General features: G+C 59.5%; 98 protein-coding genes, 2 tRNA genes, 3 rRNA genes and 3 pseudogenes (1 of these 106 running past the window's edge). 71 read left to right on the top strand and 35 right to left on the bottom strand.

The window, feature by feature from the left end:
* The 6 genes from KQ661_RS00510 to KQ661_RS00485 form a co-directional block, all read left to right on the top strand.
* Window positions 1-1,193 carry the 3' portion of an AMP-dependent synthetase/ligase gene (locus tag KQ661_RS00510; protein WP_216678865.1) on the top strand. 586 nt of this gene lie to the left of the window's left edge, so 1,193 of the gene's 1,779 nt are visible here — the last part of the coding sequence; its start codon lies off the left edge, out of view; the stop codon is at window positions 1,191-1,193.
* A 200-nt stretch (window positions 1,194-1,393) separates the two neighbouring features.
* Window positions 1,394-1,879 carry a MarR family winged helix-turn-helix transcriptional regulator gene (locus KQ661_RS00505; protein WP_216678864.1) on the top strand — a complete coding sequence of 162 codons (486 nt, stop codon included), beginning with the start codon at window positions 1,394-1,396 and terminating at the stop codon, window positions 1,877-1,879.
* A 120-nt stretch (window positions 1,880-1,999) separates the two neighbouring features.
* Entirely contained in the window at window positions 2,000-4,408 is a 2,409-nt protein-coding gene (locus tag KQ661_RS00500; protein ID WP_216685375.1) for a 3-hydroxyacyl-CoA dehydrogenase/enoyl-CoA hydratase family protein, read from the top strand.
* 209 nt (window positions 4,409-4,617) lie between these two features.
* On the top strand, window positions 4,618-5,805 hold the full coding sequence (locus KQ661_RS00495; protein ID WP_216685374.1) for an acetyl-CoA C-acyltransferase: 1,188 nt from the start codon (window positions 4,618-4,620) through the stop codon (window positions 5,803-5,805).
* A 128-nt stretch (window positions 5,806-5,933) separates the two neighbouring features.
* Window positions 5,934-6,386: a hypothetical protein gene (locus KQ661_RS00490; RefSeq protein ID WP_216678861.1), complete on the top strand. Its 453-nt coding sequence runs from the start codon at window positions 5,934-5,936 to the stop codon at window positions 6,384-6,386.
* Between the two features lie 213 nt (window positions 6,387-6,599).
* Window positions 6,600-8,390: an acyl-CoA dehydrogenase family protein gene (locus KQ661_RS00485; protein ID WP_216685373.1), complete on the top strand. Its 1,791-nt coding sequence runs from the start codon at window positions 6,600-6,602 to the stop codon at window positions 8,388-8,390.
* Between the two features lie 222 nt (window positions 8,391-8,612).
* Here KQ661_RS00485 and KQ661_RS00480 read toward each other — a convergent pair whose 3' ends face one another.
* Window positions 8,613-10,067 carry a hypothetical protein gene (locus KQ661_RS00480; protein ID WP_216685372.1) on the bottom strand — a complete coding sequence of 485 codons (1,455 nt, stop codon included), beginning with the start codon at window positions 10,065-10,067 and terminating at the stop codon, window positions 8,613-8,615.
* Window positions 10,068-10,428: 361 nt separating this feature from the next.
* Here KQ661_RS00480 and KQ661_RS00475 point away from each other — a divergent pair, with 361 nt between their 5' ends.
* Window positions 10,429-10,656 carry a hypothetical protein gene (locus tag KQ661_RS00475; RefSeq protein ID WP_216685371.1) on the top strand — a complete coding sequence of 76 codons (228 nt, stop codon included), beginning with the start codon at window positions 10,429-10,431 and terminating at the stop codon, window positions 10,654-10,656.
* Window positions 10,657-10,719: 63 nt separating this feature from the next.
* Here KQ661_RS00475 and recG read toward each other — a convergent pair whose 3' ends face one another.
* The 4 genes from recG to mutY all read right to left on the bottom strand — a co-directional run bounded on the left by recG (window position 10,720) and on the right by mutY (window position 15,330).
* Window positions 10,720-12,816, bottom strand: coding sequence for an ATP-dependent DNA helicase RecG (recG, locus tag KQ661_RS00470; protein WP_216685370.1), 2,097 nt, complete (start codon window positions 12,814-12,816; stop codon window positions 10,720-10,722).
* 114 nt (window positions 12,817-12,930) lie between these two features.
* Window positions 12,931-13,515 (bottom strand): gliding motility lipoprotein GldD, encoded by a 585-nt coding sequence (gene gldD / locus KQ661_RS00465; RefSeq protein ID WP_216685369.1) that lies wholly within the window; start codon window positions 13,513-13,515, stop codon window positions 12,931-12,933.
* Window positions 13,516-13,672: 157 nt separating this feature from the next.
* The gene (locus KQ661_RS00460; RefSeq protein ID WP_216685368.1) at window positions 13,673-14,107 is read right to left on the bottom strand and encodes a single-stranded DNA-binding protein; all 435 of its coding nucleotides are present in this window, start codon (window positions 14,105-14,107) and stop codon (window positions 13,673-13,675) included.
* A gap of 140 nt (window positions 14,108-14,247) precedes the next feature.
* Window positions 14,248-15,330 carry an A/G-specific adenine glycosylase gene (mutY, locus tag KQ661_RS00455; RefSeq protein WP_216685367.1) on the bottom strand — a complete coding sequence of 361 codons (1,083 nt, stop codon included), beginning with the start codon at window positions 15,328-15,330 and terminating at the stop codon, window positions 14,248-14,250.
* Between the two features lie 157 nt (window positions 15,331-15,487).
* Between mutY and KQ661_RS00450 the strand changes: the two genes are divergently transcribed.
* The 5 genes from KQ661_RS00450 to KQ661_RS22695 all read left to right on the top strand — a co-directional run bounded on the left by KQ661_RS00450 (window position 15,488) and on the right by KQ661_RS22695 (window position 20,404).
* Complete coding sequence (locus tag KQ661_RS00450) at window positions 15,488-15,829, top strand: HU family DNA-binding protein (RefSeq protein WP_317170162.1); 342 nt, start codon at window positions 15,488-15,490, stop codon at window positions 15,827-15,829.
* A 134-nt stretch (window positions 15,830-15,963) separates the two neighbouring features.
* On the top strand, window positions 15,964-16,884 hold the full coding sequence (locus tag KQ661_RS00445; RefSeq protein ID WP_216685366.1) for a tetratricopeptide repeat protein: 921 nt from the start codon (window positions 15,964-15,966) through the stop codon (window positions 16,882-16,884).
* 343 nt (window positions 16,885-17,227) lie between these two features.
* The gene (locus KQ661_RS00440; protein WP_216678853.1) at window positions 17,228-18,835 is read left to right on the top strand and encodes an Rne/Rng family ribonuclease; all 1,608 of its coding nucleotides are present in this window, start codon (window positions 17,228-17,230) and stop codon (window positions 18,833-18,835) included.
* A gap of 148 nt (window positions 18,836-18,983) precedes the next feature.
* Window positions 18,984-19,211 (top strand): IS4/Tn5 family transposase DNA-binding protein, encoded by a 228-nt coding sequence (locus KQ661_RS00435; RefSeq protein ID WP_216678852.1) that lies wholly within the window; start codon window positions 18,984-18,986, stop codon window positions 19,209-19,211.
* A gap of 596 nt (window positions 19,212-19,807) precedes the next feature.
* The gene (locus KQ661_RS22695; protein WP_216685365.1) at window positions 19,808-20,404 is read left to right on the top strand and encodes an IS4 family transposase; all 597 of its coding nucleotides are present in this window, start codon (window positions 19,808-19,810) and stop codon (window positions 20,402-20,404) included.
* A gap of 61 nt (window positions 20,405-20,465) precedes the next feature.
* On the opposite strand, the gene KQ661_RS00425 is transcribed toward KQ661_RS22695, so the two are convergent.
* On the bottom strand, window positions 20,466-21,173 hold the full coding sequence (locus KQ661_RS00425) for a porin family protein (RefSeq protein ID WP_216685364.1): 708 nt from the start codon (window positions 21,171-21,173) through the stop codon (window positions 20,466-20,468).
* 79 nt (window positions 21,174-21,252) lie between these two features.
* Here KQ661_RS00425 and gldB point away from each other — a divergent pair, with 79 nt between their 5' ends.
* Together gldB and KQ661_RS00415 are read left to right on the top strand one after the other, a co-directional pair.
* Window positions 21,253-22,275, top strand: coding sequence for a gliding motility lipoprotein GldB (gene gldB, locus KQ661_RS00420; protein WP_216685363.1), 1,023 nt, complete (start codon window positions 21,253-21,255; stop codon window positions 22,273-22,275).
* 93 nt (window positions 22,276-22,368) lie between these two features.
* The gene (locus KQ661_RS00415; RefSeq protein WP_216678848.1) at window positions 22,369-23,574 is read left to right on the top strand and encodes a glycosyltransferase family 4 protein; all 1,206 of its coding nucleotides are present in this window, start codon (window positions 22,369-22,371) and stop codon (window positions 23,572-23,574) included.
* A 271-nt stretch (window positions 23,575-23,845) separates the two neighbouring features.
* Here the strand turns inward: KQ661_RS00415 and nth are convergent, their stop codons facing one another.
* The 3 genes from nth to KQ661_RS00400 form a co-directional block, all read right to left on the bottom strand.
* Window positions 23,846-24,523 carry an endonuclease III gene (nth, locus tag KQ661_RS00410; RefSeq protein ID WP_216685362.1) on the bottom strand — a complete coding sequence of 226 codons (678 nt, stop codon included), beginning with the start codon at window positions 24,521-24,523 and terminating at the stop codon, window positions 23,846-23,848.
* 379 nt (window positions 24,524-24,902) lie between these two features.
* Window positions 24,903-25,541 (bottom strand): RNA polymerase sigma factor, encoded by a 639-nt coding sequence (locus tag KQ661_RS00405; RefSeq protein ID WP_216678846.1) that lies wholly within the window; start codon window positions 25,539-25,541, stop codon window positions 24,903-24,905.
* Between the two features lie 297 nt (window positions 25,542-25,838).
* A complete protein-coding gene (locus tag KQ661_RS00400; RefSeq protein WP_216678845.1) occupies window positions 25,839-26,243 on the bottom strand; it encodes a hypothetical protein in 405 nt (134 codons plus the stop codon).
* 129 nt (window positions 26,244-26,372) lie between these two features.
* Between KQ661_RS00400 and KQ661_RS00395 the strand changes: the two genes are divergently transcribed.
* Entirely contained in the window at window positions 26,373-27,647 is a 1,275-nt protein-coding gene (locus tag KQ661_RS00395; protein ID WP_216685361.1) for an MFS transporter, read from the top strand.
* 4 nt (window positions 27,648-27,651) lie between these two features.
* On the opposite strand, the gene KQ661_RS00390 is transcribed toward KQ661_RS00395, so the two are convergent.
* From KQ661_RS00390 to KQ661_RS00355, 8 genes are all read right to left on the bottom strand, one after another.
* Complete coding sequence (locus tag KQ661_RS00390) at window positions 27,652-28,290, bottom strand: nucleotidyltransferase family protein (RefSeq protein WP_216678843.1); 639 nt, start codon at window positions 28,288-28,290, stop codon at window positions 27,652-27,654.
* 70 nt (window positions 28,291-28,360) lie between these two features.
* The gene (locus tag KQ661_RS00385) at window positions 28,361-30,694 is read right to left on the bottom strand and encodes a xanthine dehydrogenase family protein molybdopterin-binding subunit (RefSeq protein WP_216685360.1); all 2,334 of its coding nucleotides are present in this window, start codon (window positions 30,692-30,694) and stop codon (window positions 28,361-28,363) included.
* Window positions 30,695-30,795: 101 nt separating this feature from the next.
* Window positions 30,796-31,779, bottom strand: coding sequence for an FAD binding domain-containing protein (locus KQ661_RS00380; RefSeq protein ID WP_216678841.1), 984 nt, complete (start codon window positions 31,777-31,779; stop codon window positions 30,796-30,798).
* Window positions 31,780-31,891: 112 nt separating this feature from the next.
* Entirely contained in the window at window positions 31,892-32,533 is a 642-nt protein-coding gene (locus tag KQ661_RS00375; RefSeq protein WP_216678840.1) for a (2Fe-2S)-binding protein, read from the bottom strand.
* 164 nt (window positions 32,534-32,697) lie between these two features.
* A complete protein-coding gene (locus KQ661_RS00370; protein WP_216685359.1) occupies window positions 32,698-33,645 on the bottom strand; it encodes a ComEA family DNA-binding protein in 948 nt (315 codons plus the stop codon).
* Between the two features lie 303 nt (window positions 33,646-33,948).
* Window positions 33,949-35,433, bottom strand: coding sequence for an alpha/beta hydrolase family protein (locus KQ661_RS00365; RefSeq protein ID WP_216685358.1), 1,485 nt, complete (start codon window positions 35,431-35,433; stop codon window positions 33,949-33,951).
* A gap of 170 nt (window positions 35,434-35,603) precedes the next feature.
* Window positions 35,604-37,001: an alpha/beta hydrolase family protein gene (locus KQ661_RS00360; protein ID WP_216685357.1), complete on the bottom strand. Its 1,398-nt coding sequence runs from the start codon at window positions 36,999-37,001 to the stop codon at window positions 35,604-35,606.
* 97 nt (window positions 37,002-37,098) lie between these two features.
* Entirely contained in the window at window positions 37,099-38,091 is a 993-nt protein-coding gene (locus tag KQ661_RS00355; RefSeq protein WP_216678836.1) for a hypothetical protein, read from the bottom strand.
* Window positions 38,092-38,265: 174 nt separating this feature from the next.
* Here KQ661_RS00355 and uvrA point away from each other — a divergent pair, with 174 nt between their 5' ends.
* From uvrA to KQ661_RS00315, 8 genes and pseudogenes are all read left to right on the top strand, one after another.
* Window positions 38,266-41,121, top strand: a complete 2,856-nt coding sequence (uvrA, locus tag KQ661_RS00350; RefSeq protein WP_216685356.1) for an excinuclease ABC subunit UvrA — start codon at window positions 38,266-38,268, stop codon at window positions 41,119-41,121.
* Window positions 41,122-41,132: 11 nt separating this feature from the next.
* Complete coding sequence (locus KQ661_RS00345) at window positions 41,133-41,531, top strand: DUF2251 domain-containing protein (protein ID WP_216678834.1); 399 nt, start codon at window positions 41,133-41,135, stop codon at window positions 41,529-41,531.
* A gap of 175 nt (window positions 41,532-41,706) precedes the next feature.
* The gene (locus KQ661_RS00340; RefSeq protein WP_216678833.1) at window positions 41,707-42,588 is read left to right on the top strand and encodes a tryptophan-rich sensory protein; all 882 of its coding nucleotides are present in this window, start codon (window positions 41,707-41,709) and stop codon (window positions 42,586-42,588) included.
* Between the two features lie 97 nt (window positions 42,589-42,685).
* Window positions 42,686-43,450 carry a triose-phosphate isomerase gene (gene tpiA, locus KQ661_RS00335; protein WP_216678832.1) on the top strand — a complete coding sequence of 255 codons (765 nt, stop codon included), beginning with the start codon at window positions 42,686-42,688 and terminating at the stop codon, window positions 43,448-43,450.
* 106 nt (window positions 43,451-43,556) lie between these two features.
* Window positions 43,557-43,907, top strand: a complete 351-nt coding sequence (locus KQ661_RS00330) for a hypothetical protein (RefSeq protein ID WP_216678831.1) — start codon at window positions 43,557-43,559, stop codon at window positions 43,905-43,907.
* 116 nt (window positions 43,908-44,023) lie between these two features.
* Window positions 44,024-44,854: a 50S ribosomal protein L11 methyltransferase gene (gene prmA / locus KQ661_RS00325; RefSeq protein ID WP_168671167.1), complete on the top strand. Its 831-nt coding sequence runs from the start codon at window positions 44,024-44,026 to the stop codon at window positions 44,852-44,854.
* 364 nt (window positions 44,855-45,218) lie between these two features.
* A pseudogene (locus KQ661_RS00320) lies at window positions 45,219-45,628 on the top strand (IS701 family transposase); the annotation flags it as partial.
* A 203-nt stretch (window positions 45,629-45,831) separates the two neighbouring features.
* Complete coding sequence (locus KQ661_RS00315; RefSeq protein ID WP_216678829.1) at window positions 45,832-48,348, top strand: MG2 domain-containing protein; 2,517 nt, start codon at window positions 45,832-45,834, stop codon at window positions 48,346-48,348.
* A 217-nt stretch (window positions 48,349-48,565) separates the two neighbouring features.
* Here the strand turns inward: KQ661_RS00315 and KQ661_RS22690 are convergent, their stop codons facing one another.
* The gene (locus KQ661_RS22690) at window positions 48,566-49,525 is read right to left on the bottom strand and encodes a T9SS type A sorting domain-containing protein (protein WP_216685354.1); all 960 of its coding nucleotides are present in this window, start codon (window positions 49,523-49,525) and stop codon (window positions 48,566-48,568) included.
* 556 nt (window positions 49,526-50,081) lie between these two features.
* On the opposite strand from KQ661_RS22690, the gene KQ661_RS00305 reads away from it, so the two are divergent.
* From KQ661_RS00305 to KQ661_RS00260, 14 genes and pseudogenes are all read left to right on the top strand, one after another.
* On the top strand, window positions 50,082-50,912 hold the full coding sequence (locus KQ661_RS00305; RefSeq protein WP_216685353.1) for an IS5 family transposase: 831 nt from the start codon (window positions 50,082-50,084) through the stop codon (window positions 50,910-50,912).
* A gap of 59 nt (window positions 50,913-50,971) precedes the next feature.
* Window positions 50,972-52,120 carry a GDSL-type esterase/lipase family protein gene (locus KQ661_RS00300; RefSeq protein WP_216685352.1) on the top strand — a complete coding sequence of 383 codons (1,149 nt, stop codon included), beginning with the start codon at window positions 50,972-50,974 and terminating at the stop codon, window positions 52,118-52,120.
* A 125-nt stretch (window positions 52,121-52,245) separates the two neighbouring features.
* Window positions 52,246-52,416: a hypothetical protein gene (locus tag KQ661_RS22685; RefSeq protein ID WP_317196045.1), complete on the top strand. Its 171-nt coding sequence runs from the start codon at window positions 52,246-52,248 to the stop codon at window positions 52,414-52,416.
* Window positions 52,417-52,709: 293 nt separating this feature from the next.
* A pseudogene (locus KQ661_RS22680) lies at window positions 52,710-53,336 on the top strand (glycoside hydrolase family 88/105 protein); the annotation flags it as partial.
* A gap of 124 nt (window positions 53,337-53,460) precedes the next feature.
* Window positions 53,461-54,168, top strand: a complete 708-nt coding sequence (locus tag KQ661_RS22675) for a DUF4350 domain-containing protein (protein WP_317196044.1) — start codon at window positions 53,461-53,463, stop codon at window positions 54,166-54,168.
* A gap of 254 nt (window positions 54,169-54,422) precedes the next feature.
* Window positions 54,423-56,114 carry a sodium/sugar symporter gene (locus KQ661_RS00290; RefSeq protein ID WP_216678826.1) on the top strand — a complete coding sequence of 564 codons (1,692 nt, stop codon included), beginning with the start codon at window positions 54,423-54,425 and terminating at the stop codon, window positions 56,112-56,114.
* 412 nt (window positions 56,115-56,526) lie between these two features.
* Window positions 56,527-57,090: pseudogene (locus tag KQ661_RS21810) on the top strand (MFS transporter); the annotation flags it as partial.
* A gap of 44 nt (window positions 57,091-57,134) precedes the next feature.
* On the top strand, window positions 57,135-57,326 hold the full coding sequence (locus KQ661_RS21805; protein WP_235727348.1) for a hypothetical protein: 192 nt from the start codon (window positions 57,135-57,137) through the stop codon (window positions 57,324-57,326).
* Between the two features lie 6 nt (window positions 57,327-57,332).
* Window positions 57,333-57,479: a hypothetical protein gene (locus tag KQ661_RS21800; protein WP_216678824.1), complete on the top strand. Its 147-nt coding sequence runs from the start codon at window positions 57,333-57,335 to the stop codon at window positions 57,477-57,479.
* 127 nt (window positions 57,480-57,606) lie between these two features.
* Complete coding sequence (locus KQ661_RS00280) at window positions 57,607-57,993, top strand: nuclear transport factor 2 family protein (protein WP_216678823.1); 387 nt, start codon at window positions 57,607-57,609, stop codon at window positions 57,991-57,993.
* 89 nt (window positions 57,994-58,082) lie between these two features.
* Window positions 58,083-59,033, top strand: coding sequence for a class 1 fructose-bisphosphatase (locus tag KQ661_RS00275; protein WP_216685351.1), 951 nt, complete (start codon window positions 58,083-58,085; stop codon window positions 59,031-59,033).
* A gap of 3 nt (window positions 59,034-59,036) precedes the next feature.
* Window positions 59,037-60,062: an alpha/beta hydrolase family protein gene (locus KQ661_RS00270; RefSeq protein WP_216685350.1), complete on the top strand. Its 1,026-nt coding sequence runs from the start codon at window positions 59,037-59,039 to the stop codon at window positions 60,060-60,062.
* A gap of 102 nt (window positions 60,063-60,164) precedes the next feature.
* Window positions 60,165-60,344: a hypothetical protein gene (locus KQ661_RS00265; protein WP_216685349.1), complete on the top strand. Its 180-nt coding sequence runs from the start codon at window positions 60,165-60,167 to the stop codon at window positions 60,342-60,344.
* 66 nt (window positions 60,345-60,410) lie between these two features.
* The gene (locus tag KQ661_RS00260) at window positions 60,411-61,073 is read left to right on the top strand and encodes a hypothetical protein (RefSeq protein ID WP_216685348.1); all 663 of its coding nucleotides are present in this window, start codon (window positions 60,411-60,413) and stop codon (window positions 61,071-61,073) included.
* Here KQ661_RS00260 and KQ661_RS00255 read toward each other — a convergent pair.
* Window positions 61,070-62,101, bottom strand: a complete 1,032-nt coding sequence (locus tag KQ661_RS00255) for a Gfo/Idh/MocA family protein (protein WP_216678819.1) — start codon at window positions 62,099-62,101, stop codon at window positions 61,070-61,072. The two genes, KQ661_RS00260 and KQ661_RS00255, sit on opposite strands and share 4 nt — an antisense overlap.
* Window positions 62,102-62,430: 329 nt before the next feature.
* Between KQ661_RS00255 and KQ661_RS00250 the strand changes: the two genes are divergently transcribed.
* Together KQ661_RS00250 and plsY are read left to right on the top strand one after the other, a co-directional pair.
* Complete coding sequence (locus KQ661_RS00250; RefSeq protein WP_216685347.1) at window positions 62,431-67,986, top strand: hypothetical protein; 5,556 nt, start codon at window positions 62,431-62,433, stop codon at window positions 67,984-67,986.
* Between the two features lie 98 nt (window positions 67,987-68,084).
* A complete protein-coding gene (gene plsY / locus KQ661_RS00245) occupies window positions 68,085-68,729 on the top strand; it encodes a glycerol-3-phosphate 1-O-acyltransferase PlsY (RefSeq protein ID WP_216685346.1) in 645 nt (214 codons plus the stop codon).
* A 56-nt stretch (window positions 68,730-68,785) separates the two neighbouring features.
* Here the strand turns inward: plsY and KQ661_RS00240 are convergent, their stop codons facing one another.
* Together KQ661_RS00240 and KQ661_RS00235 are read right to left on the bottom strand one after the other, a co-directional pair.
* On the bottom strand, window positions 68,786-69,733 hold the full coding sequence (locus KQ661_RS00240; protein ID WP_216685345.1) for a carboxypeptidase-like regulatory domain-containing protein: 948 nt from the start codon (window positions 69,731-69,733) through the stop codon (window positions 68,786-68,788).
* A gap of 6 nt (window positions 69,734-69,739) precedes the next feature.
* Window positions 69,740-70,540, bottom strand: coding sequence for a bacteriorhodopsin (locus KQ661_RS00235; RefSeq protein ID WP_216685344.1), 801 nt, complete (start codon window positions 70,538-70,540; stop codon window positions 69,740-69,742).
* 296 nt (window positions 70,541-70,836) lie between these two features.
* Here KQ661_RS00235 and KQ661_RS00230 point away from each other — a divergent pair, with 296 nt between their 5' ends.
* The 4 genes from KQ661_RS00230 to KQ661_RS00215 all read left to right on the top strand — a co-directional run bounded on the left by KQ661_RS00230 (window position 70,837) and on the right by KQ661_RS00215 (window position 73,785).
* Window positions 70,837-71,013: a hypothetical protein gene (locus KQ661_RS00230; RefSeq protein ID WP_216685343.1), complete on the top strand. Its 177-nt coding sequence runs from the start codon at window positions 70,837-70,839 to the stop codon at window positions 71,011-71,013.
* Between the two features lie 109 nt (window positions 71,014-71,122).
* Complete coding sequence (locus KQ661_RS00225; protein WP_216685342.1) at window positions 71,123-71,704, top strand: hypothetical protein; 582 nt, start codon at window positions 71,123-71,125, stop codon at window positions 71,702-71,704.
* A 175-nt stretch (window positions 71,705-71,879) separates the two neighbouring features.
* The gene (locus KQ661_RS00220) at window positions 71,880-72,311 is read left to right on the top strand and encodes a QcrA and Rieske domain-containing protein (protein WP_216685341.1); all 432 of its coding nucleotides are present in this window, start codon (window positions 71,880-71,882) and stop codon (window positions 72,309-72,311) included.
* A 109-nt stretch (window positions 72,312-72,420) separates the two neighbouring features.
* On the top strand, window positions 72,421-73,785 hold the full coding sequence (locus tag KQ661_RS00215; RefSeq protein ID WP_216685340.1) for a dipeptidase: 1,365 nt from the start codon (window positions 72,421-72,423) through the stop codon (window positions 73,783-73,785).
* A 95-nt stretch (window positions 73,786-73,880) separates the two neighbouring features.
* On the opposite strand, the gene KQ661_RS00210 is transcribed toward KQ661_RS00215, so the two are convergent.
* Window positions 73,881-74,261, bottom strand: coding sequence for an outer membrane beta-barrel protein (locus tag KQ661_RS00210; RefSeq protein WP_216727913.1), 381 nt, complete (start codon window positions 74,259-74,261; stop codon window positions 73,881-73,883).
* A gap of 48 nt (window positions 74,262-74,309) precedes the next feature.
* Here KQ661_RS00210 and KQ661_RS00205 point away from each other — a divergent pair, with 48 nt between their 5' ends.
* Entirely contained in the window at window positions 74,310-75,350 is a 1,041-nt protein-coding gene (locus KQ661_RS00205; RefSeq protein ID WP_216685339.1) for an IS630 family transposase, read from the top strand.
* On the opposite strand, the gene KQ661_RS00200 is transcribed toward KQ661_RS00205, so the two are convergent.
* The 3 genes from KQ661_RS00200 to KQ661_RS00190 form a co-directional block, all read right to left on the bottom strand.
* Entirely contained in the window at window positions 75,313-75,567 is a 255-nt protein-coding gene (locus KQ661_RS00200) for a PorT family protein (RefSeq protein ID WP_216685338.1), read from the bottom strand. The genes KQ661_RS00205 and KQ661_RS00200 overlap by 38 nt on opposite strands.
* Window positions 75,568-75,716: 149 nt before the next feature.
* The gene (locus KQ661_RS00195; protein ID WP_216678811.1) at window positions 75,717-76,319 is read right to left on the bottom strand and encodes a porin family protein; all 603 of its coding nucleotides are present in this window, start codon (window positions 76,317-76,319) and stop codon (window positions 75,717-75,719) included.
* Between the two features lie 208 nt (window positions 76,320-76,527).
* Window positions 76,528-77,217 (bottom strand): porin family protein, encoded by a 690-nt coding sequence (locus KQ661_RS00190; protein WP_216678810.1) that lies wholly within the window; start codon window positions 77,215-77,217, stop codon window positions 76,528-76,530.
* A gap of 353 nt (window positions 77,218-77,570) precedes the next feature.
* Between KQ661_RS00190 and KQ661_RS00185 the strand changes: the two genes are divergently transcribed.
* The 3 genes from KQ661_RS00185 (at window position 77,571) to KQ661_RS00175 (ending at window position 79,500) form a co-directional block, all read left to right on the top strand.
* A complete protein-coding gene (locus KQ661_RS00185) occupies window positions 77,571-78,683 on the top strand; it encodes an acyloxyacyl hydrolase (RefSeq protein WP_216685337.1) in 1,113 nt (370 codons plus the stop codon).
* Between the two features lie 134 nt (window positions 78,684-78,817).
* On the top strand, window positions 78,818-78,994 hold the full coding sequence (locus KQ661_RS00180; protein ID WP_216678808.1) for a DUF2306 domain-containing protein: 177 nt from the start codon (window positions 78,818-78,820) through the stop codon (window positions 78,992-78,994).
* Between the two features lie 131 nt (window positions 78,995-79,125).
* Window positions 79,126-79,500 carry a hypothetical protein gene (locus KQ661_RS00175; RefSeq protein WP_216678807.1) on the top strand — a complete coding sequence of 125 codons (375 nt, stop codon included), beginning with the start codon at window positions 79,126-79,128 and terminating at the stop codon, window positions 79,498-79,500.
* On the opposite strand, the gene KQ661_RS00170 is transcribed toward KQ661_RS00175, so the two are convergent.
* From KQ661_RS00170 to KQ661_RS00140, 7 genes are all read right to left on the bottom strand, one after another.
* Window positions 79,442-80,476 carry a quinone-dependent dihydroorotate dehydrogenase gene (locus KQ661_RS00170; protein WP_216678806.1) on the bottom strand — a complete coding sequence of 345 codons (1,035 nt, stop codon included), beginning with the start codon at window positions 80,474-80,476 and terminating at the stop codon, window positions 79,442-79,444. The two genes, KQ661_RS00175 and KQ661_RS00170, sit on opposite strands and share 59 nt — an antisense overlap.
* 6 nt (window positions 80,477-80,482) lie before the next feature.
* Entirely contained in the window at window positions 80,483-82,018 is a 1,536-nt protein-coding gene (locus KQ661_RS00165) for a YifB family Mg chelatase-like AAA ATPase (RefSeq protein ID WP_216678805.1), read from the bottom strand.
* An 86-nt stretch (window positions 82,019-82,104) separates the two neighbouring features.
* Window positions 82,105-82,710, bottom strand: coding sequence for a D-sedoheptulose 7-phosphate isomerase (lpcA, locus tag KQ661_RS00160; protein WP_216678804.1), 606 nt, complete (start codon window positions 82,708-82,710; stop codon window positions 82,105-82,107).
* A 24-nt stretch (window positions 82,711-82,734) separates the two neighbouring features.
* Entirely contained in the window at window positions 82,735-83,208 is a 474-nt protein-coding gene (locus KQ661_RS00155; RefSeq protein WP_216678803.1) for a hypothetical protein, read from the bottom strand.
* A 119-nt stretch (window positions 83,209-83,327) separates the two neighbouring features.
* The gene (locus tag KQ661_RS00150) at window positions 83,328-85,172 is read right to left on the bottom strand and encodes an ABC transporter ATP-binding protein (protein WP_216678802.1); all 1,845 of its coding nucleotides are present in this window, start codon (window positions 85,170-85,172) and stop codon (window positions 83,328-83,330) included.
* 21 nt (window positions 85,173-85,193) lie between these two features.
* Complete coding sequence (locus KQ661_RS00145; protein ID WP_216678801.1) at window positions 85,194-85,544, bottom strand: hypothetical protein; 351 nt, start codon at window positions 85,542-85,544, stop codon at window positions 85,194-85,196.
* Between the two features lie 103 nt (window positions 85,545-85,647).
* Window positions 85,648-87,603 carry a capsule assembly Wzi family protein gene (locus KQ661_RS00140; RefSeq protein WP_216685336.1) on the bottom strand — a complete coding sequence of 652 codons (1,956 nt, stop codon included), beginning with the start codon at window positions 87,601-87,603 and terminating at the stop codon, window positions 85,648-85,650.
* Window positions 87,604-87,871: 268 nt separating this feature from the next.
* Between KQ661_RS00140 and upp the strand changes: the two genes are divergently transcribed.
* Together upp and KQ661_RS00130 are read left to right on the top strand one after the other, a co-directional pair.
* Window positions 87,872-88,582 (top strand): uracil phosphoribosyltransferase, encoded by a 711-nt coding sequence (gene upp / locus KQ661_RS00135; protein WP_317196043.1) that lies wholly within the window; start codon window positions 87,872-87,874, stop codon window positions 88,580-88,582.
* Window positions 88,583-88,748: 166 nt separating this feature from the next.
* Window positions 88,749-89,201, top strand: a complete 453-nt coding sequence (locus tag KQ661_RS00130; protein ID WP_216678799.1) for a hypothetical protein — start codon at window positions 88,749-88,751, stop codon at window positions 89,199-89,201.
* A gap of 68 nt (window positions 89,202-89,269) precedes the next feature.
* Here the strand turns inward: KQ661_RS00130 and KQ661_RS00125 are convergent, their stop codons facing one another.
* Complete coding sequence (locus tag KQ661_RS00125) at window positions 89,270-90,679, bottom strand: DEAD/DEAH box helicase (protein ID WP_216678798.1); 1,410 nt, start codon at window positions 90,677-90,679, stop codon at window positions 89,270-89,272.
* Window positions 90,680-90,836: 157 nt separating this feature from the next.
* On the opposite strand from KQ661_RS00125, the gene KQ661_RS00120 reads away from it, so the two are divergent.
* The 3 genes from KQ661_RS00120 to KQ661_RS00110 all read left to right on the top strand — a co-directional run bounded on the left by KQ661_RS00120 (window position 90,837) and on the right by KQ661_RS00110 (window position 92,312).
* Window positions 90,837-90,912: transfer RNA gene (locus KQ661_RS00120), tRNA-His, on the top strand.
* A 106-nt stretch (window positions 90,913-91,018) separates the two neighbouring features.
* A complete protein-coding gene (locus KQ661_RS00115; RefSeq protein ID WP_216678797.1) occupies window positions 91,019-91,957 on the top strand; it encodes a PfkB family carbohydrate kinase in 939 nt (312 codons plus the stop codon).
* Between the two features lie 157 nt (window positions 91,958-92,114).
* The gene (locus tag KQ661_RS00110) at window positions 92,115-92,312 is read left to right on the top strand and encodes a hypothetical protein (RefSeq protein ID WP_216685335.1); all 198 of its coding nucleotides are present in this window, start codon (window positions 92,115-92,117) and stop codon (window positions 92,310-92,312) included.
* Window positions 92,313-92,422: 110 nt separating this feature from the next.
* Here the strand turns inward: KQ661_RS00110 and KQ661_RS00105 are convergent, their stop codons facing one another.
* The gene (locus tag KQ661_RS00105; RefSeq protein WP_216678795.1) at window positions 92,423-94,156 is read right to left on the bottom strand and encodes a M61 family metallopeptidase; all 1,734 of its coding nucleotides are present in this window, start codon (window positions 94,154-94,156) and stop codon (window positions 92,423-92,425) included.
* 141 nt (window positions 94,157-94,297) lie between these two features.
* Here KQ661_RS00105 and rpmH point away from each other — a divergent pair, with 141 nt between their 5' ends.
* The 16 genes from rpmH to KQ661_RS00025 all read left to right on the top strand — a co-directional run bounded on the left by rpmH (window position 94,298) and on the right by KQ661_RS00025 (window position 111,558).
* Window positions 94,298-94,456: a 50S ribosomal protein L34 gene (rpmH, locus tag KQ661_RS00100; protein WP_035563087.1), complete on the top strand. Its 159-nt coding sequence runs from the start codon at window positions 94,298-94,300 to the stop codon at window positions 94,454-94,456.
* Window positions 94,457-94,507: 51 nt separating this feature from the next.
* On the top strand, window positions 94,508-94,999 hold the full coding sequence (rnpA, locus tag KQ661_RS00095) for a ribonuclease P protein component (RefSeq protein WP_216678794.1): 492 nt from the start codon (window positions 94,508-94,510) through the stop codon (window positions 94,997-94,999).
* 25 nt (window positions 95,000-95,024) lie between these two features.
* A complete protein-coding gene (locus KQ661_RS00090) occupies window positions 95,025-96,719 on the top strand; it encodes a S41 family peptidase (RefSeq protein ID WP_216678793.1) in 1,695 nt (564 codons plus the stop codon).
* Between the two features lie 74 nt (window positions 96,720-96,793).
* Entirely contained in the window at window positions 96,794-97,168 is a 375-nt protein-coding gene (locus tag KQ661_RS00085) for a hypothetical protein (protein ID WP_216685334.1), read from the top strand.
* A gap of 72 nt (window positions 97,169-97,240) precedes the next feature.
* Complete coding sequence (locus KQ661_RS00080) at window positions 97,241-97,399, top strand: hypothetical protein (protein WP_216685333.1); 159 nt, start codon at window positions 97,241-97,243, stop codon at window positions 97,397-97,399.
* 5 nt (window positions 97,400-97,404) lie between these two features.
* Complete coding sequence (gene tsaB, locus KQ661_RS00075) at window positions 97,405-98,103, top strand: tRNA (adenosine(37)-N6)-threonylcarbamoyltransferase complex dimerization subunit type 1 TsaB (RefSeq protein WP_216678789.1); 699 nt, start codon at window positions 97,405-97,407, stop codon at window positions 98,101-98,103.
* Between the two features lie 259 nt (window positions 98,104-98,362).
* A complete protein-coding gene (locus KQ661_RS00070; protein ID WP_216678788.1) occupies window positions 98,363-98,896 on the top strand; it encodes a DUF2480 family protein in 534 nt (177 codons plus the stop codon).
* A gap of 29 nt (window positions 98,897-98,925) precedes the next feature.
* Window positions 98,926-100,272 carry an APC family permease gene (locus KQ661_RS00065; protein ID WP_317196041.1) on the top strand — a complete coding sequence of 449 codons (1,347 nt, stop codon included), beginning with the start codon at window positions 98,926-98,928 and terminating at the stop codon, window positions 100,270-100,272.
* A 176-nt stretch (window positions 100,273-100,448) separates the two neighbouring features.
* Window positions 100,449-101,600 (top strand): hypothetical protein, encoded by a 1,152-nt coding sequence (locus KQ661_RS00060; protein ID WP_216685332.1) that lies wholly within the window; start codon window positions 100,449-100,451, stop codon window positions 101,598-101,600.
* Window positions 101,601-101,868: 268 nt separating this feature from the next.
* Window positions 101,869-103,119, top strand: a complete 1,251-nt coding sequence (locus KQ661_RS00055) for a serine hydrolase (RefSeq protein WP_216685331.1) — start codon at window positions 101,869-101,871, stop codon at window positions 103,117-103,119.
* A gap of 663 nt (window positions 103,120-103,782) precedes the next feature.
* Window positions 103,783-105,298, top strand: a 16S ribosomal RNA gene (locus KQ661_RS00050).
* A 99-nt stretch (window positions 105,299-105,397) separates the two neighbouring features.
* Window positions 105,398-105,471: transfer RNA gene (locus KQ661_RS00045), tRNA-Ile, on the top strand.
* 183 nt (window positions 105,472-105,654) lie between these two features.
* Window positions 105,655-108,570, top strand: a 23S ribosomal RNA gene (locus tag KQ661_RS00040).
* Window positions 108,571-108,690: 120 nt separating this feature from the next.
* Window positions 108,691-108,802: ribosomal RNA gene (gene rrf, locus KQ661_RS00035) — 5S ribosomal RNA — on the top strand.
* Together the 16S, 23S and 5S rRNA genes with 1 tRNA gene alongside form the textbook arrangement of a ribosomal RNA operon.
* A 123-nt stretch (window positions 108,803-108,925) precedes the next feature.
* On the top strand, window positions 108,926-110,221 hold the full coding sequence (rodA, locus tag KQ661_RS00030) for a rod shape-determining protein RodA (protein WP_216685330.1): 1,296 nt from the start codon (window positions 108,926-108,928) through the stop codon (window positions 110,219-110,221).
* Window positions 110,222-110,583: 362 nt separating this feature from the next.
* Window positions 110,584-111,558, top strand: coding sequence for a hypothetical protein (locus KQ661_RS00025; protein ID WP_216685329.1), 975 nt, complete (start codon window positions 110,584-110,586; stop codon window positions 111,556-111,558).
* A 64-nt stretch (window positions 111,559-111,622) separates the two neighbouring features.
* Here the strand turns inward: KQ661_RS00025 and KQ661_RS00020 are convergent, their stop codons facing one another.
* Window positions 111,623-112,789 carry a hypothetical protein gene (locus tag KQ661_RS00020; RefSeq protein ID WP_216685328.1) on the bottom strand — a complete coding sequence of 389 codons (1,167 nt, stop codon included), beginning with the start codon at window positions 112,787-112,789 and terminating at the stop codon, window positions 111,623-111,625.
* A gap of 37 nt (window positions 112,790-112,826) precedes the next feature.
* On the opposite strand from KQ661_RS00020, the gene KQ661_RS00015 reads away from it, so the two are divergent.
* The 3 genes from KQ661_RS00015 to KQ661_RS00005 all read left to right on the top strand — a co-directional run.
* Window positions 112,827-113,165 carry a 2Fe-2S iron-sulfur cluster-binding protein gene (locus KQ661_RS00015; protein WP_216685327.1) on the top strand — a complete coding sequence of 113 codons (339 nt, stop codon included), beginning with the start codon at window positions 112,827-112,829 and terminating at the stop codon, window positions 113,163-113,165.
* 151 nt (window positions 113,166-113,316) lie between these two features.
* The gene (locus tag KQ661_RS00010; RefSeq protein WP_216685326.1) at window positions 113,317-113,943 is read left to right on the top strand and encodes a thymidine kinase; all 627 of its coding nucleotides are present in this window, start codon (window positions 113,317-113,319) and stop codon (window positions 113,941-113,943) included.
* A gap of 71 nt (window positions 113,944-114,014) precedes the next feature.
* Window positions 114,015-115,343, top strand: a 1,329-nt coding sequence (locus tag KQ661_RS00005; RefSeq protein ID WP_216685325.1) for a PorZ beta-propeller-like domain-containing protein, incomplete at its 3' end; no start/stop codon positions are given.

The following is a 115,343-nucleotide window of genomic DNA, read 5'->3' as shown; positions in this document are numbered from 1 at the left end:
TCCTGAGCAACTGCCGCAACTCGCAACGCTTCGTGCCGGTCACGAAGGACGATAAAGCGTTGAGTTTCTTGCCGCTCTGCCACATTTTCGAGCGTATGGTGACCTATCTGTACATGATAAACGGGGTGAGCATCTACTACGCCGAAAGCATGGACGTCATCGCCGACAACCTGCGCGAAGTGAAGCCTGATATTTTCACCACCGTGCCGCGCCTGCTCGAAAAGGTGTATGATAAAATCGTGCAAAAGGGCCATGAGCTCGAAGGCGTGAAGAAAAGCCTGTTCTTCTGGGCCCTGGAGCTGGGCCTGAAGTACGATACCCAGAAAGACCAGGGCTTCCTCTATAATACCCAGCTGGCGCTGGCCAATAAGCTCATTTTCAACAAGTGGCGCGAGGCGCTGGGCGGCAACCTGCGCTGCATCGTGAGTGGCGGCGGGGCCTTGCAGCCCCGTTTGGCCCGCGTGTTCTGGGCGGCCGGCATCCATGTGATGGAAGGCTACGGCCTCACCGAAACCTCGCCCGTGATTGCCGTGGGCGGCTACGAGCCCGAGAACAACATGATTGGGGCCGTGGGCCCGCTCATCGACAATATGCAGGTGAAAATCGCGGCCGACGGCGAGATTCTGACCAAATCAGCTTCGGTGATGAAGGGCTACTATAACCAGCCCGAGCTCACGGCCAAGGAATTCGACGAGGAAGGTTGGTTCCATACCGGCGACATCGGCGAGTTGGTGAACGGCAAGTTTCTGAAAATCACTGACCGGAAGAAGGAGATGTTCAAGACCTCGGGCGGCAAGTACATTGCCCCGCAGGTGCTCGAAGGCAAGTTCAAGGAAGACCCGCTCATCGAGCAGGCCATGGTGGTGGGGGCCGACCAGAAATTTGCCTCGGCGCTCGTCATTCCCTCCTTCTCCGACCTCAAGGGTTGGTGCAAGCGCAACGGCGTGCCCGATGCCTCGAACGAGGAATTGGTGAAAAACCCCAAGATAGTGGACCTCTACGAGGGGCTGGTGAAGAAATACAACCAGCGCTTTGCGCAGTGGGAGCAGGTGAAAAAAATCGCCCTCCTGCCCGAGCTCTGGACCGTGGAAAGTGGCGAAATGACTCCCACCATGAAGGTGAAGCGCAAGGTCATTACCGAAAACAATAAGGACATTATCGAAGGCCTGTATAACTCGGCCGGGGAGCGGTAGGGCAGGGGCGGTTAGGTCCGAAGAACGTCATGCTGAACGCAGTGAAGCACCTCTGCCAGGCAGGTATCCACTCAACCGGATTTCCTGCTGCGGTGGAGAAGCGGCAAGCAGTTCAGCGTGACGTTCTTTTTTATCGCATCGGGATATAGTATGCAAGCCTAACAAATTTTTCGTAAGTTTACCGCTCTTACCGCCCGCCCATGAAAGCCGAAGAAACCGTCGATTACAACATTAAAGTGGCCTGGCACGCGATTTCGCGCATGTACAACACTCAGGCTGCCCAAAATGATATCACCACGAGCATCGGCTTTGTGCTGCTGAACATCGACCAAGAGCGCGGCACACCGGCTACCAAAATCGCGCCGCTGCTGGGCCTCGAAACCCGCAGCCTTACCCGCATCCTGCGCAGCATGGAGGAAAAAGGCCTTGTCTATAAGCAGGCTGACTCCGTGGATAAACGCTCGGTCCGCATTTTCCTGACGGAACTGGGGCTGGAGAAAAAGGAGGTTTCGCGCCAGACGGTGAGGCACTTCAACCTGAAAATCCGGGAGAAAATCCCGCAGAGCCAGCTGGATGTGTTCTTTAAGGTGGCGGCTCAGATTACGGGTATGATTGAGGGTAAAACCCTTTTTGAAGACTTTACGCTGAAAGCATTGCGGGCTGAAACCCCCACCTCTTACAGCTAAGTATTTGTCATGCTGACGAAGGAAGCATCTTATCACGGCTGCTTTCGTCGGCGCTAGTAATCACAGCAGTGCGGACGTGACAAGATTCTTCGCTGCGCTCAGAATGACAGTCAAAATACTATGAATCGAACCATCAAAAAAGTTGCCGTGCTCGGCTCCGGCGTTATGGGCTCGCGCATTGCCTGCCACTTCGCCAATATCGGCGTGCAGGTGCTGTTGCTCGACATTGCGCCTAAAGAGCTGACGCCCGACGAGGAGAAAAAGGGCCTGAAACTGGAGGCCCCGGCCGTGCGCAACCGCATTGTGAATGCTGCGCTGCAGGCTGCAATCGTTGCCAACCCCTCGCCGCTCTACCGCAAGGCCGACGCCAGCCGCATCAAAATCGGCAACTTTGATGATAACCTCAAGGAAATTGCCGGCTGCGACTGGACGATTGAAGTCGTAATCGAGCGCCTCGACATCAAAAAAGGCCTTTATGAGCGGGTGGAGCAGTTCCGCAAGCCCGGCACGCTCATCACCAGCAACACCAGCGGCATCCCGATTCACCTGCTGGCCGAGGGCCGCTCCGAGGATTTCAAGCAGCACTTCGCCGGCACGCACTTCTTCAACCCGCCGCGTTATCTGAAGCTGCTGGAAATCATTCCCACGCCGGACACCAAGCCGGAAGTGCTGGATTTCCTGCAACACTACGGCGATTTGTACCTAGGCAAAACGGTGGTGCTGGCCAAGGACACCCCCGGCTTCATTGCCAACCGCGTGGGCGTTTTCGCCCTGCTCGATGCCATGCAGACCATGCAGAAGCTGGGCCTGACCGTGGAGGAAACCGACAAGCTGACTGGTCCAGTTATCGGCCACGCCAAGTCGGCTACCCTGCGCACGTCTGACGTGGTGGGCCTCGATACGACCATCAACGTGGCCAACGGCCTGGCCCAAGGCCTGCCGAACGACGAGGCCAAGGACGTATTCGTGTTGCCCGATTTCGTGCAGAAAATGGGCGAGAGCAAGTGGTTGGGCGACAAAACCGGCCAGGGCTTCTACAAGAAAGTGAAGGGTGAAGGCGGCAAGTCGGAAATCCACGCGCTCGACCTGAGCACGATGGAGTACAAGCCGAGCCAAAAGGTGAAATTCGCCACGCTGGAAATGACCAAAACCATCGAGAAGCTGGCCGACCGCTTCAAGGTGCTGGTGGCGGGCAAGGACAAGGCGGGCGAGTTCTACCGCCTGAGCTTTGGCAGCCTCTTCTCCTATGTGAGCAACCGCATCCCCGAGATTTCCGACGAGCTGTTCAAGCTGGACGACGCGCTGCGCGCCGGTTTCGGCTGGGAAATGGGCCCGTTTGAAACCTGGGACGCGCTGGGCGTGCAGGCCGGCCTCGACCTGGCCAAAGCTGCCGGCCGCACTCCCGCCCCGTGGGTGGAGGAGATGCTGGCCGCCGGTAATACTACCTTTTATAAGGTGACCGAAGCTGGCGTGCGCCAGTTCTATGACATCGCCTCGAAAAGCTACCAGTCGGTGCCAGGTGTGGAGAATTTCATCATTCTCGACAACCTGCGCGCCAGCGGTAAAGTGCTGTGGAAAAACTCCGGTGCCTCAGTTATCGACCTTGGCGACGGCATCCTGAACGTGGAATTCCACTCGAAGATGAACGCGCTGGGCCAGGACGTGATTCTGGGCCTGCTGAAAGGCGTGGAGATGGCTGAAGCCGGCTACCGCGGCCTCGTGGTGGGCAACGACGCGCCGAACTTCTCGGCCGGTGCCAACTTGGGCCTCGTGTATATGCAGGCCCTCGACCAGGATTTCGACGAGCTGAACATGATGATTCAGCAGTTCCAGCAGGCCATGATGCGGATGCGCTACAGCAGCATCCCGGTGGTGGGCACCCCGCACGGCCTCACGCTGGGCGGCGGCTGCGAGCTGAACCTGCACTGCGACCGTGTGGTAGCGGCGGCCGAATCCTACATCGGCCTCGTGGAATTCGGCGTGGGCCTGATTCCCGGTGGCGGCGGCACCAAGGAAATGACCCTGCGCACCGCCCTCAAGTACGAGGACGGCGAGCCGGAATTCAACCTGCTGCGCAACACCTACATGACCATCAGTACGGCCAAGGTTTCGACCTCCGCCGCTGAGGCCTTCGACCTGGGCTTCCTGCGCCGGGGCGACGAAGTGGTGCTGAACAGCAATCGCGTCATCGCCCAGGCTAAAGCCGCCGCCATCGATATGGCCGATGCCGGCTACACCCAGCCGCTGCAGAAAACCAACATCAAAGTGCACGGCAAAGGCGCGCTGGCCATGTTCAAGACCGGCGTGTACGCCATGCAGCAGGGCAACTACATCTCGACCCACGACCAGCTCATTGCCGATAAGCTGGCCTACGTGATGTGCGGCGGCGATTTGTCGTCGCCCACCGAAGTGAGCGAGCAGTACCTGCTGGATTTGGAGCGCGAGGCGTTCTTGAGCCTCTGCGGCGAGCGCAAGACGCTGGAACGGATTCAGAGCATTTTGACGACTGGTAAGCCACTGCGGAATTAACCTCACGAGTCACTTCACCCTCTAGCCCCCTCTCCCGCAGAGAGGGGGAACTAGTTTCTAATTCTAGTCTTAGACTTTCGGGTGAGTATCAAAATTTAGTCTTTAACTTTTTAAAAGTTAGTTAACTAGCGCTAGAAACTAGTCCTCTCTCTCCACGGGAGAGGGGGCTACGCCCCAAAGGGGTCTCGTGAGGTTAACGTCAGAACAACATGTCGAACAACACCGCATATATCGTAGCCGGCTACCGTACAGCCGTGGGCAAAGCCCCCCGCGGCGGTTTCCGCTTCACCCGGCCCGACGACCTCGCCGCCGCCGTCATCAAGCACCTCGTGGCCCAGGTGCCCGCCCTCGACCCTACGCGCATTGACGACGTTATCGTCGGCAACGCCGTGCCCGAGGCCGAACAGGGCCTACAAATGGGCCGCCTGATTTCGCTGCTGGCCCTGCCCATCAACGTGCCCGGCCTCATCGTGAACCGCTACTGCGGCTCCGGCGTGGAAACCATTGCCATGGCCGTGGGTAAAATCTCGGCCGGCATGGCCGACTGCATCATCGCGGGCGGCACCGAGAGCATGAGCATGGTGCCCACCGTGGGCTGGAAAACTGTGCCCAACTACAAGTTGGCGATGACTCATCCCGACTATTACATGGGCATGGGCCTCACCGCCGAAGCCGTGGCCAACGACTACAAAATCAGCCGCCAGGACCAGGACGAATTCTCGTACCAGTCGCACCAGAAGGCCATCAAAGCCATCGCGGCCGGCAAGTTTGCCAAGAGCATTGTGCCCGTGACGGTGGAGGAAACCTACGTGGACGCCGCCACCGGCAAGAAGAAAAACCGCTCCTACGTGGTGGATACCGACGAAGGCCCCCGCGCCGACACCTCGGTGGAAGCCCTGGCCCGCCTGCGCCCCGTGTTCGCTGCCAACGGCACCGTCACGGCCGGCAACTCTTCTCAAACCTCCGACGGCGCGGCCTTTGTGCTCGTGATGTCGGAGCGCATGGTGAAGGAGCTGAACCTGGAGCCCATCGCCCGCATGGTGAACTACGCCACCGAAGGCGTGGACCCGCGCATCATGGGCATGGGCCCCATCAAAGCCGTGCCGAAAGTCCTCAAGCAAGCCGGCCTGAAACTCGAAGACATCGACCTGTTTGAGCTGAACGAAGCCTTCGCCTCGCAGTCGCTGGCCGTGGTGCGCGAGCTCGGCATCGACCCCGAGAAGCTGAACGTGAACGGCGGCGCCATCGCCCTGGGCCACCCGCTGGGCTGCTCCGGTGCCAAGCTCAGCATCCAGCTCTTCGACGAGTTGCGCGAGCGCGGCAAGAAGTACGGCATGGTCACGGCCTGCGTGGGCGGCGGCCAGGGCGTCGCCGGCATCTACGAGTTGCTGAAGTAGCTTTTGATGCCGTTGCTATAAAGAACGTCATGCTGAATGCAGTGAAGCATCTCTACCGCAGTAGTAATCAATTCCGATTACAAGGAAGTGGGAGAGGTGCTTCATTGCTGTTTTGCTTATCGCTTCTGATGCTGAATATCGCAGAAGTAAAAGCACAATGCTTTGACTTTGCTGCGAATGAAGCTGTCAGAATTCCCGCTCCAGTCGAACTTCAAATCCGCCATTATATTGAATCGCATGATGGCATCAACCTCAAAATATTCGCAGGTCAGTACCAATACGTTCCCGTTTTCAACGTGATTAACCATTCACGGCGGCAGTTCACAGATGGTGTCTATTTATTCACTTGGGGCTCTCATGATTCCGGCCGGCTTTTTATTAATCGGAAGGGCAAAATTGTGATTCTAAGAAATGGGTCAGTAGCGGATATAATGACAGATTACACCAGCTTCTTGAAGCAGCACCAGTTACCTGAAGCGACACAAGTGCGTTACTTGTCAGCCGTCGCAGCCTTTGTGCAGTTTCGGTACAAAGACCAGCAAATGCTTATCAAGAGCGGTGCTTTGATGGAATTGAAGTAAGAATCAACCCATACCAAGATGCTTCAGTTGCTCTCAATAAGGCATACTGGCTAAAACCTAAAACCCCCGCACATCCGGGGTTTTCCTTTTGCAAAGTAGTAGGCGTGCCTAACATATTTTTTGTATCTTGCAACACCAAACCGCTGGCCTCGTTGTTTCTTCAACTAGTAGGCACGCCTAACACTTTTCAACTCTACACCCACCCCAAACGTCATGGAAACCACGCAGCAAGCCAGCCTGAAGGGCGGCGAATTCATCATCAAGCCGACCGATGCCCAGAGCGTCTTCACGCCGGCTGACTTTACCGAGGAGCAGGTAATGATGCACCAGACCTGCATCGACTTTGTAGCTGCCGAGGTAACCCCGCTACTGGAGCGCCTCGACAACCACGAAGAGGGCCTCATGCGCGGCTTGATGCAGAAGGCAGGCGAGCTTGGGCTGTTCGGCGTGAGCATTCCGGAGCAGTTCGGCGGGCTGGACATGGACTTCACTACGGCCCTGCGCGTGACGGAGGGTGTGGGCGGCGGCCACTCGTTCCCGGTGGCGTTTGCGGCGCACACGGGCATCGCCATGCTGCCCATCCTGTACTTCGGCAACGATGAGCAGAAGGCCAAATACCTGCCCGGCCTCACCGATGGCAGCCTGATGGGTGCCTACTGCCTCACCGAGCCTGGTTCCGGCTCCGACGCCCTGGGTGCCAAAACCAAAGCCATTCTCAACACCGAAGGCACGCACTACGTCCTGAACGGCCAGAAAATGTGGATTACGAACGCCGGCTTTGCCGACGTATTTATCGTATTTGCCCAGATTGACGGCGACAAGTTCACCGGCTTCATCGTGGATAAAGACACGCCCGGCCTGACCCTCGGCAACGAGGAGCACAAGATGGGCATCAAAGGCAGCAGCACCCGTCAGGTGTTCCTGACTGATGCGCAGGTGCCGAAGGAGAACGTGCTGGGCGAGATTGGCAAAGGTCACCTCATCGCCTTCAACGTGCTGAACATCGGCCGCATTAAGCTGGCCGCCGCCTGCCTGGGCGCTGCCAAGGGTGCCGCTACCCAGAGCGTGAAATACGCCAACGAGCGGGTGCAGTTCAAGATGCCAATTTCGAAGTTTGGCGCGATTCGCTACAAGCTGGCGCAGCAGGCCATCCGCCTCTACGCCGTGGAATCGGCTATTTACCGCGCTGGTGCCGATATCTACCGCATGGAACAGCAGCTGCTGGCCGAAGGTAAAGGCACCAACGAGGCTCTGCTGGGTGCCGCCCGCGAGTTTGCCGTGGAGTGCGCCATTCTGAAAGTAGAAGGCTCGGAAGTGCTTGATTACGTGGTGGATGAAGGGGTACAGATTTTCGGTGGCTACGGCTTCTCGGCCGACTACCCAATGGACCGCGCCTACCGGGATTCGCGCATTAACCGCATCTTCGAAGGTACCAACGAAATCAACCGCCTGCTGGCCGTTGATATGATTCTGAAGAAGGGCCTGAAAGGTGAAATCGACCTCATGGGCCCTGCTCAGGCTGTGCAGCAGGAGTTGATGAGCATCCCGAGCATGAGCCAGGACGAGGAAACCGGCCTGTTCAGCAAGGAGATGAAAACCCTCGCCAACCTGAAAAAGGTCATCCTGATGGTAGCCGGCTCGGCCGTGCAGAAGTTCACCGCTACCCTCGCCAAGGAGCAGGAGCTGCTGATGAACATCGCCGACATGTCCATCAAGGTGTACATTGCCGAGAGCACCATCCTCCGCGTAGAGAAAGAAGCTTCCGTGAAGGGCGAAGAGGCAATGTCGGTTGAAGCCGATATCGCCCGCGTGTACTTGGCCGACGCCGTGGACCTCGTGGAAAAGGCGGCTAAGGATGCCATCGGCAGCATGGCTGAGGGCGACGAGCAGCGCCTGCTACTCATGGGCCTCAAGCGCTTCACCAAAACCGAACTCATCAATGTGAAAGAGTCGCGCCGCCGCATCGCCGCTAAGCTGATTACGGCCAACGAGTACGCCGTCTAGACCACGGAGTAGCTCGGATTTTAACGAATTTGGCTACGCTGACTTTTAGTTCACGGATTTTGTGGATGACGAAAAGGGCCGCTCCCAATTGGGGGCGGCCCTTTTATGTAGCGCGGACGTTTAGTCCGCGAGTGGAGACAATGAGTTTAACTCATTCAAAAAGGGCCGTCCCTGGGTTCAGGAACGGCCCTTTTTATTGTGGCTGCGGACTAAAAGTCTGCGCTACTTCACCACGATTTTATCCAGCTGCAACGCGGCCGACTTCTTGCTCGGCCGGCTCACGCCGATGATGGTTTTCTCATTGAGCCAAGCCGTGAAATCCTTCACGTAGGCCAGCTGCTGGTCGTCGGCCACGTTCAGTTTCAGGCGCTCGGGCGCGCTCACTACGCCGGTCTGGGCATTCACCCGCCGCAGGTACAGGTCCGATTTCTTGTTGATATTTTCCAGCGTGAGTAGCTGCACCATGCCGCCAAATACGGCGGCTCGGAAGCCAATGCCGGTGTACGAATCCACGGCCGGGGCCACCTGGTCTTTGGCCACGATGCTGTGCCAGGTAGGCGCGCCAAACTCATTATAGCCAAACACATGCAGCTCGCGGGCGTGCACCGGGGCCTCGCTACCGCCTTCCTCGTAGTGCTTTTCGGCCACTACTATCAGCTGCTTTTCCGGCGTCAGCAGCAGTTCGCCTAAGTAGATGTCGTCCAGGCGTTTCACATCGAGCCCGCTGGCCTTGCTCACTTCCGTCAGGTAGGCGGGCGTGAAGCGGAACTCCGGCGAAAACTTCATGTCGCCGTTGCCACTGAAATCGTACTTCACTACTTTCAGGCTGTAGTATTCGCCGGTTTGGTAGTCGGCGCACAGCGCGGCGGCATACAGGCTGCCATCGTTCAGCACCGTGAATCGGGCGTCGCGCACCGTTACGGCCCGGCCGCCAAACACGCCACCCACCGGCACGCCCAGCACCTTAATCTCGGTAGAAGGCCCGGCCGGATAGCGGCGCACCGTCAGTTTCTTCATGCCCTCGCTGATGAGCGTCACATACTGCGTGCCATCGTTGGCAACGTGCACGGCTGGCGAGAAAAAGTCGCTCAACGTTCGGAAATCATACGTTTTTTCCTCCAGCTGCGCCAGGTTCTGGTCGAATAGCGTGGCCGCAATGCTCTTCACCTGCTGGTTGCTGGTGAGGTAGCGGAAAGCCAGCAGCCGGCCGCCATCGGGCGAGATGCTCACGCCGGGGCGGCGGTCGCGGGCGGGGGCGCTCATCACCATTTTAGCCGCGCCCTTCTGGCCGCTTTGCAGGCTTACGGGCACCACGGTCAGGTTCTGGCTGTCGCCGTCCTTATGGTGGAGCACTACCAGGGCCTGTTGCGAGCCACGCCCAAAAGCTTCCAGCGTCTCGCTCGGCCCCACCGGGATGGTAGTGCTCCACTGCTTTTTGAGGTCGATATCGTAGCGCTCCACCGCGTAGCCGCCCGCACTCTGGTGGGCCAGAATGATAAAGCCCGAGCCATCGGCCAGGGCCAACGTCTTGTGCGGCACGCGCATGTCGTAGCGGTCGGTACCCTGCTCGGGTAGGTAGCTGAAGGGGGCCGACTTTGTCTTCTGAGCCACGGCCGATACCGCATTGCCCAGCAGGGCTCCGCTCATCAAACCGATTATTACTGCGCGCTGCAACATAAAAATTTGACGTTTTGGAAACATAAGGAAAGTGGATTTCAACGGTCTGGTGTGCCCAAAAGTACCTGCTTTTGAGCTTTGACTTTACTTTTTAGCAGTTAAGTCCTGTGCCAAGAGGGGGAGCGGCTAACAAAAACGTATTCCAAGCATAACACTCCCGCAGTCACTTTCGTACAGGAACACCGTTTACTTCGTGTCAGCTTTCAAGGTTCAATCGGGAACGATTGGCGGCCTTCGATACCCGGCTGGGCTTCAACTCGTAACCGCTCAACTTGGTCGAGCTATTTGACTTTTTAAATGTATTTTTTGAACTAACTCCAGTTTCACTGTACCTTTGCACCCGCAATTATCTACTATCCTTATGAAGTCATTACTCAAGTTCACCCTGTTATCGGCCCTCATTATTGGCGGCAGGCTCGTTAAAGAGTCGGCTCCGGCCATTGTAGCCCAAACAGTTGAACCCACTGCCAAATCCAGCTCCTCGGTTGTTTTGGTTCATCAGGTGCTCACTTCCGAGCCCGTCCGGCCTATCCGACAGCAAGCCCAGCCGCAGCAGAGCGGTAGCGGACTCATTGCTGAGATGTTCTAGCCAGAATAAAAAAACGACTTTTTTTAAAGTCGTTTTTTTTTGCTCTGCCGCCAGCATAAACCGCTAGCTAATCCGGCTCCAGTTCACGGCCGTGGCCGGCAGACTTTCGATGTGGTGGCGGATGTTGGCGTTTTCTGGATTGGCCAGGTTAGGGTCTTCGCTTAGCAGCGCCTGGGCCGCCGCCCGGCTCTCGCTCAGGATGCGGCCATCCTTGGCCAGGTCGGCAATCAATAAGTCCAGCACGCCGCTTTGCTGGGTGCCCATCAGGTCGCCGGGGCCGCGCAGCTTCAGGTCGATATCGGCAATCTCAAAGCCGTTACTGGTGCGTACCATCGTTTCGAGGCGGGTGCGAGCATCTTTGCTCAGCTTGAAGCCGCTCATCAGGATGCAGTAGCTTTGGTCGGCTCCGCGGCCCACGCGGCCCCGCAGCTGGTGCAGCTGCGAAAGCCCGAACCGTTCGGCGCTCTCAATCACCATCACCGAGGCGTTGGGTACGTTCACGCCTACCTCAATCACGGTGGTGGCCACCATTATCTGGGTTTCCTTCTTGATGAAGCGCTGCATCTCGTAGTCCTTTTCCTCGGCTTTCATGCGCCCGTGCACGATGCTGATTTGCATCTCCGGAAAGGCCCGGCTCACGCTCTCGTAGCCATCGGTCAGGTCCTTGTAGTCCATCGTTTCCGATTCCTCAATCAGCGGGTACACGATGTATACCTGCCGCCCGATTTTCACCTGGTCGCGGATGAATTCGAACACCTTCAGGCGGTTGGCATCGAACCGGTGCACCGTCACGATGGGCTTGCGGCCGGCGGGCAGCTCGTCAATTACGCTCACGTCGAGGTCGCCATACAGCGTCATGGCCAGCGTGCGCGGGATGGGCGTGGCCGTCATCACCAGCACGTGCGGGATGATGTGCGGGTTTTTCTGCCACAGCTTCGAGCGCTGCGCCACGCCAAAGCGGTGCTGCTCGTCCATAATCGTCAGGCCTAGGTTGCGGAACTGCACCACGTCCTCCAGCAGGGCGTGGGTGCCCACCAGCATGTGCATGCTGCCATCGCGCAGGGCCTCGTGCAGCACGCGGCGCTCGGCGGTGCGGGTGCTGCCCGTGAGCTTGCCAATGCGGATGCCCAGCGCGTCGGCGTACACCTTTAAACCGGTGTAGTGCTGGTCGGCCAGAATCTCGGTGGGAGCCATGATGCAGCTTTGCGCGCCGTTGTCGGTCGCCATCAGCATGGCGATGAAGGCCACGATGGTTTTGCCCGAGCCCACGTCGCCCTGCAATAGCCGGTTCATCTGCTGGCCGGTGCAGAAGTCCTTGTAAATGTCGTGGATAACGCGTTTCTGCGCCCCCGTCAAATCAAATGCGAGGTGGTTTTTATAAAAATCCACCAGCGTCGGCACCTGATTGAAAATCTGGCCCGCCAGGGTCACCTTGCGCTGGTCGCGCTGCCGCAGCAGCTTGAGCTGCACATAAAACAGCTCCTCAAACTTGAGCCGGAACTGCGCCGCCGCCAGCAATTCCGCGCTCTGTGGAAAGTGAATCTGCTGCATGGCCTGCGCCTTGCCCATCAGCCCATACCGCTCAATGAGCGCCGGCGACAACGACTCCGTGATGTGCGGCTGCGCCAGCCGCAGCAGCTCGGCCACCATCCGCATAATGGCTTTGCTATCAACGCGGTGGTAGTTCTTGAGCTTCTCTGAGGTATTGTATACCGGCTGCAGAAAGCTCTGGCCCGGCTTGGCTTCGGTCACTTCTTCCAGTTCCGGGTGCGCCATCTGTGGCCGCCCGTTGAACATTGTCGGCTTGCCGAAAACGATGTATTCCTGGTTGTTGCGCGTGTATTGCTGCACCCATTTCACCCCCTTGAACCACACCAGCTCCAGTTCACCGGTGCCGTCGCCCACTTTGGCGGTGAGTCGCTGCTTGGGCCCTTCGCCCACCAGCTCCTTGCCGCGCAGCATACCGCGCACCTGCACGTAGGGCAGGTCGTCGTTCAGGTCGGCCACCTTGTACACCTGCGTCCGGTCGAGGTACCGGAACGGGTAGCGCTGAATCAGGTCGCCATAAGTAAACAGGCCCAGCTCTTTGCCCAGCAGTTGGGCCCGCTGGAGGCTGCCCACCGAACGCAGAAATTCGAGCCGGGTATTGAAAAAACTCATTTAACAATTATCATTTATCATCCAACATTCTCTATCAATCAAGGCCCTGCTTCAGCTACATCCTAGCTGTCTGCCAGAACTGTTAACTGTTAATTGATAACTGTTAATTGAAAGTTATTTATAGCGTAATGTGTTCAGCATCCGAACTATGTCTGTCTTCACGTACTCAATCACCGGGGCCAGTGAGTCATTGGCCGTGGCCGTGCGGAAGTACAGCGCGCCCCGGAAAAAGTGCTTGGTGCTGTCGGTGGTATAAAACTGAAACTGGCTCGGTACCTCACCCTGCAACTCAAATACCGAGGCCCGCATCCCGCTCGGCGTCTTCAAAATCCGCTCATCAATAGCCGTAGCCTTGATTTCGTGCTTGCCCGTTAGCTTGCGCGCATCCTCCATCATCTTGTTGTAGAGGCGGCGGTCGCGCTGCACGTCCATGTACGTAATCTGCACGTTGGCGTGCAGCTTGGGGTAGTACACGTTAAGCCAGTGCGGCTGCGCCATATACGACGAATCCCGCTTAATCACGGCCTGCGTCGAATATTCGAACTCGTAGGGGTGGCCGGCGGGCAGCATCCGGTAGCGGTGCGCTGGCAGGTCAATGCGGTTGTACCCCTTGGGCTTGGGCGTAAAATCCGGGGCCGACGAGCAGCCCGCCAGCAGCCCCAGCCCAGTGAGCACCGGCAATATTGAAAGACATTTCATGCAAGAAGCGGCCCCGGCCCTAAAACAGCCCAGCCTTCATAGTTTCAAAGGTAACTGCCACCGCAACGAAAAAAGCCCCAGCGCAGTGCCAGGGCTTCATCTCAATCACTGCGCGGGACAGTTGCAGCCACAGGCCGTGCAGGCCCCCATCGGGCAGTCAGAAGGGCAGCTGGTCCAGCTCCGGCTCCTGCCGGAAGCTGTGTTGCGGTTCTGCCACGCCCGCGCCATTGGCCTCATTGGCCGCCGGAGCAGCACCTTGCGGCCGACCGCCCAGCATCGAAATCTCATCGGCGATGATTTCAGTGATGTAGCGCGTCTGCTGGTCCTTGTCCTGGTACTGGCGGGTGCGCAGCTTGCCTCCTATGTACACTTGCTGGCCCTTTTTGAGGTATTTGTCAGCCATGTCGGCCAGGCCGCGCCACGCCGAAATGTTGTGCCACTCGGTCCGCTCCACGCGGTTGCCTTGCTTATCCTTGTAATAGTCGTTGGTGGCGAGGGTGAAGTGAGCCACGCTCACACCGCCTTCCAAATGGCGCACTTCGGGGTCTTTGCCCAGGTTGCCTACCAAAATCACCTTGTTCACTCCGGCCATATTATTGCACGTTAGGAAATACAGAATTGAAAAAGCCACCCGGCCTTTTCTGTCTCAAAGATAAGAAATTAAATTTGCCGCGCAATACTTTTTGCTAAAAATAAAGGCTGAAAAATCTAATTAAATTAGGCAGGGCCCACTCAAAGGTTTTGGTCACAATAGTTAGCAATCAACTTCGGCTTAGGCAGCGCCTCAATCTCCGCCGGCGAGTAGGCCCGCAAGCTCAAATCGCGCAACGCGGCCTCCGGCAGCGGCTCGGCCAGCGCCATTGGGTGGAAGCGGACCTCCAGCTTCTGGTGGCTCAATACGTGGCGATACGTCGCGCTGGGCTCGGCCGCCTGGCTGGTATCCAGGTTCGCGCCCAGGGCATGCAGGTGGCGCTGGAGCTCGGCGGTAGGCAGCTCCGGCACGGCGGTTTCGGCCAGCGCAAAGTCATACAGGCCCTGCCAGATGTCTTTCTCACGGCGCTCGCGCAGGTACGTTTGCTCGCCGTGGCGCAGCACAAAGTAATGGAAGTAGCGCGTGCGCGAGGCCTTCGCCTTGCTTTTCACCGGCAGCAGCGCCACCTGCCCATGCTGAAACGCCCAGCAGCTGAGCTGCATCGGGCAAAACAGGCAGTCGGGCTTGGCTGGAGTGCACTGAATGGCCCCGAATTCCATAATGGCCTGGTTGAAGTCGGCCGGTGTGCTGGCGGGGATGTGCTGGTCGGCCACGGCCTGGAATTCTTTGCGCGAGCTGGGCGCGGCAATATCGGAGTGAAGTCCAAAAACGCGGGCCAGCACCCGGTACACATTTCCATCGAGCACGGCCACTGCTTCATCGAAGGCAAACGACGCGATAGCGGCGGCCGTATAGGGCCCTACGCCACGCAATTTCAGCAATTCGGCGTAGGTGCCGGGAAACTTTCCAGCATATTCGGCCACCACCTGCTGGGCGGTGCGGTGCATGTTGCGGGCCCGGGAATAGTAGCCCAAACCCTGCCAGTAGCGCAGTACTTCGGCCTCGGGCGCGGCGGCCATGTCCTGCACGGTGGGGTAGGCCGCCAGGAAGGTTTGGTAGTAGGGAAGGCCTTGCGCCACACGGGTTTGCTGTAGAATAACCTCCGATAGCCAGATGGCGTACGGGTCGCGGGTGTGGCGCCAAGGCAGGTCGCGCTGGTGGCGCGGGTACCAGGCCAGTAGGGCAGAGGCCAGGAAGGAAGGCTGAGAGGTTTTTGCGGTCAAAATTTTGAAAGCGAATAATTTGGGCCAACACCTAGTTTAGAAGGGTTGATTGGTAAAACGAAAAAATGGGGTTACCTTTGTGGCCCCAATTCAAGGGCGAACCGCTTACCGGGCAAGGGCTTACGCTGGAATTTGGGACTATTTTGCCTAAAACTGTATTTTTTTCAACCACTCTAAGTACCATACCAACGTGACTAAAGCTGAGGTAATCGCCGAAATCTCCACGAAGACCGGCATCGAGAAAGCTGATGTATTGATGACTGTTGAAGCCTTCTTCAAAGTCGTGAAAGATTCGATGACCGAGGGCAACAACATTTATGTACGCGGCTTCGGCTCGTTCGTAAATAAGAAGCGCGCTCGTAAAGTAGCCCGCAACATCTCGAAAAACACGTCCCTCATCATCGAGGAGCACTACATCCCGAGCTTTAAGCCTTCGAAAACCTTCGTGGCTAAGATTAAGAACAGCAAGAAGGTGAAAGCCGTTGCGGCCAAAGCCTAATTATGTTTGTTATTGTTTAGGAAACAGGCAGGGGGATTAACTCCCTGCTGGTTTTCTAACAACGATGAATTACCGGCCGCGCCGCCGGTGTCTTTTCCGTAAGGGAAAGCCCGGCGGCCGGCTTTTTTCAGCTAATGGCTACTACTCGCACCGCTCCGCATCAATTGGTCCTCGTCGCTGCCGCGCTCGCGCTGGTTGGCGGCTTATACGTGTTGCCCAAAGGCATCATGAAGCCAAAGGAGAGCAAATCGGAGCTGAGCAAGGATGCTGCTGCCACGGCCAACCGTGACGGCGGGGGCATGGCTACCAACGGCTCCAAACCCGAAGCCTCGTCTGGCCCGGTACCCGCCACCGCTACCGAGAACAAAGGCCCCGATGCCGCCCCGCACACCACCACCAGCACTGCCCAACGGCAGGAGCTGGCGCGGTTGCTGGGCGAGTACCAAGCTGCTGCCACACCCGATGCCAAAGCCACGGTGGCTACCACCCTGGCCCGCCGCTACAACGACGTGGAGCGTTTCGACAGCGCTGGCTACTACCTGGAGCAGGTGGCCCAGGCCAAACCCAGTGCCCAGCACTGGCAGCAGGCCGCCGATGCCTACTTCCAGGCGTTTAGCTTTGCGGCTACCGACGAGCGGGTGAAACTGCTCGGCGGCAAGGCGCGGGAGCTCTACACCAAGGTGTTGAAGGACCAACCCGGTAACCTCGATGCCAAAACCAACCTCGGCATGGCCTACATGGCCTCCGAAAACCCCGTGCAGGGCGTAACGTTGCTGCGCGAAGTGCTGGAAGCCGACCCCCGCAACGAGAAAGCCCTGTATAACATGGGAATACTCGCGGTGCAAAGTAACCAGTACGACAAAGCCGTGAAGCGTTTCCAGGATTTGGTGAAAGTCAATCCAAAAAATGTGAACGGACAATTCTACCTCGGCGTAACTTTGGCCCGTACAGGCGCTAAGGAAGAAGCCAAACAGGCCTTCCTTGCCGCCAAAAGCCTCAGCAACGACCCCGCGCTGGCCGCTTCGGTAGAAGAGGAAATTGCCAAATTGAAATAGCTACGACACAACCAATCACCAACTTAACCCCCAAGCATCATGCCCTGCGGTAAAAAAAGAAAGCGTCATAAGATTGCCACTCACAAGCGCAAGAAGCGCCTGCGCAAGAACCGCCACAAGAAGAAGTAAGCCTCACGGGGCGTAGCGGCGGCCGGCAGATTTCCTAACGGGAAGGGAGCCAGCAGCCTATCTCTCACGTAGCCTCCCGAGTGGGGCCGCGCCAGATGCTTTTCCTGTGGCTCGCGAGGGAAGCCAGAACCGTTAGGTTCTGGCTTCCCTTTGCCGGTTTCGGGGTAGGCCTATAGCGGCATTACCGGCAGGTTACTTTAACTATATCAAGGCTTTGAGTAATGAATTAGTCATTAATTCTACTCAGGAAGGCGAGCGAATAGCGTTGTTGCAGGACAAGCGGCTGATTGAATACCACTTCGACCGCAACGACACCAACTACTCAGTAGGCGACATCTTCCTGGGCACCGTGAAAAAGGTGATGCCCGGCCTGAACGCAGCTTTCGTAGACATTGGCTACGAAAAAGACGCGTTTTTGCACTACGGCGACCTCGGCGAGCAATTCCCTTCGTTCACGAAGTGGGCCCGCACGGTACAGAGCGGCCGGGCGCCCAGCGCCGGGCTGGAAAAATTCACGTTTGAACCCGTCCTCGAAAAAGTGGGGAAGGCGGAAAGTGTGTTTAAGAAAGGGCAGCAAATCGTTGTCCAGATTATCAAGGAGCCGATTTCCACCAAAGGCCCCCGGGTGAGCACCGACATTTCGATGGCCGGGCGCTATCTCGTGCTGATGCCGTTCTCAAACACCATCAGCGTCAGTAAGAAAATTGTGAGTAAAGCTGAGCGGGACCGCCTCAAGCGGCTCATCGCCAGTATTAAGCCCGAAAATTTCGGCGTCATCATCCGCACCGTGGCGGAGGGACGTGAAGTGGCCGAGCTCGATAAGGACATGCAGGATATGGTGGCGAAGTGGGAGCAGCTGTACAGCACGCTGCGCACCGCCAAGCCCAACGACAAGGTGCTCGGCGAGCTGGGCCGCACCTCGTCGATGGTGCGGGATATGCTGAACGAGTCGTTCGACAGCATTACCGTGGATGCTCCGGCGATGTACGATGAGATGCGGGACTACCTGCAAAAAATCGCACCGGACCGGCTGGGGCTGCTGAAGCTGCACAACTCAAAAATCAAGATTTTTGAGCAAACCGGCATTGAGAAGCAACTGAAAACGCTGTTCGGCAAAACCGTGACTGTGCCCGGCGGCGGCTACCTCGTGATTGAGCACACCGAAGCTCTGCACGTTATCGACGTGAACTCGGGTAGCAAGAGTAACCAGGAGAACGACCAGGAAGCTACCGCGCTGATGATTAATATGCTGGCGGCCAAAGAAGTGGCCCGTCAGCTGCGCCTGCGCGACATGGGCGGCATCATCGTGGTCGATTTCATTGACATGCGCTCGGGCGAAAGCCGTAAGAAGGTAGAAGACGCCGTGCGCGACGTGATGAAGCTCGACAAGGCAAAGTACACCGTGCTGCCCATCACCAAGTTTGGCTTGCTGCAGATTACCCGTCAGCGGGTGCGGCCGGCCGAGAACATCGTGACCGGCGAGGTGTGCCCCACCTGCGGCGGCACGGGCAAAATTTCGGCCTCCATCCAGGTGACGGACGACATCGACAACAGCATTGACGACCTGCTGGTGAACCAGAACCAGTCGGGCATCACGCTGTCGGTGCACCCGTTCCTGTATGCCTATTACACCAAAGGCCTGATTTCGCGCCAGATGAAGTGGTATCTCAAGTACTACAAATGGGTGAAAGTGGTGAATGACAGCAGCCTGGGCCTCACCGACTACCGCATCGAAGACGAGCGGGGCGAGGAAATCCAGCTGCGTTCGTCGGCCGCCGCCATGAGCCGTTTGCAGGACCGTGAGGTGGAAATAGTGGACTAACGAAGGTTGTTTCGGCCACAATACGAATCAATAAAAAGCCCCAGCTTCGTTAGAAGGCTTGTCCTTACCCACATCTTCCAAAAAGCGCCGGCCAGTAGGCCGGCGTTTTTTTGTGGGGCCTTGTGGGGGGTGGGTAGTAGCTTGCGGGATGAGTATTTCGACGCATTTCTGCGACCCGCAGTGGTGGGCCCAGACGCATTTTGGGGGCACGGTATTGGGCGACGTGCGGCGCAGCCGGCGGGTCGTGACGCTGGCCGCCGGCTGGGCGCGGCAGCCCGGGGCGAGCATTCCGCAGCTGAGCGCCGGACAGGCCGGGGCCAGCAAAGCGGCGTACCGCTTGCTGGGGAGTGTAACGGCCACGCCCGAGGCACTCTAGGGGCTGCACCAGGCCGTGGTTCGCCAGGCGTTGCAGGTGCCGGGAACCTACCTGCTGGTGGAAGATACGACCGAGCTGAGCTGGCCCGAAACCGCCGCGCGCCGCCCCGGCCTGGGGCCGGTCGGGCCGGGCAAGGCCACGAGCCAGGGCGTGCTGCTGCATTCACCCGGCCGCCAAACGGCCCGCGTCGCCGCTGCTGGGCCTCCTGGACCAGCAGTATCACGTCCGGCAGCCCGTGCCGGCAGCCGAAAAAGACCATCCCCCCGGCGGCTCGCGCCTGCGCCAGGGCCGCGTGCGGGAGTCGGCCCTCTGGTCCCGGAGCCTGCGCCAGGTGGGCCGCCCGCCGGCGGGCACGCGCTGGGTGGTGGTGGCCGACCGCGGGGCCGACATCTACGAGCACTTGCAGCAGTGCCAGGCCCAGGGCCTGGGCTTCGTGGTGCGCGCCGCCCAGGACCGGGCCCTGGTGGCCGGCCCCGGGGAAGCACCCGCCAGACGGCTCTTCGCCCTGGCACGGGCCCAGCCGTCGGCGGGCCAGTTTCCCCTGGCCTTGCGCGGCCGGCCGGGACAGGCGGCGCGCGCGCGCGGTCGCGCTGCAAGTGAGTTTCAGCCCCCCGCTGGCCCTGCGCGCGCCCCAGGGGCCGGGGGCCGCCACGGGCAAAGGGGACCCGATTCCCTGCGCCGTGGTGCGGGTCTGGGAAGCCGCCGAAGCTGATTCGGCCACGCCGGGCCTGGAATGGCTGCTGCTCTGCGACCAGCCCGTCACGGACTTCGCCCAGGCCCAGGCATGCGCCCGCCAGTACGTGAGCCGCTGGCTCATCGAGGACTTTCACAAAGCCCTGAAAACGGGCTTGGGGGCCGAAAAACTCCAACTCCAAACCGCCGAGCGGCTGTTTGCCGCCGTGGCCCTGCTCAGCGTCGTGGCCCTGGCTTTGGTGGATATGCGCGAAAAAAGCCGCCTCCAACCCGACTTGCCGGCGACGGCCGCGGGGCTGGAGGCGACTTTTTTGCGGGTGCTCGCCCTGCGCAGCCACCGACCGGTGCAGACCGTGCGCGACGTGTATGATGCCCTTTGCGGCCACCTGGGCCGCAAAGGCGATGGACCGCCCGGCTGGCAAACCCTCTGGCGCGGCCTGATGAGCTTGCGCCTACTCGTCGAAGGCGTCCGGCTCGCCACTCAACTCGACCAGCCCTGAGATGTGGGTAAGGACAAGGCCTCGTTAGAAGCTGGGGCTTTTTGCTGGCGGTTGCGAATACTTAGAACTTGATGCCCAAGTCTAACGCGAAGCCACTGTTTTTAATGGTAACGTCTTTGAATTTCCGCGTGCTTTCGAAATAATTGTCGATGTCGACCAAACCACGGTGGTAGCTAAGGCCGGCGAAAAGTTTGGTGCTTTTGCCCAATTGATATTCTGCACCAGCACCCGCCAAAGCGTCAGCATCGAAAAACTTGACGTAATCGCCGGCCTTGACACTGGTATTGTTGCTTGGGTCAATGTAGAATTTTTCGCCATTGATGCGGGTGCCAATGGGAACATTCAGTGAGCCGCCGACTTGGAAATAGAGCCGGGTGGCAGGGGCTATTTCATTAGTGAACAACTTCACACTAAGGGGAAGCTCGAGGTATTGCGTGCTTATTTTCAGTGAGTTCGTGAAATTCAGCCCATTTCCACCCCCAGTAGAGTTTTTGGTTTCGTTATATGCAATGGTGCCGCCTTTACCGGTTAGTAGTAAGCCTGTACTAAAGGCATAGTTTTCACCGAAGAAATAATCAACCACTAACCCGCCTCCGAAGCTAAGCTTGCTGCCATCGCTGGTGAAGTTGTTGCCAACTGCCGTGCTGGTGGGTGAATCGGCCCGCAGGCTGGTGATGGAGGGCGAAATTTTCAGGCCAATTTCGACCTGGGCCGAGGCGCTGCCAATGGTAGCGGCGAGGGTGAAAAGCGCGAGCAGTAGTTTTTTCATAGGGGTTTATCGTTCCATTGCTGCTGGCAACAGCCGGCAGCCAACAGGTTTTGGCTAATTTTACCTCAAAGTAACGTGCGTGAATACGAATAATTTTGCCTGGCGGCGCTGGCTGCCCATATTTTTAGGAGCCGGCCTCAGCCTTGGCGGTTGCAAAAGCGGTCCGGCCGAAGGCTGCCGTCCCGATGCGGCCGAGGATGCGGCGGCCGTATCTGTGCAGATACAACGGCTGGAGCCGGCTTTTTTCCAGCTGAAGACGCCCGCGCAGGCGCAGCAGTTTATGGATGCCAACCCGGCCTTTGCGCGCTACTACTTGCAGCGGCAGCCGGCCACGGAAAAAGAGCTGGAAGGCACTCTGGTACAGCTTGCTACCAACCCGGCCTTGCAGCAGGTGGGCCGCGAAACGGCCGCCGCCTTCCCCGATAGCGCCGCCTTGCGCCACGACCTGGGCGAGATGTTCCGGCGGGTGCATTATTACTTTCCCGATTTCCGGGTGCCGCCCACGGTGACGTACGTCAGCGGCTTTCTGGCGAAGGATATCTACGTGAATGACAGCCTGCTGGTGATGAGCCTGGACTGGTTTATCGGCCCCAAGGCCAGCAAGCGACCCGACCTGCCGCAGTACATGCTGCGCCGCTACACGCCGGCCGGTCTTATGCCGGTGCTGGCCCAGGATGTGGCCAGCAAGTACAACAAGCACGAGCTAACCGCCAATAGCATGCTTGATGCGATGGTGCACGCCGGCAAGTCGCTCTACTTTGCCAGTCTGGTGCTGCCCTGCACCCCCGACTCGGTGCTGATGGGCTATACCCGGCGCGAGATGCTGGGCCTCGATGCGAACGAAGGCCGGGTGTGGGCTCATTTTCTGGAAAAGAATCTGCTGTACACCACCACGCCGTTCCTGCTCCAGAAATACGTGGGTGAGCGGCCCAACGTGCCCGAAATCGACAAAACCTGTCCCGGCCGCGTGGGCCAGTGGGTGGGCCTGCAAATTATCAGAAAGTACGTAGCCGAGCATCCCGACGTGACGCTGGGCCGCCTAATGTCCGAGAAGAATGCCCAGCGTATCCTCAACGACTCGCACTACCGGCCCAAGCGGTGAGGTTGTGAAATGGTGAGGTGGTGAGTTTGAAGCGCTGAACGCCCAGATAAAACATCAAACTCACCACCTCACCATTTCACCATCTCACCGCCTATGCATATCGCCGTTTTCAGTCAGTACCACACCAACCCCGACTGCCCGGCTACCAGCCGGCACTATGCGCTGCTGGCCCACATTGCCAAAATGCACCGGGTAACGCTGCTGACCACCCCCGCATGGAAAGGGCAGCGGCTGACGCAGGAATTTCCCTGGGTGCCCGAAGGGGTGGAGATTCGTGAAGCTGAAGTGCGGTATGATAATAAAATGGGCCCGGCCCGGCGGGCGCTGGCCTTTGGGCACTATGCGGCGTGGGCCGTGCGCGAGGGGCTACGGATTGATAAGCCGGACGTGATTTGGGGTATCAGCACGCCGCTGACTGCTGCCTGGGCGGCGGCGCAGGTGGCGCGCTGGCGGCGGGTGCCGTGGGTGTTCGAGGTGCAGGATTTGTGGCCCGCCTTTCCTATTGCGATGGGGGCGGTGCCCACGCCAGTGGCCCGGCAGCAGCTTTATCAGCTGGAAAAGCGGCTGTATAAAAGTGCTCGGCACATCCTGCCGCTCTCGCCCGATATGGCGCGCTACGTAACCGATTTGGGTATTCCGGCCGCCAAAGTCACCACCGTGCTCAATGGTACCGACCTGGAACTGGCAGACCGCGCTACGCCCGCCGCCGTGCAGCTGCTGCGGCAGGAACAGGGCCTGGCCGGTAAGCGCATGGTGCTATACGCGGGCACATTTGGGCGGGCCAATGATATTCCAACGCTGGTAGCGGCGGCCGAAACGATGGTGGCGGCCGATGCGGAAGTGGTCTGGCTGTTTCTGGGCCACGGGTTTTTCGAGGCGCTGCTTGCGGCGGCGGCGGTGCGGTGGCCGGGGCGCATCAGGCTGGTGCGGGGGCAGGCACGCCACGAGGTGTTCCGTTGGTTTGCGCTGGCCGATGTTTCGGTGGTTTCGTTCCTGGGTTTGCCGGTGCTGGATTCCAATTCGCCGGCGAAGCTGTACGACTCATTGGCTGTGGGCACGCCGGTAGTGGTAACCAACGCGGGTTGGACCAAAGCGCTGGTGGAGCAGCATGCCTGCGGCTGGTACGTGCCGGCCGGTGATGCCCCGGCGCTGGCCGCGCAGCTCCAAACGCTGCTGTACCAGCCGGAAACCCTGGCGCAGGCTGGTGCCAATGGCCGTGCGCTCGCCCGGCAGGCGTTTGACCGCCAGCGCATGGCCGCCCAGATACAGCAAATAATGGAGCAGGTGGCAGTGCGATAAAGTAATGTCCCGACAGCATTGAGTTAAACCAACGTTGGTTTGTGCCGCGTAATGCAACGGAGTTGTTTAGAAAGTCACAAAAGGTGCTCAAACGGTCATGCAGCGCGCAGCGAAGCATCTTGCTCGCCTCGTTGAACGGGCCTGACGATGCGAGCAAGATGCTTCGCTGCGCGCTGCATGACCATTCGGGGACTTTCTAAACAGCTTCCACACTTGTACCCGCTTGTGCCAAAAACCATTTGGCGCTTGCTGTAGCGCCGTAAGGTTGGCGTTACGCCGAAGCCTTTGGCTGCTTGGCCAGGGGCTTGACGAAGGTTTTCTCGAAATATGCGCAGCTGGCCGAAAGCGGACATATTTCGCATTTCGGCGAGCGGGCTACGCAGATGTAGCGGCCGTGCAGAATCAGCCAGTGGTGGGCTTTGGCAATGAGCTCCTTGGGGATGTAGCGCACCAGCGCCTTCTCCACGGCCAGGGGCGTGGTGGCCGTTTTGGGCACGAGGCCTAGGCGGTGCGACACCCGGAAAACGTGGGTGTCAACGGCCATTGCCGGCTGGTTGTAGATGACGGAAACCACCACGTTGGCCGTTTTGCGGCCCACGCCGGGCAGGCGTTGAAGCTCCTCGATTATGCTCGGTACTTCGCCGCCGAAATCTTCGGTGAGCATGCGGCCCAGGCCGGCCAGGTGCTTGGCCTTGTTGTTCGGGTAGGAAACGCTGCGGATGAAAGGGAAAATATCATCGGCGGTGGCCGCGCCGAGGTGCGCGGCGGTGGGATATTCGGCCAGCAGCGCGGGCATTACCAGGTTCACGCGCTTGTCGGTGCATTGGGCACTCAGCACCACGGCCACAATTAACTCGTAGGGATTGCCGTAGGCCAGCTCAGTTTTGGGCTCCGGAAAATTGGTGGTGAAGTAGTCGAGAAAGAAGCGAAACCGATTGGCGCGAGTCATGCGGTGGGAGAGTAGGGGAGGCCACAAAAGTAGGGTGGTTGCAATTACTTGCTCTCGGCTGTGATGCTGATGCAGTGAAGCATCTTATCACGCCAGAACAAGCCGTTCCTACGCGATAAGGTGCTTCACTGCGTTCAGCATGACAGACGTAAAGTGCCTAACTCCGCCAGCGCGGAATATGCAGCGGCCGCCACAAGAAGTTGAAGGGGCTCAGGACCTGCTCAAGAAAGTGCGCGAGTAGCGCAAAATGGCCTCGGAGGTTTCGGGCCGGGGTTCGCGACGTACACCGTCGAGCGCCCGCTGGGCCAAAAGGAGGTCGGCGCAGCTCGCGGCCAAGTCCGGGTCGTGCTGCAATGCCTCCTCTACCTCGCGCTGCCTTTCAACCGGCAATTCGTTGTACACATACTGAAGTAGTGTCGAATGGGGTAAGGTTTGAATCATAGTGATGCAGGGAATTTGCGGTCATCTTTTTCCGCAGGTTTATCAGCGCGTAGCGCATCCGGCCCAGCGCCGTGTTGATGCTCACGCCGGTGGCGTTGGCAATCTCCTGGAAGCTCATATCGCCGTAATGGCGCATGAGCAACACCTCCTTCTGGGCAGCGGGCAGCTCCTGGATTAACGCCCGGAGGCGGCTGTGGGTTTCTTCGCGGGCGAGAATATCGTCCGGGCCGTCGTCGGCAATGGTGAGTGTATTGTTTAACCGTTCGTTATCGGTGAGGCTGATGTGGGGCACGCGCTTGCCACGCCGGAACGAGTCGATGGCCAGGTTGTGTGCGATGCGGCAAATCCAGGGCGCAAACTTGCCCTCCTCGTTGTAGCGGCCACTTTTCATGGTGTGGATGGCCTTGATAAACGTGTCCTGCAATAGGTCCTCGGCCATGTCCTCGTCGCGCACGATGAGGAGGATGGTCGTGAACACACGACTGCGATGCCGCTCGAGGAGGATAGCGAAAGCGGATTCCTGGCCGGCCAGGTAGAGCGAGATGAGCGCGGAGTCGCTCGGTTGCATGAGGTCCATAAAGGGCTACGGAATAGGAGAACGTAGAGCTTTATGCCATAGTATGCAGTTACCGAGAAAAAACTGGGAGCGACGGGCGGTGGTAGGTTTTACCCAGCTAGAATCAGACCAAATGTAGAGAAATAGAATCCACTTACGCAATACCCTTTGGTGGAAAAATGCCGCAATCTTTTTGAGAATCTGGCGCAACCTTCCTCAAAACTTCATCTAAGCCGTTTTTCAGGGAAATTACCCAGGCGTTTTTCTGAAAAAAGTTTCCGAAGCAGGTAAGATAATTCGGGCTGCCTGTGAAGCAGTTCATTGGGCAAGCCAACGGTAGGCGGCGGCTTCTTCGGTAAACAGGGCCGTTTGGTAGCCCTGCCCGGGGTGCGAGGCGGAGCTGAGGGCGGCGGCGGAGCTGGCCGTTTGCTCGATGGCGGCACGCAGGGGTGAAATGAGGAAGGCTATGCGAACGGGCGCGGGATAGCGGTTCAGGAGCTGAGGGAAGAGCTCGGTGTTAATCCAGCTGGTGAGGGCGGGGCTGGCCAGCTCTTCGCGGCGGCGCAGGTCAAGTAGCCAGCGCCAGCAGCCGAGGGCATCGCCGGCGGCGAGAATACCGAGGTAGCCGTGCTGGAGCTCGGATTCGGTTATTTCGCGCTGCCAGCGGGCCACCACGGCGGGCAAGTCGGGGCGGGGTATTATTTCCAGGCCAAAATCTTGCATAAGCGGAGCGGGAAGTAGGATGAGCGTTGGGTTGCAAGGTAGGCGAAATGGGGTGGCAAAACTAACCGGCGACGGCAAGGCAGGGCTACCTTTGCCGCTGGCCGCTGCACAGGCGGTTTTTGTGCTCTTATGCTGCCATCTGCTGATTCTTCGCCGGCCCACGACCCGTACGCGGCACTGCGCGTCCCTGATTTTCGCCGCCTGGTATCGGCCCGCACCCTGCTCACGGTGGCCACGCGCATCCAGGGCCTGGTAGTGAGTTGGCAAATATTCAAGCTCACCAATAATCCGCTGGCGCTGGGGCTGATTGGTCTATCGGAGGCCATTCCGAGCATTGTGGTTTCGTTGTATGCCGGGTACGTGGCCGACTCGATGCGCCGCAAAAACATTGTGGTGGTGGCGCTTGCGGTGCTGGTGCTGTGCGCGGCGGCGCTGGCGGGCTTCGCCAGTCCTTACGGCATTCACTGGCTGGCGAAGGACTCGCTGTACACGCTGCCGCTGTACGGGGTGATTTTCGTGAGCGGGCTGGCGCGGGGCTTCATGGGGCCGGCGCTGTTCTCCTTCATGCCGCAGCTATTGCCCGACCGGGCGCTGCTGCCCAACGCCATTACTTGGAACAGCACCACTTACCAGGGCTCGGCGGTGCTGGGGCCGGCCATTGGCGGCTACCTGATTGCGGCCGTGGGCGTGACCAATTCCTACGTGGTGAGCACGGTGCTGCTGGCGCTGGCGCTGTTCCAGTTTGTGCGCATTGCCAACCGGCCGCTGCCGCCCATGGAAGGCGAGCGGCTGAACCTGAAGGACAGCGTGCTGAGTGGGCTGCGCTTTATTTTCGGCAACCAGCTGGTGCTGGCGGCGTTGTCGCTGGATATGTTTGCGGTGCTGTTTGGGGGGGCGGTGGCGCTGCTGCCGGTGTTTGCGTCGGATATTCTGAACGTGGGCGCCAAGGGCTTCGGGCAGCTGGAAGCGGCTCCGGCCATTGGCTCGGTGCTGATGGCAGTTGCGTTGACCTACTTCCCGTTGAAGCGGCGGGCCGGGCGCAAGCTGCTGTGGGCGGTGGCGGGCTTCGGGCTGGCCACCATCGGCTTCGCCTTGTCGAAAAACTTCTACCTGTCGCTGTTTTTGCTGTTCCTGACCGGCGTGTTCGATTCCGTGTCGGTGATTGTGCGCTCCACGCTCATCCACATTTACACCCCAGAGTATATGAAAGGCCGGGTGTCAGCCGTGAATAACATCTTCATCGGCTCCAGCAACGAGATTGGAGCTTTTGAGAGTGGCACGGCGGCCAAGTTGCTGGGTACGGTGCGTTCGGTGGTTTTTGGGGGGCTGATGACGCTACTGGTAGTGGCCATCACGACCTGGAAGGCCGATAAGCTGCGCAAGCTGGAATCGGGTACGAAATAAGAAATTACGGCTGACGAGGCTGGGTTTCCAGCAAAGCCGCGTACTGCTCTGGCGTGTCCACATCGAGCAAACCGGCCGGAAACAACACCCGCTCCACGGCCGCGCCCCAGCTGGCAATGAGCCGCCCGGCCCCTTGTTGCCCTTGCAGCTGAAGCAAGTCCGGTAGCATGGTTTGGGCGAAAACGGCGGGCACGCCCAGCGTATCGCCATAAGCCGCCGCCACGATGGGGGCTTGCGTTTGCTGTTGCCGGGCCATCAATTCCCGCAGCAGCTCCGGCGTCACCAAGGGCTGGTCGCTGAGCATGATGAGCACGGCGGCAGGCCGGGTATCGGCAATGGCGGCCAGGCCGGTGCGGATGGACGAAGCCATGCCGGTTTCCCAATCGGGGTTGTGAATGGCCTGAATGGGCAGGCCCGAAATTTCGGCTACCAGGGCTTCGTGCAGCGCCCCGGTCACCAGCACAAGGGGCGTACAGCCGCTGGCCACGGCCGTTTCGGCCGCGTGGCGCAGGAGGGTGCGGCCGTGGTAGAGCAGGAGCTGCTTGGGCTGGCCCATGCGACTGGAAGACCCGGCGGCCAGAAGCAGCAACGCCACCGGCTCGGCGATGGGAGCGGTGGCGCTGGAGGGGGGCGGCGTTTGCATCGGGCTTGTTTTTGAATAAATCAGAACGTCATGCTTCGACAAGCTCAGCATGACGTTCTTGAGTAGCCTCTTAAACGGCCTTCGTGCCCAGGATTTTATCGGGCGTAATGGGCAGGTCGCGCACGCGCTTGCCGGTGGCGTGGAACACGGCGTTGGCCACGGCGGCCGATACGCCCACCATCGAAATCTCGCCGATGCCCTTCACGCCCATGGCGTTGATGAAGGGGTCGTGCTCGTCGATAAACTCCACGGTCATGTCCGGAATGTCGGCATTCACGGGGATGTGGTACTCGGCCAGGTCGGCATTGGTGTAGCGGGCGTAGTGCGGGTCGCGGGCGGTGGCCTCCATCAGGGCCGCGCCAATGCCGAAGATGCTGCCGCCGATAATCTGGCTGCGGGCCGTTTTGGCATTCAGGATGCGGCCGGCGGCGTGCACGCTCACCCAGCGCTTCACGTGCACGGTGCCCAGGTCGGGGTCGACGTGTACTTCGCAGAAATGCGCCCCGAAGGAGTGCATGGAGTGCTTCGCCGCCTCTTCCTTGTGGGCATCGCCGGCAGCGGCGGTGCTTTGGCTGGCTTCGTAGCCCGCGCCGTACTTGCCCTGGCCGCTGCCTTCGATATCGTCCATGCCGGCCCGCTTCATCAGAGCTCTGAAGTCCTCGCCTTTTGAGGGGTTGGCCTTCAGCTGAAGACGGCCTTTTTCCATCACCACCTCTTCCGGCTTGGCCTTGAAAAGCGGGGATTTGGGGTCTTTAATAGCCACTTTAGTCAGTCGCTCCCACACGTCCTGCGCCGCCATGTACACGGACGACGACACGGTGCCCGCCGCCACCGAACCGCCCGAGTTGGGCGCGGTGGGCAGCTTGGTATCACCCAGCTCGAAGCGGATTTTCTCGGGCGGCAGGCCCAATGAGTCGGCCGCAACCTGCGTCATCACGGTGTAGGTGCCGGTGCCCAGGTCGGTGGCTCCGCTTTGTACCACGGCGTGGCCGTCGGCGTAGAGGCGCACGCGGGCGGTGCCCTGTGAGTTGTGCACCGGGTAGCTGGCCGTGGCCATGCCCCAGCCCACCAGGGTACAGCCGTCGCGTGTGGCGCCGGCTTTGGGGTTGCGCTTGCTCCAGCCGAAGAGCTCGGCCCCGCGGGCGTAGCACTCGCGCAGGCCCTTGCTGCTCCAGTCCTGGCCGGTGCTAGGGTCTTTTTCGGCGTAGTTCCGCAGGCGGATTTCAATGGGGTCGATGCCGAGCTTGTAAGCCAGGTCGTCCATCAGGCACTCGATGGCGAAGGAGCCGGGCGCCTCGCCGGGGGCCCGGGTGAAGGTGGAGGTCATCACGTTGGCGCGGCCCAGCTCGTAGTGCGATTCAAAGGTGGGGCACTCGTACAGCATGTTGATGATTTTGCTGTTCGACTCGGTATAGTTGTCCCAGGGCGAGGTGGTGGCTGTTTTCTCGTGAATGAGGGCCAGCAGCTTGCCGTCCTGAGTGGCTCCGGCGCTCAGCGTTTGGGTCTGGTCTTCGCGGTGACCCATGCTCGTAAACTGCTGCTGGCGTGTGAGCACCAGCTTCACGGGCCGGCCCAATGCTTTGGCAGCCTGCACCGTGAGCACGGTGTGCGGCCAGCAAGAGCCTTTGCAGCCAAAGCCCCCGCCCAGGTATTTGGTGATAACCCGCACCTGGTCCTGCGGCAAACCCAGCATGGTGGACAGCGCCTTTTGCGTGCGCGTCACGCCCTGGGTCGACTCGTACACCGTGAGGCGGTCGGACGCTTCCCAGATGGCGGTGGTCGCGCCCGGCTCCATGGGGTTGTGGTGGTTGATGGCGTGAGTGTACACGGCTGTCATTTTCACCGGAGCGCTGGCCATGGCGGCGCGGGCATCGCCGCGCCGGGTGTAGCCGTCGGCCTTACCGTCCTGAATTTTCTCAGGGTTGAAAAGCTGAGCTTTGGAGTCGGTATAGGCGGCAATAGGCTGCTCGGCGGCGTAGGTCACGCGCACCAGGCGGGCGGCGTGGGTGGCCCGCTCGAAGGTATCGGCTACCACCAAGGCCACCGGCTGGCCGGCGTAGTGAATTACGTCCGAGGTCATCGGCATGAAGCCCATGGGCGCACCGATGGCCTTTTTGCCCTCGGGGTCGTTGGGCGTTCGGGCCAGCTTGGGCAGGTTCTCGTGGGTGTAGATGGCCAGCACGCCCGGCTCTTTCTGCGCCGCGCTGGTATCGATGCGCTGGATGCGGCCCTTGGCGATGTCGCTGGTTTTGAGCACGCCGTAGGTGAGGCCGGGCAGCGGGTATTCGGCCGAATACTTGGCCCGGCCCATCACCTTATCGCGCCCGTCCACGCGGTCGAGCGGCTTGCCCACCACGCCGGGCTTGGGGGAGGTTTCGAAGAAAGCGGGTTCGTTCTCGTACATGGCGGGATTGATAATTAAGAATTAAAAATGATGAATTAAAAATGAGCGCAGCGATGAAAGTCCTTGAGCAGGATTTTTAATTCTCAATTTTTAATTAGATTTTATGCAGTAGTCAGTTCGGTGAGGGCGCGCACCAGCGTATTCTGGGCCAATTCTACTTTAAAGCGGTTTTGCTCGCGGGGCTGGGCATCGCGCACGGCGGCGGCGGCGGCGGCCCGGAACGTGGCTTCCGTGGCCGGTGCACCGGTCAGGATTTTCTCGGCGGCCACCGAGCGCCAGGGCTTGGTGCCCACGCCGCCCAGCGCCACCCGCGCCGAGCGAATGGTACCGTCCTGCACGTCAATGCCCACGGCAACCGAGGCCAGCGCATAGGCGTAGGAGGTGCGGTCACGCACCTTCAGGTAGGTGGATTTGCGGGCGTGCGCGGCGGCCGGAATGGTCACCGAAACAATCAGCTCGCCAGGTTCCAGCACGGTTTCTTTCTGAGGCGTGTTGCCGGGCAGCAGGTGGAAATCGACCAGCGGCACGCGGCGCTGCTTGCCCTTGGCGTTTTCGAGCAGCAGCACGGCATCCAGGGCCACGAGGGCCACGGCAAGGTCGCCGGGGAAGGTGGCGATGCACGATTTGCTGGTGCCCAGAATGGCCAGCCCCCGGTTCTCGCCGTCCTGGGCCGGGCAGCCGGAGCCGGGCACCCGCTTGTTGCACGGAAAGGCGGTGTCGCGGAAGTAGCCACAGCGCGTGCGCTGCAACAGATTGCCGCCGATGCTGGCCATGTTGCGCAGCTGCGGCGACGCTGCCAGCAGCAGCGACTGCGACACCACCGGGTAGTTCTGTACCACCAGCGGATGCTCGCCCACATCGCTCATACGCTCCAGCGCGCCAATGCGCAGGCCGTCGGCCGTTTGCTCAATACCCTTGAAGGCGAGCGTGTTGATGTCGACCAGCTGGCCGTAGTTTTCCACGTTCAGCTTCATCAAATCGAGCAGCGTGGTGCCGCCCGCGATAAAGGCTGCGTCCTTGCTGTCGCGCACGGCGGCGGTGGCTTCTTTCGCCTGCGTGGCCTGGAGGTAGGTGAAGTTGTTCATAGATTGGTTGCTGATAGGCGGTCATGCAGAGCGCAGCATCTTTACCGCAGTAGTAATTAATTAGTATTGAGGTAAAGATGCTTCGCTGCGCTCTGCATGACGTTCTTTTGATTTACCCTTTAAAGCCGCTTTGCTCTACCTGCCGGATGGCGGCCACGATATTGGGGTAGGCCCCGCAGCGGCAGAGGTTGCCGCTCATCCATTCGCGCACATCGGCATCGGTTTTGGCGTGGCCTTCTTTCAGGCAGGCCACGCCCGACATGAGCTGGCCCGGCGTGCAGTAGCCGCACTGAAAGCCGTCGTGCTCGATGAACGCGGCTTGCAGCGGGTGCAGCTCTTCGCCCTTGGCGAGGCCTTCCACGGTGGTGATTTCCTTGCCCTGGGCCATCACGGCCAGGGTGAGGCAGCTATTCACGCGGCGGCCGTCTACCAGCACGGTGCAGGCGCCGCACTGGCCGTGGTCGCAGCCTTTTTTAGAGCCGGTGAGGTCGAGGCGCTCGCGCAGGGCGTCGAGCAGCGTCACGCGCGGCTCGGCCTGAATGGTGCGCAGGGTGCCGTTCACCTTGAGGCGCATCTCGCTGACGCCTTCCACTTTACGGGACATGGCGGTGAGGCGCTCGGCTTGGCTGACGAGGGGCGGGGCCAGGGCCAGGCCCAGCAGGCCGGTGGCTTGCTTGATGAACGAGCGGCGGCCGTCCTGCGGGGCCGGGCCGTCGGGCAGCGCGGCCGAATCGGGCGTGAAGTTATCCGTCATGATAAGAGAATAGGCAGTGGCTAGCAGTAACAGCGCTGGCCCCGATAGGTTGAGCCGGCTCGGCCATAAAGGTCCGCTAAGTTCAACCATTTACTACGCTACTACCATTCCGAATGGTCGCTTATTCTTTCTGAATTTTTGATGAATTTTAGGAAAGCCCGTCGCTATTGGCAGCGCACGTAGGGCCGCATCTTCTCCCAGTCGGCCGGTTTCAGGATGGGAATCTGCTTCAAATCCTCCACCGTTTTGAAGGGACCGTGCTGCTGCCGGTAGGCCACGATGATGCGCGCCCGGGGCTTGCCGATGTAGGGCTGCAGGTACATTTCATCGAAGGAGGCCGTGTTCACGTTCACCGTTTTGGGGGCGTAGCCGGGCGCCACGAAGGTGTATTTCCGGAGGCTGTCGCGCAAATCCGGGGCGTCTTTCAGCACGAATATTTCGTCGAGCTGGTCCTCACGCAGGTAGCCGCCGAGCTGGTTGCGGTACTTTACCACCCACTTCGCCCGCCCCGCGCCAATGCCGCGAATCTGCATCAGCTGCGTGGTATCGGCGGTGTTGAGGTCGAAGGGCTGGAGGTTGCGCGGCTTGCGGGGGAATTTTCCGGGCGTACCATCAGTACTGGCGAAGGGCGGAAATTTGCCATCGGGGCCGGGCCGGTTGGCGGCGTAGTCGCGCCTGGGGCCTTCCTCGGGCAGCTGTATGAAGGGGGCCAGGCGCTGGTACACCGAGTCCTCCAGCCCGTACATTTTCTTTATTTGGGCCTTGGCTTTGAAGCCGCCCGCCGCCGCGCGGTATTTCTCCAGGCGGGCCGCCACGAAATGCGGCACGCCCCGCGCTTCCCAGCCCTCGGCTGTGAGAGCATTGGGGTCGAAAAGGCTGAGCCGGACCTGCGCAATTTGGGGGTAGCGGCTGCCGCTGCGGTCGAATTTCTTGTAGTTCCGCTTGGGGTAGCGGCTGGCGAAGCTCTGGTCGGTGGCGCGGTGCTCTTTGAGCTGAGTGGCCAGCTCATCGAGGGCTTTTTGGTCGGCAGCGGGCAGGTACTGCGGCAGCTCCGGGCGCAGGAGCATGGGCGCGATAATGAAGCCCAGCATCAGCAGCAAAATGCCCATCATGCCCCGCGCCTCGCCCCTAGAATAACCAAAATAGTGGCGAACCCAGCGAACGGGACTGGAATTGAGCCAGGACCAGCCTGAGCGCGGCGGGGGTAGAGCAGCCATTGGGTAGAAGCGCGTAGGGAAGTAGCAGCAAACCGCCGGAGCTGAAAGGGCCGTCCGGTTTGTGGGGCAAGTATAGGTGAAACGGCCCTAACAGCAACGCTAAAACGGGTTGGCCGTTCTGCAAATCTGCGCGCAGAAAGACCAACCCCTCCCTAAATTCACCGCTCACGGACTCGCAGCGTCCGCAATACAAGCGCGTTAGTTGCGGGCCCTGCTGACGCTGGGCGTGCGGCTGGCCTTGCGCTGGGTGGCGGGACGCTTCACGGTCACGGGCAACGGGTCGCCGGGAGGGCGGGTTTCCTGGGCTACCCAGGAATGGATGATTTTCAGCCCTTCGGGCGAGAAAACGGCTTGCTGCACGCCGTTTATCATCGGCCACTGTGCCGGGGCGGGTTGGAACAGGTGGTTGATGCCGTCGAGCTTGTACTCGGCGGCCGTGCGCTTGGCGTGGCGCAGGGCCTTGTAGAGCGGCGTCATGTTGCGCCGGGCCGAAACCTGCAAATCGGAAGTGCCATTGAGCAGCAGCACTGCGCATTGCACGCCGGGCAGTTTGGCCTGGGGGTCGAAATCGAAGAAATAGCGCGACCACGGCGAGGTGAGCTGCACGGCGCGGGCGCGGGCCATCGGCGCGTCGATGCCCATATTGGCCCCGAGCAGCAGCGAGGCCACTTTGGACCGGGCTACGGTGTTGTCGGGCGTCTGGCGGATGACGTCCACCGTGCGCTGGTACACGTCCTGGGCCGCTTTCACCTGCGAAGGGTCGGCTCCAATCAGGCGCATGATTTCGCCCTGCTGGCGGCGCAGTACCTCATTGCCCAGCTGGCCATAGCCGGCCAGCGACACCACAAATGCTGGCGTCCGGCCCGGCGTGGCGGCGGCTAGCAGGGCCACGTTGGCTCCTTCGCCGTGGCCCAGCAGGCCCACGCGGTGCGCGGCTACCAGCTTCTCGGCGCGCAGAAACGTCATGGCAGCCTGGGCATCGGTCACGAAATCGGCAGTGGTGGCGCTGGAATAGCTGCCGGTCGATTTGCCCACGCCCCGGTCATCGAAGCGGAGTACGGCAATGCCGTGGCGGGTGAGGTAGTCAGCCAGCTGGCCAAACATGCGGTAGCCGTTCACGTCCACGTCGCGGGTTTGCGGGCCGGAATCGGATAGCAGTACCACGCCCGCAAACGGCCCTTCGCCGGCCGGAATGGTGAGCGTGCCGCCCAGCCGGTTTTTGGTAACGGGGTTGGTGAACGTGACGTCGGACTCGCGGTAAGGCGGCGTCGCCTTGAACTTGGTGATGGCCTGCGTGGAGGCCACCGCCCGCGTGAGCACCATGGGCGCCGTCAGGCCCGGCTGCTTCCAGGTGCCGCTGAGGGTGGTGCCTTCATCCAGCACCTTGCCCACGAAGCTGCTGCCGGCCTGCTCGATGGTCAGCGTCAGGTTGTCGCCTTTCAACTCTACTTCTACCGGCATGCGGCTGATGCGCTGCTGGGGCGCATCGAGGGCGGCGTAGTAAGCACCGTTGGTAAGCGGTACGATGGTGATGATGATGGAAATCTCCCCGCCGAGCAGCTTCAACGGGCCTTTCCACTGGCCGTTGAGCGGCGCGGGCGTGGGCGGCGCGGCCATTGCCCGCGCCGGGGGCTGAATAATTAATCCCAGAAAAATCAGAAAGGAGAGTAGTAATCTTATCATGGAATCAGGATATAAAAAGGGTAGATAAAGTGGTTTCAAGACAAATCAAGGCTGAAAAGTACAACAAATGTTTTTTATCACAATTGCTGTTTTTTGTTTGATGGTCCGGTGGCTAATGCCAACGGCCGCTCTTGCGGAGCGGCCGTTGGCATTAGCAATAGATAAGGAGGCTATTTCCTGGTGTGCTGCGCAATCCAGTCGCCAATCAGGGCCAGCGCGGCCGGGGCCAGTGTTTCCTCAATGGTGCTGTACTCGGCCGGACTGCCGGTGGCGGCCGTCTGAAACAGGTGGTTGAGGCCCGGCAATTCTTTGGTGGTTACGTCGCGGTTGCCAGCGGCTTTCAGGCCGGCGGCGGTGGCGGCCAGGTTCAGGGCGGCGGGCACTTGCCGGTCGTTGCTGCCGCCTAGGGCCAGCACCGGGCAATGCACTTTGGCTAGGGTCTGGGCGGGGCGGTCGGCCAGGAGGTGGCGGTAGAAGGGCGATACCATCACGGCGTATTGCGCCTCCATGGCTGCCGCCGTGTTGGGGGCGTTGGTGGGGTTGTACAGCGCCATGAGCTGGGTACGGGCCTGGGCATCGTCGGGGGTTTTCTGGATTATCCGGGTCATGCTGCGCTGCTGCTTTTCGAGGGCCGCCAGCTGGGCCGGGTCCGAGATATTCAGGCCGACCAAGGCCAGCGACTGCTGCACAATCAACTCATCGCCAGCCACGCCCGGCGCGGCCAGCAGCACCAGGAAATCGGGCCCGGCGGGCTGCCCGGCCGCCCCAATGGCCGCCGTGCCGCCCTCGCTGTGCCCCAGCAGCCCCACCTGGCTTTTGCGGATGCCCGGCTGGGCCCGCAGCCAGGCCAGGGCGGCCTGAGCATCGGTGGTGTAGTCGGCGCTGGTCATCCCCTTTTGGGTGCCGCCGCTCTGGCCCACGCCCCGGTCGTCGAAGCGCAGCACGGCGATGCCGTGGCGGGTGAGGTAGTCGGCCAGCACCGCGAAGGGCTGGTGGCTGAAGATGGTTTCGTTGCGGTCTTCCGGCCCCGAGCCGGTGAGCAGCACCACGGCCGGAAACGGGCCCATGGCGGCGGGCACGGTGTAGGTGCCGGCCAGGGTGATGCTGGCCTTTTCATTCTTAAACATGACATCGGCCGACTGGTAGGGGAAGGGCGGCTGCGGCGTTTGGGGCCGGTTGGGGCCGGCAGCTTTGGCCCCGTCCGCCCGGCTGAAGGTGAGCGGGAAGGAGCGCAGCCCCTGCTGCCACTCGCCGGTCAGCTGCTGCCCATCGGCCGAGCGGCGGCCGGCAAACTGCGCGGCCATGGGCTGGCGCAGGCGCAGGTATACGCTGTCGGCGGGCGCGGTGAACTGCATGACCAGGCCGTTGGCGTGCCGGGCCGGAATATCCAGCGTGGCCGTACGCGGCCCACCGGCCGGGTCGGTGAGGTGCGCGGTAAGTTCCAGCGTGCCCATCAGCGTGCCGGACCAGTCGCCGGTGAGGCTGGGTAGAGCCGTTTGGGCGTGGGCGCTAGAAAAACTCAGCAGCGCGGCGGCGGTGGTTAAGAAGGAGCGGTTCAGCAGGTTCATTGGCGTGGAGGTGAATGACGCTGCAAGTGTACGAAGATAATTAGACAAACTTCTAAATGATGAAAATAAAAAATTTGTGTGTGCTACCTTATTGTGGTTAGAAACTCACGGCGAGCGTAGTCGTCTTTTGGTTGGAAGGCAGCTGTTGCAAGGCGTAAAGCGCATTGGCAATGCAATCGGCTGCACTGTAATGAGTGCCAATAAAAATGGCTTTGCCTTTATAAGAGCTTATTGAACTAGAGCCTTTTTCAGGCTTACTACTCGAAAACATAAAGCGGGATTTGCCAGCCTTATCAGGAAATGGGATTGATATATTCGAGTTAGTTTTCAGCACCATTTGACATACTTCCAGCAGAATGTCTTTCCAAGTTGAAATTGTTTTGATGGAGCCATTCGGTAGCCGTAGCTGCTTCGGTTTCTGGCCGGTGGGCAAAGCGGCTAGGTTCAGTTGGCTCACCTCTATAAATTCAATAGCTTCTGCCTTCGATTTCTTCGGCTGCGACTTGGTAGTAGGTTGTGATTTTGGCGACTGAATAGTGCTGTGGTTAGTTGCTTTAATAACAGTTGCCGCATCAATTGCCGCTGATGAGTGGCTGCCGTGTCCGCTATGTGCCGCATCGAGCCATTGGATAAGCTGCAAAGCGCACGTTATTTCATTGTCATGCAATAGGTTAAATTGAGCATTGGCAACTGAGTTACCGGGCTTAAAATCGCTGTAGAAATGCCAGTTAATGCCATCAGTAACCACAACTTTCAGTACCCCAAACCCAAAGGCATAGCTGAGTAACTGCTGCACGGTACTGTACTTCTCCAAATTCGAACCCAAACATTTAGCTTCAATCAGAAGGTCAATACTGTTCTCGGCGTTATGCAAGGCGTAATCGGCTCGCCAAGCGGTATTTATAGTTTTTTCGGGCTCAACCATTCCCACATTAGCAGTATCCCAGCCCAGCGACCGTAAAATCGGGTCAATGAGTGCGGCACGGGTAGCCGCTTCGCTTTTGCGGAGTAAGTCCGCGTGAGTCTGGGCACTGAGCCGCACTACTTGTAAAACTTGGTAGAGAGTGGCTAATGGGCTGGAAAAAGGCATAAGTATCTGATAGGACGAAATGTGGCGTAATGTTAAGGAAAGCGCGTCACTGTTGTGCATTTGTCAGCACGCACAAGCTAAAGCTTATGCCACTCCCCTCCGCCCGTACCTTCGCACCCGCAGCAAATGCCCATGGCCGAAACCTTCCGGCCCCCCTCCGCTGTTAGTTTGTTTATGCCCAAAAAAGACGCTTTGCAGGTATCGGCCCCCGCCGACAACGCCATTGATAATCTCGACCCGCGCGAATTTATCCTCATCAAAAACGCCCGGGTTCACAACCTCAAAAATCTCAGCGTAGCCCTACCGCGTAACCAGTTTATCGTCGTCACAGGCCTCTCGGGCTCGGGCAAATCCAGCCTCGCCTTTGATACGCTATATGCTGAAGGCCAGCGCATGTACGTGGAAAGTCTGAGCAGCTACGCCCGCCAGTTTCTGGGCCGCATGGACAAGCCCGACGTGGACTACATCCGGGGCATCTCGCCGGCTATTGCCATCGAGCAGAAGGTCAGCATCAAGAACAACCGCTCGACGGTGGGCACCAGCACCGAGATTTACGACTACCTCAAGCTGCTGTTTGCGCGGGTGGGCCGCACGTACTCGCCCGTCAGCGGCGAGCAGGTGCGCAAGGATAACGTGGCCGATGTGGTGGACTTTCTGGCCGCGCAGCCCGACGGCACCCGGGTCATGATTCTGGCCCCGCTGCACCGCCCCGACAAGACCCGGGCCATGAGCAAGGAGCTGGATTTGCTGCTGCAAAAAGGCTACAGCCGCGTGGTGGTGGACGGCGTGACTTCGCAAATCGAGGACCTGATAGGGGAAGACCAGCCCGAGGTGAAGGGCGATGTGTCCATCATGGTGGACCGCGCCGTGCTGCGCCCCGACGATGAGGACCTGCTGTTTCGCCTCTCCGATTCGGTGCAAACCGCGTTTTTCGAGGGTCACGGCACTTGCGTGGTGCAGCTGGCTGCTCCCGACCAAGAACCCGAAACCCGCACCTTTTCCGATAAATTCGAGCTCGACGGCGTCACCTTCGAGGAGCCCAGCGTCAACTTTTTCTCCTTCAACAACCCCTATGGCGCGTGCCAGACCTGCGAGGGCTTCGGCTCGGTGCTGGGCATTGACGAGGACTTGGTGATTCCGGACAAGAGCCTGACGGTGTACGAAGGCGCGATTGCGCCCTGGCGCACCGAGAAGCAGGGCGAGTGGCTGAAGCCGCTGCTGAAAAACGGCATCCGCTTCGATTTTCCCATTCACCGGCCTTATAATGACCTTAGCCAGGCCGAGCAGCGCCTGCTCTGGACCGGCAACAAGCACTTTGACGGCCTGGACAAGTACTTCAAATGGGTGAGCGAGCAGACCCACAAAATCCAGTACCGCGTGCTGCAAAGCCGCTACCGGGGCCGCACCACCTGCCCCGATTGCCGGGGCACCCGCCTGCGCAAGGATGCGCAATACGTGCGCATCGACGGCCGCAGCATTGCCGATATCGTGCTGCTGCCCATCTCTGACGCGCTGACTTTCTTCCAGAACATGAGCCTGAGCGAGCACGATGCCAAAGTGGCCGAACGCCTCGTAACGGAAATCACCAACCGCCTCGGCTACCTCAACCGCGTGGGCCTGGGATACCTGACCTTGAACCGCTTGAGCAACACGCTGAGCGGCGGCGAGAGCCAGCGCATTTCGCTGGCTACGTCGCTGGGCTCGGCACTTGTGGGCTCCATGTACGTGCTCGATGAGCCTTCAATCGGCCTGCACCCCAAGGATGCGGAGCAGCTCATCGGCGTGCTGCGCTCCTTGCAGCAGCTCGGCAATACCGTGGTGGTGGTGGAGCACGAGGAGAAGATGATGGAAGCCGCCGACCAGATTATCGACATCGGCCCCGAGGCCGGCAGCGGCGGTGGCAACCTGATGTTTCAGGGCACCATGGCCGAGCTGCTCCAGGACACCGAAACCTATACTGGCCTTTACCTGAGCGGCAAAATGGAAGTAGCGGTGCCCAAAGTGCGCCGCCCCTGGCGCAACGCCCTGGAGCTGACCGGTGCCCGCGAAAACAACCTCAAAAACGTGAGCGTGAAGCTGCCGCTGGGCGTGATGACCGTGGTAACCGGCGTATCCGGCTCGGGCAAATCCACGCTCATCAAGCGCATTCTGGCCCCGGCCCTGATGAAGATGCTGGGCGGCGGCGCGGGCGAAAGCACCGGCAAATTCGACCGCCTCACGGGCGTGAGCGGGCAGGTGTCGCACGTCGAGTTCGTGGACCAGAACCCCATTGGTAAGTCGTCGCGCTCGAACCCGGTGACGTATGTGAAGGCGTATGACGCCATCCGGACGCTGTTTTCGGAGCAGCCGTTGGCCAAGGCCCGGGGGCTGAAGCCGTCGCACTTCAGCTTTAATGTGGACGGCGGGCGCTGCGAAGTGTGCCAGGGCGAAGGCCAGGTGAAAATCGAGATGCAGTTCATGGCCGACATCTACCTGACCTGCGAGGGCTGCGGTGGCCAGAAGTTCAAGCAGGATATTCTGGAAATCAAATTCCAGGACAAAAACATTTATGAGGTGCTGGAAATGACGGTGACCGATGCCGTGCAGTTCTTCCAGAGCCAGCCCAAAGTGGCCGACCGCCTCCGGCCGCTCGAAGACGTGGGCCTGGGCTACATCCGCCTCGGGCAGTCGGCCAACACGCTGAGCGGCGGCGAGGCCCAGCGCGTGAAGCTGGCCTCGTTCCTCACCAAAGGCGCGACGCTGCAGCAGGATAAAATCCTGTTCATCTTCGACGAACCCAGTACCGGCCTGCATTTCCACGACATTGCCAAGCTGCTAGGCGCGCTGAATGCGCTCATCGAGCAGGGTAATTCCGTGCTCATCATCGAGCATAACGTCGACATCATCAAGTGTGCCGACTGGATTATCGACCTCGGCCCCGAGGGTGGCCTGAACGGCGGTCACTTGCTCTTCGAAGGCACGCCGGAGGACATGGTGAAGCTGAAAGACACCAACCACACGGCCCGCTTCCTGGCCGAGAAGGTTTCCTAAGCTCAGCCATTATGCAGCTCGGTGTCGAAGCAAAAATTACGATTGGGACGCCCAATACCTTTATCGAGAGCACGTCGGCGGCCGGCACGATAGGCGTGGTGTTTGAGGATGATGGCACGACGGGGTACCTGTATGCCGTTCGCCCGGGCACCACCATGGAGCTGCTTGATGCCCTGCATATTTATGATGTGGCCAATGTGGCCGACCGGCAGGTGCCCGTGCGGCTACAGGTATTCTGGGACGTGGCCGGCACGGCGGCGGCCCTGCTCATCAACGGGTATTGCCATGCGCTGTTCGACTTTCAGCGCATGGCGGGCTTTTGCCGCACCGCATTTCCGGCCGTCCGCAACGGGCAAGTACTGAAACGGGAATTGACCGATGAATTGATTGAACAATACTTTGCGGCCTGATACCAGTAGAGTAGGCCGTGTCTGTTAAGCGAGTCGAATACCGGCCAATGCATTGTCCTGTAGGGTAGTGGCTGCGGTAGCCGGAAAGTGGTTCGGGATGGTCTGAAAAACGTAGAACCATCCATAAAGATTAATACGTAAGTTCACTTCCCCCCTCACATCCATCCTCGTGACTATGCCCATCGCTACAACGCCTCCGGACCACTACGCTGCCGCTAACCGGTCGGGCACGGGCCGGCTTTGGCGGTGGCTGACGGCGCTGGCCATCATCGGCAATATTGCCCTCAACTATTATTCAAATACCCGTCCCTTCGCCGGGCAAACGATGGGTGCGGTTTCGGCCAAGTACCCCACGCTGTTCACGCCGGCGGGCTACGCGTTCAGCATCTGGGGGCTGATTTTTCTGGCCCTGACCATTTATGCGGTGTGGCAGCTGCTGCCGGCGCAACGGCGAATATCGCTGCCTGATGCCCTGGCCAAGCCGCTCACGCTGGCCAGTGTTGCCACCGGGGCCTGGGTGGTCCTGTTTGCCTATGAGTTGATTTTGCCCAGTGTGGGCGTGATGCTGCTCATTCTCGGCTGCCTGATAGTGGCTTACGGGCGGGCCCGGCGGCGCATTTTCGCCGACGCGGCTCCGGCGCTGGCGGGTGTGCCGTTCTCGCTGTACTTGGGCTGGATTTCGGTGGCGTCGGTCATCAACATCACCATCGGGCTGCAGCAGCTGGGCTGGCAAACGGCCGAAGGTGCATCGGTAACCCTCACGCTGGGGCTGATTTTTGTGGTGGTGGCGCTGGGGCTGATTATGAGCCGCGTGTTTCGCGATATGGTGTTCCCACTGGTGGTGGCCTGGGCCTTGGTGGCCGTGTGGGTAGTGCGGCTGCGCGAAGTGCCCGAGCTGGGCTGGGCCGCGCTGATTGGCGCGGCCGTGGTGGCCATTGCGGGCGTTGTGCTCTCGCGGCTGGGCGGCCGCAAAACGCCCTGGCAGCTGCGCGACGAAGCCGCCGCCGCCGCCGAAGCCGAGATTGCCGCCCGCAACACCATGCGCGCCTCCGAGTAGCGGCGTGGCCCGGCGTGGCGCGGCGCGGGTGCGCCGCCGCCGGTTTGGCCCGTAGCTTTGCAGGTAGTCCCAACCTTCTTACCTGACCCGCTCGATTATGCGCCAAAAACTTGTTGCCGGCAACTGGAAAATGAACCTGACCTACCCCGAGGCCCTGGCCCTGGTAGGTGAAATCACCAGTCTGGCTGGCGAAGCGGGCGCGGCTTCCGCGCCCACCGTCGTGATTTGCCCGCCTTTCCCGTTCCTGCACGCCGTGGGCCAGCAGCTGCCGCAAGCCTCCAATTTTCACCTCGGGGCCCAGAACTGCCACCAGAAAGAAAGCGGCGCCTTCACCGGCGAAGTTTCGGCCAAAATGCTGGCCTCAGTGGGCTGCGAATACGTGATTCTGGGCCACTCGGAGCGCCGCCAGTACTTCCGCGAAGATGACGAGCTGCTGAGCCAGAAGCTGAAAGCCGCCCTGGCCGCCGGCCTCAAGCCCATTTTCTGCGTGGGCGAGTCGCTGGATACCCGCGAGGCCGACGAAACGTTTAAATACATTGGCAAGCAGCTCACTGATGGCCTGTTCCACCTCAGCAATGAGGAATTTGCCCAGGTCGTGATTGCCTACGAGCCCATCTGGGCCATCGGCACGGGCCGCACCGCCACCAGCGCCCAGGCGCAGGAAGTGCACGCCTTCATCCGCGAGCAGATTGCCCGCGCCTACGACGCCGAAGCCGCCCTCGATACCACCATTCTCTACGGCGGCTCGGCTAATGCGCAGAATGCCAAGGAGCTGTTCTCGCAGCCCGACGTGGACGGCGGCCTCATCGGCGGCGCGGCCCTGAAAGCGGCGGACTTCACCACGATTATCCAGTCGTTTTAAGAAGGGTTGAATTTTTAGGGTTGAGTGTTGAGTTGAACGCGCAACGCGGCATTGCATTTGACATCCTACACTCAACCCTCAACATTCAAAACTCAACCCTTCCTCAATGCTCTCCTTCATCCTCACGCTCCTGCTGGCCCTGCTACCCGCCAAAAGCCCGGCGGCCGGCCCGTTGGAGCCGTGCAAAATCTTCGGCTCAGTCTATCTCGAAACCGACCCGGGCCGGCGCAGCTACTGCTACGGCACGGTGTACGTAGAGCCCGAAGAAGCCTTTGCCGATGTGCTGATTTTCAAGGAGAACAACAAGCTATTTGCCGATAAGCCCGGCCTGTGGGCCGAAGCCCCCGCCCGCGACTTTGCCGACTACGTGCTGCTGGTGGTAACCGACCGCAGCCGCGCTGATTTCAGCATTCACTACACCACGGTGCGCTCCTTCGCCGGCTGCAAGACCAATTAAGGGGAGTTAAGAGTTAGGAGTTAAAAGTTATAAGTTGAACTGTTAAACGGCTTCAACTTCAATCTTTCGGTTCTCAAACTCTTAACTCCTAACGCTTAACTTATAACTTCAACCAAGTGGATTTTATTGAACTGACCGTCGAAGCCCCGCGCGAGCTGGCCGACATTCTGGTGGCCGAGCTGGCCGAAGTGGGTTTCGACACCTTTGAGGATACCGATGCAGGCTTCCAGGCCTACACCACCGAAGATGTTTTCAACCCCGACGCGGTGGCCGAAATCATGAGCCGCTACGAGGGCCAGGGCGAGCTGAGCCATTCGCACCGCGTGATTACCCGCCAGAACTGGAATGCCGAGTGGGAGAAGAACTTCCAACCTCTCATCATTGCCGAGCGGGTATCGGTGCGTGCGCCGTTCCACCCCGAGCCGGCCGGTGTCGACTACGACATTGTGATAATGCCGCGCATGTCGTTCGGCACGGGCCACCACGAAACCACGGCCCTGATGATTGAAAATCAGCTTGATGTGAGCCATAAAGGGTTGCGCGTGCTGGACATGGGCACCGGCACCGGCATTCTGGCCATTATGGCTGAGATGCTGGGGGCCCGCCAGGTGCTGGCCGTTGACACCGAGCCCTGGACCGTGGAAAACGCCCGCGACAACGCCGCCGAAAATCAGTGCCACGGCATCGAGTGTCGCCTGGGCGGCGTGGAAACCCTCGCCAACGAGGAGCCCTTCGACCTCATTCTGGCCAACATCAACCGCAACGTGCTGTTGGAGGATATGCACGAGTACGCCCGCCTGCTGCCCAGCGGCCGGCCCATCCTGTTCAGCGGCTTCTACGAGGAAGACCTGCCCAAAATTCAGGCTGAGGCCAGCAAGCATGGCCTGCGCTACCAGCGCCATCGCACGCTGCGTAGCTGGGTATCGGCGGTGTTTGAGAAAGAATAAGTATCAGCAGCACCAATAGTAAAGAACGTCCTGCTTCGGTTGCGAAGCAGGACGTTTTGCGTTGCGGTCGGCTGCATGGGGCGTTGGTTGTGCCGGGTGGCATCCTTCCCGGCAACGATTGCGCGAATAAAAAGGGTCCTGAAGGCATATTACGAGCCATTGGGGCCGTAATATTAGCATACAGAATTACCGGCCTGCCGCGGCTGTTTTGGTGCGGCGGGCCTGGGTGATTCTTTTATCAGCACCCCAGATTTCCCGCAATGAATTTATTCTCCACTCCGTTTTCTTCGCTTCGTGTTGCAGCCGGCCGGCCAGCGGCGCGGGTTGGCCTGGGCCTCGTGGCACTGGTGGCCGGCCTGGCCGCTTAGCGCCGCCGCCCGGCGGTTGGAGTCAGGGCGTGGAAGTGCGCCTGAAAGAAGTGCCCTTTGGCGTAAAACTCTTCAAGCTAGTGGCCACGAACGGCGACATTGAATGGTTTATTACCAACCACTTGGCTGCTCATCTGACCCGCGAAATGGTGATTGAAGCCGTGCAGGTGTGTTGGCAGGTAGAGGAGTTTCACCGCAGCTTCAAACAGTTGACGGGGTCGGAGAAGTGCCCGTGCCGGAAGGAGATGGCGCAACGCAACCACTTGGCCTGTTGTTGCTTGGCCTGGGTATCGCTGCGTCAACACGCCCGCCGCATGGGGCAAACTATTTATCAGGTGACCAACAGCAATGGGCACCCTACCTGCGGCAGTTGCTCCAAAAACCACTCATTCAAGCACTTGTATAGTCGAGTGCGTAAGTCCTAACAAGAGTACCGATTTTTTGCCCAAGCGGCCCCTAAAACCCCGGCAGTAGCGCGCTGGCGAGTAGCTTGCTGTCGCTAAGGAAGGTGCCCGGGTGGGCCGGTGCTTCATGTCGTCGCCATCTTTGTGCGGTAATCTAGGAGCCGGCCCGTGTGTGTGGGCCGTCTGTTTTCGACTGAATGCAACCATGAAAGTAGTGCGCGTGCAAAAAGGAATGCTGGCCGCCGGGCTGGCCGTTGCCATTGGCCTCACCGCGTTTCGGCTGCGCCCGCCCGAGGATGGGCTGCTGCCGCGCATTGCCCGGCAGCTGGCCGAGTACTACGCCGCCGCCCGGCAGGAAAAAGTGTACCTGCACCTTGACCGGCCGGTGTACGGCACCGGCGAAACCATCTGGTTCAGTGCCTACGTGGTTGATGCTTCGGCGCACCGGCTCGACTCGCTCAGCCAGGTGCTGCACGTCGATTTGGTTTCGCCCGAGCACCGGGTGGTGGCCCGCCGCACCCTGCGCCTGCAGGGCGGCCGTGCCAGCGGCGACCTCGCCATTACCGATACCCTGGCCGCTGGCACCTACGTGCTGCGGGCCTACACCAACTGGATGCGCAACGCCGGCGACGAGTTCGTGTACAGCCGCCGGCTGAGCGTATGGCCGGCCTCGCCCATTGGCCCGCAGGAGCCCCGCCCGGTGGCCGTGCCCACCACGGCCTTTGCCCGCGCCCGCGCCGCCGCCGCCGCCCGCCCCGATGTGCAGTTTCTGCCCGAAGGCGGCTACCTCGTGGAGGGGCTGCCCGCCGTGGTGGCCTGCAAAGCCACCGACCCCAACGGCCGGGGCCTCGACGTGCGCGGCCAGATTCTGAATGATAAAAATGGGGTGGTAGTGCCCTCCTTCAGCAGCCGGCACGCGGGCATGGGGCGCTTTGCCTTTTTGCCCGGCAGCGGCCAGCGCTACCACGCCCACTTCACCATGCCCGATGGCAGCACCGCCGACTACCCGCTGCCCGCCGTGCAGCCCAGCGGCTACACCCTGCACGTAGTGGATGGTGGCGAAAACTTTATCGTAGAGGCCCGCTACCGGGGCGTGCCCGGCGCGCCCGCTCCTGGCCCCGTGCAGCTCATGACCCAGGTGCGCGGCGTGGCGGTATACCCCGGCCCCCGCACCTTCACTGGCGATGCCCCCGCCGCGTGGCGCATGCCCAAAAAGAACTACCCCAGCGGCATCGTGCATTTCACGCTGTTCGATGCGGAGGGCACGCCGCGGTGCGAGCGGCTGGCTTTTGTGCAGAATGGGCCGGCCGGGCTGCGCATCAGCATCACCCCAGACCAGCCCAGCTATGGGCCGCACGCGCCGGTGCAGTTGGCCGTGCGCGTGACCGACGCCGCCGGCCAGCCGGTGGCCACTAATTTCTCGCTCGGTGTGAGCGATGCCGGCCTCAGTGCCCTCGACCCCACCGCCGAAACCATTGCCTCGAACCTGCTGCTGACCTCTGACCTGGTGGGCTACGTGGAAAACCCGGGCTATTACTTCCGCAGCACCTCGGCCGGCCCCAATCTGGCCCTCGACGACCTGCTGCTCACCCAGGGCTGGCGGCGCTTTGTGTGGAAGCAGGTGCTGGCCGGCCAGGCCCCGCTCCAGCCCTTCAGCGCCGAGCACGACCTGAGCCTGGTGGGTCAGGTCGTGAGCGAGCACGGCAGCCGCCCCATTGCCAACAGCCAGCTCACCTTCCTGCAAACGCGCCCTTCCAAAAACGTGACCACCGGCACCACCAACGCCAATGGCCGCTTTAGCTTCGTGGGCATTCCGGTGGTCGATACGGCCGTTATCACGCTGCAGGCGCGGCGGTCGCAGGGCGGTAGCAACGTGCTCATTCTGCCCGATGAAGGCCCCGCGATACCTACCCAGGCGCTGCCGCCGCTGCCCTCGCTGGCGGCCGCCCCGGCGGGGGTGGCCGCCTTCGTGCGCCGCAGCCGCCAGGCCCAGGCCGCCGACCTCGATATGCACCCCGAGAGAGCCATTCGCAACATCACTCTGAGCAACGTGGCCGTGACGGCCAAGCGCGTGAAAATCCCCTCCGACGACCCGCGCCGCCTCTATGGCGCCACCGGCGGCACGGTGGTCGACTTCACCGAAATGCCGGCTTCGCAGTCGGGTATGAACGTGTTGCAGCTGCTCCAGGGCCGCGTGGCGGGCCTCGTAATTACGGGCCAGGCCCCCAACCTGTCGGTTCAAATCCGAAACTCGGGCACGCCGCTGTTTATTCTGGATGGGCAGCGGGTCGACCTCGATTTCATTGCCAACATGTCGTCCAATGATGTCGAGTCGGTTGAGATATTCAAGGGTGCCGAGGCGGCTATTTTTGGCGGCACCGGCGGGGCCATTGCCATCTACACCAAGCGCGCCGACCCCAACTACAAGGGCGCCGATAAAGGCCCTTCGCCGGGCATTGCCATTGTGAAGATGGCTGGCTTCGCCGAGGTGCGCGAGTTTTACCAGCCCCGCTACAACGCCCTGCTCACCAACCCGCCCGCCGACCCGCGCACCAGCACCCTCTATTGGAACCCCATCGTGCGGACCAACGCCAAGGGCGAGGCCGAGCTGCACTTCTTCACCGCTGACGGCAGCGGCACCTTCCAGGCCGTGGCCGAGGGCCTGAGCCTGGACGGCATGCCCGCCCTGGGCAGCAGCACGCTCACCGTGAAGGGGAAGTAAGGCGGTAGCCGGTGCTGTTTGCAACGACTCCGGATTGGGGTGAACAAGCGGGAAGTGCCAACATGCCGCTTTCCTGACAGAAATTACGGCTGTTTCACTTGCGCACCGGGCGGCGGCATGCCAGCTTGCTGCGGCGCTCACTTCGATAACACCTAAAACAAAACGCGCCCCCGGCAGAGCCAGGGGCGCGTTGCAAACGGGCGAAAGCCGGAACAGGCTATTCCTTGGCAATGCGGGCGCTGCTGCGCTGGCCACCGTCGGCGTACTCTACCAGGTAGAGGCCACGGCTCAGGTTGCTCAGGTCTACGGCCGTTTCGGTGGTGCCGGGCTGGGCGCTGAAGCTGGCAACCCGGGCCCCGGTGGTGCGGAATACCGTGACGCGGGCATCGCGGCTGGCGGCGGTATGGGGCACGTTCAGGCGGTTCTGCGTGCGGTTGGGGTACACGCCCAGGTTGGTAGCCACCAGCGAGCGGGTAGCCAGGAATATGGGAACGTAAGCCTGCCGGCTCTTAAAGGTCATGTTGCTGAGCAGCACGCAGCGGCCGACGGTGTTGCTGCCCAGGGCCGTGTAGAGGCGTACCATCAGCGTCTGGCCGGCGGCCAGGGTCAGGCCCGTAGCGTTGTTGTTGAATGCAAAGAGGAAACCGTCTTTGGGGTTCAGAGAGTTGTCTTGGGGCATGTAAGCGTATGCCGTAGCGGCGCTGGGACCCGTAATGCCGGTGCCAAACGTGCCATTGTGGGCCGACGGCAAAATGCCGCCGGGGGTGACGGGTAAGCTCGTGCTGGTGCCCGGGTTGGTGGCAGGGCCTTTGGCGTAGCTGAATTCCGTCGAGTCCGTGATGAACCCGTTCAGCGGCCACAGCAGCGACAGCCGGCCGTTAGTGCTTTGGGTCGTGCGGATATTGAAGTCGTGCGAATCGACGCGTAAAGCGGCCGTAGCTGTGATGGAAAACTGCTCGTAAGCAATGCCTTTTGGCGAGCTGGCCAGCGTGCTGAAACCAGTGCCATCGGCGACTGCGCCAATAGCCTGGCCTTTGATGCAATAGGCGGGAACCAGGCCGCCGGCCGTGCCGCCATCGGAAAGCACGATGCGGTGCAGCACCGGCGCATTGGTCGTAACGCCGGTGGAGAGCACGGTGGCGTTGTCACTGCCGTTGATGGTGAGGGGATATTGCACGAAGGCTGCCGTTTGGGCGTTGGCTTTTTCGGCAAAGCCGAGGCCACCTAAGAGCAGGAATGCCGGAAGTAGATTTTTTTCATCGGGAGTATTGGAAATAGGGTGAGGTAAAGGACGAATCGGTGGAAAATGAATGGATAAAAAACCAGGGTGCGTGCCGCCGAGCGTAGCTCAGCCAGACATTACCCTCACAATGTCTGGCTTTGGTTGGCCAATGCAAAAGCTTTGCGGGACTATAGTTGCGCAATCCTTGTCGGGAACGTTCCCACCCGCGCCCGGCCGGAGCCGGGGCTTCGTTGGTCGTAGAATAAATCTCAGAATGGATTGCGATGGCTGAAACGGGATTGTTGGGGAAGACGGGCCGACGTGGCAACGTTCCCGGCAATGATTGCGCAATTAAAGGTGCCTAATCCGGCAAAAACAGGCTGTTTTCGGGGCGCGTCTGGTCTAATACTGTTAGGGCAACCCTGCCTTTACAATGAAGCTGTTTAGAAAGTCAAAGGACTCCCAAAAAAGCGCGAAATTTGAGGTGTAACACTCCTTTTTTCGCATTTTAATGGAAGTCCTGTCCAAAGATATGATTCGCCAATGGATTCTGCCCGCGCTCACCTTCTCCGCCCATGGCCGCCCCTCGATCGTGGAGCCGGCCGAGTTGGTGGAAGCCATTCTCTACAAACTCAAAAGCGGCTGTCAATGGCGATTATTGCCTGTTAAACAGTTTTTTACGGGCGCATCGCTGACCTGGCAGGGCGTGTACGCCCGCTTTAATGCGTGGCGCAAGGACGGGTCCTGGCAAGGGGTATGGCTCCGCTTGTTGCGCGAAAACGGGGCCCATCTGGACTGTTCCAGCGTCCAACTCGACGGCAGCCACACGCCCGCCAAGAACGGCGGGGAGGCCGTCGGCTATCAGGGCCGCAAGAAAGCCCGTACCACCACAGCCCTCTTCTTGGCCGATAACCGGGGACAGCCGCTGGCCTGCGCCAGCCCGCAGGCGGGCAACCACCACGACACCCACCAGCTCAACGCCTTGTTCGGGGAAATCTGCGCCTCGCTCGAAGCGGCCAATATTCCCGTCGCCGGGCTGTTTCTGAACGCCGACAAAGCCTTTGACACCCAAGGCTTTCGTCAGGAATGCGCCCGGCGCGACATCGAGGCCAACATTCCCCGCAACCGCCGCGCCGCCGACTGGCAGACCGACGACGACACCTTTTTCGATCCCGAACTCTACCGCCGCCGCGTCGTGGTCGAACACGCCAACGCTTGGCTCGACGGCTTTAAAACGTTGCTCGTGCGCTACGAAACCAGCGTCGGCAATTGGCTGGCCTGGCACTGGCTCGCCTTTGTCGTCATCTTTTTGCGAAAAATCAACCAAAAGCCGACTTTCTAAACAGCTTCAATCCCTTGATGGCTCCGGCCAGCGCGAGTCCCACCTTTGGTTTTCCTTCAATGAAATCAACCTTCGTAACGATACTGGCCGGCCTGGCTGCCTTCCTGACCATGGCCTGGCACCCGGCCGAAACCCCCAAAACCCAGATTTTCCTGGTCGGCGATTCCACCATGGCCGACAAGCCCGACCTCACCAAGCCCGAGCGCGGCTGGGGCATGGAATTCGGCCAGTACTTCGACGGCGGCGTGGTGATTCGCAACACCGCCGTGAACGGGCGCAGCACCAAAAGCTTCCTGCGCGAAGGCCGCTGGGCCAAGGTGCTCGAAGTCATTAAGCTCGGCGATTGGGTGTTCATCCAGTTTGGCCACAACGACTCCAAAGCCGAAGACAGCACCCGCTCGGCCACGGCCCAGACGCTGTACCGCCAGCTGCTCACCAAATTTGTGCAGGAGGCCAGGGCCAAAGGGGTGAATATCATGCTGCTCAAGCTGTTAGGTCGCCGCTATCTCGATAGCAATGGCAAGCGCAAGGACGACCACAGCGAGTACGCCGGCGTGGTGCGCGAGGTGGCCAAAGCCCAGAAAGTGCCGCTCATTGACCTGCACGAGAAAAGCTGGGCCCTGTACTCGGGCCTGGGCGAGGCCGGCACCCGCCCGCTGTTCTGGAGCTACCAGAACGGCTACTACCAGCCCAACCCCGTAGCCCCCGCCAAAAACGACGACACCCACTTCTCAGAGTATGGAGCCACCCGCGTGGCCCAGCTGGTAGCCGAGGATGTAGCAGCCCAAAAGTTGGCATTGGCCAGCCACCTCAGCCGCACTGTATTTGCGGGCAAGCTCACCGCCGACCTGCCCGTGGTGCTGCAAACCGCCTTTAAGAAGGACACCTTCAACCTGACCAAATACGGCGCGGTTGCCGACGGCCAGACTCTGAACACCGAGGCCTTCCGCAAGGCGATTGAGGCCTGCGCCGTGGCCGGCGGCACCGTGCTGGTGCCGCGTGGCCTGTGGCTCACCGGGCCCATCAGCCTGAAAAGCAATGTGAACCTGCACCTGGCCGATGGCGCACTGGTGCAGTTTACGGCCGACCGCAGCCAGTATCCGCTCATCAAAACCACCTGGGAAGGGGAGGAGGCCATCCGCAGCCAGGCCCCGCTGTCGTGTACCGACCTCACCAACATCGCTATCACCGGCCACGGTACTTTCTAAACAACTCCAGTGGCGGCGCGGTAGCATAACGGCGTGAAAGGTCGCCTCACCCCCCCGCCCCTCTCCGAAAAGGAGAGGGGGCCGGGGGGGGGGGCGTCCGGCAGCGCCATTTGCAAATCATGACTATGAGAAAATTCCTCCTTCCCTTGCTGGCCCTCACGCTGCTGGCGGAAACCGGCTCGGCCCAGACGGCCCCTCCGCGACCGTATTCGCAGCGCATGGCCGATGCCTTCATTTCCTGGAGCCCTGACTCCATCGTTATCGGTAACCGGAAATCGGCCCGCTGGGACTATTAGCAGGGGCTGATGCTGAAGGCCCTGGAACGCGTGTGGCAGCGCACCGGCGACGGCCGCTACTTCACTTGCATTCAGAAAGATGTTGACCAGTTTGTGTAAAAGGATGGCAGCATTCGCACTTATAAGGCTGATGAATACCAGCTCGATAACATCACTACTGGCCACGCCCTGCTGCTGCTGAGCCAGCTGTCGGTGCCCGGCAACGACAAGTACATAAAGGCCGCGCAGCTGCTGCACAAGCAGCTCGAAACCCAGCCCCCCCCACCAAAGAAGGCGGCTTCTGGCACAAGAAAACCTACCCCAACCAGATGTGGCTCGACGGCCTGTACATGGCCGAGCCGTTCTACGCCGAGTACAGCCGAATTTTCAACCAGCCGGCCTGGCTCGATGACGTAGCCAAGCAGTTTGCCCTGATTGAGAAGCATCTTGTGGACCCCAAAACCGGTCTGCTCTACCACGGCTACGACGAAAGCCGGGAGTAGCCCTGGGCCAGTAAAACTACCGGCCAGAGCCCCAGCTTCTGGGGCCGCGCCATGGGCTGGTACGCCATGGGCCTGGTCGACGTGCTCGATTACTTCCCCGAAAACCACCCGCAGCGGCCCCTGCTCCTCAAGGCCCTGCAACGCCTGGCCCCTGCCGTGGCCCGGTATCAGGACCCCAAAACCGGCACCTGGAGCCTCGTGATGGGCCAGGAAACCCGCAAGGGCAACTACGCCGAAGCCTCCGGCAGCAGCATGTTCGTATACGCGCTGGCCAAAGGCGTGCGGATGGGCTACCTCGACAAAAAGTGCGCCGCCGTGGCCCGCAAAGGCTACGACGGCATCCTGAAAACCTTCGTGGAAACGGGTGCCGACGGCGCACTTGCCTTCAACGGTACCGTGAGCGTGGGCGGCCTGGGCGGCAAGCCCCACCGCAATGGCTCCTTCGACTACTACCTTACCGAACCGCTGCGCAAGAACGATTTGAAGGGCGTGGGGGCCCTTCATTCTGGCCAGCACCGAGATGGAGATTGCCGCCGAAAATGCCCTCGGTCAGGGCAAAACTGTGGGCCTCGACTACTACTTCAACCACGAAACGCGCAAAAGCCCCCTCACCGGCGAGCCCGAGCAATGGCACTACACCTGGGAAGAGCGTACGCACGGCGGCTTCTGGCTGTGGGGCCCCCAGCTCCGTGAGCTGGGGGCCAAAACGGTATCCGTGCCCGCCGCGCCCACCGCCGCCAGCCTCAAGCCCCTGAGCGTGTACATCATCGTCGACCCGGACTCGCGCGAGGAGTCGCCCAAGCCCAACTACATCCAGCCCGCCGACAGCAAGGTTATCACTGAGTGGGTGCGCGGCGGCGGCACCCTCGTGCTGCTGGCCAACGACACGGCCAACTGCGAAACCAAATACTTCAACGAGTTGACCAAAAACTTCGGCGTGCAGTTCACCAATCAGAGCGTGAACATGGTGCAGGGCTCCCAGTTCGAGCAGGGCAAAGTGGATTTGACCTCCGGTAGTGTGGTTTTCAAAAATGCCAAAACTGCTTATGTGAAGGAGCTGGCAGTGCTGTCGGCCATGCCGCCGGCCCGGCCGCTGGTCGTCAATAACGATAAAATTATCATGACCACTGCCCGCCTGGGCAAGGGCAAAGTCTTCATCCTCGGCGACCCGTGGCTGTACAACGAATACACCGACGGCCGCAAAATCCCGGCTTCGTTCGAGGATTTTCAGGCCGGCAAGGATTTGGCTACCTGGCTGCTAGGCAAGTAAATCGAAGAAGTAATGCGCCGACCAAAGTCGGCCGGGAATTTCCCGGCCGGCTTTGTTTTGGACGGTGAAGGCTGGTGAGCACTCACTAGCCAGGTAACTATCGGTAACGATTTCGAAAACGATTGCGCAATTAAAGCAAAGATTTTCCTTTCAGAAGCGGTTTTTTTGCCGGAACATTACTTTACCATAGCCTCGCCACACTGCGCCCGCCGGTGCGGGCAGTCGCGTTGCTCTAAATTCCCATTCTTCGTTCAATGAACCAGCTCGCTACGATTGATTACATCGTTTTCTTCGTCTACTTCATCATCGTATCCAGCTACGGCATCTGGATTTATCGGCGCAAAACCGGCCACGACGGCACCATCGAAGGCGATTCCAAAGACTATTTCCTCGCCGAAGGCTCCCTGACGTGGTGGGCCATCGGCTCCTCGCTCATCGCCTCCAACATCTCGGCCGAGCAGTTTGTGGGCATGTCGGGCTCGGGCTTTAAGATGGGCCTGGCCATTGCCACCTACGAGTGGATGGCCGCCATTACGCTGGTCGTGGTAGCCGTGTTCTTCATCCCGGTGTATCTGAAGAACAACATTGCCACCATGCCGCAGTTCCTGAGCCAGCGCTACAACGGCACGGTGGCCATGATTATGGCCCTGTTCTGGCTGGCGCTTTACATCGTGGTCAACCTGACCTCCATTCTCTACCTCGGGGCCATTGCCATCAGCAGCATCGCGGGCCTCAACCTCACGTTCTGTATGTACATGCTGGCCGGTTTCGCGGTCATCATCACCCTCGGCGGCATGAAGGTGATTGGCTTCACCGACGTTATTCAGGTATTCTTCCTGATTCTCGGCGGCTTGGCTACCACCTACCTGGCCCTGAACCTGGTAGCTGAGCACTACGGCTCTTCGGGCGTCCTCAACGGCTTCAGCCTGATGACGGAGCACGCCAGCGACCACTTCCAGATGATTTTCAAGCGCGACAACGAAAACTACATGGACCTGCCGGGCCTCACGGTGCTGCTCGGCGGCATGTGGATTGTGAACCTGAACTACTGGGGTTGCAACCAATACATCACCCAGCGCGCCCTGGGGGCCGATTTGCCCACGGCCCGCGCCGGTATCCTGTTCGCCGCCTTCCTCAAGCTGCTGATGCCCGTGATTGTGGTGCTGCCCGGCATCGCGGCCTACGTGCTGTATAAGCAGGACATCTTTGGTGAGTTCGGCAAGGCCATGGTCTCGGGCGGCGAGCTGAACCCCGACCGCGCCTACCCGGTGCTGCTCAACATCCTGCCCGTGGGCCTCAAGGGTCTGTCCTTCGCCGCCCTCACGGCCGCCGTGGTGGCCTCGCTGGCCGGCAAAGCCAACTCCATTGCCACCATCTTCACGCTCGACGTTTACAAGAAAGTCATCAACCCCAGCGCCTCCGAAAAGACGCTGGTGAGCACCGGCAAAATTGCCGTAGTCGTGGCCATGATTCTGGGCGTGCTCATCGCGCCGCACCTGGGCATCGACAAAAAAGGCGGTTTCCAGTACATTCAGGAGTACACGGGCTTTGTGTCGCCGGGCATTTTTGCCATGTTCATCCTGGGCTTCTTCTGGAAGAAAACCACGTCGAGCGCGGCGCTGTTTGCCACCATCGGCGGCTTCCTGCTCTCGATTCTGCTCAAGTTCCTGCCCGGCATCGTGAACCTGTCGTTCCTTTCGCCCTTCGGCTTCTCCATCAAAAATGCCGCCGGCGTCTACGAAATTCCCTTCCTCGACCGGATGGGTTTCGTGTTCGTTTTCTGTGTGATTGGGATGATTATTATCAGCCTGTATGAGAAGAGCCGCGGCGTGAAAACCAACGGTCTGGAAATCGACAGCAGCATGTTTAAGCCGCAGCCCAGCTTTGCCATTGGCACGGCCGTTATCCTGGTCATCATCACCGCATTGTACACCATTTACTGGTAGGGCCGGGCTTGCGTGAAACAGCGCATGAAATAAGCATCCCGTTTGAATAGCGGGTGCTGCTGAGCCTGGCCCTGCCGGCCGCCGCCCCGTCAACCCTGTTGCGGGAGTGGGGGCCGAACTTGGCGCCGTAGGCCCATTTGCGCAATTGCCAATCGGAAGCCCCGGGACCAGTCGTTTTGAAACGACGGGCTTCCGGGGCTTTTTACGGGCCTTTAACGGAGGGAATCTGCGAAATCCGGGGGCCGTGTCGGTGATGGGTTGGGAATCGGTTGTATTGGTAAAGTTTAATAATTGGTCTTGTTGCAGTCGGCTGGGTAAGCCGGGTATGCTTTGTTGAAATTTTAGTGCCTGAGGCATATTTGGTGCCGGGTTTGGATGGAAGAGGGGCACATGGCATCGTTCCAGGCAACGATTGCGCAAAAAAATATTGTTCAACTCTTGCTTTTGGCTGAGGCTTCACCAAACCTTTAAGAAGCAGGACCGGCCCCAACTACTTTTTCGGGCCTGTCGGCCCTTCTTCATCGCCGAAAGCATTGGCTGGCAATGGGCTTTCATTATCACGGGTGCGCTGGGCTTTATCTGGCTGGTGCTCTGGATAGTGCATTACGAAACGCCCGCTAAGCACGCCCGCCTGAGCAAGGCTGAGTTTGATTACATCAACGCCGATATTCCTGCTGGCCTGCCCGCCGAGGGCGTGACAGAGGAAAAGCCCAAAGCCTCGTGGGGCAAGCTGCTGAGCTTTCGCCAAACCTGGGCCTTCGTGATTGGCAAGTTCCTCCCCGACCCCATCTGGTGGTTCTACCTGTTTTGGTTGCCCGATTTTCTGGGCAAGCAGTACTACCTCAAGGGCACGGCCATTGCCCTGTCGGTAGCGGCGGTGTATGTGCTGTCGAGCATCGGCAGCGTGGGCGGCGGCTACCTGCCGCTGGGCTTTATGAAGCGGGGCATGCCCGCGTTCAAGGCCCGCAAAACGGCGATGCTGCTTATTGCCTGCTGCGTGTTCCCGATTGTGTTTGCGCAGTGGCTGGGGGCATCAACATGTGGCTGGCGGTGCTGGTCATCGGCATTGCAGCGGCGGCGAATCAGGCCTGGAGCGCTAATATCTTCACCACCGTATCGGACATGTTTCCGAAGCGGGCGGTGGGCTCGGTCACGGGCATTGGCGGCATGGCGGGCGGTTTGGGCGGTATTGCCCTCACGGCGCTGGTGTAAAAATGCATGTTTGTGCACTTCGAAAGCATCGGCCAAATCGATAAGGCATACTACATCATGTTCTTCATCTGCGGCGCGGCTTATCTGCTGGCCTGGGTGCTGATGTTCACGCTGGTGCCGCGCATGGAGCCCATCAAGCTCGACGACGAATAACCATTGGGTACGACCCCGCCCCTACACCATTCCTGACGCTAAGAATATGAAAACGCGGCCGTTACTGCTGGCGCTATTGCTGGTTTTGCCCTTACTTGTCTTCGCTCAGGTCCCCAAATCCAGGAAAATGACTGCCGAAAAAGAAGTGGAAGCCCTCGAACGCCAGCGCTTTGAGGCGCAGGTGAAAAAGAACTACGCCGTGCTCGAAAAAGTGCTGGGCAATGACCTGGTCTACATCCACGGCGACGGCTACGAAAACACCAAAGCCGAATACATTCAGAGCATCCGCGACGGCAAAAGCCAGTACGGCAGCATCGAAATTGATGCCCTGAACGTGCGCTCCTACAACGACGACAAGACGGCCGTGGTGAACGGCACCATCCGAATCACCTCGCCGCCCAAGCTCGATGGTAGTACCAGCGTAGCCCGTATCAAGTACGTGGTGGTGCAGATAAAGGACAAGAAAAAAGGCTGGCAGGTAGTGCTGTGGCAAGCCCAGAAACAAGCCTCGTAGAACACGGCTCTTCCCTGACCGTCATGCTTCGACTGCGCGGACGCAAGATGAAGCACGACGGTCTAACCAACTGTAATACCATCCACCCCATGTCCCAGACCACTACCGAAAATGCCCTGGCCACGCCCGTTGGCATTACCCTGGAGCGCTACATCATGCGCATGCAGGCCGAGTTCCCCTACGCCACCGGCGAGCTGAGCCAGCTGCTGCGCGATATTACCCTGGCCGGTAAAATCGTGAACCGCGAGGTGAACCGCGCCGGTCTTTCGCGCATTACCGGGGCCATGGGCGAGCAGAACGTGCAGGGCGAAGCCCAGCAGAAGCTCGACGTGGAAGCCAACATCCGCTTCATCCGGGCCCTCACCAACGGCGGCGAAGCCTGCGCGGTGCTCTCGGAGGAGAACGAGGAAATTATCCAGACCGGCAACGACAACGGCAAGTACGTGGTGGCCATCGACCCGCTCGACGGCTCGTCCAATATTGACGTAAACGTGAGCATCGGCACCATTTTCGGCATTTATCGCCGGGTGTCGCGCATTGGCGGCCCGGCCCGCAAGGAGGACTTTTTGCAGGGTGGCCGGGCGCAGATTGCGGCCGGCTACATCCTGTACGGCTCCAGCACCATGCTGGTGAACACCACCGGCCACGGCGTAACGGGCTTCACCTACGAAAACTCGTTGGGTGAATTCTTCCTCTCGCACCCTGATATCAAGATTCCGCAGCACGGGCCGGTGTTCAGTTGCAACGAGGGTAACTGGTTCGACTACCCCGAGTTCGTGCGGACCTACCTCACCACCTGCAAGGAGCGCCGCCTCACGGCCCGCTACGTGGGTTCGCTGGTGGCCGACTACCACCGCAACCTCTTCACGGGCGGCATCTACCTCTACCCGCCCACGGTGGACAAGCCCGGCGGCATGGCCGTGACCGGGGCCGATGTAGTGCTCGACGTGCCGCCCACCGCCGACCTGCACCAGCGCGCCCCGCTCTTCGTGGGCTCCGCCGATTTGGTGAAGGAGCTACAGGCGGTAGCGGCCGCCTAGCGCATGGCGACGCGGGCAAGAATCGGCCTGTTGGTCTGGCTGGCGCTGCTGATAGGGCGCTCGGGCCAGGCCCAGCAGCCCGGCCCCAATGTGCTGGACTGGAAAGCTCCTACTACTCTCACCACCTATCTGCTTCAGCAGCTGCATGCGCAGTACGCGCCCCGCGCGGCGGAGCTGGACCGTGCCGTGCAGTCGGCGGCCAGCGCGCTGGCTTACCGCGACAGCGTGCGGGCCCGCTTCCGGCGAGTGCTGGGGCCGTTGCCGGCCCGCACGCCGCTGCGGGCACAGGTGACGGGCCGGTTGCAGCGGTCGGGCTTTCAGATTGAGAAAATCATCTACGAAAGCACGCCGCACCACCACGTCACGGCCAATCTGTACGTGCCAGCCGGCAAGGGGAAGAAGCCCGGCGTACTACTCTTCTGCGGGCACGAGCAGGAGTCAAAAGCCACGGTTTTGTACCAGAAAACGGCGATTTTACTCGCGCAGCACGGGTTTGAGGCGCTGGTGATTAACCCCATCTCACAGGGCGAGCGGATGCAGCTGACCGATGTGGCCGGCAAGCTCCTTGCCCGGGGCGGCACCACCAAGCATACCCTGCTGAACGCCGATGCCACCTTGCTGGGCCAGACCACGCCCGGCGAAGAGTTCTGGGACAACGCCCGCCGCCTCGACTACCTGTTCACGCGCCCCGAAGTGGATACCGCCCGGCTGGGCTGCCTCGGTAATTCCGGCGGCGCTACCCAAACGGCCTATTTCATGGCCCTGGAGCCGCGTATGAAGGTAGCCGCGCTATGCCGCTACGTGGCTAGCGGCGAGAAAAACCTGGAGCTGACCGGTCCCGCCGACGGCTGCGTGCAACTACTCGGGGCCGGCCGCGACCGTCTCGATATCGCCGACTGGCCCATCATGTTCGCGCCCAAGCCACTACTTATACTGGCCGGCCGCTACGATTTCGTGGATTACACCCAAATCGAAGCCGCCATGGCCGAAACCCGCCGCATCTACCGCGCCTTGGGCAAGCCCGGGTAGCTCGATTTATTCACGTATGATGACGGCCACGGCATTTCGCAGCCCAAGCGGGAGGCGGCGGTGGCGTGGTTTCGGCGTTGGTTTTATGGTGATGCCGCGCCGGTGCGGGAAGGGAATCTGCCTGTTTCAACTACCAAAGAGCTGCAATGCACGTCCATTGGCCAGGTTAATACCGCTTTTTGGGACGAGGCCACGCTGAGCAGGCAGAATTTTGCCGAAGCCCAACGGCTGGCCGCCCGCCGCCCGGTCACTCCCGCCGAAATCCTGGCGACGGTGCAATAGCAGCAGCGTAGTTATGCATCAGCAATAACCAGCGATAACCTGCCCACACGGGTAGAAATTCAGCCATTGGATACCGTGTGCCGCGCCGGCCTAACCCTGCAAAAGTTTGTGCTGCGCCTGCCGGGCGAGCCCCCGCTACCGCTTCTGCTGGCGCTGCCCACCGGCCCGGTGCGGCCCGGCAAGGTCGTCATCTGGCTGGCCGATGGGGGCAAGGCGACCGTGCTCGACAGCAGCATGACCCAGGTGCAGGCCTACCTTAATCAAGGCACAGCAGTGCTTCTGGCCGACCTGCTCGGCCTGGGCGAAACCGCCGACCCCACCGCCGCCATCGACCCCAAATACTACAACCGCAAATACCACAACAACATGCTGAATAAGTACTTAGGCTGCAAGCTGCCCATCCAGCGCCTGTCTGATATCGACATCCTACACGTATTCGTGCGCTGCGTCGACCCGCTGGCGGGTGCGCCCGTGGAGCTCCGTTCCAGCGGCCGGGCCGTGGTGCCGGCCCTGCACGCGGCCGCCCTCTGGGTGGATATCATGCGCCTGACGGTGGACCAAATACCCCCAACGTACCAGCAGCTTCTGGCGCAGCCGACGACCAAAAACGTGTACTCGGAAGTGCTGCCCGGTGTGCTGCGGCACTATGATTTGCCAGCTTTGCAGCGGGCGTTGGGCGATAAGCTGATGGTAGGCAAAACCCCGGAGAGAGCAATGATGCGTCGCTAAAGCACCGCCGGCTGCTCCAGCAGCTCATTCTGCCACAGCAGCTGCTCGTCGCGGATGGGGTAGGGCTCGTTGTGGCGAATGGTTTGGAACACGGTTTCGAACAGGCCCAGGTAGTTGCCGGGGGCGGCCGGGTCGAGCGTGGTGCCGAGGGTACCATTGGGCGCGGCCAGGGTGAGGCGGCCTTCCTGGCCGGGCTTTTCGTGGCCGTAGTCGGGGGCCTGGGGCGACAGCCCTTGCAGTAATTGGGCTTCCTGGCCATCGGTGCGGTCTTTCTGGTAGCTGCCCTGGGTGCCGTGCAGCACGTAGGCCGGCACGGGGTCAGCGATGAGCAGGCTCGAGCTCACCCATACATGCAGGCCGGCCGGGTAGCGCAGGTGCAGCGAGAAAAAATCGTCGACCTGGGTGCCGGAGCGGTAGCTGCCCAGGGTTTTGTGCGCGCTCAGGGGCTGGCCAAACAGGCTCAGGGCTTGGTCAATGATGTGCGGGCCGAGGTCGTAGAGCAGGCCCGCGCCGGGGCCGGGCTCCTCCTTGAATTTCTTGAAATGCAGCGCCGGCTTGTACCGGTCGTAGCGAATGTGGACTTCGAATAGTTGGCCCAGCTGGCCGCTTTCCACTACGCGCCGCACGGCCCGAAAGTCGCTGTCCCAGCGGCGGTTTTGGTAGGCCAGTAGGTGGCGGCCCTGCTGTTGGGCCAGGGCCAATAACTCCTGGAGTTGCGCTACGGACGTGGCCACGGGCTTTTCGAGTAGAACGTGCTTGCCGGCGCGTAGGGCCTGGCTGGCCAGGTCGAAGTGGGTGTTGCTGGGCGTGTTCACCACTACCAGCTCAATACTGGGGTCGGCCAGCACGTCGGCTACGCTGGGGTAGCTGCGGATGTCGGGATAGTCCAGGTGCATGCGCTGCTCGGTGCGCTCGGCCACGCCGTACAGCTCGAAGCCGGGATGAGCGGCCAGAAAGGGCGCCTGAAAAAGCTTGCCCGACATGCCATAGGCCAGCAAAGCGGTGCGAATAGGGGGGGGGGGTGTCATGCGTCAAATGTAAAGCCCGGCCGGGTTTGTGGTCGAGGGCAGGGAAAAGGATGCTGCTGAGAAAAAAAGTAATAATCAAAAGGCAAAGCACTTTAAGCCCGACTGTTGGCGAATTGCTTTTTTGATTGTGCCTAACTTGTACCGGGTTTTTATGCGCCGCACCGGGCACTATCCTTCGGGTCCGGCGTTTGCGTTGGAAAAACCACTCGTTGGGTTGAGCGGGCGGCTGGGCGGGCCACCGCATGCCGGGGCGACGCCGGGCGATACTGCTCGCTCGCCGCCGCCCAAAGCCGGACCAACGAATGAGTGTTCCTGAACTAACAGACTTTATGAAGCAAGCAATTGGTGTTTTTATCGTGTGGCTGGGGCTGTGGCTGGGTTTTGCCGCGCCTGCGCTGGCACAAACCAAGCCGGCCGCGCCGGCTGGCACGGCCCCGGCAGCCGCCCCGCGCTACCAGGTAGGCAAGCTTTCGACCGACCCCGCCCAGTACATCAACGACGTGCAGGGCATGATGGCCAGCACCAATAACGCCGTGGCCCGTGTGACGGCCGCCCGCCTGAAAGAACTGTGGGCCTCCAATACCCTCACCAGTTCGCAGCAGTCGCGCATTGTGGCGCTGTCGCAAACCATGCTGGCCAAGAAATTTAAGCCCCGGCCGCACTTCGAAATGCTGTTTGGCAACATCGTAACCGGTAAAATTCTGGCCAAGCTCAGCGACCAGCAGATGGACCAGTACCTCGACGTGCTGACCCAGACCCTGGAGAAGGAAGCGCCGCAGGAAACCGAGAAATTTCTCGTCAGCACCAACCGGTTTTTCAATGGTGGCTACCTCTACCGCTCAGGCTACAACACGTTGCGCGCCGTGGGCGGCACCGTTTCGTTCGCCTACTCGCCCATCGCCGCACCGGAGTCGAACCTGGAATTTGGGGCACCCACGCCCGCTCCCAAAGAAGCGCCGCTGCCCGCCGCCAAACCCGTAGCCAAAAAGCCGGCCGCTAAGCCCGTGGCCAAAGCCGCCGCCAAACCCGCGCCCAAGAAAAAGTCCAGCAGCGGCTGGGACTCGGCCGATATGTGGTCGTCGCCCTCGGGCGGGGGCTGGGGCGATGACGATGGCTGGGGCGCGCCCGTGAAAAAAGCGCCCGCAAAAAAAGCCACTGCCGCTGCCAAACCGGCCACCAAAGCCACGGCCGCCAAACCGGCCGCCGCCAAGCCGGCTTCTTCCGATTTTGATGCGCCGGCCCCTTCGTTCACGCCCTCGGCCGTGTACGATGCCTACTCGCCACCGCCCACCCGGGGCGCGGTGATTGTGGTGAAGGATGCCGACCTGTTTATGGCCACCGGCGGCGATTCGGTGTTTGTGAAGAAGGTGAGCGGCACGGCCGTGCCCGGCACCAACCGGTTTGTTGCCACGAGCGGGCAGCTGGTGTGGTCCATCAAAACCAATCTGGTAACGGCCGAGCTGGCGGGCTTCGACTTCGACATGACCAAGCCCGAGTTTACGGCCCAGCCCGTGACGCTGAGCTACCCGGCCGTGCTGGAAGCGCCCGTGAAAGGTGCCCTCAGCTACAAGAGCGTGCGGCGCAGGCCCGGCGCCCCCGATACTGGCTACCCGCGCTTCATCTCGCTCACCAACGATGCCCGCATCAAGAACCTGGGCGACAACATTCAGTACCGGGGCGGTATCTCGATGGCCGGCGGCCGGATTCTCAGCGCGGCCCTCGATGGGTCGCTGGCCAACCTCATGGTGAGCCTCGACGGCAAGCCCAAGTTCAAGGCAACCTCGCGCGCTTACGTGCTCGGCGACTCGGTGATTACGGCCAGCCGGGCCGCCGTTACCATTTACGAAGGCACCAAGGACTCGCTGACGCACCCCGGTACGCAGCTCAAATACTCGAAAAATAAGCAGCAGCTGAAGCTCTCGCGCGAGGAAGGCCTGTATAAGAACACGCCCTACAGCGACTCCTACCACCAGATGGACATCCGCACGGAGGCCCTGACCTGGAACCTGCGCCAGCCCCTCATCGACTTCGCCGTGCTGTCGTCGAAAAACCAGAGCTCGGCCGATTTTGAGAGCAAGGAGTTCTTCACCAACAACCGCTACCAGCAGCTCAAAAGCATCAACCGGCTGCACCCGCTGCAAATGCTGGTGGGCTACAGCCAGGCCCACGGCGATGCGAAAACTATCAATGTGAGCGAGTTGGCCGAGAACCTGAAAACCTCGGTGCCCAATATGCGCTCCGACATGGCCGGCCTGGCCCGCGATGGCTACGTGGCCTGGAACCCCCAGACTGGCGACGTAACCATTCTGCCCAAGGGCGCGCACTACGTGGCCTCGGCCCGCGATAAAAAGGACTACGACCACATCGCCATTAAGTCCTTGTCGGGCTCGGGCCGCAACGCTACGCTCAACCTGAACACCAACGAGCTGCTGGTGCGCGGCGTGGACCGCTTCAACTTTTCCGACGATTCGGCCACGGTGTACGTGAAGCCGGACAGCGCCATTATCCGCATTGGCAAGAATCGGAACATCAATTTCCGGGGCGCGGTGGTGGCTTCGGCCATGCGCTTTAAGGGCCGCGATTTCAATTTCGATTACGACGGCTTCTACATTGACATGGCCAAGATTGACTCCATCGTCATTCGCAGCGAAACCAAGAATGCCAAGGGCAAATCCACCGGCAAGCACGCCGACTTTGCCCTCACCAACAAGGGCAGCACCTCGACCGGCCGCCTGTTCCTCAACGACCCTACCAATAAATCGGGGCGCAAGAAAAAGGGCCAATACCCGGCTTTCGACACCAAGAGCGGGGCCAACGTGTACTTCGGCAAGCAGGATGTGCTGGGCGGCGTGTACGACTCCACGCTGGTGTTCGACATTCCGCCCTTCCGGCTCGACTCGCTCAACGGCATTGGCAAATCGAGCGCGGGCTTTACGGGTACGTTCCGCAGCGGTGGCATTTTGCCCGACCTCAAAACCAAGCTCACGGTGCAGGAAGACGGCTCGCTGGGCTTTGTTTATGATGTGCCGAAGGACGGATTTCCGCTCTACAAGGGCAAGGGCCGGGTGTTCAGCAAGGTGAAGATGAACGGCCGGGGCCTGCAGGCCGATGGCAGCATCACGTACCAGTCGGGCACCTTCACTTCCGACGCCTTCGTCTTGTACCGCGACTCGGTGGTATCCGTGGGCCGTACGGGCGTTATCGCGGCCCGCACCGAGGGCGCCGTCGATATTCCGCGCATCAGCATGCCGCCCAACTACCTCATGCACTGGAATGTGAAGCAGGACTCGATGTTCCTGGCCACGCCGGCCGGCGGCGGCACGGCCCGCCTCTACGCCAACGCCGACCGCAAGGCTAAGACCGTGGCCAGCTACAACTTCACGGGCACGGCGCTGCTCACGCCCAAAGGCACCGGCGGCGACGGCCGCCTCGACGGCCCGCAGTCGCTCATCAAGTCGCACGATTTTACCTTTAACTCCGACCATTACTCCGGCAGTCATGCCACGCTGAGCGTGAAATCGGCCGAATCCAACAAGCCCGCCCTCACCGCCAACGACGTGGCCTTCGAGTACAACCTGAAGAAGGGCACGGCCGACTTTACCCGCGAGAAGGATAGCAAGGCCAGCGTCGAGCTGCCGTACTCCACGTTCGGCACCACGCTCAGCAAAGGGCACTGGGACTTTAAGAAAAAGCAGGTGCAGCTGCGCATGGCCCAGGGAGCCGACTCCACCAAGTCGTTCTTCTACTCGACCAATCCCACGCAGTACGGCCTGAAGTTTAAGGCCACCAGCGGCCTCTACGACCTGGCCAAGTACCAGATGCAGGTGAGCGGCGTGCCCCACATTGCCGCCGCCGATGCCTGGATTATCCCCGACTCGGGCCGCGTGAACGTGGGGGTGAATGGCAAAATTCAACGCCTCAAAAACTCTGTGGTGCTGCTCGACTCGCTGGCCAAGCTCCACCGCCTCACCAAGGGCAGCATCGAAGTGGTGTCGAAGGCGGCCTTCACCGGCAGCGCTGACTACGTGGTTAAAACCGCCAACGACTCGGTGTCGCTGCGCTTCAATAACTTCGAGCCCGACCCGGCCTTCCTGCTGGCCAGTACTGACGTGAGCGGCAGTGGTGGCATCAACCCTTTCCGCCGCACCAAAACGGCCAATGGAGCTTTCGAAGGGTCTGCGCAGGGCCCCGCTACCGTGGCCACAGCCGCCGTGAACGTGAGCAATAAGGTGCAGCTACTGCACCGCATCGGCTACCGGGGTAACGTGCAGCTGAACTCCCGGCGGCGCGGCTTCGCCTTCACTGGGGAAGCGCAGCTGCAGTTCGGCAACGACCACACCAACTCTTCCTGGGTGGCGCTGAAGGACTCCATCGACCCGAAAAACGTCCGCATCAACCTCCGCGACCTGAAGGCCCCCGACAATACCCCACTCGTTATCGGCCTGTTCCGGGCCGACCAGAGCGGCAAGCTCTACCCGCTCTACGGCGCCCTCGCGCCCCCGCCCGAAGACCTGACCATGCTGAAGGTGGACGGGGACCTGCGCTACGACGCCAAAAAAGCTATTTATACCATCTCGCGCAGCGACCTCAGCGACATAAACGCCTACGAGGGCGCCGCCCTCTCTTACATCGATTCCACCAACCGCATCACCTTTCGCGGGCCGCTGTCCTTCATCGCCCCCAGCAAAGACTACAAGATGATTGCCAGCGGCGTGGGCGCGGCCAACCCCGACAGCGCCCGCTACGCCGTGGATGCCTTGCTGGGCATCGACTTCACCATGCCCCCCAAGTCCATCGATGTGATGGGGAGCGAGATGGCTAAAATTACCAAAAACGGCCCCGAGGCCCAGACCGGCTCTACCAATGAGCTCTACAAGCTGGCCCAGTTCATTGGCGACAAGGCCACGCAGAGCTACGCCGCGCGCAGCGGGGCCGCCGGGTCAATCGCGCAGCTTTCGCCCAAGCTCACGGGCCACACCCTGCTGCTGAGCCAGGTAAACCTGCGCTGGAACGAGAAGCGGCACGCCTGGTACTCGGTGGGCCCGATTGGCGTGGCCGGCGTGGGCAAGCAGCCGCTCAACGCCCTGGTGACGGGCAGCATCGAGATTCGCCGCGAAGACGGGAATGAGATGGTCGAGATTTACCTCGAAGCCGAGCCGCAAAGCTGGTACTACTTCAAGTACGCCAACAACCTGATGCTCACGACTTCGTCCAGCGATAACTTCAACTACGAAATCAGCAGCAAGGCCAAGTACGACTACGAAACGGCCACCAGCTACGGGGTGTTTCTGGGGGCGCTGACCGATGTGGATGCCTTCCGCACGCACTTCCAGAAAGACTACCTGGGCAAAACCGGCAAGCAGATTACCCGGACCGTGGCCCCCACGGGCATGGCTGACCCCGCCGAGGCCCCCGATGGCAAAAAGAAGAAAAAGGGCAAGGCCGATGACGCCTTCGGCACCGACCCCAACGCCAACCCCGGCACCGCTGATGCCGCCCCTGAGCCTGTTTCCAAAAAGAAGAAAAAGGCCAAAGCCAACGACCCCTTCGGCGATGGCGTGCTGGACGACCCCGCTCCGGCCCCGGCTCCGGCCAAAAAGGAAAAGGCGAAGGACAAAGCCGCCGATGCTCCCGCTGCTGCCACTCCGGCCGTGGTTACTCCCGCTGCTCCGGCTGCTGCTGTTCCGGCTGCTACTACGCCCGCTGCTGCCACCCCCGCCGCTCCCGACCCCGCCGATGCTAAGAAGGAAGCCGACCGCCAGGCCAAGGAAGCCGAAAAGCTGAAAAAGGAAGAGGAGAAGGCGAAAAAAGAAGAGGAGAAAAGGAAGAAGGAGGAGGAGAAGCAGAAAAAGAAAAAAGGGGATGACCCCTTCGGCGACAGCTAGGCATGTAGTGCGAAGCGGTGCTTCGCGCCCCCGCACGGGCAGTAATGCTGCCTCGTGGCGCGGGGGCGCGAAGCACCGCTTCGCACTACTTTTATGCCATGCCCCTCCTCTACATCGCCCTGGCCCTCCTGGCCGCTTATCTGCTCGGCTCCATTCCCACGGCCCTGTGGGTGGGCCGCCGCTTCTTCAATCTGGCCGATATCCGCGAGCACGGCTCCGGCAATGCCGGGGCCACCAACACTTTCCGCGTGCTGGGCCCCAAAGCCGGTACGGCCGTGCTGCTCATCGATGCCCTGAAGGGTTTCGTGGCCGCTTACTACCTGCCGCAGTGGCTGGTGGCGCAGGGCGCCATCGCCCCCGAGCATGAGCTGTACTACCGGCTGGCCTGCGGGGCGCTGGCCGTGGTGGGGCACATCTACCCGGTGTTTGCGCAGTTCCGGGGCGGCAAGGGCGTGGCCACCATCCTGGGCATGATGCTGGGCGTGGCCCCGGCCACGGTGGGCGTGTGCATGCTCGTCTTTATCGTGATGCTGCTGTTGTTTCGCTACGTGAGCCTGGCCAGCATGACGGCGGGCGTCACCTTCGCGCTGCTGCAGCTGCTGCCCCAGTTCCGGCCGGCGCAGCCGTTTCTGGTGTATGTGGGCTTCCTGCTGGCGGCGTTGCTGATTTACACGCACCGGGCCAATATCGGCCGGCTGCGCAGTGGGACCGAAAGCCGGGTGCCGCTGTTTGGGCGGAAGTAGTGGGGGCCGAATCTGGTATTCGGGTGCTTTGGAGCAGCAATCAGGCTAGGGCGGCCCTAGCGGGCAGCTCTTTTTTGCGCTGTGGCGCTCGGCTGCAGCACTACGTTCATCGAGCCAAGGGTGGCGCTGCGTAACTGGTCGGTGTAGCCGGCGTAGCCAAACTGTAAGGTGGAGCCCGCCGCAACCTCCAATACATACTGCCCGGTGGCGTCGGTGCTGGTGCCCCGCTGGCTTCCTTTCACTAGCACGGTGGCCCCCGCCAGGGGCCGTCCTTCGTCGTCGCGGATGTACCCCTGTACGGTGCCCACTGCAGAAGCCGGACGAGCAGCAGTGGTGGCTGCCTCACCCGCGGGCTGCAGGGTGGCAGGCAGCGTCCGACCCACAGAATCGGTCGCGGTGGCGGTGACCACTGATTCCGGGGCCGCCGGGTTTGCCGGAACCGCGGCGGCGGCCATTGCCGGGCGCGACAATTCCGGTGCCGTGGCTTTGGGCCGGGTCCGAGCCGGCCGGGTAGTGGTGGGAACCGGGACGGCCTTGACTACCTGCTGAGCCACGAACTTTTCCACCAAGCTGCTGGTGGCCTCGGAAATAGATGCGGACGCCCGCGTCACGGCCGCCACCACGGGCGCGGGCACCAAAGGTTCGTTGCGCATCCACTGCACGCCGCTGGCCACGCTCAGGGCCAGAAACAGCAGCAGCGCCACCCGCACCACGGGGCGGCGCAGGGGGGCCGTCCCCGACATCAGGGGCTTGAGCAGCAGCCGCTTCTGCACCCAGAGCGGGGCCGTTACGGTGCGGTCTTTCAGCCGGGCCGTTTCCAATAGCTCGCGGTAGCGGGCCAGCGCCAAGCTGGTTTGGCTGCTGCTTTTGTCCAGATACTGCTCCACTTGCAGGGCCACGGTGGGTGTGAGTTGGCCTTGTAGGTACGCGTCGCGGTATTCGGGCATCAATTCACCCGTAATCAGATGAAACGGTTTATTTTGCGGATGGATGAAGGACTGCATGAGTGGTTACGCGAAGGGTTGCAGTTCACGTTTGGCAGCTTGCTTCTTGGCTTTTTTCAGGCGTGCTGCCTTGCGGGCCATATCGTAGATGACCAAGGCAAAACCCAGTTTATTGATGACGTCGCCAAAGTTGTAAATCAGGTTACGGTTCAGGTGCAGGGCTTCGAACACGTTGAACGGCAACGTCATGTAACCCAGCGGGTACACCGCCCAGCCTATCAATATGAAGTAGCTCAGGCGAGTGAAGGCGCGCACCACCTGTACGTCGCTGGACTGGTTAGCCAGCCGGGCCAGTGCTCCGAACCACACTTCGTAGATAATCATTAAGTAGCCCAAAGTGGACACCGCTCCCCACACGATGGCCCAGTAGGCGTCGCGGGTTTCGCCAAAGTACCCGAAAACTATCATCCAGATGCCCCCCACCAGCAGGCGCACTAGCGAGCCAAGCTGGGCGCCGGCAGGCCGCATCAGCAGGTAGAACTGCGCGCACATCATCGGCACGGTGAAGAGCCAGTCGACGTAGCGAAAGCGCGTCGGCCCCATGCCGGTATTAAAATACATGCCCTGCATGTAGTAATAGTTGACGCCGGCGACGAAGCAGATAATGCCGGCCAGCGTCATGCTTGCGTGCCACCGTCGTGGGACGTTACCACGCTCTAAAAACAGGAACAGTGCCCCCCCAAACAGCGCGAACATGCTGTAGAAAAACGTGCCGCCCACCAGGTCGGTGTTCAGCGCCAGGTAATAGGGACGTAGGGAGCTGGCCGGAGGCGAGGCAGCTAACTGCAGAAGTAGTGGTGGCAGCATGAGTGTAAAATAATGTGCGTAAAATTATCTTTCGCTAACTACCTACTTAGTAGGAATTTGTTTATAAAGATTCAACGGCGCGATTTTTTGGGTGCCATCGACTGGGTTTTTAGGTGTCATCAACCAATTGATGAATAACATAGTACACTACATTACAGACCATTTGAAAATACCTGCTATTTCGATTGGCTCAGTATCGGTTGCCTGTTGCATAAATTATAAGGATTCTCATGACGGCTTGATGTTTGACGGGTTTGTATCCTGCGGGTAAAGCTCGGGTGTTTGGTCGGTTGGTAGTGGGTTCCTCTCGCTGGCGTGCCCGCCTGCTGTTTGCCAATGGCCTCTACCGCCAGCTAGTGGCCCTGGCCAACGCCGGCCAAGCCACTTGGCGCCTCACCGATGCCCAGAAAGCCCACGAGTACGTGATTGACCCCGGCGTGGTCAGCGCCAAGCCGGTGGTGCCGGTGGCCTAGCCCACCCCCGCGTTCAGTGCCAACGCCCCGACAACCACGAGTTGCCGGGGCGTTGTGTTACGGGGCTTCGGGGGCCGGCGGCTGGTGCTGCGGTTGCTACTTTTAAGGTATGCTTCGTCTCTCAGTCCGGATACTTGGGTGTTGCCTGCTGCTGGCCCGCCCGGTGGCCGCGCAGAAATACAATGTTCCCCTCGCCGCCGCCCCCACCGGCTTTGCCTGGCAACCGCTGCCCGAGAGCAAGGCCGCGCTGCTTCTGCCCGAGGGCTGGGCCTACCAGGCCGAAGGCGAAAAGGGCAGCCCCACCTACTACCTCACCCGGGAAGCAACGGGCGAAAGCGGCGAGTACCAGACGGGGTTGTCGCTGCAGGTGGTGCGCAAGGTGAAGACCAAAACCGGCCGCCCGGCCCCGGAATACGCCGAGCTGCTGATGCTGCGCACGGGCTTCGGGCCGGGCCAGCAGGTACTGGAAAAAGCGGCTTCCGTGGAAGGCGCCTGGCACAAGTGGACGGTGCGCTACCGCGACGCTCCACCCGATGCCGACGCCCGCATCGTGTACCAGCTGGCCCTGGCCAATGCCAAAACTGACACTCTCTACCTGCTCACATTCGAAAGCCCCGAAAAAGACTGGGCTGCCGCCTGGCCGCTGGGCGAGGTGATGGTGCACGACCTGGTGCTGGATGCGCGGCAGTGAGCCACCGGCCAGGGCTGGCCGATGCCCGCCGGGGAACAATCGGCCTAGGTCGGGGTTTTGTCGGTTGGCTGGCCGGTGGCAGAATAAATTCCGGGGCTTTAGGCGTTTGTCCGGCATATTCAGCCGATGCTTATTCTCATCCACTTTCTTTTGTGTTATGGCTACTTCCTCAGAAATGAATCGCAAAGACTTTCTGCAGCTCTTTGGGTTGGGCGCTACGGTCCTGGTGGCCTCGGCCTGCCTCGGCGGCTGCGGCAGTAGCAAGAGCAGCGACCCGGTGCCCGGCGCTTCCGGCATTGATTTCACCGTGGACCTTACCGCCGCCAGCAGCGCCCCGCTCAACGATGCGGCCAAAGGCTACCTCTACAGCCCCACGCGCGACGTGATTGTGGCCAAAACCACGGCCGGCACCTACGTGGCCTTGCAGGCACCCTGCCCCCACCAGGGTACCAGCGTGTACTTCACCCAGAGCCAGAGCCGCTTCGTGTGCCCCAATCACAATGCCGTTTTCGACATTACCGGCACCGTGCTCAGCGGCCCCTCGCCCCGCGCCCTAAAGCAGTACACCGTGACGCAAACCGGCACCTCGCTGCGCATCACGGGGTAGGTGCGGGGCCGGGGTGGGCTGGCAGGGGGGGAATGCCCGCCGTCGGTGCGCTTATCAACCGCGCCCGCTACTTTTACCCCCGTATTCCCAACCTACAAACTTGCTCCGTATGGCCAATTACCTCGCCGATAACCAAACCCGCTTTCTCGATGAGCTGATGGACTGGCTCCGCATCCCGTCCGTGTCGGCCGACCCCAAGTTCCACGCCGACGTACTGAAAGCCGCCGACTTCCTCAAAACCCGCCTCGAAGAAGCCGGCGTGCAAAACGTCGAAATCTGCCCCACGGCCGGCAATCCCATCGTATACGGCGACTACATCGTGAGCCCCGAGGCCAAAACCGTTCTCGTGTACGGCCACTACGACGTGCAGCCCGCCGACCCCTACGAACTTTGGAACTCGCCGCCCTTTGAGCCGGTGATTAAGGACGAAAAAATATACGCCCGCGGTGCCTGCGACGACAAAGGTCAGGTGTATATGCACGTCAAAGCCTTCGAAATGATGATGCGCGACGGCCAGGGCGGCGTGCCCTGCAACATCAAGTTCATGTTTGAGGGCGAGGAGGAAATCGGCTCCAACAACCTCGAAATCTTCGTGCGGGCCAATAAAGAGAAGCTGAAAGCCGACGTCATTCTGGTGTCCGATACCGGCATTCTGGCCAACGATGTGCCCAGCATTGAGGTGGGCCTGCGCGGCCTGAGCTACCACGAAGTAACCGTGACCGGCCCCAACCGTGACCTACACTCCGGCCTGTATGGCGGCGCGGTGCAAAACCCCATCAACGCCCTGTGCGAGATGATTGCCAGCCTGCACGATGCCAACGGCCACATCACCATCCCGGGTTTCTACGACAACGTGGACGAGCTGAGCGCCGACGAGCGCGCCGAAATGGCCAAAGCCCCGTTCTCAGAAGATGAGTTCCAGAAGAGCATTGGCCTGCCCGATAGCTACGGCGAAAAAGGCTATAGCAGCATGGAGCGCACCAGCATCCGCCCCACGCTCGACGTGAACGGCATCTGGGGCGGCTACACCGGCGAGGGCGCCAAAACCGTCATCGCCTCGCAGGCCCACGCTAAAATCTCCATGCGCCTAGTGCCCCACCAGACCTCGGCCGAAATCACGGCCCTGTTCCAAAAGCACTTCGCCAGCATCGCGCCGGCCGGCGTCACCGTCGAAGTGCGCCCCCACCACGGCGGCGAGCCCGTGGTAACGCCCACCGACTCGGTAGCCTACAAAGCCGCCGCCGATGCCATGGAAACCACTTTCGGCAAGCGCCCGGTGCCCACGCGCGGCGGCGGCTCCATCCCCATCGTGGCCATGTTCAAGTCGGAGCTCGGCCTCGATACCGTCCTGCTCGGCTTCGGGCTCGATTCTGATGCCATCCACTCGCCCAACGAGCATTTCGGCGTGTTCAACTTCCTGAAAGGCATCGAAACCATCCCGCACTTCTACCGCAACTACGCGGCGGCCGAGTAGACGCCGGAGCTTCATCTTTATCAGCAGCAAAAAGCCCAGCTTCCGCAATGGAAGCCGGGCTTTTTTTTGGTAAGTAGAAGTAGGGGAAGCGGCGCTTAGCGCCCGCCAAAGGAGTACGTCAGATACAGCTGAAATGCGCTGTTGCGGATGTTATTCTGCACCGTCACGCTGCCCGCAGTGCTCGATTTCTGCACGTTGGTGAATCCGCCGTTGTAGCGCAGGCCGATGCCTGGGCCGGTTTTGCGCTGGTAGCCCAGCCCAGCCAGGTAGCCAAAATCCAAGGTGTTGTAGAGGGGTTTGCGGTCCACGCTCACGCTGCCGGCCTTGTCCTGGGCGGCTACCAGGATGCCAAGCTGCGGTCCCGCCTCGAAGAACAGGCCATCGGCGTTGACGTGGAACGAAAGCGGAATATCAACGTAGTTCAGGCGGGTCGTTACATCAATGCTGGATACTTTCGCCCCCTTCTGTGAGTAGATATACTCGTCGCGAAGTTAAAAGAGAGAAAAAAGGGTTAGCATTGCCTCGTGGAATTGACCTTACCTGATTCGGAGCGCGTCTTATTACAGCAGGCGCAGCGTGCCTGCCGGGGCCAGGCGGGGTACGTCCCGGTTACGGTGCTGCTCATGCTCGACCAAGGGCACGCCGCGGCGAGGGTGGCCCAGGCGCTGGGGGTGGACGTGAGCAGCGTGTACCGCTACGCTCAGACCTACCAGTTGCACGGCCTGGCGGGCTACCTGCGGGCCGAGCAGCCGGGCTATTGGGGCTTGCTCACCAGCGCCCAACTGGCGGGCTTGTGCCGGGAACTGGACCAGCAGTTGTACACCGACTGCCGGGCCATTGCCGACTGGTTGGCCGCTACTTACGGGGTCCGTTACTCGGTTTCGGGCCTGACGGACGTGCTGCACCGGCTGGGGTTTTCCTATAAATTGACCACAGCCGTGCCCTGCCAAGCCGACGCGGCGGCCCAAACGGCCTTCCTCACCGACACGCTGGTCCCGCTGCTGGAAGCGGCCGCCGCCGGGGACGCGGTAGTCTATTTCGCTGACGCGGCCCACCCCACCCACAACACGCGCGCCACCCACGTCTGGACCGAAACCGGCAAGGAGCGCCCCTTGCTCACCGTCAGCGGCCGCGAGCGGGTCAACCTCAACGCCGCCCTCAACGCCCACTGCCCCACCCAGGTCCACCTCGACGAAACTGACTGCGTTAATGCCCAAAGTACCCAGCGGCTCTACGAGAAACTGCTCGCCGCCCACCCGCAAGGCCCGGTACACGTCATCTGCGACAACGCCCGCTACTACAAAAATAAGGCCCTCAACGCCTGGCTGACCGATAAGCGCCTCCTGCAGGTCTTCTTGCCGCCGTATTCGCCCAACCTGAACCTGATTGAACGCCTCTGGAAGTTTCTGCGCCAGAAAATCATCAACACCTCTTTTTACCGCACCAAGGGCCAGTTTAAAACCGCCGTCCTCGATTTCTTTGACCGACTCGACGAGTTTGGCCCCGAACTCGCGTCCCGTATGCGGCTCAAATTTCACGTCCTGGATTCGCAAAGCAATTCGTGACGAGTATAATTTCGGGCTGGAAGGCAAACATGTCGGTGAGGCCAATATTAGCAAAAATGCCGGCGTGAAATCCGAAAATGCTCTCATAGTTGGTGGCCTGCGCCCCCACGAAGCCGGAATACGATGGCCCCGCTTTAATTCCCAGCGAAACATTCTGGGCCTGCGCCGCACCCATGAGCCCGGCCAGCAGCGCGAGGGTGAAAAGAGTCTTTTTCATAAGTGAAGTAGATAGATGATGCCGCAAAGCTACGGGTTGGGCCAGGGGTACACCTGTCGGCCGTTTCAAGACTGTGACACCATCCGCAACGCAAAAGCCCGGTCTCCATTGCGGAAGCCGGGCTTTTAGTAGTGTGGAGAAGTGGGCTACTAGCGCCCCGTGCCCCCGAAAGCGTAGCCGAGGTTGAACCAGAACGTGCTGGAACGCAGGTTGCCGGTGCCCAGGTTGTTGGCCGCCGCGTCCTTATAGGTGTGGCTGATGCCGCCATCGTAGCGCACGCCCAGCGAGAGGCCCACCGGGAGCTGATAGCCCAGGCCCACCACGTAGTCGAGGGTCACCGGCGTCACGTCGCGGCTTTTGATGTCCGCACCACCTTCATCTTTGCCCGATAAGGCGAAGTTGACCTCCGGGCCGGCTTCAAAAAATAGCCCGTCGGCGTGGTAGCGGGCCAGCAGCGGCACGTTGATGTAGTCCACGTCGCGGCTCAGGTTAACCAGGTCAGTAGCATCGAAATACTGCTTGGTATACAGGGCTTCGGGATGGAAGGAAATGACTTCCCCAAAATACACGTCAGCCATCAGGCCGGCCTGGTAGGCCGAGTGGCTCTTGGATGTATAGCCGCTGCTGGTGTTGCCCGTGAGGCTGGTGATGCCATAGCCAGCCTTGATGCCAATGCTGTTGGCGGGCGTCTGGGCCTGCGCCGCACCAATGGTGCTGGCCAGCAAGGCGATGGGAAGAAGGACTTTTTTCATTGTGAATAAATGATGAAGGTATTGATAGTCAGGTTTAAAGCTGCCGGATATATAGGGCTGAGGCATATACCGCCCGCACCGCAAATAGGTTGCTGAGGTAACCACCACGGGCGCATAGAAAAGCCACTGCGCTGCCAGCCCCAAAAAAAGCGGCCCGACTTCACGTTGAAGTCGGGCCGCTTTTTTGCCTAATCGAAAGCTGTTCCGGCTACTTACCGCCGAACAGATAGTGCACCTGAAACTGGAACACTGAGTTGCGCACGCTGGGGTTCTTGCCGTTAAACCCACTGGCCGCCGAAGAAAAGAGGTTTTTGGAATTGCCATCTTTATAGACCTGCGAGAAATCGCCGGCGTAGCGGATACCGATGCCCAGGCCGCTGGTAAGCTGGTAGCCGATGCCGCCCACGTAGCCAATCACCACTTTGTTAAGGTCATCGGTGCTGGTATTGGAGGAGCTAATCTGCTTGCCGCCGCCATCTTCAATGAAGTCGCGGTTATTGATGACGAAGCTGCCCTGTGGGCCCAACTCAAAGAACAGTCCCTTGCCATTATCACCAATGGTGGTTTTCAGCAAAATCGGCACATCAATGTAGCCGATAGTCGATTTGAACGTGCCGTTGGTGGTGCTGGCCGAGGGGGTCGTGTAGTTGATGCCGTCGATGGAGGCGCCCTTCTGCGAGTACAGCAGCTCGCCTTGCACCGAAATCAGGTCCGAAAAGCCGTAGTTGATAAGGCCGCCGGCCGAGAAGCCTGCCTTGTACTGATTGCCTTTCGAGTCGTTGCCGGAAAAAGTAGCACCGTTGAAGCCGCCTTTAAGGCCGAGTTTGAGTCCGGTTTGAGCTTGCGCCGCGCTGGTTAGCCCAGCCAGCAGTGCCAGCGATAGGATTGTTTTTTTCATGATTAATAAAAATGATAAGATGAATTCTGAAGACAATCTATTACAGTGATCCAGAATCAGGGAGTATATCGGCCCGGAGGGAGCATGGGTTGTGGAAAAGGCGTATTATTCTTTTGGTAAAATCTATCAATCAGCTTTACAGGGGCTTATTTTTGATGCCGGTCTACTGAAGCTGTTTAGAAAGTCCCCGAACGGTGATGCAGCGCGCAGCGCAGCATCTTGCTCGCCTCGTCAGGCCCGTTCAACGATGCGAGCGAGATGCTGCGCTGCGCGCTGCATCACCGTTTGAGTACCTTTTGTGACTTTCTAAAGAAATCTAATATATAAATATGAAGGGTGATGCTATTTTAAGGTTGAGCAAGACCGTAATGCCGGCGCTATTGTGGAGCTTGGCTACGTCCGGGGCCGCCGCCCAGACTGCTTATACCGCCGCCGCGCCGGTGCCGCCTGCGCCGTTCATTGTGGGCGCCTATGCCCAGGGCAGCATAATCATGGCGCACACTTATGCCATCCGGCACCTGGTAGCCTCGCATCCCACGGGCTTCGAAATCAACCTGCAGCGCCAGACGACCGGGGCCGCGCCCTGGCACGCGTGGTACAAGTTCCCAAAGGTGGGGCTGGCCCTCACGTACTACGACTTTCACAACCCGGTGCTGGGCTACGTTTTCTCGGCCAGTCCCTACATCAGCAAAACGTTTTCGCGCGGGCCGAAGCACGATTTCAGCTTCCGGCTGGGCGCGGGCCTGGCTTACCTCACCAACCCCTACAACCAGGAAACGAACCATAAAAACACCATCGCCAGCTCGGCCCTGAATGCCACGCTGCAGTTCCGGTTCGAGTACGACTACGCCCTCACGCCGCACCTGGGCCTGCTGGTAGGGGCGGGGCTGAACCACTACTCCAATGGCGCCACCACCAAGCCCAACTTCGGCGTGAACCTACCCTCGGTGGTGCTGGGGCTGAACTACCACCAGCAGCGCCCGGCCCCCACGCTTGCTTCGGGCGCGCCGCTGCCGGCCGAAATCGGGACCAATTTCTTCAATGTGAGCACCAGCTTGGGCTTCAAGCAGCGCACCGAGGGCGACAAGCAGAAGTACCTGGTGAACTCCGTGACGCTGGCCGTGGGCCGCCGCGTCAACCGCAAATCCAACCTGCTGCTGGGCGTGGAGGGCTTCAACGACCGCAGCCTGAAAGCCACCCTGGAAGACACCACCCGCGCCGGCGGCCCGCAGCCCGACGTGAAGAAAGCCGGCGTATTTGTGGGCCATGAGCTGCTATTCGGCCGGCTGGCTTTTGTGTCGCACCTGGGTTTCTACGTGTACTCACCCTACAAATCGAGCACGGCCTACTACGAGCGCCTGGGCCTGAAATACCATTTTACCGACGTGGTATTCGGGGCCGTCGATTTGAAAATCCACCGGGGCGCGGCCGACGTAATCGAGTTCAAAGTAGGGGCAAAGCTGTAGCCGCGTGCCCCTATTTTTCGGCCGCTGATGACGCTTCGGCTGCCCCGGCCAATGTTTCGGTAGCGCCGGTTTGGCGCGGGCCGAATCGGTTTCCATCTTTCGGCCGTGGTTCAACAATAGCCGCGCCTGCCGTCATGGAAACCTTCTTCGCCCTTAACTGCTACCTGCACATCGCGGCCGGCTTCACCGGGTTTTTTGTGGCTCCCGTGGCGCTGGCCGTGCGCAAGGGCGGGGCAGCGCACCGGCGCTGGGGGCTGGTGTTTTTTTGGTCGATGGTGGTGGCCGGCACCACGGCCCTGGCGGGCTCGTAGCACATTCACAGCACGTTTCTGCTGCTCACCGCCGTGTTCAGCCTGTACATGGCCGGCTTCGGCTACCGCTCAGTTTTCCTGAAAAGCCTGGCCTGGGATGCCCACATAGCGGCCTTCGGGCCGTAGCCGGCGTGGGGCTGCTCGTGTTCCTGGGCACGGTTGGGTATGCGGTGCTGTCCGGCAACATTCCCGTGGGCGTGTTCGGCAGCATCGGGGCCTTCACGGTTTTCCGCCAGCTGCGCGGCTACGCTAATGCCGGCCACTGGACCAAAAACCAATGGCTGCTCAACCACATTTCGGGCTTTATGGCGTCCTACATTGCGGCCGTAACGGCGTTTTCGGCCACCAGCCTATACTTTATTCCGTTTTCGTACAGCTTCCTGTGGCCCACGGCCATTAGGGTACCCATCATTATCTGGTGGCACCGGCGGGTGCGCGGGCAGCGGGTTATGCTGGCACCAGGCTCCGGTTTATCCGGCTCACCAGCGCCGGCCCTTCGTAAATAAAGCCGGTGTATAGTTGAATGAGCGCCGCGCCGGCCTCCAGTTTCTCCCGCGCATCGGCCGCCGAGTGAATGCCGCCCGAGCCGATGATGGGCAGCCCGCCGTCGGATTTCTGGTGCAGGTAGCGGATGACTTCGGTGGCCCGCGCCCGTAGCGGCTTGCCGCTCAGGCCGCCCGCCCCCAGGCTGGCTACGTAGCTGGGCTCGGAGCTCAGGTTGTCGCGGCTGATGGTGGTATTCGTCGCCACCAGACCGCTGAGCTGCGTTTCGCGGGCTATTTCCAGAATGTCGTCGAGCTGCGAATTCGTGAGGTCGGGCGCTATTTTTAGCAGTAGCGGGCGCGGGCGGGCGCGGGCCAGATTGCGGGCCTGCACCTGCTGCAACAGGTCAATGAGTGGTTTTTTCTCCTGCAGCTGGCGCAGGTTGGGCGTGTTGGGCGAGCTCACGTTCACTACGAAGTAGTCCACCACCTCGGCCAGGGCCTCGAAGCCGGCCACGTAGTCGTCGGCAGCGCGCTCGTTGGGCGTGTCCTTGTTTTTGCCAATATTGCCGCCGATGATGAGCTGCCGGTTGCGCCGCCGGGCCAGCCGCGCCGCCACCACGGCTGCCCCGTCGTTATTAAAGCCCATGCGGTTCACTAGCGCCTCGTCCTGCGGCAGCCGAAACAGGCGCGGCGCCGGGTTGCCGGGTTGCGGCCGGGGCGTCACCGTCCCAATCTCCACGAAGCCAAAGCCCATTGTGGCCAGCTCATCGGTCAGGGCTGCGTTCTTATCAAAGCCCGCTGCCAGGCCCACCGGATTCGGGAACTTCAGCCCGAAAACCTCCCGCGCCAAGCTCGGGTCCTGAAAATCGTAGAGTGCCCGGAGCAGGGACTGGGTGCCCGGCACCCGCGTCGCCCGGCGCAGATTATCGAAAACGAAGTGGTGGGCGCGCTCGGCGTCGAGGTTGAAAAGGAGGGGCTTGACGAGGGCTTTATACATGATGGTTTACCCCGCCCAACCCTCTCTATCGAGGCTGCGGTATTGAATGGCTTCGGCCAGGTGGTTAATCTGAATATCGTCGGTGCCGGCCAGGTCGGCAATGGTGCGGGCCACTTTCAGAATGCGGTCGTAGGCGCGGGCCGAGAGGCCGAGGCGCTCCATGGCCGTTTTCAGCAGCTGCCGGCCGTCTTCGCTGATTTGGCAGATATCCTTCACCATCTGGGGTGGCATCATGGCGTTGGAGTGAATGTCGACGTAGTCGGTAAAGCGCGTTTCCTGCACCTGGCGGGCCTTGTCTACCCGCACCTGGATTTCGGCGCTGGTTTCCGATTTGCGCGATTCCGTCATCTGGTCGAAGGTCACGGGCGTCACTTCGACGTGTAAGTCAATACGGTCAAGCAGCGGACCGCTCACTTTGTTTAGATATTTTTGCACCACGCCGGGGCCGCACACGCATTCTTTCTCGGGGTGGTTGTAATAGCCACACGGACAAGGGTTCATGCTGGCGATGAGCATGAAGTTGGCCGGAAACTCAATGCTGAGCTTGGCCCGCGCAATGGTCACGCGGCGTTCCTCCAGCGGCTGGCGCATCACCTCCAGCACCGTGCGCTTGAATTCGGGCAATTCGTCCAAAAAAAGCACGCCGTTGTGCGAGAGCGAGATTTCGCCGGGCTGCGGGTTGCTGCCGCCCCCCACCAGCGCCACATCCGAAATCGTGTGGTGGGGGCTGCGAAACGGTCGGGTGCTCAGCAAGCCCCCGCCGCCCAGCTTGCCGGCTACCGAGTGGATTTTGGTGGTTTCCAGCGCCTCCTGCATGCTCAGCGGTGGCAGGATGCTGGGCAGGCGCTTGGCCAGCATGGTTTTGCCCGCGCCGGGTGGGCCAATCATAATCACGTTGTGGCCGCCGGCTGCCGCGATTTCCAAGGCCCGCTTGATGTTTTCCTGGCCCTGCACGTCGGCAAAGTCGGCCGTGTATTTATTCACCGCGTGCTGGAACAGGTCGCGGGTATCCACTTTGGTGGGCACGATTTCAGTACGGCCCTCGAAGAAGTCGATGGCTTCCTGCATGCTGCCCACGGCAATCACATCAAGGTTGTTGACGATGGCTGCTTCCTCCGCGTTTTCCCTGGGCAGGATAATGCCCTTAAAGCCCTCCTTGCGCGCCTGAATGGCAATGGGCAGAACGCCTTTTATCGGCCGCAGCTCGCCATCGAGCGACATTTCGCCCATGATGATGTAGTCGCCTAGCCGCTCGGTGTTCAGCTGTTGCGAGGCGTGCAGAATGCCCAGCGCAATGGGCAAATCATAGGCCGCGCCCTCCTTGCGGATGTCGGCCGGGGCCATGTTCACCACCACTTTGGTGCGCGGCATGCGGTACCCCCGAAACTTGAGCGCCGCCTCAATCCGCTGCTGGCTCTCCTTAATGGCGTTATCGGGCAAGCCCACCACAAAGAAATTCGTCCCGGCTCCCACCACCACTTCAATCGTGATGGTGTAGGCGTTGACGCCCTGCACGGCCGAGCCGAAGGTTTTGGTAAGCATGGTAGAGTGGTGAGATAGTGAATATTCTAGTGTCCCTACAAACCTACTACCGCACAGCTTCAATAACTCGCCAGCTCACCATTTCACTATTTCACCACTTCACCAATCACCAGTTTCTCAATCAGCAAAATCATGATGTGAATGGCTTTGATATGGATTTCCTGAATCCTATCGGCGTAGCCACTGTGCGGGGCTCGAATCTCCACGTCGCTCAGCCCCGCCAGCTCGCCGCCATCCTTGCCGGTGAGGGAAACTACTTTCATCCCCAGTTTTTTAGCGGCTTCGGCGGCGCGGAGGATGTTGGGCGAGTTGCCACTGGTGCTGATGGCCAGCAGCACATCGCCGGGGCGGCCCAGGGCTTCCACGAAGCGGCTGAATACGAACTCGAAGCCGAAATCATTGGCTACGCAGGTCATGTGCGAAGCTTCGGTGAGGGCGATGGCGGCCAGGGCGCGGCGGTTCTGGCGGTAGCGGCCACTGAGCTCCTCGGCGAAATGCTGGGCGTCGCAGAGGCTGCCGCCGTTGCCGCAGGTGAGGACTTTGCCGCCGCTTTGCAGGCTGGCGGCAATGAGCTCGGCGGCGGCGGCAATGCTGGCGACGTGGGCCGGGTCGGTCAGAAAGCGGTCGAGCACGGCGCGGGCTTCGGTCAGCTCAGCGCGAATCAGGTCGGGGAGGGAAGTCGTATCGGGCACGGAAAACGGAATCAGGAGGCAGAGCTAGGCCAGGGGTGGCCGGTCGGCCGGTGGGGTGTTCGACAGGCTGGGGTCGTTTTGGGGGAACGTGGGCTGGGGCAACGGGTCAACCGGGCGGTTTTCCAGGGGGCGCGTAGCGGGGATAGCCGGTTCGGCAATGCGGCCGTCGATGGTGCGGCTGCCTGGTACCGCGGGCGTGGTACCCCGCTGCTGGTGGTCGTAGAGCTTGGCTTTTAACTCGTTGATTTTGCCTTCGTTCTGGTTCACGGTGCGGCGCAGCAGGGTGCTGTCCAGGTTTTCGGTAATGAGCTGCAGGGCCATTACCACGGCTCCAATCACAAACATGACGTAGAAAAACTGCCGTTCCTGCTCCAGTACCGACAGGCCCGAACCCATGCCCATTACCGACGAGCGCACGGCCGGGGCCAGAATGAACAGCAGCGCCAGCAGCAGGTAAACCATTACGGCGACGGTGACAATGCGTTTGAGAGCGAGCATAAGAGGGAAAAGTTGATTTGAGACGAAAGATAGGGATTATAGTGAGTGGTGAATGATTCGTGGTTAATGGTCGGGGTTGCTCAATGCTTTATTAACCGTTAACCACTAAGTATGCGCGGCTACACCAGCGCGGCGTTGGTTTGCATCGAGCTCAGGCGCTGGTACACGCCGCCCTCGCGCCGCAGCAGCTCATCATGCGTGCCGCGCTCCACAATGCGGCCGTGCTGGAGCACCACAATCTCGTCGGCGTGCTGCACGGTGCTCAGGCGGTGGGCGATGACGAGCGAGGTACGGTTCTGCATCAGGCGCTGCAAGGCCTCCTGCACCAGCTTTTCGCTCTCGGTATCGAGGGCCGAAGTGGCTTCGTCGAGAATGAGAATGGGCGGGTTGCGCAGGATGGCGCGGGCAATGCTCAGGCGCTGGCGCTGCCCGCCCGAAAGGCGCGAGCCCCGGTCGCCAATCACCGTCTGGTAGCCCTCGGGGCTGGCGATAATGAACTCGTGGGCGTTGGCAATGCGGGCGGCTTCCATCACTTCGGCCTCGGTGGCCTGGGTATTGAAGCGGATGTTGTTGAAAATCGTGTCGTTGAACAGAATGCTTTCCTGGGTCACGATGCCCATCTGGTCGCGCACCGAGTGCAGCGAGCAGGCACGCAGGTCGTGGCCGTCGATGAAAATCTGGCCGGCGCTGGGGTCGTAGAAGCGGGGCAGGAGGTCGGCCAGGGTGCTTTTGCCGCCGCCGCTGCCGCCCACCAGGGCCACCGTCTGGCCTTTTTTGATGGTTAGGTTGATGTCGTAGAGCACGGGCGTTTCATCGTAGCTGAAGCTCAGGTTGTGAAACTCGATTTCGCGCTCAAAGGGGGGCAGCACCGTGGCATCGGGCCGGTCGCGGATGGCGGGCTCGGTGTCGATGATGCTCAGCACCCGCTCGCCGGCCACCAGTCCGCGCTGGATATTGCCGAAGGAGCTGGACAAAGCTTTGGCCGGAGTCAATACCTGCGAAAACAGCACGATGTAGGTAATAAACGAGGCCCCTTCCAACGTCGATTGACCGCTCAGAATGAGCGAGCCGCCGAAATACAGCAGCCCGGCCACCACCGAAACCCCGGCAAATTCCGAAAATGGCGAGGCCAAATCCCGCGTGTTGTCGATGCGCTGGGCGGTGCGGGCATACTGGTCGTTCTGCTCCTCAAATTTACCCTTGATGTAGTCCTGCGCATTAAACGCCTTGATGACGCGGATGCCGCCCAGCGTTTCCTCAATCACCGACAGCATGGAGCCCAGCGTGCCCTGGCTGAGCTTGGCCTGCCGCCGCAGCCGCTTGGCCAGCGTGGCAATAATGCCGCCCGACAGCGGCAGCAGCACCAGCGTGAACAGCGTGAGCGGCACCGACATATAAAACAACACCGCGAAATAGCCCACAATGGTGAGCGGCTCCCGCACCACGGCCTGCAGAGTGTTCACCACCGAAGCTTCTACTTCCTGCACGTCGTTGGTGAAGCGCGACATGAGGTCACCCTTGCGCTCATTAGCAAAATAGCCCAGCTGCAGGCCAATGATGCGGTGGTACAGGTCGCGCCGCATGTTGCGGATAACGCGGGCCCGCACCCGCGCCACCAGCCGCAGGCTCAGGTACCGGAATACGTTGCTGAAAAACACCGAAGCCACCAGCACAATGCACGCAAAGAGCAGCGCGCCCAGCTTGCCATGGTCGGCAATCATCTGGGAGAAATAGTAGTTGAACGCACTGGTTACATAATCCAGCGACACCGCGAAGTGAGGTAGAACAGTGGGGGCCTTTGCCTGCATTTGCCCGGTTTTATCGAACAATACATTCAGCAGGGGAATGATGAGCGCAAAGTTGCCAATGCTGAAAAAGATGCCAAGCACGGTGTACAGCAGGTACAGCGGCACGAAATCGGCATAGGGCCGGGCGTAGCTGAGGATTCTTAGATAGGTTTTCATAAGCAAGGGTGGCGAGCGGATTTAAGAACGCCGGAACTCGGCAATTACTTCAATCAGCCCATCAATATGCTGGTTGAATTCAGCCAGCTGTTCGGCGGGCACCCAAAGCTCATTGTGCATTGGGTCGCCCACATTTTGCACGGCAAATTGCGCGAGATATTCATTGTCAACCGCAAACCGCACCACGTAGCCCACACCATAATATGGCACGTTCCAATCACGACTTATCTGCACCGCGTACTCCTCGTTCAGCACCGGGTAAAAAATGGGCTGTTCGGGCAGGCGCGGCGGGAAGCTGCGCCAGTTGCTGGCGGCAATCAAATCCAGCTCCTGTTGGTTAACGGGGCGGTATAGAAGGGTGGTGGCGGGCATGCAATGTGCGGTAAGCTTTAGCTTGCCGTGTAGAATATGGGGTTCTCCATTAAGGAGTTATCGGGAGTAATACAAAACGGCAAGCTAAAGCTTGCCGCACATCTTAAAACTCGTGCAGGCGCTGGGCGATGTTCCAGCGCACGGCCAGCGAGGCGTACACCTCGTTGCCATTGAGCGCCGGGGTGAGGGAGTAGGTCTGGTGCCGGGCAATGAGCTTGGCATCCAGAAACAGGTTCAGGCGCGGCTGGTAGGTGGCTGTGAAATCGGTGTGGAGCAGGCGGCTCTTGTTGCCCTGGCCGGTGCGGTTGCCGTAGTCCATCGGGTGGAAGCCGTATGGGAGGAGCGGATTGCCGCCGTAGTTGGCAATGGTGCCCGTGGTGATGGGACTGCCGGGAACAGCAGTGCTGAGTGGGCCAGTCGTGATGACATTGCCACCGGCGCTGTAGCCGTAATCCAGGCCTTGCTCGGTGTAAATGGCCTTAGCTACTAGGTTTAGGCGGGGCAGGGGCTGGTAGCTGAGCACGCCCAGCACCTCGGTCAGGTTGGCACCCATGGGGTGGGCGAGGGGCTGGTCGTAGTTCGTGTAGGCAGTGTAATAGCTTTCGTGCTGATAGGTGTAGGGCCGAATGTAGTTCAGCTCCATTTGCAAGTCGAGGTTGCGAATACCCGCTACGTCGATATACTTGGCGCCCAACTGCAAGGCCTGCTTGTTCGACCACCAGCCGTTGCCGGAGCGGATTTCGCTAATCTTAAATTCGTCCAGCACTACCTGCCCATAAAGCTGGGCCGTGTGCAGAATATTCCACTTAAAATCGAGGCCCAGCAGCGCATTATCGGCCGAGCCTACCTGCTGCTCGATGGCCCGGTAGAAGATAATTGGGTTCAGGTACTGCAGCTCGAAGCCCGTGCGCCGGCTGCCCGGGATATAGCGCCCCAGACTGTCTAGCTGGGCATTGCGACCACCCAGTACGGTGCTCTCAAACACGCCGATATTGAAGTTGGGCGTTACGTCGAAGCTCAGGTGGTGGAACGCCAGGTATTTCTTAGAGTACACCTGGTCAGCATTTTCCTTATGCGCCGTCAGTTCAGCAAATATGTTTTGGTAGTTGAATTTCCAGACCCGCGTATTCACTTTCAGGAAGAAATACGGCGAGCTGTAATCCGACAGAATCAGCGAGCGATAGCCGTTGCCGATGAAGTTGCGGTCGTGCGCCAGCTGAATGTTGATGTGCTTGCTGGCCGCGTACGTGATGCCGCCGCGAGCCGTGAAGAAGTCGTATTGGCTGCCACCCTGGGTTTTGAAATATTTCCAGTAGCCCTCGTGCGGCACAATCTGGTCGCGCTGGATTCGGTTTTGCACGTACTGCGGCACAGCTTGCTGGTTGTCTGCCAGAAAGGTGTAGAAACCCAGCCGCTGGTCAATGGTGCCCTCCAACTGTACGCCCCGCGTGTTCACGTAGCGCAAGCCGTCGGAGTTTTGGTTGTCCTTGCCGGCCGAAAGCAAGAGTACCGGATTCACGCGCAGCGTAAAATCGGGGGTTACAACGTTGTACAGGTCCGTTTGGTCGCGGTAGAAATACGTGAGTATTGGTTTGGCGCTCTGGTTAATGGACGCCCCCCGGGCGCTGTTGGCCCAGTTATCTTTCAACAGGTATTGGGCGTTGAAGCGGTCGGAACGCGACAGGCTGCCCACGGCGGTCGCGGTACTATCCGGCGAAAGCATCCGTTCGCCCAAGTGGGCCACTGCAACGCGGGTATAAGGCCGCACACTGGTATGCGGGTCGCTCAGCGAATCGGCCCCGAATTTAATGGCGTAGCGGTCAATCAGCCGGTAAATGTCGGCATCGAGCGGCACGTAGTTGGCTCCCTGAGTGGTTTTGCTGGGCTTCGGTTCCATCACCGGCTTATCCGGCAACGGCTGGTCGAAAATTACCCAGGGCGATTTTTCGGTAGCAGTGGCAAGGGCCGAGGTGCCAGACGGGGCAGTTGCCGGCGTTTGGGCCGCTGCCGCGCTGGCCAGCAGCGCCGTAACAGCCGTTAGTAGCAGAGATTTATACATAGAAACAGATAATCCGAATAAAACCGACGCCCTGCTTCCCTGTTAAAAGCCCGGCATCATCATTTTTTAACAAACCTACGCAGCAAGCCGTTGGCGGGTGTAGGAGGGCTGTCGCTGTCCCGCATCGGCTCCAACCTAAATCTGCCGCAGAACCACGCAGGCGCGGACGAATTCCGGCCCGCATTCTTGCCTACTGCCCGTTTTTGTGCCAACTTCGGGGTGCCGGCCGGGCTGTTTGCTTGGCATCCTTCACCAAAATCCTGTTTGTATGGCCACGCCGCTCTCTTCCCCCGCCGCTTCGGCCCCCGCCGCCGCCGATGCCCCCGAGGCCATGGCCAACATCCACGTCGTGTGTGCCGAGCCCAGCATTGCTAATCATTTCCTGGCCGAGCTGCGCGATAAAGATGTGCAGAAGGACAGCCTCCGCTTCCGCCGCAACCTCCAGCGCCTGGGCGAAATTATCGCCTATCGCATTAGCGCCCACCTCAGCTACACCGATAAAACTATTCAGACGCCGCTGGCCGAAACCACCGGCAAGCTGCTCCACGATTTTCCCATTCTGGCCACCGTGCTGCGCGCCGGGTTACCCTTTCATCAAGGTTTCCTGAACTATTTCGATCAGTCGCCCAGTGCTTTCGTGGCTGCCTACCGCATCGAAGGCACCGCCCAGGTGCAGGTGCAGGTCGACTACCTGTCGGCCCCCAGCCTCGATGAGCGCGTGCTCATCCTCGCCGACCCCATGCTGGCCACCGGCAAAAGCCTGGTGCAAACCTACCGCGCCATGTTGCGTTTCGGCATGCCGCGTCAGGTGCACATCGCCGCCGTCATCGCCTCGCCCGAAGGCCTGGCCTACGTGGCCCGCGAAATCCCCGAAGCCACCCTCTGGGTAGCGGCCATCGATGAAAAGCTGAACGAGCAAGCCTACATCATTCCCGGCCTGGGCGACGCCGGCGACCTCTCCTACGGCAGCAAGCTGTGATGTAGTGCGAAGCGGTGCTTCGCAGTCCACGGCATGCCAACCCCCCAAAGCACCGCCTTCGCACCACCCCCATGGAACCCTGCCCCGCCAAACGGGGTATCTTTGCCACGCGCCCACCCCGCGTTGCCGTTTCCCTCTCACCCGTTGCCTGCCCTTTCGTTTCGTCGTGCTCCATCCCGCCATTAAATACGCGTCTGTGTTCCTGTTGAGCACGGTCAAGTTTTTGGGCGGCCCGCTGGCCGGCACTTCCATGGGCCTGCATTTCTGGCCCACGCTGGGCCTCACCGTGGCAGGAATGATGACCAGCGTGTTCATCTTCTCGGGCGTGGGCGGAGTCTGGATGCGGCACCGCCAGATGCAGCGCCGCCTGCGCCGTGAGCCTATTTTCACCAAACGCTCGCGCAACATCATCAAGGTATTCCGCAAGTTCGGGATGGGTGGCATCGCCTTTCTCACGCCCATTCTGCTCTCGCCCATCGGGGGTACGGTCATCGCCACGCTGCTGGGCGTGCCCCGCCAGCGCATCCTGCTGCACATGTTTCTGAGCGCATTGTTTTGGGGCGCGGCGCTCACCTTCGCCAGCATCCGCTTCGGCCATCTCATCCACCACGGACATTGATTGAGTTAAGGGTTAGGGGTTAAGAGTTGACAGAACTGCAACTCTTAACCCCTAACCCTTAACTCAATTTACCGTCCCCGCCGCTTCAGCGCCTTCACGCCGGGGTTCGAACCGCCTTTCTTGCCCACAAAAGCCTTCGAGCCCTTGGTGCTCTTTTTCTGGCCTTCGGCGAAGGGCTTGCCGGTGCGCTTGTCAATCGTCACGCCGGGCTTAATCCACTCCTTCTTCTCGTGGAAAGCACCTTTGAAGGTGGGGTCCAGCTTCTTGCGGCGCTCATCGAGCTCGCGGCCCATCTTCTGCTGCTCCTCGAAGGGCGTTTCTTCCACCACCACTTCCTCGGGCAGCGGCAGTAGCTCAATCTTCTGGTTGATGAGCAGCTCAATCTCGGCCACGTGCACCATTTCCGCCTCGTTGGCGAAGGTGATGGCCGCGCCCGTGTGCAGCGCCCGGCCCGTGCGGCCAATGCGGTGCACGTAGTCGTCGTGCACAATCGGCACGTCGAAGTTGATAACGTGCGTCACCTGCGGCACGTCGATGCCGCGGGCGGCTACGTCCGTGGCCACCATGTAGCGCACCTCCCCGGCCTTGAAGGAGTCCATGCTGTTCATCCGCGCGTTCTGGCCCTTGTTGCCGTGAATCACGCGCACCTCGCCGGCCGGGGCCTTGCGCTCCAGGAAGTGGGCCACCTGGTCGGCGTGCTGCTTAGTGCGGCAGAAGAGCAGCACCCGCGTCATCGTATCGATGTCGCGGTGCAGCAGGAAGTGCAGCAGGTTGATTTTGGTGAGCAGGTTGGGCGCTCCGTACATCACCTGCGACACGGTAGAGGCCGTTTTGGCCGGCGGGGTCACTTCTACGCGCACCGGAAACTCTAGAAATTCCTCGCTCAGCGTGGTCACGCGCTCCGGCATGGTGGCCGAAAACAGCGCATTCTGACGCTTGCGCGGGATAATTTCCAGAATGCGCCGAATCTGGGGCATAAAGCCCATGTCCATCATCTTGTCGGCCTCGTCCATCACCAGCGTCTTCAGGTCGGTGAGCCGCACGGCACCTTTCAGGTAAATTTCGAGCAGCCGGCCCGGCGTGGCCACCAGAATATCAAGGCCTTCGGAAATGGTTTCAATCTGGGTTTTTGGGCCCAGGCCGCCGTAAATGGCGAAAATGCGCAGGTCGGTATTCACCGCCAGTGCCTTCAAATGCTTCTCAATCTGCATGGCCAGCTCGCGCGTGGGAGCCAGCACCAGGGCCCGTGGGTTGTTGCCCTGGGCATATTTCACCTTCATGAGGAGGGGCAGGCCGAAGGCAGCCGTCTTGCCGGTGCCGGTTTGGGCAATGCCTAATACGTCGTGCCCGGCCAGCAGCAGCGGGATGGTTTGCTGCTGCACGGGCGTGGGGTCGGTAAAGCCAGCGGCAGCCACGGCCGAAAGCAGTTGTTTGTTGAGCTTGAAATCGTTGAACGATGGGGCAGTGTTGGGTTCCATTCCGCAAAGGTCGGGGTTTTTGTGCGGTAAGCTTTAGCTTGCCGTACTGATAATGCGTGCTTTCCCCACCACGGCAAGCTAAAGCTTACCGCACAACCCGAATTTATTTTGCCTTTTCCCACTTCTTTTTCTATCTTTGCACCACCAAAACAAACATGGTAGATATAGCTCAGCTGGTTAGAGCGTCGGATTGTGATTCCGAAGGTCGTGGGTTCGAGCCCCATTATTTACCCACCAGAAAAAGTCCCCGGAATTATCCGGGGACTTTTTTGTTGCTTGCACTGAATCCGTTTTAATACGGCTTTAATTTCGATTCTTTATTCACCATAATTTACCTGCATGAGCCTGCTCGTCATCGGCAGCGTCGCGTTCGACGCCCTGGAAACGCCCTTCGGCAAAACCGATAAAATCATCGGCGGTGCCGCCACCTACATCAGCCTTTCGGCGTCATACTCGCTGAAGCCGGTGAAACTGGTGGCCGTGGTGGGCGACGACTTTCCGCAGTCCGACATCCTGCTGCTCGAAGAGCACGGTGTGGACGTGGAAGGCCTGCAAGTGAAGCAGGGCGAGAAGTCCTTCTTCTGGTCGGGCATCTACTCCAAGGACCTGAACTCGCGCGAAACCCTTGTAACCGAGCTCAACGTACTGGCCGATTTCGACCCCATCATCCCCGACGCCTACCAGGATTGCAAGTACCTGATGCTGGGCAACCTGGCCCCGCAGGTGCAGCGCCTCGTCATTCAGCGCCTCGTGAACCGCCCCAAGCTGATTGTGATGGACACGATGAACTTCTGGATGGACATTGCCTTCGACGAGCTCATCGCTACCATCGAAATGGTGGACGTGCTGAGCATCAACGACGAGGAAGCCCGCCAGCTGTCCGGCGAGTACTCGCTGGTGAAGGCCGCCAAAAAAATCATGGGCATGGGGCCGAAATTCCTCATCATCAAAAAAGGCGAGCACGGTGCCCTTCTCTTCCACAAGAACAAGGTGTTTTACGCGCCCGCCCTGCCGCTGGAAGACGTATTCGACCCAACCGGTGCCGGCGACACCTTCGCGGGCGGCTTCATCGGCCACCTCGCCGCGACGGACGACATCAGCTTTGAAAACATGAAGCGCGCCGTCATTCACGGCTCGGCCCTGGCCTCGTTCTGCGTCGAGAAGTTCGGCACCGAGCGCCTGCTCAACCTCACCTCCGAGGAACTGGAAGCCCGCGAAGCCCAGTTTGCCGAGCTGGTGAAGGTGGTGCCCGCCATAGCCGTAGCCAATGTAGCGTAGCACTCCGCAGGCACTGGCGTGAGGAGCAACCTTTTAGGTGAAAATCAGGTATATCAAGTATACTACCTTCCTTTATATTTCATCCTAAAACTCACCCGCTATGAGCTTGCACCAAGAAGAAGCTAACCTCGAGAATAAAAAAACCTCCGTAGATCCCATGGCCCGAACCGGCCGTAAGAGCACGCAGGTTCAGAACCCGAACGACAACCAGGTATCGCACCAAGGCAATACCACCGATGGCCTCACGGCCGGCGAGGGCGTGCACAATATCCGCAGCAACCCCCAGAACAACAAGCCGATGTCGGTGAACAAAGGCCCGATGAAAAAGGGTGCCGACAATAGCAAAGACCATTAGTAGCTAGCGCTGCTTTAGCAAAAAATGCCCCGCCGGACGAATCCGGCGGGGCATTTTTTGTTTGTGGTAAGGACGCGAATCTTTGATTCCTTATGGGGGATGTTATCCAATTAGAACGCCCACCCCAGCCATTGCTCAAACCCGCGCTGCTGCGCCGTGTCGGCCGTTTCCAGCTTATCAATTGCATAGCGCTGCCCGAAGCTGACGCCCGGCGTGGCGGCTAATGTCACCGTCAGCAGCCGATTTTGGCGAAACACGCTCATCTCGTAGGTCGGCGCGCCGGTGCTGAGCAGGCTTTGCAGGTTCATATCGACGCGGCGGCCATTCACGGCCACTATTTCGTCGTCTACGGTAAGGGAGACGGCGGCGGGCGAGTCAGGCCAGATGGCCATTACTTCCGTCCGCTCGTTTTTCACCACCGTGCGGAAACCAAACGTGCCCTCTGAAGCCGACGCGTTTTCGCCCATCAGCAGCTGGCAGCCCACCGTGTGCAGCACCCGGTCCAGCGGCTCCAGCAGCGGCGCGGTGCCGTAGATAAACTTGTCGAAATAGGCGTGCATGTCGCGTCCGGCCACTTCGTTCACAATGCGCGCATAGTCATCCTCGGTGTAGCCAATGCCGGTTTTGCCGAACTCCTCGTACAGCCGCCGCATCACGTCATCGAGGCTATGGGCGTGGTTGGAAAGCTGCCGGATGGTGAGGTCCAGCAGCATGGCCACCAGCGCGCCCTTGTGGTACACCGACACCTTACGGTCGGGCACGCCGGGTTTGTAGCCGTCCAGCCAGAGGTCCATGCTGGCATCGGCCAGCGAAAGGTTGTCGCCGCCCGCATCGTCGTAGTGCTTGCGCAGTACGATGTTCAGCTCCTCAAAATACTGCGCCGGGGTGCGAACGTGGCTACGCGCCAGTAGGTACTCGCCGTAGTAGGTTGTAATGCCCTCGGCAATGAAACAGGTGCGGAAGTAGTTCTCGCGGCTGTAGTCGTAGGGCTGCATCTCAGCCGGCCGGATGCTCTTGATGTTCCAGGTATGGAACAGCTCGTGGCAGCTCACGCCCAGTAATTCTTTGTACAGCCCTTCGCTCATAATCAGCTCGGCCGGCCCCAGCGTAATCACCGTGGAGTTGTGGTGCTCCACGCCGTGGTAGTGCTTGTAGGGCAGAAACTGGTTCATAAAGTGGTAATCTGCCACCGGAAAACCTCCGAACATAGTCAGCTGCTCCTCCGAAAACGCCTTGAAATCGGCCAGAATGCGCGGCCAGTTCAGCTCCGCCTCGCCCTGCACCCAGACGTGAAAAGGCAGCCCGCCCGCCTCGTATTCCTGATGCACCAGCGTAGGGCTGGCAATCAGCGGTGAGTCGGCCAGCTGGTCAAAATTCTTCGCCGAAAGCACGTTTGGCGCCGTCTGTTTCAGCCCACAGGCCACCTGCCAGCCCTCGGGCAGCGCCAGCGTTAGCTCACACTCCTCCAGCTGCCGCCCCTCGGCATACATCAGCGCCTGCACGGGGTTCAGGTACAGCTGCGTCTCATCGAGCCAGGAGCCGCCGGCGTCCATTTGGTGGGCGTAGAAGCTGTAGCGCACCCGCACGCTGCGGCCGGCCGCATTGGGCACTTCCCACCGGTCCTTCGTGAGCTTGCGGTAGGGCAGGGGCTGGCCGGTTGCGGCGTCAAAAACTTCAACTTTCTGAATCTTCTGGGCGAAGTTCTGCAGTTCGTAGCGGCCGGGCCGCCACGCGGGCAGCTGCAGTTCCAGCGGGGCAGTAGCGTCGGCGGCTACGTCCAGCGTGAGCTCGATTTGTAGGTAAAACGTGAGGGGATTCTCATAGGAAACGCGGTAGTTAATCATGGCCAAATCGGTATAAATGCCCCTAAAACTACTGCCTACCTGCCTGCCGACATAAAAGTGCTTGAGGACCTTGCCTTTTCCAGACAAAGCCCGTACCTTTGCCGGCCCAACTCGAAACTCGTCTTTTTAAGATTCATTGATATGAAACGTACCTATCAGCCCTCGAAGCGCAAGCGCGTTAACAAGCACGGCTTCCGTCTCCGCATGGAATCCGCCAATGGCCGCAACGTGCTGGCCCGTCGTCGTGCCAAAGGCCGCAAGCGCCTCACCGTATCCGACGAAGGCAAGCACAAGCGCTAGTCAAGTAAGCTGTTAGCCAGTAGCTAATGGTTTTTAGCTAACCGCTTCAATATGCAAGAATCCCAATCACCTGGCTTCCCTTTTCCGCAGGAGAAGGGGCCGGGAGATGAGGCTACCGGGACTACGCCCCTCAACCGGCGTTACACCTTCCCGAAAGAGGAACACCTGTGCCGCAAGAAGCTCATCGAAGAGCTTTTTAGCAAGCAGGGTTCCTCTTTTGGCGTTTATCCCCTGCGCATCGTCTGGATAAAAAAGGATGCGCCGACCTTGGCTCCGCCGCAAGTGCTCATCAGTGTGAGCAAGCGCACGTTTAAGCGGGCCGTCGACCGCAACCGGCTTAAGCGGCTTATTCGGGAGGCGTACCGGCTCAATAAATATCGGCTTACCGAGCAACCCGGTGGCCATACAGTGGCTTTTCTGGGTATTATCTTCACGGGCAAGGAAAAAAGTCAGCTGACGTTGGTGGAAAAAAAATTAATTTCCGCTATTCATCGTTTACTGGCTGTACCGGGCGAAGCATCGGCCTCGCCTCCTGCCGCGTAGATTCGCCTACTTGCTACTGTGACTTATGACTATTCGTAAAAAACTACTCGCTACGCTAGCCCTAAGCACGTTGGGTCTGGTCTCTTTTCGAGCTGCTTCTGATAATGAGCGGTATTTCGAAATTGCCAAGAACCTCGACATTTTCGCTACGCTATTTAAGGAAGTCAATACCTACTACGTTGACGAAGTGACGCCCGGCCGGCTGGTGAAAACCGGCATCGATGCCATGTTGCGCTCGCTCGACCCCTATACCAACTACATTCCGGAGGACGACATCGAGGACTTCCGCACCATGACCACCGGGCAGTACGGCGGCATCGGGGCCTCGGTGGTGAAGCGCAACGGCAAAACCGTAGTGCAAAGCGCCTACGAGGGCTACCCCGCCCAGAAGGCCGGCCTGCTCCCCGGCGATGAAATCCTCGACATCAACGGCGTGATTGTCGATAAAAAGTCGAACTCCGATATCAGCAAGCTCCTCAAGGGCCAGGCCAATTCGGTGGTGAAGCTGATGGTGACGCGCTACGGCCAGGAAAAGCCGGTTGAAATCAACATCACCCGCGATAAAATTCAGGTCGATAACGTGCCTTATACGGGTATGATTTCCGGCGATGTTGGCTACTTCCAGCTCGGCGGTTTCACGGTAGATGCCGGTAAGGAAGTACGCGCTGCCATCACCAAGCTGAAAGAGCAGGGCGCGAAGAAAATCGTGTTCGACATCCGCGACAACCCCGGCGGCCTGCTCAACGAGGCCGTCAACATCTCCAATCTGTTCATCGACAAGGGCCTCGACGTGGTGAGCACCAAGGGTAAGGTGACGGAGTGGAATAAGACTTACAAGGCCCTCGACGTGCCGCTCGATACCCAGATTCCGATTGCCATTATCACGAGCAACCGCTCGGCGTCGGCTTCGGAAATCGTGTCGGGCGTGTTGCAGGACTACGACCGCGCCGTGGTGGTGGGCGAGCGCACCTTCGGCAAGGGCCTCGTGCAGGCCACCCGGCCGCTGAGCTACAACTCGCAGCTGAAGGTGACCACCGCCAAATATTACATCCCAAGCGGCCGCTGCATTCAGGAAATCGACTACGCCCACCGCAGCGAAGACGGCACGCTGGGCAAATTCCCCGATTCGCTGCGCACGGCCTTCAAAACCACCGCCGGCCGCACCGTGTACGACGGCGGCGGCGTAGCTCCCGACGTGGAGGTGAATGACCGCGAAATTGCGGACATCACCCGCATCCTGCTCCAGAAAAGCTACCTCTTCGACTACGCCACCCGCTACCGCGTCGAGCACGCCACCATCGTGCCTGCCCGCCAGTTCAAGCTCTCGGACGTGGACTATCAGAAGTTCGTAACCTACCTGCAGGGCAAGAACATCAGCTACAGCACCAATGCCGAAAAGGCCCTCACCGACCTCAGTAAGAAGGTGAAAGAGGAAAAGCATTACGATGACGTGAAGCTGGAGCTCGAAGCCATTCGCAAGAAAGTGACCGTGAATAAGGCCAATGACCTGCAACGATTCAAGCCCGAAATCAAGGAGCTGTTGGAGCAGGAAATCGTATCGCGCTACTATTTCGAAAAAGGCCGCACCGAAGCCGGCTTCGACGACGACCCCAACATCATCGCCGCCGTGGCTGTCCTGAACGACCCGAACCGCTACGCCGCGCTGCTGAAGTCCACGGGCCAAGCCGCCAGCGCCCGCAAGTCGGCGGGGACGAAGTGATTTTGAACTGCGTTAAGTAGAAAAGCAGGAACTGAAAGGCGCCTGCTTTTTTGTCTCCTATGAGTAATAGAGGAATGTCAATCGAAGAGCTTGTAAAGAAGCCGAGCATTTTGGCATCTGTTGTTAGTTCACTAGTAGAGTTGGAAAATGTCGGTAACTCCAGTGAATTGCGGTTGGAGCTTGCGCAGCGATTGGAAGCTGTAGAAACTGAAGCTTCAAAAACGAGAGCGGCTTTTATTCGCAATCAGGAGGCGCAAAATTTCAACGCTAATCGGGAAGCTTGGGGAATACCTGGTTTTTCTGAAGAGCTGGTTGAAATTGATGATTTCAAGAAAGGGTTTCTCTGGAGATTCCGGGCTCACACTACTTCTTGGAGCCATAATCAATATGCAGATGAGTGGTTCTACACTTCTTTAGAAGCTAGGAGCGTCACTCGTTATGAGTTTTGAAATTGTGATGAGGAGCCAGAAAAAGTAGATTTTGTTCTTACTGGTAATTATAAATCAATCCTCGAGCAGCTTTTGGCAGAGCATATTTATGAAGTCTTGGTCAGTCCAGCTTTTTCCAAGCAAGAGTTGGCGGAATACATCGATGATTTTTCTGAAGATGATAAAGACTACTCACTGGATGAAGTGATAGAAGAGTACATCAGTCAGAACCCAAATTTTAGTGTTGAGTAAACGAAATGCTTCTCCTTTCCCTCGAAACCTCATCCCCCATCTGCTCAGTCGCCCTACACCGCGTGGCCGACGGCTCCCTGGTCGGCCAGTCCGAGCTGCGGCTCGATAAGTCGCACTCCACCCACCTCACCATCCTCATCGAGCAGCTGCTCGCAAACACCGGCCACCAGCTGGCCGACCTTGCCGCCGTGGCCGTGAGCGACGGGCCCGGTTCCTACACTGGCCTGCGCATCGGGGCCGCCGCCGCTAAGGGCCTGTGCTTCGCGCTCGATATTCCGCTGGTGGCCGTGAGCACGCTCAAAGCGCTGGCGGCGCAGGTGGCGGCCGGCACTGCCCGGCCCGAAAACTTCCTTTTTTGCCCCATGCTGGATGCCCGGCGGCAGGAAGTTTACGCCGCCATCTATGCCTGCGACGGGCAGGAGGTGCTGGCTCCCACGCCTCTCATCCTCGACGCCGATACGCTGGCCGAACAATTGGCCAATAATTCCGTGTTGTTATTTGGCAATGGCGCGGCGAAGTTTCAGGTGGTGCTGGGGGAGTCGGCGCAGGCTGGTTTCCTGGCGGGGATTGAGCCTTCGGCTATTTCGGTGGGGCAACTGGGCGTAGCTGCATTCCACCGGCAGGAATTTCAGGATGTGGCGTACTACGAGCCGTTTTATCTGAAAGAAGTGTATACCACCACGCCGAAAAAACAGCCATTGTGAGCTTTCGGACTAGTGCCGATAGCCTTGCCAAGTGCCGCCATAGCGGTAGCCCGGTCGGGATTTTGCTTTAACGCAACAGCTCTCGCAAACAAAAACCCAGCTTTTGCCCCCGGCTATTGTTTGAATTCGGTATAGCGTGGTAGCCTCCTGCTGGCAATGCGCGCAAAGCTTAGTTTTCATGGTTGCTGCCTTGTTGTCACTGCTACAGTAACTGTTGCCTGCGAAGCACTGTTTTAACTTATTCTCCTGCTAATTTCTTATGGAAACCGAACCCCTCTTCGTCAACCGCGTCGCCAACTCCGGCCTCGTCACCCTCAACCTGGAAGAGCTCATCCACCCCGGCGAGCGGGTGGTGTACGACATCAAAGACAACCTCTTCCACGGCCTCATGCTGCGCGAAAAGGATTTCCGCGAGTTCGTGAAAACCAACGACTGGACGCCCTACGACGGCAAAAATGTCGCCATCATCTGCTCGGCCGATGCCATTGTGCCCACCTGGGCCTACATGCTGCTCGCCACCAAGCTCCAGAACCACGCCCACCGCTACGTCTTCGGCAACCTCGACGCCTTGGAGCAGTCGCTCTTTGAAGAAGCCATCGCCGCGATTGATATCGAAGAATACCGCGACGGCAAAGTAGTAGTGAAGGGTTGCGGCAATGTGCCCGTACCCACGTTTGCCTACGTGGCCATTATGCAAAAGCTACTGCCCGTCACCAGCAGCGTCATGTACGGCGAGCCATGCAGCACCGTGCCGCTTTACAAAAAGCCTAAAGCAGCCAGCACAGCGGAGTAGCCGCAGCAACCCTTCGCATCTTTGCGTTTGTGAAGGCAACTACTCCCCCCAATCTCCCCTATAAAATTACTTTCCTCACCGGCACGGCTATTGTCATTGCCAACATGGTGGGCACGGGCGTATTTACCAGCCTTGGTTTCCAGGTAATCGGTATCCAGAGTGGCTTTGCGCTGCTGATGCTGTGGCTCGTGGGCGGCCTCATTGCCATCTGCGGTGCGGTGTGCTACGGCGAGCTAGCCGCCGCCATGCCCCGTTCGGGGGGCGAATACCATTACCTCAGCCAGATTTATCATCCCGCGCTGGGTTTTTTGTCGGGCTGGGTATCGGCCACGGTGGGCTTTGCGGCCCCCACGGCGCTGGCCGCCCTGGCGCTGGGCGAATATGCCCGGCGCGTGTGGCCGGGCCTCCAGCCTACTTGGCTTTCGGTAGCGGTGGTTTTGGTACTCACCTTTGTGCACGGCAGCAGCACTCGCGCCGGTAGCCGGTTGCAAGTTGCCATCACGGCCCTCAAAGTAGCCGTATTAGTGCTTTTTATTGGCGCGGGTATGCTAATGGGGGAGGGGCAGCCCTTGAGTTTCGCCCCCGATGCCGCTGGTTGGCAAGCCTTGGTAAGCCCTGCGTTCGCCGTATCGTTGGTGTATGTGAGCTATGCTTACTCGGGCTGGAATGCCGCCGTGTACCTCACTGGCGAAATAGAAAATCCCCGGCGTAATCTCTCTCGCATTCTGTTGGTTGGCACCGCCGTCGTACTCCTATTATATATAGGGCTCAATTACGTGTTTCTCCGCTCCACTCCATTGGTTGGGTTAAAGGGGCAGGTAGAGGTAGGATTTGTGGCCGCAACCTCACTTTTTGGGGCAGCCGGGGGGCGGCTAATGGGGGGCGTAATTGCAGCTCTGCTCGTTTCCACCATCAGCTCGATGATTTTTGCCGGGCCCCGCATCGTCCAGACGATGGGGGAGGACATTCCGGCGCTGCACTTTCTGGCCCTCAAAAGCCGCGCCGGCATTCCGGTACGGGCATTATTGCTGCAAATGGCCCTCACGCTGGCCTTTATTCTGAAGCCCAGTTTTCAGGGCGTGTTGGTTTACGCCGGCTTTGTGCTGAATCTATTCACCTTTCTCACGGTGTTGGGCCTTTTTATTCTTCGTTGGCAGCAGCCTAATCTGCCGCGTCCTTATCGTGCCTGGGGGTATCCTGTTACGCCGCTCATTTTTCTGGGTCTCAGTGGCTGGACCCTTGCCTTTATTCTGCGCGATAAACCAGTAGAGTCGCTTTATGGCCTGGCTACTTTGGCCGTGGGCGCACTGGTGTACTTCCTCACTATGTACCTGGCAAATCGTCGTCCCGCCCCGTTGGCTAAAGGGGCACCGTAACTTGCGTCTTCATTCCGGACTTCATTCATCGAAGTCCATCGTTTTCCATTCGCTCCTATATAATGTACTTCCGCACCGTTGCGCTCCGATTTCTGCCGGCCGCTCTGCTTCTATTAACTGCCTGTTCCGAGTCAAATACCACAACCGAAACGGCCACCACGGCTGCCGAGGAATCGATGGCTTCTACTGCTGAAGCCATCGATTCTACGAAGGCAGTATCCGCTCCGGCATCTTCTGCCAGCGCTACCTCGCGTCCCAATCGCCTCACCGCTCCCGATACTGCCTATGAGCAGGATGTTGCGCTCTTCCTCGGCGGCCAGCAGCCCAGCCAGCACAGCGCCCTCGCCCAACTTGTCCAGCAGCCCGCCTGGCAGGCCTTTGCTCAGGACCAGGACAAGAGTTGGGATAAATACCGCGCCACCCATACCACGCGCATGACTAAATGGGCCGCCACCGAACTCGATTCCGTGCACGCCAACAGCCCCACCATCTTCTACCCCTTCAGCGGTCCCGATTTTCTGAACGTCTTCACGATGTTCCCCACCAGCCAAACCTACGTCCTGATGGGCCTCGAACCCGTTGGCAGCGTTCCTGCCCGCGCCTCCCTCGAAAATCCCAAGCTGTTCCCCGCCGTCAAAGCCTCGCTCTGGTCGGTACTCAATTTCAGTTTCTTTCGCACCAACGACATGGCCGTCGACCTCAAGTCGGTGGAGCTCGACGGAGCCTTGCCACTACTCATGCTTTTCGCTACCCGCACCGGCAACCAAATTACCGCCATTCGGCCCGTGCAGCTCAATGCTACCGGGCAGTTGCAGGATGCTCCCACTGATACCACCCAGGCCGCTCACCCCAAATCGGTTCTTGGGGTTGAAATCAAGCTCCTTAGTCCCGATGGTCAGCCTAAAACGGTCTATTACTTTTCCACCGACCTCAGTAACCACGGCCTCAATGTCAAGCCTACCCCGCTTGCTTTCGTGCGCAGCCTCGGTCCCCTCACCACCTACGTGAAGTCCGCTACCTACCTCATGCACAAGGTCTATTTCAGCGAAGTGCGGGCACTCGTCCTCCGTCGTAGCCGCTACATTCTGCAAGACGATTCTGGTATCGCTATGAAGTACTTCCAGAAAGGGGCCTGGCAGTTCAATTACTACGGTGCCTACAAACGTCCTATCAATTTGTTCGCCAAGCACTACCAGCCCGAGCTCACGGCCGCCTACACCGATACGCTCCACAAACCCAAGGCGCTGTCCTTCGGCACGGGCTACAACTGGCGTCAAACCGACTCCAACCTCCTCCTCGCCAAACGCCTAGTCCCCCTGGCCGACTAACCCCCGTATAAAATCAGCCCCACAGGGCCGTGGTGGCAACATCACGGCCCTTTTTATTTGCAACGCTATGGAAATCCTGCCTCTTAAAATCTACACCTATATAATAGGAGTCGCTAGCCTGTGCGCAGCAACAGCCGTCACAACCCTAGCTACTCAAGCTACAACTACTCATAACCTAGTTTCGTCAGGCTCCCCCTCTCCGCAGGGAAATGCACACAAAGTATGTCTTCGGAGGCCGGGGGCTGAGGTAAATCGCCCTCACGAACCGGTGCCCCCTCTCCGCGGGAGAGGGGCCGTGCCCGGTAGGGGGCAGGGGGTGAGGTTAACGCCAGGAGACTCCCCCCTCCTAGACTCCCTAATCCACACAAAACCTTTATTAACAAGAATAGCTACCAACCCCCAATACGAGCTCCAAATCATCTACACCCAAATCAACCGCGACGCCCAGAACCGCCCCACCTTCACCCCCCACACCTACCACCTCAACCCCCGCCAGTACTTCAACCCCGCCAGCCTGGTCAAACTACCCGTCGTCGCCCTCTCCCTCGAAAAGCTCAACGACCTCCACAACCCCCGCGTCACCCGCCGCACCATCATGACCACCGGCACCGCCTTCCGCTGCCAAACCCCCGTCCCCTTCGCCGCCCCCGCCGACTCCGACCGCACCGCCACCGTCGGCAACTACATCAAGCGCATGCTCCTCGTCAGCGACAACGTCGCCTACAACCGCCTCTACGAATTCCTCGGCCAGCGCTCCCTCAACGAGCGCCTCACCCAACTCGGCTACCCCACCGTCCGCATCACGCGCCGCTTCGCCCCCTGCGATACTGCCGCCAATCGCCACACCAACCCCATCAGCTTCCACACCCCCCAGGGTGATACCCTCTATCAGCAACTCGCCCAATACAATCCCATCACCTACACCAGCCCCCTCGGCCGCGTCCTCAAAGGCCGCGCCCACCAGGCCGGCGGCCGCGTCATCCCCACCCCCTACGATTTCACCACCGCCAATAACCTCCCGCTCCCCGATATCACCACTCTCCTCCAAAGCATCCTCTTCCCCGAATCCGTCCCCGCCACCCAACGCCTCCGCCTCACCCCAACTGATTACGCCTTCCTCTGCCGCTACCTCCACGCCACCCCCCACGAGTCCGGCTTCCGCACCTACACCCCCGCCCGCTACTTCGATGCCTACAAAAAGTACCTCTACTACGGCCGCAACCCCGACCTTCCCCACCAATCTGCCCTCCGCATCTATAACATCGTAGGCATGTCCCACGGCTACCTCGCCGATATTGCCTACTTCGCCGACTACCTCCACCAGTCTGAATTCCTCCTCAGCGCCGTCCTATACGTCAACCAAAACGGCATCATCAACGACGGCACCTACGAATACGAAAGCATCGGCCAGCCCTTCCTCGCCCAATTAGGCCGCCAAATCCAGCAATACGAAGCCCAACGCCCCCGCCAATACCGTCCCAACCTCACCGAATTCTTCGCCCCCGAGCCAATTCGCTAAATTTTATCAAAAATTCCCCGTTCGCTAAGTCACTGATTCCTAAAAGTCCATTGTTCCCAGTTGCTCCATCAGTACCCCAGTAAGCCTAAATCTTTCCTCTACGCCTTGGATACTCAGAAAATCACCCTACTTTTGCAGTCCCAAATCGTCTAACGGACTACGGGTTCTGCCAAAGCAACTGCTCCAACAGAAATTTGACCAGTGAGGAGCTTCATGGCCGCAATACCTGTATTGCTCATCCATGTCAGCCCAGCAAAGCCTAGAAAAATTAATTTCGAAAGCCCTTGTGAAAGTCGAAAAAAGCCCCTTACCTTTGCACCCCGCTTCGACAGGAGGCCGGAAAGACTTGAAAAGCGAAACGAACGAAAAATAAAAACTTTTCATCTTTTGCTTGTCAGTTAAAAACTTCTTCTTACCTTTGCACTCCCAATCGCAGGAAAGGGAATTGAGAGAGAGAAAAACAGGCAGTTCACACCGCCACACTATCACGCCAACTGGGCTGATACACGTTCTTTGAATGTTTGGAAAAGACAAATAGTAAGGGCTTTTTGCAGCGATGCAGGGAGCAGCAATTACAAGCGTAACACGAATACATGAACTCGTTAATACGAGTCGGATTAGCACTCGACATCAGCCAGTTTTCGAACTGGTGTAGAACATTTTACAATGGAGAGTTTGATCTTGGCTCAGGATGAACGCTAGCGGCAGGCCTAATACATGCAAGTCGAACGGTCTTTAGCAATAGAGATAGTGGCGCACGGGTGCGTAACGCGTAACCAACCTACCTGAATCTGGGGGATAGCCCGCCGAAAGGCGGATTAATACCGCATAAAACTGCAGCTTGGCATCAAGTAACAGTTAAAGATTTATTGGATTCAGATGGGGTTGCGTGCCATTAGCTAGTTGGCGAGGTAACGGCTCACCAAGGCGACGATGGCTAGGGGAGCTGAGAGGCTGGTCCCCCACACGGGCACTGAGATACGGGCCCGACTCCTACGGGAGGCAGCAGTAGGGAATATTGGGCAATGGACGAGAGTCTGACCCAGCCATGCCGCGTGCAGGATGAAGGCTTTCTGAGTCGTAAACTGCTTTTATCAGGGAAGAAAAAAGGGGATGCGTCCTCTACTGACGGTACCTGATGAATAAGCACCGGCTAACTCCGTGCCAGCAGCCGCGGTAATACGGAGGGTGCAAGCGTTGTCCGGATTTATTGGGTTTAAAGGGTGCGTAGGCGGTTCTTTAAGTCCGGGGTGAAAGCCCACTGCTCAACAGTGGAACTGCCCTGGAAACTGGAGGACTTGAGTACAGACGAGGGTGGCGGAATGGATACTGTAGCGGTGAAATGCATAGATAGTATCCAGAACACCGATTGCGAAGGCAGCTGCCTAGACTGTAACTGACGCTGAGGCACGAAAGCGTGGGGAGCGAACAGGATTAGATACCCTGGTAGTCCACGCCGTAAACGATGGATACTCGCTGGTGGCGATAGATGGTCACTGGCTTAGCGAAAGCGTTAAGTATCCCACCTGGGGAGTACGCTCGCAAGAGTGAAACTCAAAAGAATTGACGGGGGCCCGCACAAGTGGTGGAGCATGTGGTTTAATTCGATGATACGCGAGGAACCTTACCTAGGCTAGAATGCGCGTGACCGGCTCAGAGATGAGCCTTTCCTTCGGGACACAAAGCAAGGTGCTGCATGGCCGTCGTCAGCTCGTGCCGTGAGGTGTTGGGTTAAGTCCCGCAACGAGCGCAACCCCTATGTTTAGTTGCCAGCATGTAATGATGGGGACTCTAGACAGACTGCCTGCGCAAGCAGTGAGGAAGGCGGGGACGACGTCAGGTCATCATGGCCCTTACGCCTAGGGCTACACACGTGCTACAATGGACGGTACAGCGGGTTGCCAACCAGCGATGGTGCGCCAATCCCGAAAAGCCGTTCTCAGTTCGGATCGGAGTCTGCAACTCGACTCCGTGAAGCTGGAATCACTAGTAATCGCGTATCAGCAATGACGCGGTGAATACGTTCCCGGGCCTTGTACACACCGCCCGTCAAGCCATGGAAGTTTGGTAGACCTGAAGCTGGTGCTCCGCAACGAAGCCAGTTAGGGTAGAACAGGTAACTAGGGCTAAGTCGTAACAAGGTAGCCGTACCGGAAGGTGCGGCTGGATCACCTCCTTTCTGGAGCAGTTCGACTCGTGAGTTCAATAAAGTGTGTTACAGTAATTACAACTTACTGATTGTCTTTTCCTTCATTCAAATAATATTAATACTGGTTTTGGGCTTGTAGCTCAGGTGGTTAGAGCGCTACACTGATAATGTAGAGGTCCCTGGTTCGAGTCCAGGCAGGCCCACTCTAACGGCTTAACCAAGTTATTAGCAATACTGGTTGTTTTCAATAGGAAAGCAACTTCGACACTACTAAATACTAGAGTAGTACACGTTCTTTGACGTAAGGGGTAACAAAAACGAAGCGTAGCGCGCTTGCTCTAGCAATAGAGAAAGCATCTTCTAGTAATAGAAGCAGCGTTTACGAAAAAGAAGTAAGAAAGAGCACACGGGGGATGCCTAGGGTCTCAGAGGCGACGAAGGACGCGATAAGCTGCGATAAGCTGGGGGTAGGGCACATACCCGATAATCCTCAGATTTCCGAATGGGGCAACCCCTCACATGGAAGATGTGAGAGCTGACCAGCTTGACTGGCGGCGGCAAACGCAGGGAACTGAAACATCTAAGTACCTGCAGGAAAAGAAAATAACAATGATTCCCCAAGTAGTGGCGAGCGAACGGGGAGGAGCCCAAACCGGGTTGGTTACGGCCAATCCGGGGTTGTAGGACCACGACATCTGATTGAATCGAGTTAGCTGAAGCCGTTGGGAAACGGCACCATAGACGGTGAGAGTCCGGTAAGCGACAATTCTGATTCACGGTAGTGGGATCCTGAGTAGGGCGGGGCCGGAGAAACCCCGTCTGAATCGAGCGGCACCATCCGCTAAGGCTACATACTCCTGAGACACCGATAGTGAACTAGTACCGTGAGGGAAAGGTGAAAAGAACCGGGAATACCGGAGTGAAAAGAACCTGAAACCGTGTGCTTACAAGCAGTTAGAGGGATTTAGTGTCCTGATAGCGTGCCTTTTGCATAATGAGCCTACGAGTTACTCCTCCCCGGCAAGGTTAAGCGCTTTAAGGCGCGGAGCCGCAGCGAAAGCGAGTCTGAATAGGGCGTGCAGTCGGGGGGGGTAGACGCGAAACTTTGTGAGCTACCCTTGAGCAGGTTGAAGGTGCGGTAACACGCACTGGAGGACCGAACCAGTTTCCGTTGAAAAGGATTTGGATGACTTGAGGGTAGGGGTGAAAGGCCAATCAAACTGAGAAATAGCTCGTACTCCCCGAAATGTATTGAGGTACAGCGTCGTGGTTGAGGTCATTGGAGGTAGAGCTACCAATAGGACTAGGGGTGTCAGAGCCTACCGAATCCTGATGAACTCCGAATGCCAATGGCTATACACGGCAGTGAGGCCTGGGTGCTAAGGTCCCCGGCCGAGAGGGAAAGAACCCAGACCAACAGCTAAGGTCCCTAAATCTAGATTAAGTTGAACAAAGGAGGTCCACTTGCTTTGACAGCCAGGAGGTTGGCTTGGAAGCAGCCATTCCTTTAAAGAGTGCGTAACAGCTCACTGGTCGAGCGAGCGGGCGTCGATAATACGCGGGCATCAAATCTAGTACCGAAGCTTTGGATGTGATGTGCAAGACCATCACGTGGTAGGGGAGCATTCTCCTTGCGGTGAAGGCGTGTCGTCAGGCATGTTGGAGCGTGGAGAAAAGCATATGTAGGCATGAGTAACGATAATGCGGGTGAGAAACCCGCACGCCGATAGACTAAGGTTTCCAATTCAACGCTAATCGGAATTGGGTTAGTCGGGACCTAAGGGGAAGCCGAAAGGTGCACTCGATGGACAGCAGGTTAATATTCCTGTACTAATGGTAGCAAGTGATGCAGTGACGCAGAAGTGAAAGCACCGCGGGCGGACGGAAGTGCCCGTTGAAGGCCGTAGGTATTGGGACCGTAGTTAAGTACGCGACCTAGCCGAAAGCTGATAGTACCGTACGACCTTCGGGTCACGCGGATAGTGTGCCTAATCGGACTGCCAAGAAAACCTGCTAAGCGTTTTAATGCTATTATTACCCGTACCGCAAACCGACACAGGTAGTCAAGGAGAGTATCCTGAGGCGCTCGAGTGAATCACGGCCAAGGAACTCGGCAAAATGGACCTGTAACTTCGGGAGAAGGGTCGCTTCCTCGTTGCAAGACGAGAAGCCGCAGTGAAAAGGCCCAGGCGACTGTTTAACAAAAACACATGACTTTGCTAACGCGCAAGCGGACGTATAAGGTCTGACACCTGCCCGGTGCCGGAAGGTTAAGAGGGGAACTTAGTCGCAAGGCGAAGGTTTGAATCGAAGCCCCGGTAAACGGCGGCCGTAACTATAACGGTCCTAAGGTAGCGAAATTCCTTGTCGGGTAAGTTCCGACCTGCACGAATGGTGTAACGATCTGGGCGCTGTCTCAGCCGTGAGCTCGGTGAAATTGTAGTCTCGGTGAAGATGCCGAGTACCCGCCACGGGACGGAAAGACCCCGTGCACCTTTACTATAGGTTGCCATTGGTGTTGGGTTCGGCATGTGTAGCATAGGCGGGAGGCGCTGAGCCGGGGACGCTAGTTCTCGGGGAGCCAACGTTGAAATACCGCCCTTGCCGTGCCTGATGCCTAATCCCGGAATACCGGGAGACAGTGGCTGCTGGGTAGTTTGACTGGGGTGGTCGCCTCCAAAAGAGTATCGGAGGCTTTCAAAGGTCCACTCAGTACGCTTGGTAACCGTACGCAGAGCGCAATAGCATAAGTGGGCTTGACTGTGAGGCCGACTAGCCGAGCAGGGTCGAAAGACGGATATAGTGATCCGGTGGTTCCGCATGGAAGGGCCATCGCTCAAAGGATAAAAGGTACGCCGGGGATAACAGGCTGATCTCCCCCAAGAGCTCATATCGACGGGGAGGTTTGGCACCTCGATGTCGGCTCGTCACGTCCTGGGGCTGGAGAAGGTCCCAAGGGTTCGGCTGTTCGCCGATTAAAGTGGCACGCGAGCTGGGTTCAGAACGTCGTGAGACAGTTCGGTCCCTATCTGTGGTGGGCGTTGGAAATTTGACAGGACCTGTCCTTAGTACGAGAGGACCGGGATGGACCAGCCGCTGGTGCGCCGGTTGTACCGCCAGGTGCAGCGCCGGGTAGCTACGCTGGGACGAGATAAGCGCTGAAAGCATCTAAGTGCGAAACTCACCTGGAGATGAGATTTCCCAATGGAAGGCCCGTCGGAGATGACGACGTTGATAGGCGGCAGGTGAAAAACTAGAAATAGAATAGCTGAGCCGTACTAAGTGGCCGAGGGCTTCTTTTCATCCGCGAGGATGGCGTCGAGCGCGCACAATACGTTTCGTTTTTGTCCCCTTATGTCGAGTTATTGAGGAGTGTGTTCCTGCGCAAGCAGGGCAATAGAACACGCACACTCCCCGCCAGCAATGGTGGCTTTAGCCCGGGTGTTCACCTCTTCCCATTCCGAACAGAGTCGTTAAGCCCCGGTGCGCCTATGGTACTGCCTTCACCGGTGGGAGAGTCGGTCGCCGCCAACCTTACAACAGGAAATCCTCTTGGATGCTTTCACCAGCAACCAAGAGGATTTTTGCTGTCTGCGATGATGCAGAAAGAGTTTATACTGGCGTATTTTTGTCAACTTATCTTTATTTATATTATTTTTGCAAGTCTCTCCCGCACGCTATAGCAGAAGTATTGATTGGGTAACGGTATTGCTTTATGTGATACTGGTTGGAATCGGTTGGGTTTGTATTTATGCATCGAGCTACTCGCCGGACGCGCCAGCAAATCCTTTAAGCAATATGAGCTTTGATAAGCTGATGGCGTTTAACTGGTTCAAACAACTATTATGGATTGCGACTGGGGTTGTATTGATTGTTGTACTGCTGGTAGTTGACTACAAGGCATATGATACTCTGGCGTATGCGTTGTATGCGGGCATGATTGTGCTGCTGCTGATAACAATGGTGGTGGCTCGGCCGATTGCTGGGTCCCGTTCCTGGTTGGAATTGGGACCGGTAAGATTGCAACCAGCTGAGTTTGCAAAGTTTACGACTGCGTTGGCTGCTTCACGCTTTATGGCGAGTATTAACCTGAGATATCAGGATTGGCGTGACCAGTTGATACTGGCTGGGATTACGCTGTTGCCGCCGTTGCTGATTGTAGCGTCGAATGAATCGGGGCAGGCGCTGGTTTTTGGGGCGTTGCTGCTGGCTTACTTCCGGGAGGGGATGTCTCCGCTGATATTGCTGTTGTTGGTAGTGGCCGGCGTTGTGTTGATATTGGCTTTAATAGTGCCGAAGATGTGGCTTGTGGCTGCTTTTACGGTGATTTTGCTGGCTGTGCTGGGGATTAACCGGCGAGTGTTGCGGCACCATATGCCGTTGGCAATTGGGGTATGGGTGGCGGTGATTGGAATGGTTGTGGGTGTAGATTTCTTCTATAACCACGTATTACAGCCCCACCAGCGGCAGCGGATTGAGATATTAATAAATCCTTCTTCGGACCCGTTGGGTAAGGGATGGAATGTAACTCAAAGTAAAATTGCCATTGGGTCGGGGGGATTGTTGGGGAAGGGTTTTCTGCAAGGGACGCAGACTAAATTCGATTTCGTACCTGAGCAGAGTACTGATTTTATTTTTTGTACGGTAGGGGAGGAATTTGGCTGGATGGGCAGCTTAGTGGTGATTGGGCTTTACCTAACGCTGCTGTGGCGCATTATTTATGTGGCGGAGCGGCAAAAGTCTGTTTTTGGACGAACGTATGGCTATTGTGTGGCGAGTATTTTGTTTTTCCACATCACTGTGAATATGGGCATGACAATAGGCTTGGCTCCGGTGGTAGGTATTCCACTGCCTTTCTTCAGCTACGGCGGGTCTTCATTATGGTCGTTTACCATTTTACTGTTTAGCCTACTGGCGCTTGATGCTTACCGAAAGCAGGATTTGGTACGCTGATGGGGAAAGCACAGGTGCCGGGTTGGGTGTGGGCGGTGCTGGTGGGCGCACACGTATTGACGTTGGGCTGGGTGCTTCGCCAAGGGAATTGGTCTTTTGCGGATACGGGGCGCTACATTCAGGCGGCTGAGAACCTGTGGCGGTATGGGGAGCTTTATGCTCGGCCCTGGCCTGCGATAGTACCCAGTGGGCAGGCGGTGCAGGAGTTCACGATTCGGCCAGTTGGTTATCCGCTGGTTATACTAGGCTTGGGAAGCGCTACCGGGCACCCGGCAATGCTGCTGGTGCTTCAGAATATGCTTAGTCTGCTGAGCTTGGGGGTGGTATTGAGGTGGTGGGGGCGATGGGCAAACCCTGGCTCTTTGGATTGGGCGCTGGCAGTAGGGGCGGTGTTAACTTTTCCGGCTCAGCTTATCTATGCGAGTTCTGTGATGAGTGAAATGCTGCTGCAAACGGCAGTGCTCGGTATCGCTATTTCAGCTTTTGCGTTTACTCGTTCTTGCCGACTGCGGTATTTTGCGGCTGGGGTGGTGGCGGCGGTGGCGGCTTTGCTGCTAAAACCAGTTTTTTATCCGTTGGCATTTGTGGTTACGGTGCTGGCGGTAGGGGTGGGCTGGCGCTACCGCCGTTTGGTAGTGGTGGTCATTGGCCTGGTCCCTGTGTTGGTGGTGGGGCTGTACATGCAGTGGAACCAGCAGCGGACAGGTTATTTTCATTTTTCGAGTATTGCGGAAATTAATTTGCTGCAGTACAATGCAGCGGGGGTGGTGCGGCAGATTGCCGGACCGGAAGTAGAAGAAAAATGGGTGACGCAGGTAATAGAGCAGGCTAATGCGGCACCGGATTTTGCGACGCGGCAGCATTTTATTCAGGCCCAGGCGGGGGCAATGCTGACGGCGCATCTCGACTTATATGCGCGGCAACATGTGCAAGGGATGGTTGCGTTATTCCTGGACCCTGGCCGTTTCGATTTGAGTCAGCTGCTGGGCTGGCCACCGCCTGCCGGAGGCGGCTTGCTGAATCAGGCGCGGCAGGGCCGGCTGTGGCAGGCTGCTACAAGCCTGCCTTGGGGGCAACTGGCACTATTGGGGATAATATTGCTGGCGAACGTAGCCCGATTGGGGTTTGCCGTGCGCGGTTTTCATCGGCTGCAACACGGTAGTGATGCGATGCGCTACGGACGCTGGGTGGCAGTGGGGCTGTTGCTGTACGTGGCGGCCCTGACTGGCCCCTTGGGGGCAGCTCGGTTTTTGGTGCCGGTGTGGCCACTGCTGCTGGCGTTGGCATTGGTGGGGCTCCGAGGGCCACAGCCGTTAATGCAAAAGAAAGAAGGCTAACCGGGGTACGGTTAGCCTTCTTGCAGAAGAAAACGACTCAATGTAGAAAAATACTTGCGTGTTGCTAGGCGAATTTGCGCTCAATGAGCTTCAGGAGCTTGTTGACATGCTCTTCCTTGCGGCTCCAATCGTAGCGCTGCGAAAGGTCGGTATTGACGTAGGCACGGGCCTGGTCGATGGCGGGCAGGGAATCGAGGTGCTGAATAGCGGCGTGGTAATCCATGTTTTCACCATTGAACAGCTCGTTGATGAAGCTAAAGCGCTGGTTAATGGAAATGGCTTCGCGCAGGGTATCAACTTTGGGGCCTGAGCGCTCGGCCAGCGTAGCGGGAGCCGACGTGGCGCGGAGCGTTTCGGCTAAAGGAGAGGCAGCTTGCTGGCCGGCTTTCAGCTTTTCGTGCAGGGGAACGATGGCGGAATCAACCGTTGGAAGCGGCCGCGTTGGCGGTCCGGCGATTGGCGCAGGCTTGGGCACAATTGGCGCGGGTGGTTCCGGCAGCTCTTCCTTGGGGGCCGCAACGAACGTGGGGGGAGCTACAGGAGCCGAAACCGGGGCCGGCTCCTTGACCCGTGGGGGCGTGGCGGCAACGGATACCGGGCCATCCTCAAGCAGGTCGGCAGTGGTGAGGGGCAAAAGCGTGCTGAGCTCGGTGACGAGCCGCTGGATGGGCTGATGGGCCTTGTAGTTAGCGGTGCGGTAAAGCTCGAACCGATGCGCGAGGAAATCGCGGCTGAGGTCGTCGCTAACCGGTAGGCTATCGATAAAACCCTGGTAAAAAGCTTTGTCGATGTCGATGTAGCGCAGGTTATCGCGCAGCAAAGCCAGGGTAGGCTTTTCGGTATTGCCGAGAAGCAGCCGCTGGAAGCCGCCCGTAGGGTCGGCTACCATGCCAAGGGTATCGGCGGCGGCCTGGGCCAACAGGGGCTCAAAAGTGGCGCGGTTCAGGCTGATGTGCCGCGAAAGCACATTCATGAACTGGGCCAGAGCGGCCTGCACCGGGGCAGCCTCAAAGTCAAAATAGGTACTGCGCAGGCGGGCGGTTTCGGCCTGCCATTGGCCCAATAGCTGGCGGATAACCAATAAGTTGAGCTGGCGAATGGGCGTGAACTTGAGCACGGCCGGGCCGTCGATGGTGGCAGTGGGCTGGGTACCAAAATGCTGGTCGCAGAGCCGGGCGGCCAGGCGGCGGCCATACTGTGCACACTTGGCGAGGCTATATTTGTCGTTCATAAAAAGGCCGGGTTTCGGTGGCCCAAGTTAGGCACAAATGGCCCTGTTGACGATTGAAAACTTGCCCGGCGCGGCCGTGAACGTACCCGCCGGGGCCACATTGCTGGCGGCTTTGCAGGCTGCGGGCCACGACTGGATGCACGCCTGTGGGGCCAAAGGGCGCTGCACTACCTGCCGCGTCCAGCTGCGGGCGGGCCAGGAAAACCTGAGCCCGCTCACGGTGGCCGAGCTGCGCTACCAGGCGGCCGGCCGCCTCCTGCCCAATGAGCGCCTGACCTGCCAGGCCCAACTGCCCATGGGCGATGCCACCGGCTGTGTGCCCGAGGCAACGCAATTGCCCCACGTGCGGTACGGCGAAGGCCTGGCGGCCGATTGACTGAAATATTGGCTGGCCCGCGCCGGCAGGGAAAGGCAGGTGGTCAGGGCGTTTGCTGATTTGGGGGCAGGGGCGGTGAATGTGGCGGGCGTCGCCCTTGGTGGTTCGTCCCTAACTTTAGGATTCAAAACCACCCAAGCCCGTCCGTATTTTGTTTATTGAACCTCGCGTCGGAAACCGCCACAATGCCCCCCGCCGGGGCTGGATTGAAGTGGTGTGTGGCTCCATGTTTTCGGGCAAGACCGAAGAACTGATTCGCCGCCTCACCCGTGCCCGCATTGCCCGGCAGCGGGTCGAAATTTTTAAGCCTGCGATTGATACGCGCTACCACGCCGAAGATGTGGTGAGCCACAACGCCGCCCGCATTCGCTCGACGCCCGTGGCCATTGCCTCGGAAATTCTACTGCTCGCGGCTGGGTCCGACGTAGTGGGTATCGACGAAGGGCAGTTTTTCGACAGCTCGCTGGTAGACGTATGCGAGCAGCTGGCTAATAATGGTATCCGCGTTATTGTAGCCGGGCTCGATATGGACTACCTGGGGCGGCCCTTTGGCCCCATACCGGCCCTGCTGGCCACGGCCGAATACGTGACCAAGGTGCACGCCGTGTGCGTGTGCTGCGGCGAAATTGCTTCGTATTCCTATCGCATCGCGGCTAGTGCCAGCCAGGTGCTGCTGGGCGAAACCGACTTGTACGAAGCCCGCTGCCGGCCGTGTTTTCTGGAGGGTATGCAGGCCAAGGAACCCACACCGGAAGCCCGCCCAGCCGCTGCGCACTAAATTTCGGGGTGTAGCGTTGGCAACGGCGGCCCTGCTGCTTTCTATCCTTACTTTGAGCTTTTGCTGAGCGTATGTCCCACTTTTTCCGTTGTTTGCTGGGGTTAACCGGCTTTTTTCTGTGTGCGAGCACAGCTTTTGCCCAGGGCCCGGTTGGCTACGGCGACTGGCAACTGCACCTTCCCACCAACCACCCCTTAGTGCTGGCCGATGCGGGCGGCCGGCTGTATGTAGCCACGGAAAACGCCTTTTATTTTCTGGATAAGACCCAGAATACCACCCAGGTGCTTTCGCGCCGCGACGGGCTGAATGACGTAGCAGTGACGGCCTTGGCTTACGATTCGGTGACGAAGCAAACGGTGCTGGGGTATCGCAACGCCAATATTGACGTTCTGCGGCCCGATGGTAGCGTGCGCAATATCAATGATGTGCTGCGCAAACTGGGGCAGGGCGGGATTCAGGCCGGCAACAGCCCAATCAACCGGATATCAATCAGCAATGGCAAAGCATACGTTTCGGCTACCTTCGGCGTGGTTGTCATTGATTTAGTAAAGCTTGAAATAACGGATACGTACAGCAGCATTGGTCCCGGAGGGACAACTGTGAGCGTGTACGATGCCGCTTCGACGGGGACCTATCTGTACCTGGCCACCTCGGCAGGCCTGCTACGCGGGGCACTAACCACCAACCTGCTGGACTACCGCAACTGGACCCTCTCGCTACCCGTGCCGCTGAACCCCGGCGCGGCGATATACCGGCTATTAGCGGTTTATGATGGGCAGGTGTATGCGGCAATCGACGGCGCGGGCGTGTATAAAGTCGTTGCAAATTCCTGGCAATCGGTTCCTAATACCTACGCGGGGTCGTTTCGCAGCTTACGCACCAGTGGCATTGGCGTGCTGGCCATTGATGACAATGCCGGAGTGCGCCGCATTGACCGCAACGGCGCGGTAACTACCGTGGTGCCCGCCATAACGGGGTATGCGCAAGATGTAGTGCGCGCCCGCGATGGCAGTTACTACGTGGCGAACTACGAAAAAGGCCTGCAAAGGGTGCAGGCCGGCACCGGCAGGGTTACCGACTCGTTTGTGGCCAACGGGCCGGCAAGCAGCCTGGCGTTTAGTTTGCTGGCCGATGCCCATGCGAATACTGTCGACGTATTCACCGGAGGCTACAGTGAGCGTTATACTCCTAACTACTATCAGTCAGGATTCTACGAATACAATGCTGGGCAATGGAGTAACTTTAATCCGCCGAAACTGCCCGGTAATTCAAGTTCAATCCCGTATTTGCTGAGCCCCGTGCGCGGGAGCCGCACGCCCGATGGCACCTTATACGTGGGGGCCTATGGCGGGGGGCTGCTGGAATGGAAAGGGCCCGACCAGGTGCGGCATTTCGGTGAA

The sequence above is a fragment of the Hymenobacter siberiensis genome (assembly GCF_018967845.1).
GTDB classification, from domain to species: Bacteria; Bacteroidota; Bacteroidia; order Cytophagales; family Hymenobacteraceae; genus Hymenobacter; species Hymenobacter siberiensis.
Note: the sequence above shows the minus strand (reverse complement) of the source record. Positions and strands in the feature narration are given on the sequence as shown.

Bases quoted from the DNA above. Each gene is read 5' to 3' on its own strand.
- KQ661_RS00505 (WP_216678864.1), top strand. From the start codon at position 1,394: ATGAAAGCCGAAGAAACCGTCGATTACAACATTAAAGTGGCCTGGCAC.
- KQ661_RS00500 (WP_216685375.1), top strand. From the start codon at position 2,000: ATGAATCGAACCATCAAAAAAGTTGCCGTGCTCGGCTCCGGCGTTATG.
- KQ661_RS00495 (WP_216685374.1), top strand. From the start codon at position 4,618: ATGTCGAACAACACCGCATATATCGTAGCCGGCTACCGTACAGCCGTG.
- KQ661_RS00490 (WP_216678861.1), top strand. From the start codon at position 5,934: ATGCTGAATATCGCAGAAGTAAAAGCACAATGCTTTGACTTTGCTGCG.
- KQ661_RS00485 (WP_216685373.1), top strand. From the start codon at position 6,600: ATGGAAACCACGCAGCAAGCCAGCCTGAAGGGCGGCGAATTCATCATC.
- KQ661_RS00480 (WP_216685372.1), bottom strand. From the start codon at position 10,067: ATGTTGCAGCGCGCAGTAATAATCGGTTTGATGAGCGGAGCCCTGCTG.
- KQ661_RS00475 (WP_216685371.1), top strand. From the start codon at position 10,429: ATGAAGTCATTACTCAAGTTCACCCTGTTATCGGCCCTCATTATTGGC.
- recG (WP_216685370.1), bottom strand. From the start codon at position 12,816: ATGAGTTTTTTCAATACCCGGCTCGAATTTCTGCGTTCGGTGGGCAGC.
- gldD (WP_216685369.1), bottom strand. From the start codon at position 13,515: ATGAAATGTCTTTCAATATTGCCGGTGCTCACTGGGCTGGGGCTGCTG.
- KQ661_RS00460 (WP_216685368.1), bottom strand. From the start codon at position 14,107: ATGGCCGGAGTGAACAAGGTGATTTTGGTAGGCAACCTGGGCAAAGAC.
- KQ661_RS00445 (WP_216685366.1), top strand. From the start codon at position 15,964: ATGGCTACTACTCGCACCGCTCCGCATCAATTGGTCCTCGTCGCTGCC.
- KQ661_RS00435 (WP_216678852.1), top strand. From the start codon at position 18,984: ATGAGTATTTCGACGCATTTCTGCGACCCGCAGTGGTGGGCCCAGACG.
- KQ661_RS00425 (WP_216685364.1), bottom strand. From the start codon at position 21,173: ATGAAAAAACTACTGCTCGCGCTTTTCACCCTCGCCGCTACCATTGGC.
- KQ661_RS00415 (WP_216678848.1), top strand. From the start codon at position 22,369: ATGCATATCGCCGTTTTCAGTCAGTACCACACCAACCCCGACTGCCCG.
- nth (WP_216685362.1), bottom strand. From the start codon at position 24,523: ATGACTCGCGCCAATCGGTTTCGCTTCTTTCTCGACTACTTCACCACC.
- KQ661_RS00405 (WP_216678846.1), bottom strand. From the start codon at position 25,541: ATGGACCTCATGCAACCGAGCGACTCCGCGCTCATCTCGCTCTACCTG.
- KQ661_RS00400 (WP_216678845.1), bottom strand. From the start codon at position 26,243: ATGCAAGATTTTGGCCTGGAAATAATACCCCGCCCCGACTTGCCCGCC.
- KQ661_RS00395 (WP_216685361.1), top strand. From the start codon at position 26,373: ATGCTGCCATCTGCTGATTCTTCGCCGGCCCACGACCCGTACGCGGCA.
- KQ661_RS00390 (WP_216678843.1), bottom strand. From the start codon at position 28,290: ATGCAAACGCCGCCCCCCTCCAGCGCCACCGCTCCCATCGCCGAGCCG.
- KQ661_RS00385 (WP_216685360.1), bottom strand. From the start codon at position 30,694: ATGTACGAGAACGAACCCGCTTTCTTCGAAACCTCCCCCAAGCCCGGC.
- KQ661_RS00380 (WP_216678841.1), bottom strand. From the start codon at position 31,779: ATGAACAACTTCACCTACCTCCAGGCCACGCAGGCGAAAGAAGCCACC.
- KQ661_RS00375 (WP_216678840.1), bottom strand. From the start codon at position 32,533: ATGACGGATAACTTCACGCCCGATTCGGCCGCGCTGCCCGACGGCCCG.
- KQ661_RS00370 (WP_216685359.1), bottom strand. From the start codon at position 33,645: ATGATGGGCATTTTGCTGCTGATGCTGGGCTTCATTATCGCGCCCATG.
- KQ661_RS00365 (WP_216685358.1), bottom strand. From the start codon at position 35,433: ATGATAAGATTACTACTCTCCTTTCTGATTTTTCTGGGATTAATTATT.
- KQ661_RS00360 (WP_216685357.1), bottom strand. From the start codon at position 37,001: ATGAACCTGCTGAACCGCTCCTTCTTAACCACCGCCGCCGCGCTGCTG.
- KQ661_RS00355 (WP_216678836.1), bottom strand. From the start codon at position 38,091: ATGCCTTTTTCCAGCCCATTAGCCACTCTCTACCAAGTTTTACAAGTA.
- uvrA (WP_216685356.1), top strand. From the start codon at position 38,266: ATGCCCAAAAAAGACGCTTTGCAGGTATCGGCCCCCGCCGACAACGCC.
- KQ661_RS00345 (WP_216678834.1), top strand. From the start codon at position 41,133: ATGCAGCTCGGTGTCGAAGCAAAAATTACGATTGGGACGCCCAATACC.
- KQ661_RS00340 (WP_216678833.1), top strand. From the start codon at position 41,707: ATGCCCATCGCTACAACGCCTCCGGACCACTACGCTGCCGCTAACCGG.
- tpiA (WP_216678832.1), top strand. From the start codon at position 42,686: ATGCGCCAAAAACTTGTTGCCGGCAACTGGAAAATGAACCTGACCTAC.
- KQ661_RS00330 (WP_216678831.1), top strand. From the start codon at position 43,557: ATGCTCTCCTTCATCCTCACGCTCCTGCTGGCCCTGCTACCCGCCAAA.
- KQ661_RS00315 (WP_216678829.1), top strand. From the start codon at position 45,832: ATGAAAGTAGTGCGCGTGCAAAAAGGAATGCTGGCCGCCGGGCTGGCC.
- KQ661_RS00305 (WP_216685353.1), top strand. From the start codon at position 50,082: ATGGAAGTCCTGTCCAAAGATATGATTCGCCAATGGATTCTGCCCGCG.
- KQ661_RS00300 (WP_216685352.1), top strand. From the start codon at position 50,972: ATGAAATCAACCTTCGTAACGATACTGGCCGGCCTGGCTGCCTTCCTG.
- KQ661_RS22685 (WP_317196045.1), top strand. From the start codon at position 52,246: ATGAGAAAATTCCTCCTTCCCTTGCTGGCCCTCACGCTGCTGGCGGAA.
- KQ661_RS00290 (WP_216678826.1), top strand. From the start codon at position 54,423: ATGAACCAGCTCGCTACGATTGATTACATCGTTTTCTTCGTCTACTTC.
- KQ661_RS21800 (WP_216678824.1), top strand. From the start codon at position 57,333: ATGTTTGTGCACTTCGAAAGCATCGGCCAAATCGATAAGGCATACTAC.
- KQ661_RS00280 (WP_216678823.1), top strand. From the start codon at position 57,607: ATGACTGCCGAAAAAGAAGTGGAAGCCCTCGAACGCCAGCGCTTTGAG.
- KQ661_RS00275 (WP_216685351.1), top strand. From the start codon at position 58,083: ATGTCCCAGACCACTACCGAAAATGCCCTGGCCACGCCCGTTGGCATT.
- KQ661_RS00270 (WP_216685350.1), top strand. From the start codon at position 59,037: ATGGCGACGCGGGCAAGAATCGGCCTGTTGGTCTGGCTGGCGCTGCTG.
- KQ661_RS00255 (WP_216678819.1), bottom strand. From the start codon at position 62,101: ATGACACCCCCCCCCCCTATTCGCACCGCTTTGCTGGCCTATGGCATG.
- KQ661_RS00250 (WP_216685347.1), top strand. From the start codon at position 62,431: ATGAAGCAAGCAATTGGTGTTTTTATCGTGTGGCTGGGGCTGTGGCTG.
- plsY (WP_216685346.1), top strand. From the start codon at position 68,085: ATGCCCCTCCTCTACATCGCCCTGGCCCTCCTGGCCGCTTATCTGCTC.
- KQ661_RS00240 (WP_216685345.1), bottom strand. From the start codon at position 69,733: ATGCAGTCCTTCATCCATCCGCAAAATAAACCGTTTCATCTGATTACG.
- KQ661_RS00235 (WP_216685344.1), bottom strand. From the start codon at position 70,540: ATGCTGCCACCACTACTTCTGCAGTTAGCTGCCTCGCCTCCGGCCAGC.
- KQ661_RS00225 (WP_216685342.1), top strand. From the start codon at position 71,123: ATGCTTCGTCTCTCAGTCCGGATACTTGGGTGTTGCCTGCTGCTGGCC.
- KQ661_RS00220 (WP_216685341.1), top strand. From the start codon at position 71,880: ATGAATCGCAAAGACTTTCTGCAGCTCTTTGGGTTGGGCGCTACGGTC.
- KQ661_RS00215 (WP_216685340.1), top strand. From the start codon at position 72,421: ATGGCCAATTACCTCGCCGATAACCAAACCCGCTTTCTCGATGAGCTG.
- KQ661_RS00200 (WP_216685338.1), bottom strand. From the start codon at position 75,567: ATGAAAAAGACTCTTTTCACCCTCGCGCTGCTGGCCGGGCTCATGGGT.
- KQ661_RS00195 (WP_216678811.1), bottom strand. From the start codon at position 76,319: ATGAAAAAAGTCCTTCTTCCCATCGCCTTGCTGGCCAGCACCATTGGT.
- KQ661_RS00190 (WP_216678810.1), bottom strand. From the start codon at position 77,217: ATGAAAAAAACAATCCTATCGCTGGCACTGCTGGCTGGGCTAACCAGC.
- KQ661_RS00180 (WP_216678808.1), top strand. From the start codon at position 78,818: ATGGAAACCTTCTTCGCCCTTAACTGCTACCTGCACATCGCGGCCGGC.
- KQ661_RS00170 (WP_216678806.1), bottom strand. From the start codon at position 80,476: ATGTATAAAGCCCTCGTCAAGCCCCTCCTTTTCAACCTCGACGCCGAG.
- KQ661_RS00165 (WP_216678805.1), bottom strand. From the start codon at position 82,018: ATGCTTACCAAAACCTTCGGCTCGGCCGTGCAGGGCGTCAACGCCTAC.
- KQ661_RS00155 (WP_216678803.1), bottom strand. From the start codon at position 83,208: ATGCTCGCTCTCAAACGCATTGTCACCGTCGCCGTAATGGTTTACCTG.
- KQ661_RS00150 (WP_216678802.1), bottom strand. From the start codon at position 85,172: ATGAAAACCTATCTAAGAATCCTCAGCTACGCCCGGCCCTATGCCGAT.
- KQ661_RS00145 (WP_216678801.1), bottom strand. From the start codon at position 85,544: ATGCCCGCCACCACCCTTCTATACCGCCCCGTTAACCAACAGGAGCTG.
- KQ661_RS00140 (WP_216685336.1), bottom strand. From the start codon at position 87,603: ATGTATAAATCTCTGCTACTAACGGCTGTTACGGCGCTGCTGGCCAGC.
- upp (WP_317196043.1), top strand. From the start codon at position 87,872: ATGGCCACGCCGCTCTCTTCCCCCGCCGCTTCGGCCCCCGCCGCCGCC.
- KQ661_RS00125 (WP_216678798.1), bottom strand. From the start codon at position 90,679: ATGGAACCCAACACTGCCCCATCGTTCAACGATTTCAAGCTCAACAAA.
- KQ661_RS00115 (WP_216678797.1), top strand. From the start codon at position 91,019: ATGAGCCTGCTCGTCATCGGCAGCGTCGCGTTCGACGCCCTGGAAACG.
- KQ661_RS00110 (WP_216685335.1), top strand. From the start codon at position 92,115: ATGGCCCGAACCGGCCGTAAGAGCACGCAGGTTCAGAACCCGAACGAC.
- KQ661_RS00105 (WP_216678795.1), bottom strand. From the start codon at position 94,156: ATGATTAACTACCGCGTTTCCTATGAGAATCCCCTCACGTTTTACCTA.
- rpmH (WP_035563087.1), top strand. From the start codon at position 94,298: ATGAAACGTACCTATCAGCCCTCGAAGCGCAAGCGCGTTAACAAGCAC.
- rnpA (WP_216678794.1), top strand. From the start codon at position 94,508: ATGCAAGAATCCCAATCACCTGGCTTCCCTTTTCCGCAGGAGAAGGGG.
- KQ661_RS00090 (WP_216678793.1), top strand. From the start codon at position 95,025: ATGACTATTCGTAAAAAACTACTCGCTACGCTAGCCCTAAGCACGTTG.
- KQ661_RS00085 (WP_216685334.1), top strand. From the start codon at position 96,794: ATGTCAATCGAAGAGCTTGTAAAGAAGCCGAGCATTTTGGCATCTGTT.
- tsaB (WP_216678789.1), top strand. From the start codon at position 97,405: ATGCTTCTCCTTTCCCTCGAAACCTCATCCCCCATCTGCTCAGTCGCC.
- KQ661_RS00070 (WP_216678788.1), top strand. From the start codon at position 98,363: ATGGAAACCGAACCCCTCTTCGTCAACCGCGTCGCCAACTCCGGCCTC.
- KQ661_RS00060 (WP_216685332.1), top strand. From the start codon at position 100,449: ATGGCTTCTACTGCTGAAGCCATCGATTCTACGAAGGCAGTATCCGCT.
- KQ661_RS00020 (WP_216685328.1), bottom strand. From the start codon at position 112,789: ATGAACGACAAATATAGCCTCGCCAAGTGTGCACAGTATGGCCGCCGC.
- KQ661_RS00015 (WP_216685327.1), top strand. From the start codon at position 112,827: ATGGCCCTGTTGACGATTGAAAACTTGCCCGGCGCGGCCGTGAACGTA.